This is a genomic window from Gilliamella sp. W8128, assembly GCF_016100545.1.
Lineage (GTDB): Bacteria > Pseudomonadota > Gammaproteobacteria > Enterobacterales > Orbaceae > Gilliamella > Gilliamella apis.
The window spans coordinates 1-115,343 of record NZ_JACFSE010000009.1; the positions used below are offsets into that span (position 1 = coordinate 1).

The following is a 115,343-nucleotide window of genomic DNA, read 5'->3' on the forward strand; positions in this document are numbered from 1 at the left end:
AACGCCGTAGTGCCGATGGTAGTGTGGGTATTACCCATGTGAGAGTAGGGTGCCGCCAGACTTTTAAATATACGAGCCCAGCAGCAATGCTGGGCTTTTTTGCTTTCTAGGATTAATAAATACTATTTTAGATGGTCAAATAATTTCTATACAACGCCCTATCACAAAAATATAACGTTATATTTCTTTTACATATCATACCTAATCTTAAATACTTTTTATCGGCATCATTATTTTCGTTATATGAATGGTATACAGTTCTTTTCTATTAAAAACCAAAATATTTTTTTACTAATACAATATTGGTATTTGATGAAAATACATATGACATATTCGTTAGTGATGATAAGGAATTTCTATGGATTTATTGCAAATACACTAACAATATAGAAGCGGTAAACGGTATAAATATATATACTTTTGGGGACATGTAGAAAAGCAACCTTCTATCATAACAAAGAGTTGTTTTAGCCAATGGTATCCAAGTCGTTTTGAGATTGATAATATTTACTATCCAACATCAGAACATTATATGATGGCTGAGAAAGCAAGATTATTCGGTGATGAGCAAATATTATCAAAAATACTTACTACTAATTCTCCTGGATTAGCAAAGGCATTAGGGCGTCAAGTAAAAGGATTCATACCGAAGATTTGGGATGAACACTGCTTTAATATTGCCATAAATGGTAATTATGCTAAGTTTTTACAGAATTCAAAGTTGACTGATTTATATTATTAACCAAACAAAAAATATTAGTAGAAGCAAGTCCGGTTGATAAAATATGGGGGATAGGATTGTCTCAGGATGATCCTAATATTGATAATCCGCTAATGTGGCGTGGAAAAAATTTGCTTGGATTTGCTTTAATGAATGTTCGCCAACAATTACAAGAAAAATAATGAATTATTTATACGAATCTTATTGGATAAGAAGCAATATTCAAATATTGCTTCCTGATTTATTAACCTAATAATAAGGCATCGTCAGTTACTTTTTCACCACGAGTTTTTTCAAACATATCTAATAAATCTGTGACTGTTAGCTTATCTCGTTGTTCTCCTGACACATCAAGTACTACTTGTCCTTGATGTAGCATCACTGTTCTTGTGCCATATTCTAATGCTTGTTTCATTGAATGAGTCACCATCATAGTGGTTAGTTGGTTTTTCTGAACAATTTCATTAGTCAGATCCAAAACAAATTGTGCAGTTTTGGGGTCGAGAGCTGCGGTATGTTCATCAAGTAATAATATCTTGGATGGTTGCAATGTTGACATGAGTAGGCTAACGGCTTGTCTTTGTCCACCAGAAAGCAAGCCCATCATATCTGATAGTCTATTTTCTAAACCTAAATTTAGCGTTGCTAGTTTTTCTTTAAATAGAACACGCAGTCTACGATTTAAAGCTGGTCGTAAAGTAAAATTATTGCCACGGTTGTAAGCGATAGCTAAATTTTCTTCTATGGTCAGGTTTTCACAAGTTCCGACCATTGGATCTTGGAATACTCGTGCTACCATTCCAGCTCTTTTCCAAGCGGGCCATCGTGTAACATCTTTATTATTAATGGTAATATGACCAGAATCAGCAATCAGATCACCACTAATGACATTAAGTAATGAACTTTTTCCTGCGCCATTACTACCAATAATAGTAACAAATTCCCCTTTTTTGATATTGAGATTCAAACCACGTAATACATGATTTTCAATTGGCGTTCCTTGATTAAACGTCAATTGTAATTGTCCTACTTTAATCATGCTTACTTACCTCTTTTTTTAGAATATTTTTTTAGTTGTTTTGGTAATACTAATGCCAAAACAACCAATATTGCTGTAATAAGATTTAGGTCTTCAGTACCTACACCAATTTCTTGTAAGAATTCATTACTGAGTGCGAAAGCGATAAATAATCGATATAAGATTGCACCAAAAATAACGGCAATCATAACTGCCCAGATGCGTTTTGTTGGGAATATACTTTCACCAATAATAATTGAAGCAAGACCGATAACAATAGTACCAACCCCAATAGTGATATCGGCACCACCTTGTGTTTGCACAAATAATGAACCACCTAGAGCAATTAATCCGTTTGATATTGCCATCCCTAAAATAGTGATCGCACCCGTTGGAATGCCTTGAGATTTTGCCATTCGTTGATTAGTACCGGTTGCTCTTAGTGCTAATCCAACTTGAGTATTTAGAAATAGATTGAGTAGTAGCCAAAAAACTACAACAAACGCTAAAATCATCATAGGTTGTACTAGATATTGATTGCTATAATCTTCAGCCATAAATGGTGAAAAAATAGTTTTTGCATCTAGTAATGATAGATTAGGGGATCCTGCCATTCTTGGGGTTTCGCCCATAATATATGGCCCTATCCCTAAAATTCTTAAATTAATAGAATACAGACCTATCATTACAATAATACTGGATAGTAATTGCAATATATTAAGTTTAACATAGAGTAGTCCAGTCATTGCACCAGCAATACAACCAGCAAACATACCTAAAAATGTTGCTATCCATGGATCAATACCAACGTACATACATAATCCACATACTGCACCACCAAGTGGAAAACTTGCATCAGCTGTTAGATCGGGGAAATCAAGTAATCTAAATGAGATAAACACACCCAAACTAACTAATGCGTAAATAAGTCCTATTCCAATTGAGCCTAATAAAAATTCAAATGACATGAAAAAATCCACTAAAAAAGTAACCGCCAAATTTGGCGGTTTAGTTATTAAAACGGTTTAAATTATTTTTCGACGACTTTTGCCGCTGATTTTAATACTTCTTCCGATAGCGTTACACCTTGACGTTCAGCCGCTTTCTTATTAATTGTTAATTGTGTGATATTACCAACTTGTGGTGCAATATCACCTGGTTTTTCACCGTTAAGAATTCGAATAACAATTTTACCAGCTTGGCGGCCAAGATCATAATAACTCATTCCTAAAGCGGCAATCGCGCCTCGTTCAGCTGAATCAGGATCTGATGCTACTAGTGGAATTTTGTTTTCATTGGCAACTTTAGCTAAAGCTTCATAGGCCGAAACGACGTTATTATCGGTTGTTGTATAGATCAGATCAACTTTTCCTTTTAAACTTCTTGCTGCAGTTGAAATGTCAGAGGTTCGTTGTGCTGGTGCAGCGATGATTTTCATGCCACGTTTTTCAAGTGCAACTTGTAATTCTTTAAGTACAATTGTTGAATTAACTTCACTGGGACTGTAAACATAACCGATATTTTTTGTATCTGGTTTGATTTTTAACATCATATCGATTTGTGATTCTAATGATAACGCATCGGAAACCCCGGTTACATTTGTTTTAGATGCTTCCCAACTTGGTGTCAATTTAGCTGCAACTGGATCCGTTACTGCAGTAAAAACGATAGGGATTAATTTAGTTGTAGCAACTAACGCTTGGGTACTTGGTGTTGCAATCCCTACGATAGCATCTGGTTTATTGGCAACAAATTGTTTAGCGATTTGCGCTGCATTAGCGCTACTACCTTGGGCACTAGCAAATTGTAATTTTAGGTTTTCACCAGCAATATAGCCATTATCTTTTAACTCATCTTCAACACCTTTACGGACATTATCTAAGGCAGGATGTTCAACAATAGCGGTGATAGCAACAAATTTTTGTTCGGTTTTATTATCAGCAGATGAAAAAAATGTTACTGCGGATAAACTGAGTAACATAAAAAGTTTGATTATTGAATTTCGCATTTGCTAATCCTGTAATATTTATTTTACATTCAATTTAAATATTTGCTTACTATAAAGCAAAATCGGACAATTTTCTATAGTTAAAAGAAAGTATATGTGTAAATTATTTGTTACAGTTTGTGTTGTTTTTGTCGAAATAAATGGGTTATTTAGCAATAAACGATAGTAATAATTTTTGAGGAGAGGGGTTTTTTAAAACCTTGCTCATTTCAATGAGCAAGGGATTTGATGATTATTTAAGATAAGGATTTATTTTTGACCGATAACTTTATAGGCTGATTCGATAACATCTGCTGATAAATCAATTCCTTGCTTCTTAGCTGCATCAATATTGACCACCAAACGTAATGCTTGACCTATTTCTGGCGTAATATTTCCTGGTGCTTCACCATTTAAAACTCTTACCACAAGTTTGCCTGATTGGCGGCCAACATCGTAATAACTCATACCATAAGCGGCAACTGCACCACGTTCAATTGCATCGGGGAATGATGCTAACAGAGGTATTTTATTTTCGTTGGCAAATTTAACTAGTGATTCATAAGCCGAAACAACATTGTTATCTGTTGTCGTATAAATAAGATCAACTTTTCCTTTAAGTGTATTGGCAGCAGTTGAGATATCTGCGGTACGTTGAGCAGGTACCGCTATTAATGATATATTTTGTTGACTAAGTTGCTGTTGTAGATTTTTTAGCACTACAGTTGAGTTAATTTCACTAGGACTATAAATATAACCCACAGCTTTTACATTAGGCACAATTTTCTTCATAAACTCGATTTGAGGGCCTATTTCTTGATAATCTGAAACACCAGTAACATTGTTATGTGTTGGTTCCCAGTTTTTGATTAATTTAGCTGCAATTGGATCGGTAATTCCAGCAAAGACGACTGGGATTTGTTTGGTCGCGGCAACCGTTGCTTGGGCACTTGGTGTAGCGATAGCGACGATAACATCAGGTTTAGCTGCGACAAATTGGCGTGCAATTTGTGCGGCTGTAGCACTGCTACCTTGGGCACTTCGATATTGTACCTGCAAGTTTTCATTCAATTTAAAACCACTTGCGATTAACTCATCTTTTACCCCGTCACGGATTTGATCTAATGAAGGATGTTCAACAATTGCTGTTATCGCAACATTTTTTATGGTATCAGCTAAACAGGAAAATGATGTAATTACTAACATCACTATCAATAATAAATAACGTTTCATTATCAAGAACTCATAAACTAGTACAGTGATATTATTCTAGTCCTAATAATTTAAAATGTTAAGTAATATTTTTATAATTAATTATTATAAAAAGATAAAATGTTCCTGATTGAAAAATTCTATTTTTGTGCAAAAACAAATGGGTTTATCCCACTTTTTGCGAATCCTTCTTCTTCTGTTTTTATATCTAAGATTAATGATGCGACATCATCGGCAATAACTTCTATGTGAGGATCTTTATCTTGATCTAAAATTTTCAAATAGCTATGACAGGCATCACAACATTCAGTTTTTATTGCTGCCATTTCGTTATCTAATGAGAAATATTGGATATCTTGCATATTATCGCAACAAGTACATTTTACTCGCGGTACATACCATTCGCTTTCACACAAACTGCAATGAAGATATCTTAAACCATTATTACCGCCAAGTTGAATCACACTAGCAACCGGTAGGCTATTACAAACAGGGCATAGCCAACTTTGATCAGTATTTTCAGCAACTGCTTTTCCTTTAACTTGATTAGCCAGTTGACTGTAATAAACCGATAATGCAGACCAAATAAATATAGATTCGTTGCCTTCGACCAGATCAAATTTACCTTGTAGTAAACTAATCGCTTTTTCTTGAAGTTGTTCAGGACTATTTTGTTTTAATCGTTGAATTACGGCTTCAATTTGTTCACTGGTATCGGAAAAAGAATTTAATAGTTCAGATAAATAATCTTGCCAAATATCATTTAATGGTAAATTCTCTAAACTTAATGGCGCTAAGCCATTATTGAGTAAATTTGGTGCTTCAATAGCGTTTTGTTGGTTAATTAATTTGGCTTGTTGCTCTGCTATTTTTGTACAAAATAGTAAATAATCGCTTAATGGGTTATTTTCGGCTAAAGTTTTTAAACGTGCCGCGCGGTGAATATAAAGTGTTTTCGTTGATGGATAAAATAGCAATGGGATCTGCCTAATTACTGAGCTTGTATTTTGTTGTTCAAGTTGTTCTTGTGAAATGATTTTTATACTCATTATTGATTACCACTTTGCGGTTTTATCCAGAATTGATTTAGCCATTTAGTAGATCTGCTGATTAATATCAGCAGATCTACTATTAGACTTTATAAAGCAGGTTTTTGCTCAGTTTGCGGTGATTGCTCAACCTTAGTTTCACTCTCGGCATTAAGTTCTTGCTGATAAACTTTTTTCATCTCTTCTTCGTACCAGGATGAATGATTTTTAAACGCCCAAGCTCGAGAAACATAGCCAGTTATCATACCTTTTATGGAACCTTTTACCCAAAGTGCCATATAAGCATGGCCAATGGCTAATAAAATAAGACATATAGCGGCAAAAGAATGTAAAAATATGGCAATACGAACTATTTGAATTGGGAAGTAATCGGAAACATAGCGACGCCACATAATTAAACCTGTGACAAATAATACAAAGATCAGACTCATAATGCACCAGAATAGAAATTTCTGACCAACATTATACTTACCGATCGGAATACCTTCTTCTTTACCCATAATGACGTGTTTAAAGTTTTTAATCCATAACAGGTCATTTTTATTTGGAATATTATGATGTGCTAGTTTTATAAACATAAACATTAATAAAACGAATACTACACAACCAATGATTGGATGCAACGCTCTAACTAGTTGTGGTGTACCAAGAAATAATCCAAATAGCTTAATGGATGGAAAAAACAGCGACAAACCAGATAGTGCCGTTAGAATAAACAAACAGACCATACACCAATGACAGAAACGTACAATAAGTGGTGTTCTTAATATCATTCCTTTTTTATTCATGATGAGCCTCCGATTGCGACGAATTAGGCGTATTTTTTCGGCCAAAAATAGGCAATCCTAAACGTTTTCTTGCTTGTTTATCGGCTTGTTTTTCGTGTTCTATATCTTCTTCATCGACTTCAATCGCACCGACACCCATATAATGGAACAGCAATCCACCAAAAGTAGCGACAAAAGCAGCTGCGGATAGTGGCTTCCAAGCACCTTTCCAGAATTTAACAATTTCACTAACTTGCGGGTCTTTTGGTAAGCCATGATAAAGTTCAGGTTGATCAGCATGATGTAAAACATACATAACATGTGTGCCGCCCACACCTTCTGGATTATAGAGACCAGCGTGTTCAAATCCACGTTTTTTCAGATCAACGATTCGATGCTCGGCATGACGAATCATATCTTGTTTGGTGCCAAAATGAATTGCACCAGTTGGGCAGGTTTTTACACAAGCAGGTTCTTGGCCAACTGCGACACGATCAACACATAAGGTACATTTATAAGAGTGATTATCTTCTTTACTGATTCTAGGAATATTAAATGGACAACCAGCAACACAATAACCGCACCCTATGCAATGTTCCGATTGAAAATCAACAATACCATTTGCATATTGGATGATTGCTCCTTCTGATGGACACGCTTTTAAACAACCGGGATCGGCGCAGTGCATACAACCGTCTTTACGTATAAGCCATTCAAATTTGCCATTAATTTCAACTTCTGAATAGCGCATAACGGTCCACGCTTTTGGTTGTAAGTCGGCTGGATTATCATAAACGCCGACGGTATTGCCAACTTCTGCTCGTAGGTCATTCCATTCGCTACAAGCGACTTGGCAAGCTTTACAACCGATACAGGTAGTTACATCAATTAACTTGGCAACTTCCTGCTGATAATCTCGTACACGAGGTGCAGGGGTTAAAGCGTTAGTTGCTGAGCGGCGAATAATATCTTGAGTTTGTAATGACATAATTTATCCTCCTTCTTATGCCGCTGTAGTAACTTTTTCGATGTTAACTAAAAAAGATTTATATTCCGGTGTTTGTGAATTAGCGTCACCTAAATGAGGTGTTAATTCATTAACCAAGAAGCCTTTTTTCGTTTGCCCAGTGAATCCCCATACAATTGGAATTCCTATGGTTTCGATCTCTTTACCATCAACAGTCAAAGTTGGTAAACGTTTTGTCACAACTGCTTTCGCTTTGATATAACCTCGATATGAGGTAACTTTAACCGTATCGCCTAGTTTTATGCCTTTTTTATTAGCAAGATTTTCACTCAGTTCAATAAATTGTTCCGGTTGGGTGATGGATGCCAATCTTGCATGTTGCGTCCAGAAGTGGAAGTGTTCAGTAATACTGTATGTGGTGCCAACATAAGGAAACTCATCTGCTTTACCTAAGCGAGCTAAATCCTCTTTAAATGCTCGAGCAACTGGGCTATTAACTTGTTTAGGATGCATAGGATTATTGGAAATTGGTGTTTCAAATGGCTCGTAATGTTCAGGGAATGGGCCATCAACCAAACGATTTAAGCAGAATAATCCACCTAAACCATCATTATTCATGATAAATGCACCGGCACCAGAGCTTGGTGATAATGTACCGGTAAAGTCAGCGACATCATTACCATCCCAATTTGTACCGTTCCATTTGATTAACACTCGATTTGGATCCCATGGTTTACCATTTTCGTCGGCAGAGGCTCGGTTATACAATACTCGTCGATTCATTGGCCATGCCCATGCCCAGCCAGCATGGATACCTTTACCGGATGGATCACTAGGATCGCGGCGTGCCATTAGATTACCTTGCTCAGTCCAAGAGCCACAGAATATCCAGATCCCTGATGAGGTAGAGCCGTCAGCTTTTAATTGTGAAAAACCGCTTAATAGTTGACCTTTTTTCAGGATGACATTGCCACTGTTATCCGTTAAGTCAGCTAATGCTCGACCATTACACTCTTTAGCGAGTTCTTCAGCCGATGGGCCTTCTGGATCTAGGTAATCCCAGCTTAAATTGTTAATTGGTTCGTGGTAAGCACCACCTTCTTCTTTATAAAGCTCTTTAATTCTTAGGTAAATGCGGGCAATAATCTCTGGATCATAAAGTGATTCGTAAGGTGGTCTGGCTGCTGCCCAGTGCCATTGTAATAAACGTGATGAGTTAACAATTGTGCCGTTTTCTTCTACAAAGCAGTTAGCAGGAAGTCTAAATACCTCGGTTTGAATTTTGCTTGGATCAACATCGTTGGATTCGCCATGATTTTTCCAAAACTCAGCGGTTTCGGTTGGCATTGGATCAATGCTAACTAAAAATTTAAGCTTAGATAATCCATCACGAATACTATTTTTATCAGGCAGTGCTGCTAATGGGTTGAAACCTTGGCAAATAAAACCATTAGCTTGACCATCACGCATCATTTTGCTGAATCTTAAAACATCATAGGTTTTATCCCATTTTGGTAACCAATCAAATCCCCAATTGTTATCTTGAGTGGCATTCTCACCGTACATTGCTTTCATAAAGCTAACAAAGAATTTCGGGTAATTACCCCAAAAATTGACCTCATTTGGACCGAGTGGTTTAGGGGTTTTTTCTGTTAGATATTGCTCAAGTGAAGTTTGCGATTCTTTGGGTAAGTCAAGATAAGCAGGCAAACGATTAGACAGTAAACCAACATCGGTTAAACCTTGAATATTTGAGTGTCCACGTAAAGCATTGATACCACCGCCCATAACACCAATATTACCAAGAATCAATTGAATCATTGCCGCGGTACGAATAATTTGCGAACCATAAGTATGTTGAGTCCAACCTAAGGCATATAAGAAAGTAGCTGCACGATCGTTGGTTTTGGTACTAGCAAGAGATCGACAAACATGTAAAAAACCGTCTATTGGACTACCGGTAACTTTGTTTACCATTTCTGGCGTATAACGACTCACATGTTGTTTTAATAAATTCCATACACAACGTGGATGACTTAGGGTTTTATCTCTTAATGCATAACCATTTTCATCTTTTTGATATGCCCAGCTGGTTTGATCGTATTGACGGTTAGCGGCATCATAACCACTAAATAAACCACTATTAGCATCAAAGTTAAAATCATCACGGACAATTAAACTGGCATTAGAGTGGGTAACCAGATATTCAAAGTTTACTTCGTTATGTGAGATAAGGTAGTTAATAATGCCAAGTAAAAAAGCAATGTCAGAACCAGCACGAATTGGTACATAATGATCAGCGACGGAGGCAGTTCGATGAAAACGTGGATCAATTGCAATCAGTTCCGCGCCGTTAGTAATTTTGGCTTCAATAGCCCATTTAAATCCAACCGGGTGGGCTTCCGCTGCATTACCCCCCATAACGATAACCACATTAGCATTTTTGATATCATTCCAATTATTGGTCATAGCGCCTCGACCAAATGTCGCTGCCAAACTAGAGACAGAAGGACCATGACAAACCCTAGCTTGGGTTTCGAGGCTTAACATTCCTAATGAACGAGCAACTTTAAAGGCTAACCAACCCGTTTCATTACTCGCTGCTGAGGTAACCAACCAGCCGGTTGTTGTCCAGCGATTAACTGTTGTACCTTGTGCATTTTTTTCTTGAAAATTTTTATCTCGGTCAGCTTTCATCAACCGGGCAATACGATCAATTGCTTCATCCCAACTAATCCGTTGCCATTTATCAGAACCTGGAGCACGATATTCAGGATATTTAACCCGTTGTTCGCTTTTTATATAATCAAGTACTCCAGCCCCTTTTGGACAAAGAGAACCTCGACTAACAGGATGATCAGGGTCACCTTCGATATGAAAAATAGATGATTCGGCATTTTTAGCACCATCTCCTCGGCTATAAAGGAGCATTCCACATCCTACTGAACAGTAAGTACAATTATTTCGCGTCTCTTTTGATTTTAATAATTTATATTGGCGAGTTTGTGCAAGCGCTATGCTCGGGGCAAGTCCCAGCGTAGCTACTGTGGTTCCAGCCATGCCACCAGCACAGATCTTAAAGAACTGTCTACGGTTAAATAGCATATGAACTCCTTAAAAAGCTGACATTACATTATTTAGATTATTATGTAGGAATTTATAAACATCCTTATTAATTGTAATGATAATATTTAATTGAATGGAAATAAAGGGATAAATATTTAAAAGTTTGACATATGTCAAAAATATCAATTGCTATTTGCTTGTTTTAATATTTTATTGAGATTAAATACATTTTTAGTAAAACTAATTAAGCAAGGAAATGTTTAAATTAAAGGTTGGAAGCGTAGTATATTCGGCTTACTGATAGCAATCAAGTAAGCCTTAGTTTATTATTTTAGATTAATTTCGTCAATTGTCTGCATTACTCGGTTGGTGATTAATGGTTTAAGTATTTTATTCATAGTGTCAATTTTTGCTAAATTGGCATCGTCTTTATCATCTAAATAACCTTGTTCACGAAGTGAAGCAACTAAGGTTGAAAAAACACCTTTATCAAAAAACTCTGGTGCATTAATACCATGAAGTATCGATAAACGTTCGGCTATTAATCGGCCTTCTTTTTCTAAACTTGCTCGGCTGATGGTTGGATCTTTTTGCAATAATGAAAATGCAATGACATAGCGTTGTAATGTATCTTTTGAGGATGAAGCCAATAACTGTAAACCTGACATTTTTAAGTAGTTCAAGGTTAATTTATCTGGCGTGTAACTGATTAGATTCAATTCGGCATAAGTTGCAATAATGTTATTTACGTACTCTGTTAGTTGTTCATCATCGTGATATAAAAATAGTTCTGATTTTATTAACGGGAACAGCAGTTTGACTTGCATAAGTACTTCATCAAGCGAAATGCGGTTATTTTTAAGTAAAATTCGCGCGACAATTGCTGGAATGATCAGTAAATGCTGAATGTTATTACGATAATAGGTCATCAATACTGCTTGATCGGCGGTTAGACCTACCATTTCACCAACTTCATCAGTGGTAATAACAAATTTGCCCATTTCTTTAGCATGTTCAAACATCTGTTCAGCAGTTTGATCAGGAATGGTAATTAATTCGGAATAAGGAATGTTTTTTAATAATTTTAAGAGATAATCAATATTTTCTAATAATTTTACTTTGGTTAATGTACATTGGTCAGCAGCTAACAATATTGAACAACATAAATTCATCGCATTAATTGCTGCAGATGAATTTATGTGTTCCATTATTTGTGTAGCCAGCAGATTAGTTGTGGGTGTTAACCAGCTAGGACGTTGTGTTCCTGTTGGATCAATCGCATCTCGCCAATCAGGAATTTGTTGATTTAAAAATTGGTTTAAAGGGATAGGATCACCAAAGTTAACATAACCAAAGCCTAATTTTTTCAATTTTAAAAATGCTTTAATTGTACGCCACAAGCTCTCTTTTTCTTTTTTTGCGCCACGAAGTTCATTGGCATAAGTGGCTACTTCTAAAACATGTTCATAACCAATATAAACAGGAACGATTGTGATTGGCCGAGGATCACCACGCAATAAAGTCTGGACTGTCATCATTAACATTCCTGTTTTAGGATCAAGTAACCTACCTGTGCGTGATCGACCGCCCTCGATGAAATACTCGACCGCATAACCTCGGATAAATAACTCAGCTAAATACTCCCGAAATACAGCAGTATAAAGTTTATTACCTTTAAATGAACGGCGAATAAAAAATGCCCCTAAGTGCCTAAAAATAGGGCCTGCTGGCCAGAAGTTTAAATTAATACCTGCGGCAATATGTGGTGGCACCAGTCCTTGTCGATAAAGTACATAGGATAGTAATAAGTAATCCATATGACTGCGATGACATGGCGCATAGACAATTTCATGGCCATTTTCAGCTAATTCTCGAACAGGATCTGCATTGGTGACTTTCAAACCTTGATAAAGTCTATTCCATGCCCAAGTCAGAACAAAATCAGTCATTCTAAGCATGCGATAAGAAAAATTAGCCGCAATTTCGTTTAATAATGATAAGGCATTCTTTCTGGCTTTATCCTGATCTATTTTTTTGCTTTTAGCTTCTTCTTGTATAGCTTCGGCAAGGGCAGGATTAGTTAGTAATTTGTTAAGCATCTCTTGACGAACAGGTAACTTCGGACCAACAGAGGCAGCCCTTTGTTTGGCAAAGTGTATGCGTGCGACACGAGCAAGTTTGTGGGCTAAAACAGAGATATCTTGGTTATCGTCAACCTTAATATTTTTAAATGATACCGTTCGAGAGAATCGGGTGTAACAGTCACGACCAGAAATTAAGATTTTATAAAGTTTATAGGTTGCGCCTAAAACTTGTAGTGAAGGCATTTTTTTACCTTCTTTATCTGGTTTTCGCCCAAACATAACGGAAACCGGCAACATTTGCACATCAAGTTCATCATTTTGTTGATGCGCTGAGATATATTCTCTTAAAATTTCAATTGATTTATTTTTTTGTTTTTTAGAAGCAAAAATACCCGGTCCTTTATCAATATAAATATAAGCAGGAATAGTATTACCATTAATATCAATGCCTAATAAAGGATCTGGCAAATCATATTTAAGACAAAGTGATCTCACTACCATTAAGTCAATTTGTGAATTATAAGGTAGTACATACAAAATTGGTCGATGGATATCGAGATCCAATTCAGTAATGGGATCGGTAGGGATCGGTTTACTTTTAACAAAAAGCTTAACAGGGATCTGAATTAGTGAAAAATAAACTTTTGTCCACCAAGAAAACATAAAAATAAACCTCATATTTTGTAGCTAATTATATATTTAAATCATTGTTAGCTATTAGTTTATCGACTAACTTGTCGATGCATAAATTGCAAATTTATATTGTTATTTTACTTTTTAACAATAAACATTAATCCAAGTATATATGTGTTATTGTCTAACTGTTAGTTAATTTGCATAATCTTTCAGCTAGATTGTTTTAATTTATAGATGCTTATGTCTACCCATTATAAAGACATATTAATAGCAACACTATATAGTTTATTGAAATTAAGTTGTCAAAATGGTTGAATTAATGAGCGAAAACTAGCCATCACAATCCAGTTTAAATCGTGATGGCATCAGTTTATTATCAAGCTTTGCTTTGATACATTACATCCAAAATGTAACGTAATTGTTTAACATCGAGTTGACCTGGAGCTGAGGCGTTTTTGGCGGCACCAAATGTCATGGCTGAACCAAAGGTTGTCCCTGCAATGCGGCTGATTGCACCAAGACCGTCCATTGACATGGTAATAATTGGTTGTGTAGCAAATTTTTCATTCATTTCGCTGGTTGCGGCAAGTAATGTTAATACATCATTAGTCTTTTGTGGCATCACAGCTATTTTAGGAATATCTGCACCTAAGTCTTGCATTTTTCTTAATCGATAGACAATATCACTTTGTGATGGTGTTTTTTCAAAATCATGGTTTGAAGCAACCACGAATACGTTATTTTTATGCGCAATATCAATAATTTCTTTTACATTGTCATCGCCAATAAAGACTTCAACATCAATTAAATCAACTAAGCCACTACTTGCCATTGCTTTATTTAGTTGTATATAAGCATCTAATGGCCATGGTTTTACGCCACCTTCATTTGCGGTACGGAAAGTAAATAAAATTGGTTTATTGGGCAACAAGGTAGCTATTTTTTGTGCTATGGATTTGACTACATCAATATTATCAACTTGTGTAAAGTGGTCAACTCGCCATTCTAAAACGTCAAAATCAATAGTTTGTAAAAACTTTACTTCATCAATGAGTTCATCTTCGGTTTTTCCAATAATTGGCACAATTATTTTTGGAGTACCTTTACCTATCTCAAGCTGTTTAACTGTTACTATATTCATTTTATTTCCTGTTCACCACTAAATTAATCATTAAATCCCATTTGTTCTTTGACATAATCAATTGGTGCATCTTCGCCTGTCCAAATTTTTATTTGTGCCGCTCCTTGCCATAGCATCATACCGATGCCATTGAGTGTTTTACATCCTTGTTGTTCGGCCATTTCTAATAGCTTAGTTTTGCGTGGGCTATAAATACAATCTGTAACAACGAGATCTGATCTCAATATTGTTGGATCGGTAATTAAACTTTGCCCTTCTAATGGTTTCATTCCAACACCAGTGGCGTTACAAAGTACATCGCTATCAGCAATTTGTCTTCTTAGCTCATTCTCATCAGCTAGATCGGTAATATGTACTTTACATTTTGTCTGTTCATTTAATTTTTTTATTACCGATTCTATCTTTTTATAGCACTCATCTTTCTGATTAAAAATAGCAATTTCTTTTACACCATCAAGTGCTGCTTGTACGGCAATTGCGGTTGCCGCACCTCCGGCACCGAGAATGGTTATTTTTTTATCTAGCATATTAATGCCAGCTTCTGCTAGCATACGCATATAGCCAATGCCATCAGTGTTATAACCGGTCAATACGCCATTATCATTTGAAATGGTATTACAGGCACCACTCATTTCTACCGCAGGTGTTAATTTATCAAGGTATTGGCAAACAAGTTGTTTATTGGGCATTGAAATAGCACTACCTCGTAACCCAAGTGCTCGTAAACCTTTTATTGCATCGGCTAGCTTTGGTTGATCGACTTCAAATGCTAAATAAATAAATGGAATATTTAATTTAGAGTAAATGGTATTTTGCATTTGTGGTGACAGACTATGACGAATCGGATAAGCCATTAAACCAATCAATAGAAAATGACCATCAATATTACTTCTCATTTGAAATTCTCCGTAACTAATCTAAATTTTGTCCAAAACTGATCATATACCATGATGTTTGTGTCTAGTAATTTTGTTTAGCCGAAAAGCTGGCAATGTTGACCTTACCTTATTTAATTCAATAGGATAATTATTTAATTGTAATCTCAGTTTTGCTATTGCTTTTATAATGACACGAGATCAAGTGTGCTACAACCTAAAGATTAACAATATTATTTGTTTTATTAATTCACATTTTAACATGGTCAGTTAATTGATGATTAAAAAAGCTCTATGCGAGTAAGCGTATACTAACAATTGCACTTTAAATAGCTATCGCCTAGAATAACCACCTTTATCTCGCTACGAAGAATCTATTTATGAATACTATTCTTGAGCTGTTTTCCTCAGTAAATGCAGTTGTTGTTGCTGTTATTTTAATGTTAGTACTTTCGCTTTGCCGAGTTCATGTGGTAATTAGCTTAATTATTGGTGCATTTGCAGGTGGTTTATGCAGTCATCTAACCCTAAAAGAAACCATAGACGCTTTTAATACAGGTATTAGTAATGGGGCTAATATTGCCTTATCTTATGCTATGTTAGGTGCGTTTGCCGTGGCTATTTCTAAATCAGGTTTACCAGAATTATTAGCTGATAAAGCCATTAAACAATTAACTACTAATGATGCGAAAACACGAATTAAATGGTTATTAATTATTATTATCGGGTTAGTTAGTATTTCCTCACAGAATATTATTCCAATTCATATCGCCTTTATTCCGCTATTAATTCCACCACTTTTATATGTGATGTCGAGATTACAACTAGATAGACGAATGATTGCGTGTATTATGACATTTGGTTTGATTACGCCATATATGTTTTTACCTGTTGGATTCGGTAATATCTTTTTAAACCAAATTTTGTTAAAAAATATTATTTCATCGGGGATGGATGTTAGCCATGTTAATGTCATGCATGCTATGGCTATTCCAGCTTTCGGTATGTTTGTTGGTTTACTATGGGCTATTTTTGTCAGTTATCGTAAACCGAGACAGTATGAACTTATCCGTGAAGAGAGCCATGCCGAACAGTTTAGTAATGTAAGTGTTCGTTCACTTATTATTTCATTATTAGCGATTATTCTTTCTTTTACCGTGCAACTTTGTACTGGATCGATGATATTAGGCGCGTTAATTGGTTTTATTTGCTTTATTGTTTCAGGTTCAATCAAATGGGGCGAAGCGGACGGAATCTTCACCGATGGTATCAAAATGATGGCAATGATTGGTTTTGTGATGATATCTGCGCAAGGATTTGCCGAAGTATTAAAACAGACGCATGAAATAGAACCTTTAGTCATTAATAGTGCAGCGTTATTTGCTGGTAACAAAGTCGTGGCCTCTTTCATGATGATGTTAGTTGGTTTGGTCATTACGCTGGGAATTGGCTCGTCATTTTCTACTGTTCCAATTATTGCCGCAATTTATGTTCCGTTATGCGTTCAATTAGGATTTTCACCAATTGCGACCGTTTGTTTAATTGGTGCATCAGGAGCTATCGGTGATGCCGGCTCACCACCTTCAGATACTATTTTAGCCACATCTGCTGGTTTAAATAGTGATGGACAGCATGACCATATCAGAGACAGTGTTATTCCAACCTTTACCCATTTCAATATTCCGTTATTTATTGCTGGATGGGTGGGATCATTGATTCTTTAAACAATCAAAAGAATTAAGGCTATTATTAGTTATGAATAAAAAGTCATACCAAAATATTCGTGCGCTTTGTGCAAAAGCTATTTTTGCGGTACTTGAAGAAGGACAATCGCTTAGTACGGCTTTAGCCTCTTTGAATCATCAACTTGCTGATAAAGACAAAGCACTAGTGCAAGAGATCTGTTTTGGTGTAATGCGAGTGCTACCAGAACTAGATTTTTATATTCATAACTTAATGAGCAAGGTCTTAACTGGAAAAAATAGAATTTTACATTACCTATTGTTAACTGGATTGTACCAAATTCTTTATACCCGAATTCCTGAACATGCCGCTGTAGGTGAAACAGTTGGTGCGGTTAATGATTTAAAAAAACCGCAATTAAAAGGTGTGATTAATGGCGTTTTACGTGAATTTTTACGCCAACAGGCATCATTAAAACAAAAATTTCAGCAAGATAGTAAACAACAAATTAGTCAGACCTTACATCCTAGTTGGTTATTAAATCGTTTAAAATCAGCTTATCCAGAGCAGTGGCAAGCAATTGTTAATGCGAATAATCAGAAACCACCTATGTGGTTACGAGTTAATCTTAACCATTATTCGGTTAGTGAATACCAACAATTACTTGAAAAACAACAGATTGCTTCCGAGTCTTTTGCTGATATCCCTTGTGCTATTCGCTTAACTACGGCGGTAAATGTGACTAAGTTACCGTTTTTTGCTGAAGGAGCGGTAACCGTACAAGATTTATCAGCACAATATGCGGCTTATCTATTAGCACCTAAAAATGGTGAGCAAATTTTAGATATGTGTGCCGCTCCTGGCGGTAAAACCACTCATATTTTAGAACTTGCGCCAACAGCTAATGTATTAGCTGTAGATGTTGATGCCAACCGAGTTAAACGAATTGATGAAAATTTAACACGCCTAAAACAACATGCACAAGTCAAAGTTGGTGATGGTTTAACCCCTGAGAAGTGGTGTGATGGGCGTCAGTTTGATCGCATCTTGCTTGATGCACCTTGTTCGGCTACCGGGGTTATTCGTCGTCATCCTGATATAAAATGGTTACGACGTGATAGCGATATCGCTCAGCTCACCGAACTACAATATGCTATTTTGACACGTATCTGGCCTTATTTAAAAATAGGTGGCACCTTAGTTTATGCTACTTGCTCCGTATTGCCAGAGGAGAATAAGTTACAAATTGCCCGTTTTTTACAACAAACCACCAACGCCAAACAGCAGGGAGAACTTAAGCAGTTTTTACCGACTGAATTGGCTGGTGATGGTTTTTTCTATGCTGTATTAAGGAAAGAATAGTTATTAGTTATGTTTATGGGGTAAAGCAATTTAGTTGTCATTTTTGCCTTTTTAATTGTTAGTTTATTTGCAATGATTAATGATGAATTAAATTCTTACTCAAAAAATTTTGAGGAACGGGGTTTTTTAAGCAATAAAATTTAATCAATAACATCTTATCATCGTTACTTGGACAATCTTTGGCAGATATGGTAAATTCCGAATCTGTTTTGCATTTTTAAGACTCTCGAAATATGGCTTACACATTAACCTATAGTGATCTCCCCGAAAATATACAATATTGGCAAGGTTTACCTTTATCTTTAAATGGTTGTGAAGTTGTTCCATTAGATTACAATGCCGGAAAAACTGGTTGGATTATTTATGGTAAAAAGTTAAATAAAACCTTACTGTCAAAATTTCAAAGACAGCTGGCAATGCCGATGGTTGTGGTTTCTTCATGGAAAATTAAAACCTATCAAATTGTACGTATTGCAGGAGTAATGCCAAAAAAAGCCAAATCGATTTCGTTAAGCTTAGGGATTGATGTTGCACCGATCGATAATTTACCAACCTTACATTCTCCCGGCTTATTGGTTATGGATATGGATTCAACAGCTATTGGTATTGAATGTATTGATGAGCTGGCAAAGCTACAAGGTGTTGGTGAACAAGTTGCCGCGGTCACCGAGCTTGCTATGCGCGGTGAACTCGATTTTGCCACTAGCTTACGCAAACGCGTGGCAACTTTAAAAGGTGCAGAGCAAACTATTTTAGATCAGGTAAAAGAGGGCTTACCATTAACCCCTGGATTAACTTATTTAGTTAAAGAGCTACATAAAAAAAATTGGCATGTTGCCATTGTTTCCGGGGGATTCACCTATTTTGCCAACCATTTAAAACAGAAGCTAAAACTAATAGATGCTCATGCTAATGAGTTAGAAATTAAAAAAGGCCAGTTAACTGGTAAAGTGATAGGGCAAATTGTTGATGCTAAATATAAAGCTCGAATGTTACAACAATTGGCTGCTTCTTTAGATATTCCGATTGAACAAACTGTTGCGATTGGCGATGGTGCCAATGATTTAATGATGATTCGAATTGCTGGACTTGGTGTTGCTTATCACGGCAAACCTAAAGTCGTTGAAAAAGCAAGAATTAGTATCAATTATGCCGATTTGACTGGTTTATGGTGCATTTTATCTACCAGTTTATTAAGTGAAGGTTAGGAGAAAAATTTGGCAAAAACAGTAAAGCGCGCTTATGTATGTAATGATTGTGGCGCCGACTATCCTCGTTGGCAAGGTCAGTGTAGTGCTTGTCATGCTTGGAATACGATTACTGAAGTGAGGTTAGCTAGTACCTCATCACGCAATGATCGATTAACCGGTTATGCTGGTGGTGCCGGGCAAACTAAGATCCAAAAACTATCTGAGATTAGTTTAGAGGCCTTACCTCGATTTTCAACTGGATTTTCTGAATTTGACCGCGTACTTGGCGGTGGTGTGGTACCAGGTAGTGCTATCTTAATTGGTGGTAATCCTGGTGCCGGTAAAAGTACTTTGTTATTGCAAACAATGAGTAAATTGTCTGCACAAATGAATACACTCTATGTCACTGGTGAAGAGTCACTGCAACAACTGGCAATGCGTGCCCATCGTTTAGGTTTACCTACTGATAATATCAATATGTTGTCTGAGACAAGTATTGAGCAGATCTGTTTACTGGCCGAACAGTCTCAACCCAAATTAATGGTTATCGACTCAATTCAAGTGATGCATCTTGCTGATATTCAATCTTCACCGGGTAGTGTGGCACAAGTTCGTGAAACAGCAGCTTATTTAACCCGGTTTGCCAAAACCAAAGGAATTGCCATTATCATGGTTGGCCATGTGACTAAAGATGGATCACTGGCTGGGCCTAAAGTCCTTGAACACTGTATTGACTGCTCGATTTTACTCGATGGCGATGCTGATTCTCGATTCCGTACTTTACGCAGCCATAAAAATCGCTTCGGAGCGGTAAATGAACTAGGTGTGTTTGCCATGACCGAACAAGGCTTGAAAGAGGTTAGTAATCCGTCAGCAATCTTTTTAAGTCGTGGTGAAGAGATGTTATCTGGTAGTTCAGTAATGGTGCTGTGGGAAGGCACTCGGCCATTATTAGTTGAGATCCAAGCGTTAGTAGATCACTCTGTTTATGGCAATCCAAGACGAGTAACTGTCGGGCTTGATCAGAACCGATTGGCACTGTTATTGGCTGTTTTACATCGTCATGGTGGTTTACAAATGGCCGATCAGGATATTTTTGTTAATGTTGTCGGTGGGGTAAAAGTAACCGAAACCAGTGCCGATTTAGCATTAATTGCCGCATTGGTATCGAGTTTTCGTAATCGTCCTTTACCACAAGATGTGGTAATTTTTGGTGAAATAGGATTAGGTGGTGAAATCAGACCGGTACCAAGTGGCCAAGAGCGTATTTCTGAAGCGGCTAAACATGGCTTTAAAAAAGCGATAGTACCTATTGCCAATATGCCGAAAAAGAAACCAGAAAATATGCAGATCTTTGCGGTTAAGAAAGTATCTGAAGCACTAGATATTTTAAGTGATTTGCAGGGTTTTTCTTGCTGAAAATATTCCGCCGATTTAATTCTGCAATTTAATCTTAGAATTTAACTATCGGCGGAAAAGAAGTTATTTAATTTTAGTGTTAATAATAAATTTCATAACAAGGTTGGTAAGCACTGCCGCCAGGTAACTTCATACGGTCTTGTTTTACATAGCTAAGCAGTAAATTATCTAATTGTTTCATGATCTCTGGATCACCTTGTAACTTATAGCGTCCATGTTCGGCAATTTGCTTCATGCCGAATTCTTTAACATTACCGGCTACGATACCTGAGAAAGCTCGACGTAAGTCAGCTGCTAACATTTCAACAGGTTGATTTTTATGTAGATTAAGTGATGCCATATTTTCATGGGTTGGTTCAAATGGATGCTGTAATGATTCATCGATTTTAAGTAACCAGTTAAATCCGTAAGCATCTCCAGTTGCTAAACGTGATGATTTAACCTGTTTGACGCCATGTTTCATGATGCGAGCGACTTGTTCTGGCGAATCAATGATAATTTCATACAGTTTAGTTGCTTCTTCTCCTAAGGTGTTGCGGATAAATTGGTCAATTGCAACAAAATAATCTTCACACTCTTTGGGACCAGTTAAAATAATTGGTAAAGTTTGATTTTTATTAGCTGGATTGAGCATAATCCCCAAAATATAAAGCAATTCTTCCGCGGTACCTGGGCCTCCAGGAAAGATAACAATACCATGTGCCATACGCACAAAGGCTTCAAGTCTTTTTTCAATATCCGGCATAATAATAAGTTCATTAACCAGTGCATTTGGTGGCTCTGCGGCAATAATGGATGGCTCGGTCATACCAATAAAGCGACTATCTTTGATCCGTTGTTGAGCGTGCCCAACCGCAGCTCCTTTCATTGGTGCTTCCATAATACCCGGTCCACAACCTGTGCAGATATTGAGTTCGCGCAGTCCTAGCTGCATACCAACTTGACGAGCATAATAATATTCACTTTCGTTAATGGAATGCCCACCCCAACAGACAATTAAATTAGGCTCTTCACCCACATGTAAGGCATTGGCATTACGTAAAATTGAGAAAACCAGATTGGTGATGTAATAGGAGTGTTCTTTTTCCAGTTTATCATTAGGCACCAAATGTTTAATTGCACTAATTTGGCTATTTAAAAACAGGATATCACGCAACACCGCAAATAGATTGGCTTGAATGGAGCGAATAATTTTTTTGTCGACAAATGCGGTTTCAGGAGCATCAATAAGTTCTAATTTGACCCCTCGTTCTTTGCTGATAACGTTAATTTCGAAAGATTTAAATCTATCCAATAATTCTTGAGTATTATCCGTTTTGCTACCTGCATTGAGTGTGGCTAGTGAACAATTTCTAAATAATTGGTATAGTTCACTATTTGCTGATTTTTTCAGAATATCGACTTCTGCTTGAGCAAGTAGATCCATTGATCCTAATGGACTAATATGGGTAATCATCACAACCTCCATTTGACGGTTTTATCGACAAAAAATCATTATATATTCAAACAGAATAAAAAATAAGTAAAGCTGATAATAACCTAATTTATCAATTAAATTAATTTAACATGAAAATATGTAACTATTTTTTCAAATTGAATTTTTCAATATTACATTAACCAATGATTTAAATATCATTGTAGTAAAAAATTATCGCAATTTTAGTTATTAAATTACCTGATTGGCTTAGCGTTATCGATACTGAGTATATTAATAACCATGTAGGATCATAGATAAAAATAAATTGTTTTTTATTAGATTGATATTAAATAATTGTCCATAGTCAAAAAATAAACGCTATGCTAGACTAAACCAAACTCTGAAGCTACTTTGCCTAAGTGATAATATTATTCATATGGTAATTTAGCCGCGGTATAGCTCAGAAATGGCTATGCTTCCCGATTTGGATAAGGTGTTTATTATATATATGCAATTAGTGGATAATTATCAGCGTCGCTTTCAATATTTGCGTTTATCAATTACTGAACTATGTAACTTTCAATGTCAGTATTGTTTACCTAATGGATATCGACCTAATAAAGATCATAAATTTTTATCGTTAAATGAAATTGATAATGTCATATCAACATTTACCGAACTCGGTGTGCATAAAATTCGCTTAACTGGTGGCGAACCGACTTTGCGTCGAGATTTTATGGATATTTTGTCAATTATTTCGGCTTATCCAAGTATTAAACAATTGGCAATTACTACCAATGGTTCACGATTATTAAAAAATGTCCATTATTGGCAACAAGCTGGGCTTAACGCTATTAATATTAGTATTGATAGTTTTTCTCCATATATTTTTAAACGAATAACTGGCCAAGATAAACTGCAAGAGTTAATGCAAGGAGTTGAAAAATCATTAGATGTTGGTATTGAGAAAGTTAAAATTAATACTGTTCTAATGAAAAATATGAATGATCATCTGAATGATTATTTAGCTTGGATTAAACACCGACCAGTAGAATTACGTTTTATTGAACTGATGGAGACAACCGAAAGCCGTCAGTTATTTAATCACTATCATTTAGCTGGTCAAGCGATGGAGTCTCAACTTATTGAACAAGGTTGGCAGTTACAAGCAAAAGAGGCATTATCTGGTCCTGCTAAAGTTTATGCTCATAGTGATTATAAAGGTAAAATTGGTCTAATTATGCCTTATTCGCAGGATTTTTGTAAAAGTTGCAACCGGTTACGAGTTTCATCGCTTGGTAAACTTCATTATTGCCTGTTTGGTGATGCCGCAGTTGATTTACGAGATTTGCTAAGCAGTCCAGAACAGAAAGCACAACTTAAGGCACGCGTGTTAGCTTCGCTATTAATAAAACCGGAAAAACATTTATTACATGAGCATAATCTAGGTATTACACCTAATTTATCTTATATCGGAGGTTAACACTCTGTTTTGTTTTGGTACTTGGTTAATTTGCCAATGAGTGATTGCCCAAGCTAATAACTGTGTTTGTGAGGCATCTTGCCAATTGTCTGGCAATTGTTGACCTAAAAATTGTAATGCTTGTGCGGTTAATAAATTCGCTTTTTTACTATCAATTGGGCTAGCATGGTTCTGTTTTGACAGCTTATTACCATGACTATCTAAAGCCAATGGTAAATGGCAGTAATTGGGAATGGTGAAATTAAATAATCGATAAAGCGAAATTTGTTTAGCGGTCACCGGCAGTAGATCTGCACCGCGAACAATTTCAGTTATTCCTTGATAATTATCATCCAATACTACAACTAAATTATAAGCAAATAGACCATCTTTACGATGAATAATAAAATCCTCTAAAGCATTAGCGGAATCAATAGTTTGTTGACCACGAATTTTATCATCGAAAGAAAAAACTGGCTGACTTTGCTTTAATCGAATAGCACATTGCTGTTGGTTCGTTGATGCTAAATATCGCTCACGACAAAAGCCATCATATATCCCATTGCTAAGATTATGGATCCTTTGTCTGGTACAATCACAATAATAAGCTTTTTGCTGAGTAATAAGTGATTGTAATACGGCTCGATAACGCTCACTACAATTTGATTGATATAAAACTTGGTCATCCCAATACAGCTCGAAAGCCTCTAAGGTTTTTAATATTAACGATGCGGCGCCTTTGACTTGCCGTGGTGGGTCAATATCTTCAATGCGAACAAGCCACTTACCAAAATTGGCTTTGGCTTGTAAGTAACTACCGAGAGCCGTCACCAAAGAACCAAAATGTAATGGTCCAGATGGTGAGGGGGCAAAACGACCAATATATTGCATGGGCGTATTGAATAAAACAACGGTTTAAATGGAAATTATATACCCATTTGTTTTTCACGAAGTTCAGCTAATGTTTTACAATCGATACATAAATCAGCTGTCGGTCTTGCTTCTAAACGACGAATACCAATTTCAACACCACATGATTCACAAAAACCAAAATCATCGGTTTCAATTTTCTTTAATGTCTTTTCAATTTTTTTGATCAATTTGCGTTCTCTGTCACGCGCTCTTAATTCTAAGCTAAACTCTTCTTCTTGAGTAGCGCGGTCAGCCGGATCTGGGAAATTTGCAGCCTCATCTTGCATGTGAGAAACTGTTTTACCCATTTCACCTTGTAACTGTGACAGCCATGCTTCTAAGATAAGTTTGAAATGTTTTAATTGCTTAGGATTCATGTACTCCTCACCTTTTGCCTCTTTATAAGGCTCAAGCCCTGCAATAGCAAGTAGGCTAAGAGAAGATGTATTTACTTTTTGTCCCTTTTTCACAGCAATCCCCTTAAGTACAGATTATTTGCGAGCGGTAAACTATAGCAATAATTTAGCCTTTGGCAAATTTTTTTTATTATTTTTTTGGCATTAAGACCATAAAAATTTACAACTATATGTTATTAATAAGATTAATTATTCATGCCATTTTTCTAATCCATTCATGGGACATTTTGTTAATAAATTAAACAGCTTATCGTTATCAGGTAATATCAGATCAGGTGAAATATCAAATAAAGGATAAAGTACAAATTCTCTCTTTTTCATATGATAGTGTGGTATGGTAAGCCTTTCTGTATTTATAACTAAGTCATCATATAACAATATATCTAAATCTAATGTTCTTGCTCCCCAACGATTTTCTTTACGGACTCTACCTTGTGACTTCTCAATGGTTTGTAAATGATCTAATAGTGCTATTGGTGTCAGAGACGTGGTTAATTTTATGACTGCATTGAGATAATCATTTTGATCTTGTGGTCCCAATGGTTTGCTACGATAAAATGGTGAAATATCAGAAACAACTGTTTCAGGTAATTGTTTTAAGGCTGCAATAGCTTGATTAGTTTGTTCTAATGGATCGTTAAGATTACTGCCTAAGGCAATATAACAAATTGACATAATTAGATTCAATTGAGGTGATGTTAAAACATAGTGATATTTTAACATATAAACAAGTTAGTAACTAACAAAGGAAATAGAATAATGTTTCAATTAAATTTTTGAAAAAAATTGAGGAGCGGTTTTTTTGAGTTTTATAACTATCTATTTATTATCATTTTTTTATGATATTTTTACTAAAAACTGGATGTGAATTTGGTTCAATTAAACCATAAACACATCCAATTATGAAGAATATACGTTATTTTAGTTTATACTATAAAACTTCGACAATTGATTCACAAAGTCTAGACATATTATCGATAGTCATTCCGGCGACATTGATTCGTCCTGAATTAACAATATAAATACCATAGTCATTACGCAATTTAAGTACTTGTTCTTCAGTTAAACCACTAAATGAAAACATACCATTTTGTTTGGCAATAAAACTAAAATCTTGGTTGGCACCTTTATCTTGTAAAGTTTTCACAAATAGTTGGCGCATACGATGAATACGTTGACGCATGCCTGTTAATTCATCAATCCACTCTTCTTTTAATTCAGCATTGTTTAATATATAAGAGACAATCTTAGCACCATGGGCTGGAGGATTAGAGTAATTGGCTCTGATAATGGTTTTGACTTGACTAAATGCCCGATCGGCAATTTCGCTATCCGCAGCAATTAAAGTGAATGCACCAACACGCTCATTATATAGACCGAAATTTTTTGAGTAAGAGCTAGCGATTAGTAGTTCAGGTTGATTATTCGCAAACAATCTAAGTCCATATACGTCTTCTTCTATACCTTGGCCAAACCCTTGATAAGCGAGGTCAAATAGTGGTAACCAACCATTTTTTAAGGCTAACTCTGAAATCGCTTGCCATTGTTCTGGAGTCGGATCGATACCGGTAGGATTATGGCAGCAACCATGAAATAGCACGGCTTCGCCGGCGACAACTTGATTTAAATCACTCATTAAACTATCAAAATCTAGGCTTCGTGTTTGCGCATTGTAATAACGGTATTCGCGAACTTCTAAGCCCGCAGTTTGAAAGACGCTGCGATGATTAGGCCACGATGGATTGCTTATCCATACTCGTTTTATTTTCGTACGGCGAGATAAAAAATCAGCCATGATGCGTAATGCACCGGTTCCGCCAGGGGCTTGCGCAGTTCTCGCTCGTTGATTTTCACTACCGAACAGTAAGATTTGAGTAGCAATATTAAATGAATTAACACCATCAATGGGTAAATAGCTTTTTGTGGTTTCATCATCTAGCAATAGATGCTCAGCTTTTTTTACACTTTCTAAAATAGGTGTTTTGGTGGTTTCATCTTTATAGACACCAACACTTAAATTAATTTTGTTGGTGCGTTCATCCTTGTTGTAGAGATCCGCTAAACCTAAAATAGGATCTGCCGGTGCTGCTAATAAATATTCAAACATAAGTTACCTATTTCTTTTAGTGACACTTATTGCATTATATACACATTGTTTGGCAAGTTACAATTTGTAAACCACAATGAGGTTGAGCCTCATTTTTACCACAGCTTAGTAATTATCGAAAGCTAATTATTATGCTATAACGATAAGTTTTTCAAGAAATGTCGCTAAATTAGATGATAATGTTGTCAATTGCCCAGTTATTAAATCTTCTTTAACCACTTCACCAGTCAAATTATTTAATGCGACGATTTCAGTATCATCATCGGTTGAGGCAATAAAAATGGTCGGCGTTCGCTTTAATTTTTTTTGTTGCGATAGGTGAGAAATTAAATTTTTTTCTAAGTTTGAAAAGTCATCATCATTCCACGCTTGCAACAAAATTAAATTAACGTCAGCAAATTTTGCTGTCAGATTTGCAGCATATTGTGTGCCGTAAAATGTATGTGCACTTGGGTGGATTCTGATGTTAATAACTTGTTCTGCGATGGTTAAATCTCTTGGAGGATTAAGTACAAAGGGTTGCCAATAAACGGCAAGATTTTCAGTTTTGATAATGCAAGGCGAGGGTAAACCGTGTAATTCTTCACTTTGTGGAGCTTTTTCAAATTGAGCGATCCAACGCTGGGTAAAATCAAGCAATGCTATTTTTTCAGGCGCTTCCATAACTAAATATTATCTCATAGTTCATTTTATAATCGATAGTTGTTTAATATTATACGGATCAAATTGGCATATATACAATTGTTAAAGTTAAGTTTTTAAATTCATAAAATGCGTTATAAATCGATGTAAAAAATTTGCCGAATTTATCGACAATTAAATGATGAAAAATTAGTGATCAAAGCTTTTTTTTATTGTATTTTCAGTCTAATTTTAGGGTAGTACAAAACCAGCATTAAATTGTTTATAAAATAGTCAGTTTAATTTGCTTGCTATCCGTTGCTGAAACGTGAATAATAGACATGGATATTTTATCCATGTAATGCAGCAATGGCGTTAGACATTACAGTTTGTCAAAATAAAATAGCGTAAGTAGAATTATTATAATTAATTAATATGTTTATTTTAAACAATCATATAAAGATTTAGTGGTTTGTTAAATTGTAGAAAAATAGAATTTGCAAACTCATCATTGAAATAATATCAATAATTGTATATTTAGTGGTGTTCAAAAAGTGTATAGGTGTTTTGAATGTAATATTACCTCTAAAAAGTGTATTGATGTTGGATAAGTTATACTGATTTCACATAAAATAATAACAAAAATAACACAAATAAAATAATGAATACGGTATAAAAAATATTTAAGTAAGTACTATTGTTTATCATTGTTAAAATAAGCGGTTATTGTTAATAATAAAGTTCTACCTACAGTTAATTTAGATTAATGAAGAGTGTAGAATAATGAAAAGAATGCTAATCAACGCAACCCAGCAAGAAGAGCTGCGTGTTGCCCTTGTTGATGGCCAACGCTTGTATGATTTAGATATCGAAAGCCTTGGTCACGAACAAAAAAAAGCCAATATTTATAAAGGCAAAATCACTAAAATCAATCCTAGTTTAGAAGCTGCATTTGTCTCTTACGGTGGTGAACGAGATGGTTTTTTACCTCTAAAAGAGATTGCTGAAAGCTATTTCCCTTCCAATATCTCTGGTCGTCGTAGTATTAAACATTTACAAGAAGGCCAAGAAGTTCTTATTCAAATAGAAAAAGAAATTCGTGGTAAAAAAGGTGCCGCTTTAACGACTTATATTAGTTTAGCTGGTAGCTATTTAGTTTTAATGCCAAATGATCCTAGAGCCGGTGGTGTTTCTCGTCGAATTGAAGGTGAAGAGCGTGCTGATCTCAAGCGTATTATTGATGCGTTGGAAAAGCCAAAAGGTATGGGCGTTATTGCTAGAACCGCTGGTGTTGGTAAAAGCCAAGAAGAGTTGCAACAGGATTTGAATGCTTTGGTCAATTATTGGACTGCGATTCAAAATGAATCTAAAAATCATCCAGCGCCAAGTCTAATCCATAAAGAAAGCGATATTATTACTCGCGCATTCCGTGATTACTTGCGTGATGATGTTGGTGATATTCTCATTGATAATCCAAAAGTGCTTGAAATTGCTAAAAAACGATTAGCTGATTTAGGCCGAGTTGAGTATGTGAGTCGCTTAAAACTTTATGAGGGTGATGTACCATTATTTAACCATTTCCAAATTGAGGGGCAGATTGAATCAGCATTCCAACGTGAAGTTCGATTACCATCTGGTGGCTCTATTGTTATTGATGCGACCGAAGCATTAACCGCTATTGATATCAACTCAGCGAAATCTATCCGTGGTAGCGATATTGAAGAGACTGCATTTAATACTAACCTTGAAGCAGCGGAAGAGATTGCTCGTCAATTACGCTTACGTGATTTAGGTGGTTTAATTGTGATCGATTTTATCGATATGACGCCAATCCGTAATCAGCGTGAAGTCGAAAATCGTTTGAAAGAGGCGATGAAAACTGACCGAGCAAGAATTCAAACCACACGTATTTCTCGTTTTGGTCTACTTGAGATGTCTCGCCAACGTTTAAGCCCTTCGTTGCGTGAAGCTACTCACCATATTTGTCCTCGTTGCCAAGGAACAGGTACGGTTCGTGATAATAATTCATTATCACTATCAATTCTTCGTTTAATTCAAGAAGAAGCGATGAAAGATAATACCGTGCAGATTGACGTGATTGTGCCGGTACCAATTGCAAGTTATTTGCTTAATGAAAAACGTCGAGCCATTACCAATATCGAAAGAATGCATCCAGATGTTAAAATCGTTATTGCTGGTGATGAAGAGATGGAAACACCTCTTTATAAAGTCATCCGTAAACGTCGTGGTGAAGAGACCGATGTATTAAGCTACAATTTACCTAAGTTGATTCGTGAGCTTGAAGAAGAGGAAGAAGATCAAGTTGCTGAATTGGTAGTAGAAGAAGCAGTATTATCTGGCCCTAAAGTAGAAGCAAGCAAAGCGCCAAAAGCAAAAGCTGAGCCGAAGAAAGTTGAGAAATCAACAGGTTTATTTAGTGGATTGTTTAAAAAGATTCGCCAACTATTTGTTACTGAAAAAGAGGCTCCAAAACCTGAAGTTAAGCCTCAGCAAAATAGACGACGAGACAATCAACGTTCAAATAATCGACGTCAACGTAATAATCGTAACAATAATGCAGCAGCTGCAGCAAATAATACAACTACTGAAGAAGTTAAAGAGCCGACACGTAATAATCGTCGTAGCAAACAAAATAACAATGGCAACACCAATACAACGAATAATATCAAGGCAGATAAAGTAGTTAATGAGACTGCACAACCAAAACAAAAAGAAGCTAAGCCACGCAGACAACCACGAAACTTAACTAAGAGTGTTCGGGTCAAAAATAGTGATGCGCCAGTTCAGAACGAACAAGAGCGTATTGTGATCCCTTCTTTATTGTTACCAATTATTGTTCCAGAAACAGGTGAAAATAAAGCTGTTGGCGAATCACAACCAAAACGTCAACGACGCACATCTCGACATTTGCGTATGAATACACCGCGTACCAAACGTCGTGGTAAAAATACTGAACTAAAACAGTCGCCAGTGCCGTTGTCATTTGCTGCTGCGTCTTTAGAGCTAGCATTAGGTCGGGTAGCGGTTGATTATAGTCAAGTGAATAGTGAACAACCAAATAACGATGTACCAGTCATTCCTTCACTTTTATTACCAATCGTAATTAAAGATGAGGTGAATACTAATAGTGCCGAAAAAGCGGTTGTTAGTGACCGAAAACCACAACAACCAAAAGTAGCAGCAACAAGCTCTCAAGCTGATATTGATGTTCAAGAAAATAAACCGCAGACAGATGAAGTCGTCACTATGCCTGCAACAGAAACGACTGCTGGTTATTCTTCATCAGTGATGACAAAGGCTCCTGCTCCAGATTATGTAGAATCTAATAGTGGGATAAAAACTCGAGAAGAGTTAGATTATCATTATGAAGGTAAAGGTAACGCGGGTGGCTTAAGTGCACAAGATCACGCTTATGCAGCTGCAAGTAAACCGGTTATACCTGAGTAGTGTATAGATAAATAACGGTGACAAATGTCACCGTTATTCTTAACTCATAAAAGCGATAAAGATAAACAATGATTATCTATATTTTAAAAAAAATAGTGACGTTTTTATTTATTATCTGCGTACTTGCCCAGATCAGCTTTTGTCTGGTTTATTTTGTTCCTCAATCTATTTTTAGTGATTTAACTTTTATTGATGCATATAGCGCTTTTTTTAAGCAACTATTGCAAGGTCAATTTAAGTTAATATCTGGTGAAACCGTTCCTTTTTTCGATACGTTATTAACAACATTTGAGCTTTGTATTTTAGCGTTACTTGTTGCGTTATTTATTGGTATTCCGTTAGGAATTTTTCTTGGTTTAAGTAATATAAATTGGCTAAATACCACAATTCGATTAGGTTGTTTAATCTTTTATTCCTGTCCGATTGTTATGTTAGCAGCATTAGTGATGTTTTATCTTTCATCAACATTGCCAATATCAATGAACTTCGATATATCAATATCAGTAACGGGAAGTTCTTTATTAGATATTATCCTTTCATCGCGAACAGACAAATTACCGGCAATTTTGGATCAACTACATTATTTACTTTTGCCAACAATCATTTTAGCGATTCAACCAAGCATTATGACTATTCAATTAGTCAGTGAAAATGTTAAAAATACCTCAAGGCAAAACTATATTAAAATGGCAATTATACGCGAGCGCTCACCATTTAAGATTTTACGTCGACATTTATTACCAAATTCAATTCCGGCGACAATCCCACAATTGACATATAATACAACGACTCTATTATTTTCAACGATGGTGATTGAAATCTTGTTTAACCGTGTTGGTCTTGGCCAATGGGTTATGTTGGCTTATCGTAATCATAATTATTTTATTATTTCGATAGCAATCCTTGCTTGTGGAACAGTAATTAGCTTATTAACTTTATTAGGTGAGATAACGGCTATTGCTATTTATCCATTACGTCATAAGGAACATTATGTCTAGGATAATTCAGTTAGGTAAGCGAATAAATTCGTGCTTTCATCGACTTCATAGCAATTTATATCTGATTGTCAGCTTTTATGGGATTTTAGCAATTGCTTTTATTGCATTATCGACTAAATGGTTTTTTCATGCTCATTTAAATCCAGTATATGTCGCTTCTTTGCCTCCCGCTTGGTGGCCGACTGGTGATATCAATCATATATTAGGAACAACGGCTCAGGGACAAGATATTTTCGATTTTTTATTGATCGGCTATCGGTCAACTATTTCAATGACATTAAAAGCGGTTTTTTATGTCATTATCATTGGTGGTGTGATTAATTATTTGATGTTTTTTGTTTCATTTATTCGACCGTTTATCTTATTTATCTTTAGATTCTTTATGGTTGTGCCACCATTATTGGGTGTGATTGTAATTAGTTTGCTATTAGAAGATGATATTACCAATATCTTAGTGATTATTGGTTTATCTTATGCACCAAGATTTATTTATAATATCCATCAACGTGTTATTAAAGAATGGAATAAAACTTACATCACAGCTTATCGACTTGATGGTTTATCTTCATTTTCTATTTTAAATCATTATATTGTACCTAATATCCTACCGGTTTATTTGACTGAGATAGTGTCTTTATTTGGTTCGGTTATTTTAGCTATCACAACCATTACGTTTTTAGGCTTTGCGAATGATTTTTCTCGACCTGATTTAGGCATGATGATGTTTAAGATGAAAGATATAATGGATGTTAATTTATTGGCCTTTTTAGCTCCAGGAATCGCCGTCTCTGTTACAATTATTTTGGTTTACTTATTCAATTTTGGGTTATATGGTCAGCGAGTAGGGCATTAATCATGGCACTATTAGACATTCGTAATTTAACTATAGAGTTTATTACTCCTGATGGCCTGCTACGGGCGATTGATCGCGTCAATTTAAAACTATCAGAAGGTGAAATTCGAGGTCTAGTTGGTGAATCAGGTTCAGGTAAAAGTTTAATTGCTAAAGCGATACTTGGTGTCACTAATCATAATTGGAAGATTTCTGCTGATCGCTTCTATTTTAATGATGTTGATTTATTGAAGTTGACACCGAAACAACGACGAAAAGTGATTAGTGATAATATATCCATGGTATTCCAAGAGCCACAATCTTGTTTAGATCCATCTATGAAAATTGGCCAACAGTTAATTGAGGCTATTCCGCGAAGAACATTTAAAGGACATTGGTGGCAACGACTATTTTGGCGTAAGCATCGTGCGATTGAGTTACTACATCGTGTTGGGATTAAAGATCATAAAGAAATACTTAAATCATACCCATTTGAATTAACGGAAGGCGAATGTCAAAAAGTGATGATCGCTATAGCATTAGCTAATCAACCTAAATTACTTATTGCCGATGAACCAACCAATGCCATGGAAGCGACAACCGAAGCGCAAATATTTCGTTTGCTTGCGAGTATGAATCAAAATATGGGGACAACTATTTTATTGATTAGCCATGATTTGCAAATGGTTACTCGCTGGACTGATCGTATCAATGTCCTATATTGCGGACAAACTGTTGAGGTTGCTGATAGTGAAGATTTGATTAAATCACCTTATCACCCTTATACTCAGGCATTGATTTATGCTATTCCTGATTTTGGTAAAGCGATGCCTCATAAAAGCCCTTTAAATACCTTACCTGGCGTTATTCCATCATTGGAACATTTACCCATTGGTTGTCGATTGGGGCCTCGTTGTCCTTATGCACAAAAAAAATGTATACAAGCACCAGAACTTATCCCAATCAAAGATCATTCGGTAGCCTGTCATTTTCCATTAAATACTGATGAGTAGTTTGAGATATAGGAATAGTTAATGAACCCAATATTAAAAGTCCGAAATTTATCAAAGCGATTTAAAATCCCTAAAGGACTCTTTGGTCATTTACAAATTGATGCCGTTAAACCCTTGTCGTTTTCGCTAAATGAAGGGAAAACGTTAGCCATAATTGGACAAAATGGTTCCGGAAAATCGACATTAGCTAAAATGCTGGTTGGTATGATTAAACCAGATAGTGGCGATATTTGGATTGATGGTAACAAAGTAGAATATGGCGATTTTGGCCATCGTTCTCAACTGATTCGAATGATATTCCAACATGTTGAAAGTTCATTTGATCCACGGCTTCGTATTGGTCAATTACTGGAAATTCCTCTTAAACGCAATGCCAATTATAGCAGTCATGAACGGGAAAAATTAATCAATGATGTTTTAAAACAAGTTGGTTTACTGCCGGAACATGCCTCTTATTATCCGTCAGTGATGGCTGCAGGCCAAAAACAACGAGTCGCTTTAGCTAGAGCTCTAATTTTAAAGCCTAAAGTGATAATTCTTGATGAAGCTTTAGCTGCATTAGATATTTCAATGCGTTCACAAATTGTTAATTTAATGTTGTCATTACAAGAAGAGCAACAGATATCTTATGTTTATGTCACACAAGATATCGGTATGATGAAACATATTAGTGACCAAATTATTGTTATGCATAATGGTGAAGTGGTCGAATATGGTAATACTGCCGAAGTTTTAGCTTCGCCACTAAGTGACATTACTCAAAAGCTTATCAATAGTTATTTTGGTGAAGCACTAACAGCCGATACTTGGCGGACAGATACTCGAGCTTTTTAGTTTTATTTTGCAGCAGAATAAACCAAATAACTTAGTTATTATTCTGATTTTGTTTAAAATATTCTATTTATTTTCCAATAAATACTCGACAAATTTTTTAAAACGCTCTATATTTAGCTATATAGATTTCTAGACGTCCGTTTTTCAATGTTATAGAAGATAATTTATTATTGTTAGGAGCTTTTGTTATGCCTATATGTATTCCTGATTCATTACCGGCAGTTGATGTTCTTCGTAATGAAAATGTATTTGTAATGACTTCAACGCGTGCTAATACTCAAGAAATTCGCCCACTTAAGCTTCTTTTCTTAAATTTGATGCCGAAAAAAATAGAGACTGAAAATCAATTTTTGCGTTTACTTTCTAACTCATCTTTACAGGTGAATATTCAGTTATTAAGAATAGATCAGCGTGAATCCAAAAATACGCCAATAGAACATTTGAATAGCTTTTATTGTGATTTTGATGATATTCGTGAACAGAATTTTGATGGACTTATTATTACTGGAGCGCCATTAGGTAAAGTCGCTTTTTCAGATGTTTTGTATTGGCCTAAGTTAGCTGAAATTATTACTTGGGCGAAAGATCATGTAACCTCAACCATGTTTGTTTGTTGGGGAGTGCAAGCGGCATTAAATGTTTTATATGATTTACCTAAATTCACTCGTTCACAAAAGTTATCCGGCGTTTATCAACACCAAATCTTGCAACCAAATGCGATTTTAACCCGAGGTTTTGACGATACGTTTCTAGCACCACATTCGCGTAATGCTGATTTTCCAATTGATAAAATTAAAAACTATACCGATTTAAATATCTTAGCTGAGTCAGAAATCACTGGGCCATACTTAATGGCAACCGCCGATAAACGAATGGCGTTTGTGACCGGTCATCCTGAATATGACTCATTTACTTTGGCTAATGAATATTCTCGTGACTTAAAAGCCGGCATTAACCCTGAGATCCCTTATAATTACTTCCCAGAAAATAATCCCGATTTAACACCAAAAGCGACATGGCGAAGTCATGCCTATTTACTATTTAGTAATTGGCTCAACTATTACGTTTATCAATTAACACCGTTTGATTTAACGACTCGTAATTTGACGATTGATGATTAAAAATTATATATATCAGTTATTTTAAGTTGTAATATAAATAATTAATCTAAATTTGACCATTTTTCTTGGTCAAATTTAGTAATTACTAGATTTTATGGGAAAACTATTTTATTCCTTTTCGGCTACTATTAAGAACATTGGCGTTGAATGGTAATTAATTTGTTCAATTTCATCCCAAACAACTTTTGATATATCGTTTTCAATACAAATATTTTTATAACCAATTGATTGTAAAATCTTCTTATCCCATTCAGGTCTAATTTCCTTACTTAATGGTAGTAATTTGGCGATTCGTTCCATTTCTTGTGTATCGGTTTGTCGATAATGATCTTCAATGCCATATTCCATGGTATTTTGTCTATCTTGCATATATTGTGAATAAAGATTTTTATTAAAAAGAAATAGATACCAATTGGCATCAAAATTAAGTAATTTACCTTTAGTATTTAATACTCTAAACCATTCTTGATATGCTAAAGTTGGATTACTCAAATTCCACGTTACATTACGCAATATAATTAAATCAAAACTATTGTCTTCGAATGGTAAGCAATGAACATCTGATAAAACAAAATTAACCTTTACTTGGTATTGTATTGCATTGTTTTTTGCTTGATTTATCATTTCTTCAGTAGCATCTACTGCAGTTACTTCATGTCCGGCTAACGCTAACGTGATAGCTAAAAAACCGGGACCAGTACCTATATCCAATACGCGTAATTTCTCTTTTTGCGGAGCATGACGCAAAATTAACTCTTGCCAGATAATTTTTTTTTCAGTAGCCAGTTCATCTTGATTAGTTTGGCTGTACTCTTTTGCTCGACTTGCCCAATATATGATAAGATCTCTCAAAATATTATCATCAATATTATTTGCTGATATCACTTATTCTTCTCGCTTTTTATTTTACATTTTTAATTATTTTTTTATAAATTTTTATTGCAGCACAGGCAGCCCCATAACCATTATCAATATTCATTGTCATGATTCCTCCTGTGCAACTTGATAAGCAGGCATTGAGAGCAACATGACCTCCAGTAGCTACGCCATAGCCAACGGATGTAGGTACAGCAATAATAGGAGTATCAATAAGGCCAGCTAAAACAGTAGGTAATGCCGCTTCCATACCTGCAATAGCAATAATAATGCTGTATTTTTGTAAGTTAGGAAGTTGTTGTTGTAGACGCCATAATCCTGCAACACCTATATCCTGATATAAATCTGCTTTTATGCCATGGTAATTTAAGGTAATTAGTGTTTCTTCACACACTGAAGCATCAGACGAGCCAGCAGAGACAATAGCTATATGAGTTTGTTCTTTTTCATTGACTGATTCTCGTTTAGCAAATATAGCGCATTGACTAATTTCATGATACTTGATTTGTTTTTGCCAATAGTTATTTAAATTATTATATTTTTCATAAGATAAATGAGTGAATAGTAGTGATGTTTGGTTTTGTTCAGCAATAGATAAGATCTTTTCAAGTTGTGTAACTGTTTTATATTGGCTAAACACGGCTTCTGAAATACCACATCTTTGGCTCCGTTCAAAATCCATAATAATATCAGAGGATTTCATTTTTATTGCTCCTTTGAAATATAATCAATTATTTTTAACGCCAATAAACGCACTTCCTTTTTCATAAGTTGATATCTGGATATCATGTGGAATAGCTAGTGGAGTAATGATAATTTTTATTTTATTGATAATGAGATCTCTTTGAGAATTTGTTAACTGTTCAACAATATGAGGTTCTAATTCAAGTACGACTTTATCATTGCGTATCCTAAATCTAACCAAAGATACTTTTAATTCTAAACGAATAATATTTTCTATTTTATCAATTGTTTGTAGATGATTAATATCAATTTTAACACCTGTTTCAATGCGACTAGATAAACAAGGTGATGCAGGAATATCTTTTAAATCATGAAGTTGAAAATAATTAGCTATTTTCCTTATCATTGCTTTATCAATGTTTAGTTCAACATAGGGTTGTCTTACATTTTGTTCTTTTGCTGCTATTAGTCCTGGTCGATAATCACCTAAATCATCTAGATTTGTTCCGGTTATCAAAGCTCCATGGTTTAGTTTTTTCAATTTTTCAAATAGACAGCTTTTACAATAATAACAACGATTGACGGGATTATTTCTATAAGATTCATTATTTAACTCTCCAGCATCAATAAATTCTACATGCCAATAATATTTGTTGGCATATTCTCGGATACGATTAGCATCTAAAATAGGAACAGAAACCGACGTTGAATGAGCAATTAGAGCTTCTTTTCCTATAGTTTTATTGGCTATATAAGCGAGTAACATACTATCAATGCCACCACTTGTCGCAATTGTGCATGTTTTGATTGTTTGAAACCACTTTGTTAGTGATAAAACGGTTGATTCAATATCTAAAGTTGTCATGATTTGATATCCTTTTCATGATCATTTAATTTTTGACTAAGATTTTTTAAGGCTGTTTGCTCAATTTTATATTTGATTATTTGGCATTCAGCATATGATTTACCTATTAATTTTAATTTGTCAGATTCTAATTTCGCTGTGTAATTATGATTAGGGCGAGTAGCGACTTTCACTGGCCATTGTTGTTGGTCTATATTTAACGTGATATGCTCTCTTGAAAGTTTGAAACGATTAATCGGCCAATATCTAACACCTAATGTACTGGTTTCTGTAAATAATTGATGGCAGATATTGGTCAATTGTTCTGATAAACATAATATCTCTATTCGGTTCATCCAACGTCCTTTCTTGCCTTTTATTTGTAGACTAACTAAATCAATAACACCAGATAATATTCTTAATTTATCTTCTGCTATTGCAAGGCTTTCAGATGTCATATCATCAATATCACATTGAATAATAAAAATACTATCTTGTTCTAAATTAGCTTGTGATTGTGTTGTAAAAACATTGGCTCTTAAAATATTTGGTTTTTGTTTAAAAGTTCGCTGTCCGCAACCATAACCACTTTTAACAAATGAACCATTTAAGAAGCTTGAATTGTGCTTCATTAGCCAAGCAAGAATAGCAGCTCCTGTTGGAGTGATGCGTTCACCAATTTCATCATCATGAATCCATTGAAAATTTGTTAGTATCTTTAATATAGCTGGCGCCGGAACGGGTAAGGTTCCATGTGCACATTTTATCGAACCTTGTCCCCAAGGTAGTGCAGAACAAGACCAACTTGATACATTACTATGGGTGATTAGAAATGCAGCTGTAATTATATCGATTATGGCATCGTCGGCACCTACTTCATGTAGAGCTATATTTTGTAAATCAATGCCGTGTATTTCGCTCTCAGCTTGAGCAAGAATCATATAAATCTCTTTTGCACATTGGTAAGTTTTATCATGTGCTTTAATTTGATTTAACTTCACTAATATATCTTGCCATGCATAGTGTTCATGATTATTTGTTTGTGTATTTTTAGCTACAAAGTGAGCTTGTGTTTTTAAAGGTTTTAATATCAGATGTTGAGAATCATCAATTGCCTGATTATTTTTTAAAACAACAAACTGTTTACCTACAATCTCTTTTTGTCGTGTTGTTTTGATTTCTAATTGATATGATCTAAAAATAGCTAAAGGAGATAAAAATGCCCGTAATGGGGATTCTAGTTCAGGAAATGCATCTAGCATTGCTGAACAGAACATATCTCCTGCTATTCCTCCAACTATGTCCAGATGAATATGCATTATTTAACCTTTCAAAATTTTCCTAAAATACAATGTACTTAAAATTTATTCTAAATACATTGTATTCGTTATACTAGTTATTTAATCTGTATATTACTTAATTTATTGGTTATTTTTCTGTTATAACCTAATCATTTGTACCCACATTTTTTGGTAGCACAAAAATAAGGATAGAACCAATTACTACCACAATGCCAATTGATAATAAACCGGCAGCAGGAGTACCGACGATATTTTCAGAATGTTGCCTTAAAATAGGTGCGCCAAAACTAAATAATGCACCAAACATATTAACAAAACCAATACCTGCAGCTAGAGCATTACCAGTTAAAATTGATGAAGGCATAATCCAGAAAATAGGTTGGCAGGCGAAATAAGCAGTACCCGCGATACATAGCGCAATAATAGCAGGTACAGCTCCAACATAAGCCGATAATCCCAATGCCAGTCCACCGACTAATAATGTTGTTGCACAGGTATTACGTCTTTCTTGAACTTTATCTGAATATCTAGGTATAAAAAATGTACCTAATAATGCGCATAACCATGGTAATGTTGTAACTAAAGATGTCATGAAGTTAACTTTACTTCCCATAATGCTAGCAACTTGACTTGGTAAAAAGAAGATAAGACCATATACACCACATTGAATGCAGCCATAAATAATAGCAAAGTGCCATATTCTTGGATTTTTTAAGGCATCCATAAGTTTAGCTGAAGCTGCTTTTTTGTTGTTTTCTTCTGATTGCATTTGATTTGCCAGCAATTGTTTTTCTTCTGCAGATAAGAATCTTGCTGTTTCAGGTGTATCATCCAAATAGAAAAATGTCCAAATACCTGCAATAATTGCAAGTGCACCTTCAATTATAAACATCCAAAACCATCCCGGATGGTTTAAAAATCCATGAAGTTCTAAAAGAGCACCAGAAAGTGGTGAACCGAATGCCATAGCTAATGGTGCACCCATATAAAATAAGCCCATCACGGCAGCACGATTTGCTTGAGGGAACCATTGTGATGTTAAATAGATCATACCAGGAAAGAACCCAGCTTCAGTAATACCAAGTAATATCCTGATTGTTAAGAATTTAACTTCTGAATCAGCAAATCCCATTCCTGCTGATAAAACACCCCAAGCCAATGTAGTTACACCAATCCAATTTCTGGCACCAAATTTCTTTAGACATAAGTTTGCTGGTGCACCTAAAAATGCATATACTACAAAAAATAATCCTGCTCCTAATGCATAAGCTTCATTACTTAATCCAATGTCAATTTGGTAACTTTCTTTGGCAAAACCAATATTTGAACGATCTAAAAATGCTAAAACATAAAGTATTAACATAAATGGAATTAATCGAATTTTTGTTTTTTTTATTACCGATAATAAGTTAATATTACTCATAGAGAACTCCCTAGCCTTCAATTGAAGACTATAATTTAAATTTTTAATAATTCTTAGCTATTATTAATCACATATTTACATGCCAATACCTATATCAGTTACATTGTTATTGTCATCGAAAGATATGTATTCAGGTTTAGTTAGAATCTCGATTTGTGGATTTGACTTTGCATCTTCAAGCATATTTTCTGAAATATAAAACTCATCAATATGTAATGTATTAGCTATTCTGATAATGCGTGCTTCTTTTCGTCCATCTAAAATAATGCATGTCTTAATAGCTGCTTGCATGGCTTGTTTATCATTAGCTAATATTACTGGTACATAGCCGTCTTGGCTTAATCGAGAGGTTAATACATTTGGATAAGTTTCAGGAAAATCTACTTTATCTAACAAACGTTGAGTTGAAAAATCCGCAAATCCCATTCCGGTAGCATTTCCGCCACTTTTTTCATGTAGATCTAAAACCACTATTCGGTCAGGACGGATTGTGGCAATCGGTTGCATAAATGGTGTACAAGCTCTGCCGGTTACATGACAATCCATGCCTCCACCAGAATAAATTTTTCCCATTAGATCAACAATACAAACATCGACATTATCAAACATCACTTTCGGGAAATAGCTTTTAGATTTTGATAACAATATTTTTTCACGTTCTTCAAGTTTATTGGCAGGAATAGCTTCGATATCAACGACTTGATCATAGGCGTTTTCAATTGTTCCGATTCCGAATAAGAAAGGTGTATTGGCTATTTTAACTTTTGCCATCTCGACAATATTATTTGCCATACAACCAAATCCATAAGTATGGCAAGAATCCGCACCTTTTTGTTTAGCAAAACCAATTGAAAGCATTTTTATAATTCCACTTTCAATGGGTGCAGTAAATGCGTTATGTGCTTTTATGCGATTAATACAAATAATACCATCAGCTTGCATGGCATTTTTATCCATTAATACTTCAAGCCCATTAGGTAACTGTCCAACTTTTATTGTTTCCATTGAAGAGCGAATTTCACATCCTAAAAATTCTTCTGTCATACCTAATTTTTCTAGAACATGAATTTGTCCTTCAGCAGTAGCTCCTCCATGACTACCCATAGCTGGAACACCATAAGGGTTAGCGCCTAGAGCTTTTAACTCATTAATCACCGCTCTTGCAATTAAGTGTATTTTGGCAATACCTCTACTACCGAGACCAACTGCAATGGACATGTCTTTTTTTATTAAATTTTTGATTTCTGGCTTCGAAAATTCAGCGTGAACTTTAGCATCAATATCTTGAATTTCATCGGGTGACTCAAAGTGTTGCTTAACTCTTACCATCCTAGGTATTTTTACATCATTAAGTAATTCATCAACAAATGACATAGTTTTCTCCTTATTTGTAATATAATTAAGATTTAAAACAAAATATTACATAATTGCACCGGGCTGCCATGGGACGAATTCAAGTGAGCCGTATCCAAATTTTTCACTTTTAGTCTTTTCACCAGAAGCAACAGCTAAGATTGTTTCAAATATTCGCTTACCTGCTTGCTCTAATGTTTCTTGTCCATCAGCTACATCACCACAATTAATATCCATATCTTCCTCTTGGCGACGCCATAGAAAATTATTGGATGCGATTTTTATGCATGGGGTTGGTTTTGAACCATATGCAGATCCCCTTCCTGTTGTAAAACACATAATATTGGCTCCACCAGCAATTTGGCCTGTACATGCAAATGCGTCATATCCAGGGGTATCCATAAATACCAATCCTTTTGCGGTTACTGGTTCTGCATATTCATATACATCAATAAGATTAGTACTTCCTGCTTTACAAATCGCACCAAGTGATTTTTCAAGAATGGTCGTTAATCCTCCTTCTTTATTGCCTGCGGATGGATTATTATTTAATTCTGCGTGACATCTTTTGGCATAATCCTCCCACCATAAAATTCGATTAATTAGTTTTTCACCTACTTCTTTGGAAGTTGCTCGGCGAGTAAGTATATATTCAGCACCATAAATTTCAGGGGTTTCGGCGAGTATTGCTGTACCTCCTTGCTGTACGAGTAAATCAACAGCTACGCCAAGTGCAGGGTTAGCAGAAATGCCTGAGTAACTATCAGAACCACCACATTCAAGTGCTAAAACTAATTCTGATGCAGGTACTTCTTCTCTTGTGTATTGATTTGCTTCATTTAACATGCTTTCAATAATAGTTACGCCCTTATCGAAAGTTTTTTGTGATCCACCTGTTTCTTGAATAGTCATATGTTGTAGCATAGGACCTTCATTTAAACCTTTCACTTGAATAAGATCTTTGATTTGATTTGATTCACAACCAAGGCCAATTATTAGAATACCGGCAAAGTTAGGATGATTTGCATAACCGCTCATTGTGCGTTGCATCATCTTCATCAAATCACCTTTCATATCCATGGCACAACCAAAACTTTGAGGTAGGGCTACGATTCCATCTATATTGGGATAATCAGCTAATCCTTTAGCTTTAAAGTGATCTTCAAGGCGACGTGCAACTGTTGCACTACAGTTGACGGATGTTAGTATGCCAATATAGTTACGGGTTGCTATTTGGCCGTTTTTACGCTTATAGCCCATGAAAGTCCTTTTTTCACTAGCCATTGGTGTTTCTTGTTTATCTGCACAAAAGTCATATTCGTGCCCATAATCACCCATTTTTAGATTATGTAAATGGATATGTTCTCCAGCTTGAATATCACAAATTGCATAACCTATAATTTGATTATAACGTTTAATTGGTTGATCTTTTTCGATATTGTGAAGCGCTATTTTATGTCCTTCTTTTATATCGGAAAGTACAGAAACATTAGCTTCTTGAATGATGTATCCTTTGGATACAGGAAAACGAGCTATGGCAACATCATCATTGGGATGAAGTATGATTACTTTAGATACTTCGCTCATAATTTGCTCCTAAAACTAATTAGTAATAAATTTTTATAAAATTTTTGAATCGGATAATAATTTTTTTAGAACTTTCTTTTTATCGGAAGTTAATGGCATTACTGGAGCTAAAACTTCTGTTGAAATATCGACACCGGACAGTTTTATTGCTTGTTTGATTACGCCAAAGAATGGAGATTCAATTGCATAGACAGGCATTAATTTTGCTAATTGACGTTGTAATTTAAATGCTTTTTCATAATCTTTTTTAACAAAAGCTTTATAAATTCCTTTAGTAATTTTTGGGGCAAAATTAAATGTTGCTGGAATGCCACCATGACCACCAAGAATAAGAGTGTCTAACATATATTCATCAAATCCACTGAAGATAATAAAATCTGGACGGAAGGCGTGAACTCTGTTGATAACTTCTCGGGTATGGCTGATATTATCAATGGTGTCTTTCAAACCAATAATATTTGGTTGATCCTTGGCTAATTGAGTAATAACATCAATACCAATATCTTGGCCGGTTAATGCCGGGAAATTGTAAAGTAGTACTGGTATATCAAGATTTTCAGCGACAGTTTTATAATGGTTATAAATTGCATCACTGTTTAATAAAGCATAATAAGGGTTAACAACTAAAACTGCATCAGCACCGATTTGAGCTGCATGTTTTCCATATTGAATTGTTTCTGCGGTACTTGGACTGGATATTCCAATCATCACCGGAATGCGTTTATTGATATGTTTTACCGCAAATTCAGCAACTTCATATCGCAACTTAGGTGGCATATGGCAGAACTCACCACCACTACCTAGAATTAAAACACCATCAGCTTCGTTATCGATGAGATGATCTAATAATTTGCCCATTCCTTTTTTATCTAGTTCCCCTTTTTTATTAACGATAGTAGGGACTGGAGGGAATATACCTTTAAATTTTTCTAAATTCATTTTTTCTCCTTGTTCATGATGTAGAACATTGTTTCTTACATTGGAACAGATTATTGGTAAAAAAATCTAGAATTGCAATGTATTAATTCAAAAGAAAATTAATTTTGTGATCATCCTCTCATTGTCAAAAATAATTTTTTTTGTAATTGGTTTTTTCCGTATAATGAAATACAGTTCTTTTTGTGGGAATTTTTTAATGTTATTAATTAAGAGGTAAATATGATTTATTACATTCCACCGGTTAATCTATTGGGTAAAGGATGTTTATCTGAATTAGGTGTACCGGTTAAAAAACTAAATTGCCGAAAAGCATTCGTTGTTAGTGATAAGTTTTTAGTGGGTAATGGTACTGTAGATAGAGTAGTAGATATATTGGCAAAAGAGGGGATTGAATCGGTTATTTTTTACGATGTAAAACCAAATCCAACCGTTACCAATGTTGAAAATGCACTAAAATTATGTCAAGAATCTAAATGTGATTTTATTGTCTCAATTGGTGGTGGGTCGCCACAAGATTGTGGTAAAGCCGTTGCTGTGTTGGCGACGAATGGTGGTAAAATTACTGATTATGAAGGGATGCATAAAAGTAAACATAAATGTTTACCGATTGTGGCAATAGCAACAACTGCTGGTACCTCTGCCGAAGTTACCATCAATTACGTGATTACTGATGAAAGTAGACATGTCAAAATGATTATGGTGGATCCAAATACATTGGCGTCAATAACAGTTAGTGATCCCGATTTAATGATTTCTAAACCAGCCAATTTAACTGCGGCAACAGGTATGGATGCATTAACTCATGCTATTGAAGCTGTAGTTGCTAAAGGAGCGATGGATGTTACTGATTCAACCGCATTATATGCGATTGGTCAAACTTTTAAGTATTTAGCTCGAGCGGTTAAAAATGGTAACGATATCGAAGCCAGAGAACAAATGAGTTATGCCTGCTTTTTAAACGGTATTGCTTTTAGTAATGCTGGTTTAGGTAATGTGCATGCGATGGCTCATCAACTTGGTGGTCTTTATGATTTACCTCATGGGGTATGTAATGCAATGTTATTATCGGTAGTTGAAGAAGAAAATGCTAAACATGCGCCAGAAAAATTTAGAGTTATCGCAGAAACAATCGGATTAGATACTAAAAATAAAACGGATCAAGAGTGTGTTGATTATGTGATAAAACGAATTAAAGATTTGGCACAAGAGGTAGGTATCCCTAAATCTTTAAAAGAAATTGGTGTTGATAATCCAGATTTTGAATTATTGGCTGAAAATTCGATGAAAGATGCTTGTGCCGGAGCAAATCCAGTATTTTTTGATAAACAAAAACTGATTGAGTTATTTAAGAAAATAGCGTAGCAGTTAATTTATCCAATGAGTCAAAATAATATTGAATCATAATGATTCAATATTATTAAAACTTATCTGTCAATTGTTGGCATGCATCACGTACTAATTGTGAGTATTTATCGATTTTATCCACAGGTAGTTGAAAAAGAACACCCGAAATACTGATAGCTGCGATGGGTTCGTTATTTTTATTGAAGATTGGTGCAGCAATACAATGAACACCTTGAACATCTTCCTGATTATCATAAGCCCAACCTTGAGACCTAATTTTAGCAAGCTCTTTTTTTAACTGTTTCTTGCTGGTTATTGTTGTGTCGGTATATTTGATTAATTTATCTTCGGGAATAAGTTGATCAATTTTTTCTTCTGGTAACCAAGCTATTAATGCTTTGCCAATACCAGAGCTATGCAAAGGCAATTTTTTACCAATCCAAGTGCGAATACCAATAGCCTGATCATTTTCAATTTTAGCAATATAAACAGAATAAAGACCATCAAGAACACCTAAATGGCAGGTCAAATTGGTTTTATCTCGCAGTTTAATCATTAAAGGTTCGGCTATTTTAGTGATATCAAACTGTTCTAGAGATTTATCTCCCCATTCATGCAATTTTAACCCAAGATAATACTTATTTTGATCTTGTCGCAAAATACCATGCATGACTAAGGCATTTAATAGTGTTGATGTACTGCTTTTAGGTAAATTGAGATCTTGAAATATTTGACTAAAAGTAGCCCCTCTGTGGTTATCTAAATAATCACAAATACGGACAATTTTATCTAATGCTGGTACCAGTGTTTGAATATTGGGCATGAAATATCCTAATATAATAATGTAAGAAATATATTTATTTTATTGATACTAATTGTTTAGAAAAACATATTATGAACGGTTTAGTGTATTAAGTGTCTTATCTTCAACATTATATTCAAGTTATTTGATAAGGAAAAGAAAATAACTTTTATTATTTTTCTCGCTTTGTGAATTTAAATCGATAAATCCTTATCTTGCATCATGTTAGGCATAGTTATATTATGAGTGACAATGCTATATTATTTAAGGAATGAGCTATGTTAAAATCAATAGATCCAACCTCTACATCTTCTTGGAAATCCCTTCAAGCCAGTTATCAAAAACATCATAATAAAACTATAGCCGAAATATTAAAAGACGAGCCTAAGCGCGTCGAAAAACTGAGTATTCCGTTTGAGGATGAGTTTTTGGTTGATCTTTCAAAAAACCGTTTAACGCAAGAAACATTAGAAATTCTTTATCAGCTTGTGGATGAGTGTGATTTAGGTGGCGCAATTAAAGCGATGTATAGTGGTGAAAAAATTAATCGCACAGAAGATCGAGCCGTGTTACACGTTGCACTTCGTAATGTATCTAATACTCCAATTTATGTTGATGGCAAAAATGTTATGGATGATGTCAATGCAGTGCTTGCTAAGATGGAGTCCTTTAGTAAAAAAGTGATTAGCGGTGAATGGAAAGGTTATACCGGCAAGGCTATCACCGATGTTGTTAATATCGGCATTGGTGGTTCAGATTTAGGACCTCACATGATTACTGAAGCTCTTCGACCTTATAAAAACCATTTAACGATGCATTTTGTATCTAATGTTGATGGCACTCATATTGTAGAAGCGTTAAAAGATCTTAATCCAGAAACAACACTCTTTTTAGTTGCCTCAAAAACGTTTACAACTCAAGAAACGATGACTAATGCTCAAACTGCCCGTCAATGGTTACTTGATGCAGCTAAAGATGATAAAGCAGTAGCACTGCATTTTGTTGCATTATCAACTAATACTAAAGAAGTTGAAAAGTTTGGTATTGATACTGCTAATATGTTTGAATTTTGGGATTGGGTTGGTGGTCGCTATTCGTCTTGGTCGGCAATTGGTTTATCAATCGTTCTTTCTATTGGTTACGAAAACTTTAAACAGTTTTTAGCTGGTGGCCATGCAATGGATAAACATTTCCAAAGCGCACCAATTGAAAAAAATATTCCAACATTACTTGCGTTAATTGGTCTTTGGTACAATAACTTCTGTGGCGCAGAAACTGAAGCAATTTTACCTTATGATCAATATATGCATCGTTTTGCTGCTTATTTCCAACAAGGTAATATGGAATCAAATGGTAAAAGCGTTGATCGTAATGGTAATAAAACGACTTATACTACAGGACCTATTATTTGGGGTGAACCTGGTACTAATGGCCAACATGCCTTCTATCAATTGATTCATCAAGGTACTAAACTGATTCCTTGTGATTTTATTGCACCAGCAATTAGCCATAATCCGGTTGGAGATCATCATCCTAAATTACTTTCAAATTTCTTTGCACAAACTGAAGCTTTAGCTTTTGGTAAAACTGAGCAACAGGTAGAACAAGAATTCCTTGCGGCTGGTAAAAGCCTTGATGAAGTTAAATCTATTATTCCTTTTAAAGTTTTTGCCGGTAATAAGCCAACCAACTCTATTTTAGTCAAAAAAATCACACCTTATGCATTAGGTGCATTAGTTGCTATGTATGAACACAAAATCTTCACACAAGGTGTTATTCTTAACATCTTTAGTTTTGATCAATGGGGTGTTGAACTAGGTAAACAGCTAGCTGGTCGTATTTTACCTGAATTAGCCGATGATAAACCTGTGAGTTCTCATGATGATTCAACTAACAACTTAATCAATCAATACAAGAAATGGCGTTAGAGCGAGTTTAACAATAGATAAAAAACCTTCAGTTTTAACTGAAGGTTTTTATAGATGATTATTTTTTAATACGCATAATTGGCGTTTTACCTGCTTCAACAGAACCAGTTAGTTTGGTTAGTTCAACTACTGTTTCCATATTTGAAATTACAACAGGAGTTAAAACTGATTTAGCTTTACTTTCAAGTAACGGTAGATCAATTTCAATGATAGTATCACCAATTTTAACTTGTTGTCCTTCTTCAGCAACACGAGTAAAACCTTCACCTTTTAGTTCAACGGTATCTATACCAAAATGAACAAAAAGTTCAATACCTTCATCTGACTCAATCGCAAAAGCATGATTAGTTTCAAAAATTTTGCCAATTTTACCATTTAATGGTGCGACAATTTTGTTGCCAGATGGTTTAATTGCAACGCCATCACCAACGATTTTTTCAGCAAAAACAACATCAGGCACATCTTCGATTTTAACGATCTCTCCACTAAGAGGTGCAATAATTTCAATGCTATTTTTGTTATCGTCAGAGACAAACTGTTTTATTTTATCAAATAGACCCATTATGGCCTCCTAACAAATTTGCTTTTCAGCAGTATATTTTTCAATTAAATCAGTTATTTCTTTAGCGGTTGCTTTTTCTAGTGCAGTTTCAGCAAATTTTTTCGCTTCTTCGTAATTGGTATTACGAATTAATTTTTTGATTTTAGGAATTGATACAGCACTCATACTAAACTCATCAAGTCCCATACCTAATAATAGGATAGTTGCTCTTTCATCACCAGCAAGTTCACCACACATTCCTGTCCATTTGCCTTCTTTATGAGAAGCATCAATGACATTTTTAATTAATGTTAACACTGATGGTGAAAACGGATTATAAAGATGTGAGATAAGCTCATTACCACGGTCAACAGCAAGTGTATATTGGGTTAAATCGTTAGTACCAATACTGAAGAAGTCAACTTCTTTAGCTAAGTGACGAGCAATAACTGCTGCTGCAGGGGTTTCAATCATAACTCCAATTTCGATTTCTTTATCAAACGCTTTACCTTCGGCGGTTAATTGTTCTTTAAGAATATTGATTTCAGATTTTAAGATACGAATTTCTTCAACTGAAATAATCATTGGGAACATGATACGTAATTTACCAAAGGCTGAAGCACGTAGAATTGCGCGTAATTGTGCATGTAATATCTCTTTACGATCTAAACAGATACGAATTGCACGCCAACCTAAGAATGGATTTTCTTCTTTTGGTAAATGCATATAAGGTACATCTTTGTCACCACCAATATCCATGGTACGAACGATAATTGATAAACCATTCGTTGATTCGGCTACTTCTTTATATGCTTTGAATTGTTCTTCTTCATTAGGATACGCATCACGATCCATAAATAAGAATTCAGTGCGATAAAGACCAACACCTTCATAACCATTACGATCGGCACCAGCAATATCACGAACTGTACCGATATTGGCACAAATTTCCACTTGATGACCATCAAGAGTTACCGCTGGTAAATCTTTTAATTTTGCTAATTCTTCTTTGTCAGCAATATATTTTGCTTGGACTTGTTTTAATTTTTCTTCAGTAGTGTGATCAGGATTAATATAGATAGCGTTGTTGATAGCATCTAAAATAACAAAATCACCTTGTTTGATTGCTTGGGTTGCATTAGAGGTACCAACGATAGCTGGAATTTCTAATGAACGAGCCATGATTGAGGTATGTGACGTACGGCCACCTGCATCAGTGATAAAGCCTAATACCATATCTAAATTTAATTGTGCAGTTTCTGATGGTGTTAAATCAGTTGCAACTAGGATACAAGGTTGGCTAATAGCACTTAGATCAACAATTTCAATACCTAGAATGTTTTTCAATAGACGTTTGCCAATATCACGGATATCTGCAGCACGTTCTTTTAAATATTCGTCATCTAAGTTTTCTAACTCTTTTGCTTGCGTTTCAAATACAGATTGAACGGCAGCATCAGCACTTGAGTGTTTACTTTGGATACGAGAGATAACTTCTTGTTCAAGATCTTCATCTTCAAGAAGCATTATGTGACCTTCAAAAATAGCAGCTTTATCTTCACCTAATGTAGTTTTTGCTCTCTCCATGATAGCATTTAATTGTTCGCTTGATTTTTGACGAGCTTCTTTAAAGCGTTCGATTTCAGCATCAATTTTGTTATCAAGAATTTGCCTATTATTAATTACAATAGGTTCTTCTTTTAATAATAGCGCTTTTGCAAAAGCGATACCTGGGGAAACAAGTATACCTGATACCATAATATTTAATCCTTATTCAATATTAAAACCGTTCAATAATAATTGGGAGTATTATTCCAATTCAGGAATTAATTTTACTAGATGAGTTACTGCTTCTTTTTCATCTTCACCTTCGGCTGAAATAGTAATAGTTGTGCCTTGAGTTAAGCCTAATGTTTGTAATTTGAATAAGCTTTTAGCGCTAGCACTTTTTCCGTTTGATGTGACAGTAATTTCAGCATTAAAGTTTTTTGCTTCTTTTACAAATTGCGCAGCAGGGCGAGTATGAAGGCCATTCGATGCAGTAATGGTTACATCTTGTTTGTACATAATTATTTTACTCCCAAAAATATGTTTTTTCAGACGACAATATAAATAAAAACAGCGTGAAAGGCTAGTAAGATTTCACTGTTCTTTAACAATTCGCCCAATCTTGATGGTGATAAATCAACCAAGTTAGCCGATATTATTGTTAATATCGGTAAATTCGAGTGATTTTATCACGACATTTTTTAAATTCCACCTGCCCGTGAATTCCTCGTTTGATATTTTCAAACACAACTTCTTCACTACCATCAAGTTGTGAAGCTCGGATCTCTTCGTGGCAAAAAGATTCAAATTTTTCAAGCTCTTGTTCGCTGTTGCCTAAATGATAATTTTTAGGTAAATCTTGGCTAGTTATAGAGGTATTTGTTTGATTCTGTACATTAAGAACAATCACGCCTTTATTGGGCACCCATGAACTACATGCAGTTAATGACATAACAAAGAATAAAAATAGCGAGGGCAATGCTACGATCAATCTAAAAATGTTCAAAATATTTCCTTTATAAAGCACAATAACCTGTTTATTATTTATAGCTAGGCATAAATTATATACTATTAATCCGTGAAAGTGCAGGGGTGTGTTTTCACGGTATTTAAGACTAAGGTGGATCTAATGACTAATAGCAATAATTACAATGAACTTAATCGCCAACTTATCCAAAATAAAATCGGCATGACAGCGGCTGAACTACATGGTTTTTTATCAGGTATTTTAGCAGGAGGCAATCATGATGAAAGTTGGAAAATTTTAACTAAGGATATGTTAAATGATGGGCAAAGCATTGCTGAACCTTTAAACAAAGAAATTGAAAAATTATATCATTTAACAAAACAACAACTTATTGATGAAGATTTTGAGTTTCAATTGTTACTCGGCGATCAAGATCTATTTACTCAGATTGATGATTTAGTCGGATGGGTTAATCATTTTTTATTAGGAATTGGTTTGGTTCAACCTAAAATTAATCGGGTTAAAGGTGATGTTGGTGAAGCAATATATGACCTGAGACAAATCGTTAAGTTGGGTTATGATGAAAATGAAGATCAGCAAGAGTTAGGCTTTGCGTTTGAAGAAATTAAAGAATACGTTCGGATCACGGCGATGCTCTGTTTTGATGAGTTTAATGAATCTGATATAACCCCAACTATTCATTAATATCAGTATTATTGATTTTTAAGGTACAAGTTATGGTAGATATGTATAGCAAAACAGAACTTTTAGCGCGACGAAATAAATTATTGGCACAAATGGAGCAAAATAGTATCGCTTTGTTTTTTGCTTCACCAGAGGTTACGCGAAGCAATGATACTCACTATCCTTATCGGCAAGATAGTGATTTTTGGTATTTTACTTTTTTTGCTGAGCCAGAAGCACTATTAGCGGTAATAAAGGAATCTGATAATCAGGCTAGATACATATTATTTAACCGTAAAAAGGATCCTTTAGCGGAAACATGGACCGGATATCGGTTAGGTCAACAAGCTGCACTTGAAAAAGTTTTAGTAGATGAAGCTTATCTTTTTGACGAGATTGATGAGGTTTTGCCTAATTTAATCAATGGTAAAAAAGCTATTTATCATGCTGACCAGCTTTATCATTATGCTGACGAGATAATTAAAAAAACGCTTAATACTTTACGGCAAGGTGGTCGATTCAAACTTTCAGCACCAAGCATAGTTATTGATTGGCGACCAATCGTTCACGAAATGCGGATGTTTAAGTCTGAATATGAAATCGCCATTTTACGTCAAGCTTGTGAAATCAGTGCGCAGGCACATATTCGAGCAATGCAAAAATGTCAGCCCAATTGGTTTGAATATCAATTAGAAGCCGAAATTTTACACGAGTTTGCTCGGCGTGGTGCTCGTTGGCCGTCATATAACACTATTGTTGGTGGGGGAAATAATGGTTGTATATTGCATTATGAGAATAATAGCGACCAATTGAAAGATGGCGAGTTAGTCTTAATTGATGCTGGTTGTGAATATCAATATTATGCCGGTGATATCACCCGTACATTTCCTATAAATGGTAAATTTAATCAGTCACAACGTGAAATATATGACATTGTGTTAACCGCACAATACGCGGCAATCAAATTATTACAACCAGGTACTGCAATATCAATAGTAAACCAACAAATTATTCGAATTATGGTTGAAGGTTTAGTTAAACTTGGCATTATGCAGGGCGATATCGAGACGTTAATTGCAAATAAAGCTTACATGGCATTTTATATGCATGGTTTAGGACATTGGCTAGGTATTGATGTGCATGATGTCGGTAGCGATCGTGATCGTATCCTTGCTCCAGGCATGGTGTTAACGGTTGAACCAGGGCTCTATATTAATCAAGAAGCCCATGTTCCTGAGCGTTATAAAGGAATCGGCATCCGTATAGAGGATAATATTTTAATTACTGATTCAGGCAATGAAGTTTTAACCACAATGGTGCCTAAAGATCCTCAACAAATTGAGCAGTTAATGCAAGTCAATAAATAAACTTATGATCAAGTAAGGTGCAAATCAATAAATTAAGATTAGCACCAGTAAGTTTTATTTTAAATAAATACTATTGAATGATAGTTATTGATTGATAAATGTCAGTTTAGCCGTTACCTAAACTAATTGAACTATCACGATTAAAGATAATCTTCATTTTGATATCTTTACCAGCAATTGGTTTGTATTTCCATGTTTTCATTGCTGTGATCACTGAGCGATTAAAAATATTATTGGGTTGAGCTTCAATAATTCTAATATTTTCAACTCGCCCTTCACTATTTACATCAAACATGACAATAACATGACCTTCTAAGCGCATGTCTAGTGCTCTTCTTGGATATTCTGGGCGATTTCGGCTAATCGGTGTTGGAGTGCCCGAATATTGCTGACTATCAGAAATTTTAGGTGCTACTGATGTTTTTGCCGTATTATCACTAATTGCTTCTTGTCTAACTTGTTGATGAGAAGCTTTTTGTGTAGGTGGCTTTTTCTTTTTTGGTTTCGGTTTTGGTTCTGGTTTTACTATTGTTGGTTTATCCGGTTCAACAGTAGGTTTTTCGGGTTCTTTTTCCGGTGTTGGCTCAGGTGTTTCTTCTTTAACAACTTCAGGTTCTACAACAGGCTCAACGGGTTGCTCTTCAATAGGTTTATTATCTATGATTTCACTGTTTTCAGCACCTTGAATATCAGGCGTATTTTCAACTAATGATTGTTCTGGGGCTGCTAACTGAGTAAGGTCAACCATTACGGCTTTAATTGAATCATCACCTTCATCAATCATAATATTATTTGCGAACAATGCCGAGCTAAATAATAATCCTAATAAAAGTAGATGAGATATCACAGCAACAGATGCAAATACGTATATATAATCATCCTTTTGCTTATTTGCAGCAGATGATTGCGGCTCTTTTTCTGTGTTGATATCTATATCAAAATTGATCTTCATAACAGTAATAATTTTTCCCTTAGGGTGTGTATTCTAAATGAAAATGCTTATCATTTGTAGTATTTTTTTAAATATGATTTATCAATAACTTGTTGCATAAAAATATTTATCAGATAATAGTAAGTAAATATCTCTCATTTGTAGCGGTTAGACTGATGAATAATCCATCGATAAAACAGATACTCGATCTAGTTCAAGACGATTTAGTGAAGGTTAATCAGGCAATACAAGCAGAGCTTAGCTCTGATGTTGTATTAATCAATCAATTAGGCAATTACATTATTAGTAGTGGCGGTAAACGTATTCGTCCAATCATTGCCTTGCTCATTGCTAAAGCACTGAATTATCAGGGTGATAAACATATTATAACGGCTGCTTTTATCGAATTTATTCATACTGCAACCTTATTGCATGATGATGTTGTTGATGAGTCAGATTTACGGCGAGGAAAATCAACAGCTAATGCATTATTTGGTAATGCTGCTAGTGTTCTGGTGGGCGATTATATTTATACTCGTTCTTTTCAAATGATGGTTCGTACTGAATCATTTAAAGTATTACAAATTATGTCTGAAGCCACGAATATTATTGCAGAAGGTGAAGTTCAACAACTACTTAATTGTAATGATCCTGATATTACTAAAGAACAATATCTACAAGTCATATATCGTAAAACAGCAAGACTATTTGAAGCGACTTCTCATTCCGCGGCTGTCCTTGCTGAAGCAACCCCAGAACAAGAATTTGCCTTGCAAGAATATGGAAAATATTTAGGTACTGCTTTTCAAATTATTGATGACTTATTAGATTATAGTGCCGATAGTAATCAAAAATTGGGTAAAAATTTGGGTGATGATCTTAATGAGGGTAAACCGACATTACCACTATTACATGCTATGCATCACGCTAACGCGCAGGATGCGGCTTTAATTCGGCAAGCGATTGAACAAGGAAATGGCCGTCATTTGTTAGAGCATGTTTTAGCTGTGATGAAATCATGCGGATCGCTTGAATTTACTTTAAAAACAGCCCAGCAAGAGGCGAACAAAGCGTTTAATGTGATTTCAATTTTACCAGATTCTCCTTATAAAAAAGCATTACAAGATCTGGCATTGTTATCAGTAAAAAGGGAAAACTAACAGTGAAGTTTATTTGATAATTTTAAATACATTATTTATACAATTTGTTTAATTAACACTTTTTTACTATAGATGGTAAAAATTTTAAATTGAATTTTATTTGTTATGCAAACAGTTTGTTCCCTTTTTATAACAATCCCATTGTTCAAATAAGGTTATTATTATGTTCAAAAGATCTTGGCCAGTTTTATTAATTTTTGTATCAATGATTTCTGTACAATCAAGTGCGTCATTTGCTAAATATTTGTTCCCAATACTTGGACCAGAAGCAATGACTGCGTGGCGTTTATTTTTTTCCTCTATTTTATTGGTCATAATCTTTAAACCATGGCGTAAAAAGATTTCAAAATCAGCAATTAAATATATTATTTTGTATGGTATTGCCATGGGTTGCATGAATTTATCTTTTTATAATGCTATCTCTCGTATTCCTTTAGGTATTGCTGTCGCAATTGAATTGACAGGGCCAATTATGGTGGCTATGTTTTCCGGTCGACGATTAACCGATTTTATTTGGTTAGGTATTGCCATAATTGGATTAGTTATGTTGTTGCCTATTCATCAAGCAGGCAGTGACTTAGATCCGATTGGTCTTTTACTTGCTTTATGTGCGGGAAGCTGTTGGGCTGGTTATATTCTTTTTGGTCGTAAAGCTGGCGAAATATATGGTGCGCCAAGTGTTGCACTCGGATCGATTGTTGCTTCAGTATTACTCTTTCCAATTGGGGTATGGCAAAGTGGTAGTACAATGTTTTCCTTAGATATTTTGCCATTGGCTTTCATGGTTTCACTATTAGCGTCAGCGATTCCTTATGGCCTTGATATGGTTGCATTACCACGCTTACCAGCCCAAACTTTTAGTACCTTAATGAGTTTGTCACCGGTATTTGCGGCGTTTTCCGGATTAATTGTGTTGCACGAACAGTTAACACATTATCAATGGTTGGCTATTATGTTTATTATCGTTTCATCGATTGGAACGGTATTAACTATGCATCGGCCAAGTAAAATTAAAGCAGTAAATCGAGAGAATTAAGTTTATTGAAATACTATCGCGCCAAGCTGCGCGATAGTAATGAATTGAAAGAAAGAGAAAAGTAAAACGTTATCTCGGTGGGAAACCCATGCCTCCGCCCATTAAACCTTTCATTTGACGCATCATCTTCATCATGCCGCCACCTTTCATTTTTTTCATCATTTTTTGCATATCTTCAAACTGTTTAAGTAGTTTGTTGACATCTTGTACTTGTGTTCCTGATCCATTTGCAATACGGCGTTTGCGTGATCCTTTGATGATTTCTGGATTCGCTCGCTCTTTTAATGTCATAGAACCAATTATTGCTTCCATTTTGATGGTGATTTTGTCATCCATTTGCGCTTTAATATGATCCGGTAGCTGACCTACCCCCGGTAATTTAGCCAGCATGGCTCCCATTCCGCCCATATTACGCATCTGTTTAAGCTGATCTTGGAAATCATTGAAGTCAAATTTATCGCCTTTTTTTAACTTTTTAGCGATTTTTTCCGCTTTTTCACGATCAACATTACTCTGTAATTCTTCAATTAAAGAGAGAACATCTCCCATGCCTAAAATGCGCGAAGCAATGCGGTCAGGGTAAAAAGGCTCTAATGCATCCGTTTTTTCCCCCATCCCTAAAAACTTAATTGGTTTGCCAGTGATATGGCGGATGGATAATGCCGCACCACCACGAGCATCACCATCAACTTTAGTTAAAATGACACCGGTTAGTGGTAAGGCATCGTTAAATGCTTTAGCTGTATTGGCAGCATCTTGCCCGGTCATTGCATCGACAACAAATAGCGTTTCAATTGGATTGATTGCATCATGTAGTGCTTTGATTTCATCCATCATGTCGCTATCAACATGTAATCGACCAGCCGTATCGACAATCAGTACATCAAAAAATTGTAATTTCGCATGTGAAATTGCTTTATTAACAATATCAACCGGTTTTTGTTTTATATCTGATGGGAAGAACTCGACATCAATTGCTTTAGCAAGTGTTTCTAATTGTTTTATCGCTGCGGGTCGATAGACATCGGCAGAAACAACTAATACTTTCTTTTTTTGTTTTTCTTTTAAGAATTTTGCTAGTTTTGCAACGCTAGTTGTTTTACCTGCACCTTGTAAACCAGCCATTAGCATTACCGCTGGAGGCTGAGTAGCTAAGTTAAGTGAACTATTAACTTCACCCATTGCTGCAGTAAGTTCAGCTTGAACGATTTTAATAAATTCTTGGCCTGGGGTTAGCGTTTTATTCACGTCTAAACCGACGGCTTTTTGTTTAACTTGATTAATAAATTCTCGTACTACAGGTAGGGCAACATCAGCTTCAAGTAATGCCATTCGGACATCACGTAGTGCATCTTTGATATTATCTTCAGACAGACGCCCACGACCACTAATATTGCGGAATGTCTGCGATAAACGATCAGTTAAATTCTCAAACATACTAACTCTCAACAAATGAAAAAATTATCACCTATCATATCAGAAAATTTGCAGAAGTCCCATGCTCATAAATTTGTTATAACTTGACACAAAATTGTGTTCCTGTTGAAATGAGAGTCATAATAAATAAAAGGAGAAATTTATCTATGGCGAAAGTAGTTAATACCGATAAAGCCCCTGCAGCTATTGGTCCTTATGTGCAAGGTATTGATTTGGGCAATATGTTATTTGCATCAGGTCAAATCCCAATTAATCCAGCAACTGGTGAGATACCAACTTGTGTGAAAGAACAAGCTAAGCAAAGTTTAGCTAATGTTAAAGCAATTGTTACTGAGGCGGGTTATCAAGTTAAAAATATCGTTAAAACAACTATTTTTTTAGCTGATATGAATGATTTTGCTGATGTTAATAGTGTCTATGAAGCATTTTTTACCGAAAATCAAGCAAGCTTTCCAGCGCGTTCTTGTGTGCAAGTAGCTCGAATTCCGAAAGATGCTAAAGTTGAAATAGAAGTTATTGCTGTTAAATAAGTTTGCCAAAGTGATTAGCACCAATAGGTGCTAATGAAGCAAAAAAGTTGAGGAAAGGTTTTTTTGTGGCTTTTTTTGCTAAATATCCCTATTTTTTGTCACCAATTATGACGTTTTTCTATCTGAATCAGACTGTTAAACAGTCGATTTTATTTGCCTAAAATTATTTATATTTAAACTGTTATTTTGTGATTGATTGCCAATTAAGTTGGTGCAATAATCTACAATTATACATTGCTATTTATTGGTTAATTAGGTAGGAAAAATGTTTGAAAAAGTAGAGTCGTATGCTGGTGATCCAATTTTGTCATTAGTCGCAGAATTTAATAATGACAATCGTCAAGATAAGACTAATTTGAGTATTGGTTATTATTATGATGAAAACAGTCATGTTCCACAATTATCATGTATTAAAACGGCTCGTGATTATATTTATCAACATCAACAAGGTGCACAACTTTATTTACCAATGAGTGGTTTACCTAGTTATTGCCAAGCAATTCAATCACTGCTTTTTGGTGAAGATAATCCTGCTATTCTAACTAAAAGAATTGCGACTATTCAAACGCTAGGTGGATCAGGAGCCCTTAAAGTTGGTGCTGATTTTCTTTATCACTATTTTCCTAATTCTCAAGTATGGGTTAGTGATCCAACTTGGGAAAATCATATTGCTATTTTTAGTGGTGCAGGCTTTAAAGTAAATAAATATCCTTATTTTGACCCAGCAACTTGTGGTGTAAAATTTGACGCTATGCTAGATACATTAAATAGCTTGCCGGCTAAAAGTATCGTGCTATTACATCCTTGTTGTCATAATCCTACTGGCGTCGATTTAACACAGCAGCAGTGGGATAAAGTGATTGAAGTTTTACAAAATCGTGATCTTATCCCATTTATGGATATTGCTTATCAAGGTTTTGGTGAAAGTATCGAAAGCGATAGTTATGCAATCAAAAAAGTCGCTGAGAAAGGATTATGTGGTTTGATTAGTAATTCTTTTTCCAAAACGTTTTCACTGTATGGAGAACGGGTAGGTGGATTATCCGTATTATGTGATGATAACCAAGCGGCCAACCGAGTGTTTGGCCAATTACAAGCAACCGTTCGTCGAAATTATTCCAGTCCAGCTGCGTATGGTGCGCAACTGGTCTCATATGTATTAAATAATACGGAACTTAAAACTTTATGGTTTCAAGAAGTTCAAACCATGCGCAACCGTATTGTAATCATGCGTTCAACGCTAGTCGATTTATTAAAAACAGCCGTACCGACACAAAATTTTGATTATTTAGTTAAACAAAGAGGTATGTTTAGTTATACAGGTTTTTCTAAAGAGCAAGTCACACAGCTAAAAGATGATTTCGCCGTTTATTTGGTGGGCAGCGGAAGAATGTGTGTGGCGGGATTAAATCACCATAATATACATCGTGTAGCAGAAGCATTTGCCACAATAAAATCATAATGTGACTAACTAGAGGAGAATCACATGTTACGTAAAGTATTTATTTTAATGGTAAGTATTGCGATGACAACAATGGTAGTTGGTTGTAACACGTTTAAAGGTGTCGGTAAAGATGTTCAATCTGGCGGTAAAGCAATTACTAATACTGCTGAAAATGTTAGTGAAAAGATGTAAATAGTAGCTGGAGTTACTTATAAATATTTTATAAGTAAACAATAAATAATGATGTATCGTATTTTTAATATTTTCTTTATATTTTTACTTGTAGGGTGTGGTTCGTTGAATTTTCGAACTGCACCTTTAACAATGGAAAATTGCCAGTATCAAAATCGTTCTGGTATTGAATTTAAGCTAAACCAGCTTGAACCCAATCTTACAGAATATCCCCATATTTATCTCTCACAAAGTCGAGCGAGTAATCATTTACCAATAAGTTATGTTGGTTTAAAAGGCAAATTAACCGGTCAAATTTTTGAGCGCGATTATCCAAAAGAGACATTTTGGCGGAGTCCTAATATATTTGAACGAGCATCAATGTATGATGATGGTTATGACGATTTGTATATCAGTGTTAAACAGAAAGAAGCTCGTGATCGTAAGGCAAAATTTGTGGTCAAAGAAGCGGTATTAGAAAACTGTCAGATTATCTATATTTCCATTGATTCTTTAGCTAAAGACAGGGATAATCCTTCATTAATTCAATCTGAGGATTTATCTATTTTAAATTAAGGATATTTGTATGTCTGATAACTTAACTCTCAAAGGATTAGGTGGTTGGCTCATTGTTGTTGCGATAAGATTATTTTTGAGTTGTATCACTAGTTTATTTTTGATTCTTTTTAGTAGTATTACCTTTATAAAATTGGCTAATCTTACTAATTCTATTTTTTATATTGAAAATCTTAATTGGATTTATCCATTAGAAATCGGTATGAATTTGATTATTATCTTTTTTAATATCTACTTACTTTATCTCTTTTTCACTAAAAATTATAAATTTCCATCTTTGATGATTTGTTTTGAACTGTTAGTTATTGTATTTATGCTTTTAGATCAGTTTATTACTCATCAATTTACCTCATTTAAAATTGAAAGCCGTGATTTGTTTCATATAGCCAAAAACATTATTTTGAGCATTATTTGCATTTCCTATATGCTTAATTCAAAGCGAGTTTATAACACTTTTGTTAATGGGCATCGTAAAGTGGAAAATTATAACAATGTTATTAGTTAATTTATTTTTTAAGGAACTAAAATGTCATTAAATTTTGAACCTCCTTTGAAGGGAAAAGTTAAAAAAGCCGTAATTCCAGTGGCAGGTCTTGGTACGAGAATGTTACCTGCAACCAAAGCGATTCCTAAAGAGATGTTACCCGTGGTGGATAAACCACTTATACAGTATGTTGTCAAAGAGTGTATTGCAGCAGGAATAACTGAAATTATTTTTGTTACCCATTCTTCTAAAAATTCGATTGAAAATCATTTTGATACCAGCTTCGAACTTGAAGCTATGTTAGAAGCCCGAGTTAAACGTCAACTCTTGCAAGAAGTGCAAGGAATACTACCAAAACATGTCACTATCACAAGTGTTCGCCAAGGTTTAGCTAAAGGGCTTGGTCATGCGGTGCTTTGTGCTTATCCTTTAGTTGGTGATGAACCTTTTGCTGTTGTGTTACCTGATGTGATTATAGATGAGTATGATAGTGATCTTACTCAAGATAATTTAGCGGCGATGATTCATAATTATCATGATACTAAGCATAGCCAAATTATGGTTGAACCGGTACCTAAAGAACTTGTTTCATCTTATGGTATTGTTGACTGCCGCGGCGAAGAGTTATCTGCAGGTAATGTAACACAAATGTATAGTGTTGTTGAAAAACCGTCAATTGAAGATGCGCCATCTAACCAATCTGTGGTAGGCCGTTATGTGTTGTCTGAAAAAATTTGGCCTTTATTAGCCAAAACACCATTAGGTGCTGGTGGTGAAATTCAATTAACTGACGCAATTGCGATGTTACTTGCAGAAGATCCTGTTGATGCATATTGCATTAAAGGCCGAAGCCATGACTGTGGAAATAAATTAGGTTATGTCCAAACTTTTGTTCAATATGCAATGCGTCATAAAAGCTTAGGTGATGATGTTAAAGCATGGTTAAAAACGATTTAATTTTATCTTTATTTCTGATGTAAAAAAGACGCCAATTGGCGTCTTTTGCTATTTGTTCAAAATACATTAAAAACGTATTTTATTATTAAACTTCTGACTGTTCATTATCCAAGGTCACATTAGGATCGTTATAGATATCCATATTCATTAATCCAACCTCATGATCAGTTGCAATTGCTGCTGTCATTGCACCGGATACATTGGCTAAGGTTCTTGCCATATCAATAATGGGATCGACGGCTAGCACCATGCCGATTAAAGGGAAGTACTCAGCCATCCCCATACCAGAAAGCACCACAGTAGCGGCAACAGTTGCGGTACCGGGAATACCAGCGATACCAATCGAACCAATAACCACCACAATCACTAGCATAATATAAAATTGGATATCAGTATTAATGCCTACCATATGGGCTACCATTACGGCAAGCAGCGCAGGGAAAAATCCAGCACAACCGTTCATTCCCATTGTACTGCCTAATGATCCTACCAGATTAGCAGTACCGCTATTTACCCCCATTCTGACGGTCAATGTTGATATTGTCATAGGTAATGTACCAACTGATGAACGGCTGGTAAAAGCTAGTAACCATGTACCAAGCGCTTTTTTAATAAATATGATTGGTGAAACTCCATGCACCATCACAATCACGATATGTACTGCAAGCATTAATATGGTTGCAAGGTAAATCGCTAATACAAAGCTTGAAACTTCAATAATTGCAGGTATGCCATTTGAAATAATGGTACGAGCAAGTAGGGCAATTACCGCATAAGGCATATATTTGATGACCGTCATGGCAATTGACATGATGATTTTATAAAGCGCTTCAATAAAAGTTTTAAAAAGAGCGATAGGTTGTGGATTCTTTTTTTCCATGCGGTTAGCGGCAAGCCCCATTAATGCCGAAAAGATAACTAAACCTACGATATTCTCTTTTACCATAGAAGCAATAATATTACTTGGAATAAGATTGACAAATGTATCGATGATATTGGTATATTGTTTGGCAATTGCAGTTTTGGCTGAGGTTGAACTTAGTTCACCTAATGATAATACATTAGCCAAAATAATTCCAATAATACAGGCAATTGCTGTAGTGAACAGTAACCAAAAAATCCCTCTGAATGCGATTTGTGGTAAATTCTCTTTACCAGAAAAATCAATAATCACTTTTACGATTGAGACAAAAATGAGTGGGATAACCAGCATGCGAATAAAGGCGATAAAGGCTCGGCCGAATAAACCATACCATGTTGCTGTTTCTTGCATCCAAACTGTTGAGTCAGTAGGAAAACCGGCTACGGCTTGGATACCTAAACCAAGAACGGCACCAAGTATCAATCCGACTAACATTCGAATGGAAAAATTAACTTTTTTTGTTTGTAGTGGCCGCATGATAGCGAAAAAGCAAAGCAGTAATAAGCCAATGCCGATTAAGGTTTGATAATGAGTGATAGATAAGAACTTTTCGAAAAAAGTGCCCTGAAATATGGCATCTGACATGTTTACCCCCAGCGTTTGGATAAAATTAAATTAATTTTGAATAATGTGTTTTTGGGTTGGATTAACCATTTAAATTAACCCAACTGCCCATTCTGAATGTTAATAACTAAGCAAATATTTATTATGCTTAAACTCTATTTAGCGATACCTCCGGCGATATTTAAAATATCCCACGGTCTTGAAAAAGGTGGCGCATATAAAAAGTCCATCATCGCTAATTCATCAATTTTCATATTTGCCCAAATAGCCGTAGCTAAACTATTGGTTCTTAATGTAGCACCACTGCCACCCGCCAGCTGTCCACCTAATAAAACACGAGTTTCAGCGTGATAAATCAGTTTAGCAATAACGCTAGTTTGCCCTGCAACATAGTTACTATGATTTTTATCTTTAACTATCACTGTTTTGTAGGGGATACCTGCTTTGATAGCTTGCTGTTCGGTGAGTCCTGTTCGGCCAGCTTCAATATCAAACACTTTTAATGCTGATGTGCCAAGGGTTCCTGGGAATTGATTATTACCGCCAGCTAAATTGTCACCAACCACCTTACCGAGTTTGTTGGCGCCAGTAGCTAATGGAATATAGGTCATTGATTGGCTAACACGATGATAAAGAGCGACACAGTCGCCCGCGGCATAAATATCAGCAATGTTTGTTTTGCCATAACTATCAATGACAATAGCGCCATTGCTAAGTGTTTCAAGCTCTAAATCTTTATATACTTTGCTATTAGGTTTTACCCCTGTAGCTATAATGACAATATCCGCCGCATATTTAGCTTTATCGGTAATAACATGGGTAACTTTTTGTACACCTTCAAAACCTTGTACTCGTTCTTGTAGGTGTAAATCACAATGTTGTTTTAGGTTTTCTTCAATTATCTCGGTAAGTTCCGGATCGAAGGCGTCGACCAATACTCTTTCATCTAATTGAATTAATTTTACATTTTTGTTTAATTCCACTAAAGATTCAGATACTTCAAGCCCTATGTAGCCAGCACCAATGACTACAACATTGGTATTTTGCCGATTGGTTAAGGCATTTTTTATTGCCAGACCATCATATATATCACGCAAAGTGAAAATATTTTCCAGTTGTTGATTTTCTAAAGGTGGAATTATTGGTGCTGCTCCAACCGCAATAAGTAATTTGTCATAATCATCATCAAAACAGTTATTGGTGTTAAGATCTTTGACTGTAATTTTTTTTAATTTTGCATCAATAGCGATAACTTCATGTAACGTTTTGATTTCAATCCCATCTTTTGCAAATTGATTTGGTGTTCTGGATATCATTTCATTTTCATCTTGAAAATGATTGCCAATAAAGTAAGGTAATCCACAAGCACCAAATGAAATAATATCTGATTTTTCATAGATGCGAATTGTCGCATTGGGATCCTTTCTTCTGGCTTTAGCCGCGGCACTTGCACCAGCAGCTTGAGCGCCAATGATGATTATTTTCATCGAGTATTTTCCTTTGAGCGCAAATAATTTTTAATTATCATCCTAACACAGGTTAATCACACTAGTTAGATTAGTTGGTTATTTAGCTTTAATATTAATCAATTTAAAGTTGTGCCGATAAGATTTGATTTTTGTTAAAAATAAATCTTAATCAGTTAAAATTTTTTGAGGAAAGGGGTTTTTTCAACTATATTTTTGATTAATTTAACCTGTAATGGTGTATCGTTTAGGGCTGGGATATAATAAAACTGTTTACCGCCAGCATTTAAGAATATTTCTCGATTTTGTTCGTCAATTTCATAAATAGTTTCAATACAATCTGCCGAAAAACCTGGACAGATAACCTGCACATGTTCAGTACCGGTTTTAGCCAAGTTTGCTAATATATCGCTGGTGTTGGGTTCAACCCATTTCCCTTTACCAAACTTTGATTGATAAGCCATTATTATTGGTAAGTCGATGCCATTTGCACGGCACTTGTTTGCCAATAATTTAGTGGTTAACTGGCATCTTTGCACATAGTCGTCTTGGCGTTTATCAATGTAGCGTTGAGGAATACCATGGTAAGAAAGGAGCAATACATCCGGCTGCCCTTGGGTTGAAAACGCTTGCTGAACTTGCCAATAAAGAGCATCAATATAACTTGGGTGGTCGGCATAATCACGAATATAGCTAAGGTTAATTTTGATATTATTGTCAGCAATAAGTTGCTTTACTTTAGCTAATACCGCTTGAGTTGTGGTGGTCGAATATTGCGGAAATAACGGTAATAAAGTGACTTTTTCACATGATTTTAAATTATTTAGCGCCGACAGTAAGTTCGGTTCCCCATAGGTCATGGCTAATTCGCATTGCATATCAGGTAATGCGGGTTGTAAATGATTGATCAAGCGTTTACTGTAATGAAGTAATGGTGATTCACCCTCAATCCATATTTTTTGATAATGGTTGATGATGTAGGGGACACGTTTAGGCAGTACTAGGTATTTTAAAATTGGATGCCAAATAAAAGCAGGCAGGTCGACAACATGGCGATCGAGTAAAAACTCGGTCAAGTAACAACGAATCGCCATTGGTGTTACGGCACTTGGTGTGCCTAAATTAACTAGCAATAACCCCTGTTTTTTATTCACAAGCCATCCTTATGATTTTTCAAGATAGTGATGGATAACCTCAAGAAGGTGATTTAGTGCACCTTGGTTATTTTTTAAAACTTGATAGGCATTTTCGCCAATTTGCTGACAACGACTTTCATCATTTAATAAGCTATTAATGGTGGAATAGAGCGAATCAGCAGAACTATCACATATCAGCATGCCATTAGCTTCAATTAACTGTTCACCAATAACTTTAAAGTTAAAAAAATGTGTACCGCTTATAATGGGAATATGGTGTAGAGCTGGTTCCAGTGGGTTATGTCCGCCATGCTCAATTAAACTACCGCCAACAAAAGCAATATTAGCCAAACCATAAAGTTCCAGTAATTCTCCCATGGTATCCCCCAAAATCACTTGTGTCTGATCTGTAGGGTTTTGTTTGCTACTGCGTGTAATATAATTCAAGCCATTATCGGCAATTAGCTTTTCAACGGTTTTAAAACGTTCAGGGTGACGAGGCACTAAAATAAGTAATAAGTTACTATGATTTTTAAGAAGCTGTTGAAATGCTGATAAAATGATTTCATCTTCGCCTGAATGCGTGCTGGCAGCGATTAGTACTGGTCGATGCAATTGCCATTGCTGTTTTAACTGCGCAAGATTCTGTTGTTGCTTGGCCGTGAGTTCAATATCAAACTTAATACTACCCGTTACCGCTAAATGATCTGCCGGTAGACCCAATGAGATAAATCTATCACCGTCTTGTCTATTTTGGGCGGCAACCGTGCTGATTTTAGCTAATAGTTTACTAATTGCTTGTCCTAGTTTATGGTATCTTTTGGCTGAACGTTCTGATAAGCGGGCATTAGCAATGATCAATGGAATTTTTTTGCTATCACATTGGCTAATTAAGTTTGGCCAAAGCTCTGTTTCCATAATTATGACTAATTTTGGCTGAACTGTTTTTAAAAAGCGATGTATTGCACAAGGCAGATCATAAGGCAAGTAGACATGACTAACACTCTCTTTGAGTATGGATTTAACTTGTTTAGAGCCAGTGGGTGTCATGGTCGTCACCGTAATCGGTAACTGTGGATATTGGCTTTGCAGCGCTTTGATCAATGGAATTGCGGCTAACGTTTCGCCGACAGAAACCGCATGTACTAAAATTCCACCTGATTTGACTTTACTTTTGCAAAATCCATAACGTTCTAACCAGCGTTTACGATAATCTGGCGCTCTACGGCTGCGCCAAAGTAATCTCAGCCAGACTAGTGGCTGAATTAGATAAAGTAAGATCGTATATACAATACTCATGATCATTCATTAGTAAGATTAAAAAAATGTTGTCGGTAATAAACTAACTCGGCGATAGAGTCGCGAATATCATCTAAAGCTTGGTGAGAACTCTGTTTACTGATACCTTTTAATATTTCTGGTTTCCAGCGTCTGGCTAATTCCTTAATCGTACTGACATCTAAATATCGATAATGAAAATATTTTTCTAAATTTGGCATGTAATTAAATAGAAAACGGCGATCTTGACCAATGGTATTACCACAGATTGGTGAACTGTTTTCTGGCACCCATTGTTTTAAAAATTCAATGGTTTGTTGTTCAGCTTGTTGTTCGCAAATGGTACTTTGACGCACACGATCAATTAATCCGGATTTGCCATGCGTTCTTTGATTCCAATCATCCATAAGCGCAAGTTGTTCATCTGATTGATGGATAGCAATGACTGGGCCTTCAGCGAGGATATTTAAATTAGAATCAGTTACGATGGTAGCGATTTCGATAATCCGATCGCTATTTGGATCAAGACCTGTCATTTCAAGGTCAATCCAGATAAGATTATTACTGTTTATATTTGATTGTGTAGTCATAATTTGCGGTATTAATTTTCTTTTTAATGCCGAGTAGTGTAGCATAAGTACTAAATCGTTTGAGCAAAAAATTAGTTATTGTGGCAAAAAAACAACTTTCAAAAAATCAACAAAGGCGTATGGCCGCTAAGCATCAGCAACGTTTAGAAACGAAGCTAGATGAAAGTCTGGCTAATTTTTCTGCGCCTCGTGATGGCGTGGTGGTGAGTCGCTTTGGCAAATCAGCGGATGTTGAAGATAATGCTGGCAACATCTACCGATGTAGTATTCGTCGTACGTTACCGTCTTTGGTAACTGGTGATAAAGTATTATGGCGTGAAAGTTTAGAACCAAATACTAATGGTATTATTGAAGCCGTTCATCCGCGCCATTCTGAATTAGTGCGACCTGATTTTTATGATGGGGTTAAGCCTGTTGCAGCAAATGTTGATCAAATTGTTATTATTTCAGCCGTATTACCGGAATTATCGTTTAATATCATCGATCGCTATTTAGTTGCTTGTGAAGCAACCAATATCACACCGATTATTGTTTTGAATAAAATCGATTTGCTTGATGAGCACAAAAAACAGGAAATTGAGCAGCAGTTACAAATTTACACTAAAATTGGTTATCAAGTTTTATATGTTTCATGTCTATCACAGCAGGGTATAGAACCTTTACAAAAGGTACTGGATGACAAAATATCTATATTGGTTGGCCAATCTGGTGTGGGTAAATCAAGTATTATTAATCTGCTATTACCTCATGATCAAGCGACGTTAACTGGTGAGGTGTCTGAGATATCAGGCCTTGGTCAACATACCACAACTTCAACTCGACTTTACCATTTACCTAATGGTGGTGATATTATTGATTCGCCGGGAATTCGAGAATTCGGTTTATGGCATTTAGAGCCAGAGCAAGTTATTGGTGGTTTTGTCGAATTTGATGATTATTTAGGTGGTTGCCAATTTAGGGATTGCAATCACTTAGATACACCTGGGTGTCTATTGCAAAAAGCGGTATCAGAAGGAGCAATCGCTCCATCAAGATTAGATAATTATCATCGAATTTTGCAATCAATGCGTGAGGTTAAAGCGAAAACCAATAAGAGTTATAAATAGCCATTAATAATTAGCAGATTTCTATTTTTGATATGTTGCCGAATATTGCTCACAAGTAGTGTTGTGAGCAATAAAATAAACTATCGCTATTTAGTGATTTTTTAATGCGAAACCAATAGCAATATAGGCAAAACCTTGGAAAACTAGATCGATACCTAAAAACATTCCTAATACCCAAACACTATCATATGGCCAACCAGCAATTAGCATTAGACCTAAAATGATGTTAATAATTCCCGAAAAGACTACCCATCCCCAACGAGGGATATTGCGATTACTCATGGCAGCAAAAATTTGGCTAAATCCACTAATAGTCAATAATAATGAAATCAATAAAGTTAGTGCTGATGAAACTGCTATTGGTTGGAAAAAAGCCATCCCACCAATAAAGATATATAAAATCCCCATGATTGCCCATAAGGCAGTTTGGCCAAAACCTTTGATATTAAATGCATGTACAACTTGAATTATGCCTGCGATTAATAGCAGTGACCCGATAAAATAAACAGAAAAAACGGTAGCCATGAATTGATAACCCAATGCCAAGCAACCGAGAACAATCAAAATCACACCAATTATAATAAACCAATTCGCTTTATGTTTAACATATTGAATAGTGTTTTCATTAGTTGTCATATTAATTTCCTATTTTTGTTGTTAATGTAAAGAATTAAACAAATACTATCTTGCAAGGTTAACTTTTACTTATATTATTTTAGAAAAGGGCAAGGTATATAGGTGATGCAAAATACTTAGTGAAAATCAGAGACTATATTTTCACTAAGTATAATATTTAAGCAATATAATAAAACGAATTTCGCACTTAAATTTTATCTTTCAGTGCTTCATCTAAAGTTGAATAAAACATTAATTTGTTTGGAATTGGTACAATTTTTGCTCTGGCTAAAGTTTTTAATGGTTGAAATTGTAATTCACAAATTGAGAGCTCCACCTTCGCAGGTAATTCATCAATGAAGTGAATAAGCGCATTTAAGCCACCAGCATCAAGAATAGGTACTGCATCCCACTGTAGAACAATGTTTTGATAACCATTAATTTTTTGGTATAACTCTAAAAAGGTACGCTCAGCAGCGGCAAAGAACAATGGACCACTAATACGCAGTACTAATGTTTTCTCATTTCCTTGATTTAATTCGACTAAACGAGTCATTCTTGCAATACGACGCATAAATAAGATAGAAGCTAATACAATACCAATTGTTATAGCAATAACCATATCGAATAATACAGTCAGTGACATGCAAATAAGCATGATTATAATATCATCTTTAGGTGCGCGTTTAATGATATAAATAACTCGCTGTACGGCACTCATATTCCATGCAACAATTAATAATAATGCTGCCATTGCTGATAATGGAATAAAGGATAATAGTGGCGCAAAACAGATGAGTGCCAATAAAACAATTAACGCATGCAATACCGCAGCAATGGGTGAAGTCGCTCCAGCTTTTACATTGGCTGCTGAACGTGCAATAGCGGCGGTTGCTGAAATTCCACCAAAAAATGGGGCGATAATATTACCTAGACCTTGGCCAATCAATTCACTATTCGAATGATGTTTAGTATGTGTCATTTCATCTAAAACTACGGCACAAAGTAGTGATTCAATAGCACATAACATTGCCATAGTGATTGAGATTGGAATTAATGCACTGAATGTTGTCCAATCCCAAGTAAAACCAGCATGTTCCCATGGTAAGATAAATTCTGGTAAAACTGGCGGAATACCATGACCAGTAGTATTATCTGCCAATGTATACGTGAATCGTGAACCAATTGTTTCTATTTGATAGCCAAATTGATTGAAGATTAGCATTATTAATACACCTGCGACTAATGCTGGTAAATGGCCAGAAATTTTCATTCGAAATTTTGGCCAAACAATTAGCACAATAAGTGTTATTAATCCTACTGATGTATCGGCGATATTAATCGTTGGCAACGTCTTCACTAGTTCAATAACTTTATTGATGTAGTTTTCCGGCATATGTTCCAGTGTTAAACCAAAAAAGTCTTTAATTTGCATTGTTGCAATTGTTATTGCAATACCAGAGGTAAAACCTAATACCACAGGTAGAGGAATATATTCTATTAAGCGGCCTAACCTAATTATGCCCATTAATATTAAAAATATGCCTGAAAGTAAGGTAGCAATTAATAGACCTGATAAACCAAATTGTATCGAAACCGGATATAAAATTACCACAAAAGCTGCTGTTGGACCGGAAACGCTGAAACGAGAACCGCCTGTCAGTGCTATCACGAAACCAGCAATAATCGCAGTATATAGGCCATGTTGAGGTGCAACACCACTTGCTATAGCTAACGCCATAGCTAACGGAATAGCAATAATGCCAACAGTTATTCCGGCAATCAAATCTTTAAGAAAACGAGTCGTGTTATAAGGGGTGTTAATGCATGCCGAAATAAATGCACTACTAATTTTAGTACCAGAAAGGCCATATAATTTCATTATGTTTTAAATCAATTAAATGAGATGGAAAAAATACATAATAAGATAATCCTTTTTTCAAAAATTGAAAGAGTGTTATTAAAATAATTGCATTATTTTCAGTTAAATAATGTTATTAATGAGATAAAATAAGCTTATAAGTAATGGTCTGTTATTTTGCTCTTATATTATTAATTATAGATAGGGGTAATTATGTCTTTTATAAAAAATTCTTCTATTATTCAACCAGCAAATCAGATATTAGCCATTATGCTTACGCTTTTTACGCCATCTAGTTTTGCTGGAATGATGATTTCTGGTTCAAAGACTGCATATCAATATGATGCAAGACAATCTCTTACTCCTGCGCCTAGTGGGTATCAAGCGTTTTATATTGATCATATTGGTCGCCATGGTTCCCGTTATATCAGCAAAGCTAAATATGAAGATATTGCTTATAAAATTTTAGCATTGGCGGAAAAAAATAATCAATTAACTGAAAAAGGGAAATTATTATTAACGCAAATTACTACTATTAAAGAACTTAATAAAGATCATTATGGTGAACTTAGTGATCTTGGTCGAAAAGATATAAGTTTAATTAGTCAACGGATGTTAAACAATAATCCAACAGTGTTTAAAGGTCAAAAAATAGCGGTTATTTCATCAACCTCTCCACGGGCTAAAGAAACGGCTGAAATCTTTATTAATACATTCAAAACCAAATATTCCAAGCTAAATGTTAATCAACAACCAGAAGATCAGCAAACGTTGTTACGTTTTTTTGAATATTCGCCTGCTTATGCTAAATATAAGAAAAATAGAATAATTAAAAATACACTAAAATCATTAGAAAATGCCCCTAAATCAATAGAAATGAGTGAAAATATCGCAAGGCTGATCTTTACATCTGATTTTATTCATCAATTGAATAATGGTATCTCGCTATCAGAAAATTCTATAGTTAAAACGCAAAATTTTGTGCTTGCTGTTTATCAACTTTATCAAGAATTATTATCCTTTTCACCACCATTATTAGCCGATAATCATCTTGATTTTAGCGGTTACTTCACCAAAGATCAGCTATTATGGTTTAGCACTGTCGTCACCGCAAAAAATTATTTACAAATTGGTCCTGCTTTTGATAGTAATGGTATCCAAATTAAGATTGCTGCACCATTATTATTAGATATGTTAAAAACAGCTGATAGTGCGATAGCTAATAATAATATTGATGCCAATTTGCGCTTTGCTCATGCCGAAACTGTATCTCCGTTAGCAACATTGATGGAAATTGAAGGTACCAATATAGTAGCTAATCCAGTAACTGATTATCCTTCCGTATGGCAAGCCGACAAAATTATTCCAATGGCAGCAAATATTCAATGGATATTTTATAGAAGTGAACAAGCTGACCAGCCTATTTTAGTTAAAGTCATGTTAAATGAGCGAGAAGTCCATTTACCTTTAAAAACCAACGATTACCCTTATTATCAATGGGACGAATTGAAGAAGTTCTATAAAAATAAATTAAATAACTGGGGGCTTACCGACCAAGGAGTGGTATTAAAATGGCTAAATAAAATTAAATAAATACGTTATATTTACTTAAAAAATTTAGAATATCTTTCCTTTAAGACCGAATAGTTAAACTTGTAGCCAAAATGTTACTGGGCCGTCATTAATCAGTGATACTTGCATATCGGCTGCAAATTGCCCTGTTTGTGTTTCAATATGCTGTTGGCACTGTTTGACAAAAAATTGGTAAAGCTCATTGGCCATATCTGGCGAAGCCCCTTTTGTAAAACTTGGCCGCATACCTTTTTGAGTATCAGCGGCTAGTGTAAACTGAGAAACAACCAATAGTTTGCCATTAATTTGTTGAACATTGAGGTTCATCTTGCCATCATCATCACTGAAGATACGATAACCAAGTACTTTTTCCCGCAAACGTATCGCTTTTTGCTCGTTATCACCTTGTTCAACACCAAGTAAAACTAATAATCCCTGATCTATTTCACCAATAATTTGGTTATTTACAGAAACTGAAGCGTGTTTTACTCGTTGGATTAAGGCAATCATTTTTATATTACTCCGATTGGGATGAATGTTTTAGATGCATTTTGTTATGTCTATTATAGTCGGTGAGTGTTGCAGCAAATTCGGCGCCAAATAAGACAATACACCAAGAACAATATATCCAAACTAACATAATAGGAATTGAGGATACTACACCATAAATAAGTTGATAAGTAGGAAATGATGTCACGTACAGCGCAAAAGCACGTTTACCAATTTCAAATAATATCGCTGCGACTAATGCGCCAATTAAGGCTTCTTTAAATGGTACCGATTCGGTAGGTATAATACTGTAAAGTAACCAAAATCCGACAATAGATATAATAAATGGTAAGGTACTTAGTAGTACATCACCGCTGGCTGCATCGGATAACCATTTTAGTGAAAATATATAAGAGCTTACAGCAACACTTGAACCAACTAAAATAGGACCTAATGTCAAAATAGTCCAATACATAGTTAAGTTATACATGAACGAACGTTTCCGCTTAGTTCGCCAGATACGATTAAGTGCGTTATTAATAGAGTTAATAAGTAATAGTGATGTCACTATTAAGCCGATAATTCCGACCAAGGTCATTTTTTTTGTGTTGGCGATAAATTGCTCAAGATAATTTTGGATAGTATCACTAGCAGTTGGAACGAGATTACTATAAATGAGTTGCTTTAATGATTGACTCACCTCGTCAAACATAGGAAAGGCTGAGAGTAATGCAAAAATTACCGTTATCAGGGGGACTAATGCAAGTATAGTTGTGTAAGCTAGTTCTGCTGCTGAAGTAGTTAATCTATCATGATTTATTCGAGCCCACAACATTACTAAAAATGACTGCATATGCTTAAGTATATTCATAATATACCTTCATTTAGTTAGAAAGAATGCAATTATTGATCCCATTACCTTTTAATGTGTTTAATATTTTTTGTGCATCAGTTTTATTTGTATATGGGCCAACAGTAACTCGATATAACTGTTGACTGGAGGTTATATTACCACTAATACCGGTCATAGCTAGAGATGCTTTTAATGTGTCTGCATTTGTTTTTTCTTTAAATGCACCGCACTGTAGTAACCATTTATTATTTTCAGTATTGGTTGATGTAGTTGGTGTTGTAGAAGAATTATTGATAAAACTATCTAATATTTGTTGCCTTTCACTTGCAGTGGAATTAGTATCACTACTCGCATTCGGTGTTTCTAATTCTTTAAGATAGGTCCAACGTTCTTGTGGTTGTTCAGGTAAAGTTGCTACCGGCGACTCAGTTTTTACTTTTGGTCGCTCAATAGGTTTTTCTGGGTGATTTGTTGATAGTAAATATAAAATAGCAGAAAACAAAACAATAATGATAACTGCAAGAACTATCATTAACGATGGTAATATTCGTGACTTATTCTTTTTAGCTTTTGATTTTGATTGGCTCTTTTTTCTTACATAATCACGTTGAACCACAATATGCTCTCTTTTCTTTCATTCATATAAATTGAAATAACAGTATATAAATAAAAAAAGTGGCTTACACCACTTTTTTTCAATTTTCTTTAACTCTATTGTCAACAGATTAGAACATTAAGCTAGTGCTTTAATCTGTTTAATTAAATTCGCTTTATGACGTGCAGCTTTGTTTCTGTGGATTAGACCACGAGCCGCTTGACGGTCAACAACTGCTTGCATGTCTTTGAATGCTACTTCAGCTGTTTGTTTATCACCAGCTGCAACAGCTGCGTAAACTTTTTTAACATAAGTACGCATCATTGAACGGTTACTAGCATTATGTTTACGACGTTTTTCGGATTGAACCGCACGCTTTTTAGCTGATTTGATATTAGCCAAAGTCAACTCCCAAGTTTAAATAAAAATACATATTAATAAGGCGGGGAAATATGCCTGATTTTCTTTCCATTGTCAATGCTGTTACATAAAAAAATTTACTATAAAAAGTACAAAGCACAAATTTCGAGTAATGTTTACTATATAACCGATATTGATTGTAACCTAATTAGAAATTTTATGTTAGAATAGCAAAAATTTTATTGTTTTTATATTTATAAGAGGAAGTCTCATGTCTATCATTAGAATGCAAGATCTTGATCTAAAAGGGAAACGTTTATTTATTCGCTCAGATCTTAATGTGCCTGTTAAAAATGGTAAGGTTACTTCAGATGCGCGAATCAAAGCATCATTACCTACTATTGAAGAAGCCATTAAAAAAGGTGCTAAAGTAATGGTTACTTCTCATATTGGCCGACCAACTGAAGGCGAATATAACCCAGAGTTCTCTTTACAACCTGTGGTTGATTACTTAAAAGAACATGTTTCTTTCCCTGTTCGTTTAGTTAAAGATTACCTTGATGGTGTTGATGTTAACGAAGGTGAACTTGTCGTTCTTGAAAACGTACGTTTTAATGTTGGTGAAGGTAAAGATGATGAAACTTTATCTAAAAAATATGCGGCTCTTTGCGACATTTATGTAATGGATGCGTTTGGTACTGCTCACCGTGCTCAAGCTTCAACTCACGGTGCTGGTAAGTTTGCTCCAGTTGCTTGTGCAGGTCCATTATTAGCTGCTGAACTTGATGCATTAGGTAAAGCACTTGATAATCCAGCCCGTCCGATGGTTGCGATTGTTGCTGGTTCTAAAGTATCAACTAAATTAACAGTTCTTGATTCTTTATCAAAAATCGCTGATCAAATTATTGTTGGTGGTGGTATCGCTAATACCTTTATCGCAGCTGAAGGCTATAATGTAGGTAAATCACTTTATGAAGCTGATTTAATTCCTGAAGCGAAAAAATTAATGGCTAATTGTCATATTCCAGTTCCAACTGACGTTCGTGTAGCAACAGAATTTAGCGAAACAGCAACGGCAACTGAAAAATCAGTTAAAGATGTGAAAGAAAATGAACAAATCCTTGATTTAGGTGATGAGTCAGCAGAAGCGTTAGCTGATATTATCAAAAAAGCAAAAACCATTTTATGGAATGGCCCTGTCGGTGTGTTTGAGTTCCCTAATTTCCGTCGTGGTACTGAAATTGTTGCTAAAGCAATTGCTGATAGCCAAGGATTCTCAATCGCTGGTGGTGGTGATACATTAGCTGCAATTGACCTATTTGGTATTGAAGATAAAATTTCTTATATTTCTACTGGTGGTGGTGCATTCCTTGAGTTTGTTGAAGGTAAAAAACTACCAGCTGTTGCAATGTTAGAAGAGAGAGCAAAAGCTTAATATTCTATTTTGATAAGAAGGATGAGCCAATTACTCATCCTTTACTTTTTATATAAATAAATCTATAGGAATTAAAATGGCTACAAAGATTTCTGATGTCGTTAAACCTGGTGTTGTTACTGGTGATGATGTACAAAAAGTTTTTCAAATCGCGCGTGAGAATAATTTTGCTTTACCTGCTGTTAACTGTGTTGATACAAATACAATTAACGCAGTAATTGAAACTGCAGCTAAAGTTGGTTCAGCTGTAATTGTTCAATTTTCTAATGGCGGTGCTCAATTTATCGCTGGTAAAGGCTTAAAATTAGATGGACAAGAAGCTGCTGTTTTAGGTGCGGTTTCAGGTGCTAAACATGTTCACCTAATGGCCGAAAAATATGGTGTGCCAGTTATTCTTCATACTGACCACTGTGCTAAAAAACTTCTTCCATGGGTTGATGGATTACTTGACGCTGGTGAAGCTCACTTTGCTAAAACAGGTAAACCTTTATTCTCTTCTCATATGATCGATCTTTCCGAAGAAACATTAAAAGATAATATTGATATTTGTTGTCAATATCTTGCTCGTATGTCTGCGATGAAAATGACATTAGAGTTAGAATTAGGTTGTACTGGTGGTGAAGAAGACGGCGTAGATAATAGTCATATGGATAGTTCTGCATTGTATACACAACCAGAAGATGTTGCTTATGCTTATGAACGTTTAAGCGAAATTAGCCCACGTTTTACTATTGCTGCATCATTCGGTAATGTTCACGGTGTTTACAAACCAGGTAACGTGAAATTAACGCCAAAAATTTTAGATAATTCTCAAAAATATGTATCTGAGAAATTCAATTTACCAGCTAAATCATTAAACTTCGTTTTCCATGGTGGTTCAGGTTCAACACAAGAAGAAATTGCTGAAGCAGTTAGCTATGGTGTTGTTAAAATGAATATCGATACTGATACTCAATGGGCAAACTGGGCTGGTATTTTAGATTACTACAAAGCAAACGAAGCTTATCTTCAAGGTCAATTAGGTAACCCTGAAGGTGTTGATGCGCCGAATAAAAAATATTACGATCCACGTGTATGGTTACGTAAAGGACAAGAATCTTTAGTTGCTCGTTTAGAACTTGCATTTAAAGAACTTAACGCTATTGACGTACTGTAAAATTTTCTAATATTTTTTATTGTATATAAAGAAGCAGAGCAATAAACTCTGCTTTTGTTTTATCCTTCAACAAATAAATGTTGCATTTTTGTATTAGTTATAGGATAATTTCGCCCTCATTTAACTTAGGGGAGCTGTCTATTTATTAATAGCTATTATTAATAGAAGCGTTTGCACCCGAGAAAAGGAAACTAAAATGGCAAAAAAAGTACAAGCCTACATCAAGTTGCAAGTTGCAGCTGGTGCAGCAAATCCTAGTCCACCAGTTGGTCCAGCACTTGGTCAACACGGTGTGAATATTATGGAATTCTGTAAAGCATTTAACGCTAAAACAGAAAGCATGGAAAAAGGTTTACCTATTCCTGTAGTTATTACTGTATATTCTGACCGTTCATTCACTTTTGTAACTAAGACTCCTCCTGCTGCAGTATTATTAAAGAAAGCGGCTAAAATCAAGTCTGGTTCTGGTGAACCGAATAAGAAAAAAGTCGGTAAAGTAACTAGCGCTCAAATTCGCGAAATCGCTGAATTAAAAGCTGCTGATATGAATGGTGCAACCATTGAAACGATGATGCGTTCTATCGAAGGAACTGCACGTTCAATGGGCTTGGAAGTGGAGGGTTAATTCATGGCTAAATTATCTAAGAAAGCTAAACTTATCCGCGAAAAAGTAAACGCAACTAAACTATATGATATCAATGAAGCAGTCGCTTTATTGAAAGAACTTGCTACAGCTAAATTCACTGAAAGCGTTGATGTTGCTGTTAATTTAGGTATCGACTCACGTAAATCAGATCAGAATGTACGTGGCGCTATCGTTCTTCCACATGGTACAGGACGTAGTGTTCGTGTTGCTGTATTTACTCAAGGTGCAAACGCTGATGCTGCTAAAGAAGCTGGTGCTGAATTAGTTGGTATGGATGATCTAGCAGATCAAATCAAGAAAGGCGAAATGAACTTTGACGTAGTTATCGCATCTCCAGACGCAATGCGTGTTGTTGGTCAATTAGGTCAAATTTTAGGACCTCGTGGCTTAATGCCAAACCCTAAAGTTGGTACTGTAACACCTAACGTTGCTGAAGCGGTTAAAAATGCTAAAGCAGGTCAAATCCGTTACCGTAATGATAAAAATGGTATTATCCATACTACTATCGGTAAAGCTGATTTTGATGCAGATAAACTTAAAGAGAATTTAGAAGCATTACTTGTTGCTTTAAAACGTGCAAAACCAGCATCTTCAAAAGGTGTATTTGTGAAGAAAGTTAGTCTTTCTACTACAATGGGCGCTGGTGTTGCTATCGATCAAGCAACTTTAAATGCATCTGTTTAATTAACAATTAAACAAAGAATCGGTTGGTGTCTGGCCTTAACCAGACCCCGTCCAAGACCGTAGGTGTAATTGATATTTAATTACTTAATTTTCCTACGTAGACGGTGACAGAACCTGATAAGATATAATACAGGAATTCTGCTCATCGTGATTGTGCTAGCTACATTTGTAGTTAGTTAAAGTAATTCTAGGCTTTGCCTAGTTTAATCCAGGAGCAATACCAATGGCACTAAATCTTCAAAATAAACAAGAAATTGTTGCTGAAGTTAATGAAATAGCCAAAGGTGCGCTATCTGCAGTTGTTGCTGATTCTCGTGGCGTAACTGTAGAAAAAATGACTGCATTACGTAAATCTGCTCGTGAAGCTGGTGTTTATATGCGTGTTGTTCGTAACACCTTATTACGCCGTGTTGTTGAGGGAACTCAATACGAGTGTTTAAAAGATACGTTTGTTGGTCCAACTCTAATTGCGTTTTCAAATGAGCACCCAGGTGCTGCAGCGCGTATTTTTAAAGCGTTTGCAAAAGAAAATGATAATTTTGAGATTAAAGCCGCAGCCTTTGAAGGTGAGTTGATTACTGCAGCGAACATTGATCGCTTAGCAACATTACCTACTTATGAAGAAGCATTAGCTCGCTTGATGTCAACCATGAAAGAAGCCGCAGCTGGCAAATTGGTTCGTACTCTTGCAGCGGTTCGCGATCAAAAACAAGCTGCTTAATAGCAGTATGATTGTGAATTTTATTAATTAAAAAAATGTAAATTTGGGAAACTATATTATGTCTATCACTAAAGAACAAATTTTAGATGCAGTTGCTGAAATGTCTGTAATGGATGTTGTTGAACTTGTATCTATGATGGAAGAAAAATTTGGCGTTTCTGCAGCAGCAGCTGTAGCAGTTGCAGCAGCGGGTCCAGCTGAAGCAGCAGAAGAAAAATCTGAATTTGATGTAATCTTAAAAGATGTTGGTGCTAACAAAGTAGCTGTTATCAAAGCAGTTCGTGGTGCAACTGGTTTAGGCTTAAAAGAAGCTAAAGACCTTGTTGAATCAGCTCCAGCAACTGTTAAAGAAGGTGTTAGTAAAGCTGACGCAGATGAACTTAAAAAGGCACTTGAAGAATCTGGTGCAGTTGTCGAACTTAAGTAAGTTTATCGATAACAAGCTAACTGGCTGGGGGTTTTATACCTCCAGCCTTTTTGCGCTGTAATAAGTCAAAGAATTTTATTTGAAGATTATCAATAAAAAGTAATAAAGAAATAATATATTTATTAAGCCTAATCATTTGATATTTATAGATATTTTCGATGAGGTGTCAGGCGTTATTATTTCGTAGTACCCTGATGAATATTTAATCATGCTAAAATAGCAGATAAGCAAGTTGAGGAACTAATGGTTTACTCTTATACCGAGAAAAAACGAATTCGTAAGAATTTTGGTAAGCGTCCACAAGTCTTGGATATACCGTATCTTCTTTCTATTCAACTTGATTCGTTCCAGAAGTTTATTGAGCAAGACCCTGAAGGTCAATATGGTTTAGAAGCCGCTTTTCGTTCAATATTTCCGATAAAAAGTTATAGTGGTAGCGCTGAGTTACAATACGTGAGCTTTAAGATGGGCGAACCTGTATTTGATGTAAAAGAATGTCAAATTAGAGGGATCACTTACTCAGCACCATTGCGCGTTAAATTACGTTTAGTTATTTATGATAAAGATGCGCCAGAAGGAACAGTTAAAGATATTAAAGAGCAAGACGTCTATATGGGCGAAATTCCTTTAATGACTGACAATGGTACGTTTGTGATTAACGGTACAGAACGTGTTATCGTTTCACAATTACACCGTAGTCCAGGTGTGTTCTTTGATAGTGATAAAGGTAAAACACACTCTTCTGGTAAAGTTTTATATAATGCTCGGATTATTCCTTATCGTGGCTCTTGGCTTGATTTCGAATTTGATCCAAAAGATAATCTTTTTGCTCGTATTGACCGTCGTCGTAAACTTCCTGCAACAATCATTTTGCGTGCGTTAGGTTATGAAACTGAAGAAATTTTAGATATGTTCTTCGAAAAAACTATTTTCGAAGTGGGCAAATCAAAATTAAAAATGGATCTTGTACCAGAGCGTTTACGTGGTGAAACAGCGTTATTTGATATTGAATCAAAAGGCAAAGTTTACGCAGAGAAAGGTCGTCGTATTACAGCTCGTCATATTCGTGAGCTTGAAAAAGATAAAGTAACTAAGATCGATGTTCCAGTTGAATATATTGTTAATAAAGTATTAGCGAAAGATTATGTGAATCAAGAAACTGGTGAAGTTGTTGCTTTTGCTAATACACCAATTTCATTAGAACTATTGCTTGAATTAACTAATGCAGGCTATAAGAAAATTGAAACATTATTCACTAATGATTTAGATCATGGTGCATTTATTTCTGAAACCTTAAATGTTGACTCTACTCGAGATCGACTAGGTGCATTAGTTGAAATTTATCGAATGATGCGTCCTGGTGAGCCACCAACAAAAGAAGCAGCTGAAGCTTTATTTGATAACTTATTCTTCTCTGATGAGCGTTATGACTTATCAGCAGTAGGTCGTATGAAGTTTAATCGTTCTTTAGGACGTGACGATATTGAAGGCGAAAGTGTCTTAACTAAAACTGATATCGTTGATGTAATGAAGAAATTGATCAGCATTCGTAATGGTCATGGTGAAGTCGATGATATCGATCACTTAGGTAACCGTCGTATCCGTAGTGTTGGTGAAATGGCTGAAAACCAATTCCGTATTGGTTTAGTTCGTGTAGAACGTGCGGTAAAAGAACGCTTATCTCTAGGCGATCTTGAATCATTAATGCCACAAGATATGATTAATGCTAAACCAATTTCTGCGGCAATTCGTGAATTCTTTGGTTCTAGCCAGTTATCTCAGTTTATGGATCAAAACAATCCATTATCTGAAATTACGCATAAACGTCGTATTTCAGCATTAGGTCCTGGTGGTTTAACCCGTGAACGTGCCGGATTCGAAGTACGTGACGTACATCCTACCCATTATGGTCGTGTATGTCCGATTGAAACACCGGAAGGTCCAAACATCGGTTTGATTAACTCATTAGCGGTATATTCTCGAACTAATGAGTATGGATTCCTTGAGACTCCATATCGCCGAGTGGTTGATGGTGTGGTAACTGATGAAATTAACTATTTATCAGCAATCGACGAAAGTGAATTTGTTATTGCTCAGGCTAACTCAAATCTTGATGACGATGGTCGTTTTAAAGAAGATTTAGTGACTTGTCGTTTAAATGGTGAGTCTGGTTTATATAGCCCTGAACAAGTCCATTATATGGACGTATCAACACAACAAATCGTATCGGTTGGTGCTTCATTAATTCCATTCTTAGAACATGATGATGCTAACCGTGCATTGATGGGTGCAAACATGCAACGTCAAGCGGTACCAACGTTAAAAGCAGAAAAACCATTTGTTGGTACTGGTATGGAACGTGCAGTAGCAGTTGACTCAGGTGTAACTGCAGTTGCTCGTCGTGGTGGTACAGTACAATATGTTGATGCTTCACGCATCGTAATTAATGTTAACGATGATGAAATGTATGCTGGTGAAACAGGGATTGATATTTATAATTTAACTAAATATACCCGTTCAAACCAAAATACTTGTATTAACCAAATTCCATGTGTGGAATTAGGTGAAAAAGTTGAGCGTGGTGATGTCCTTGCTGACGGTCCATCAACTGACTTAGGTGAGTTAGCTTTAGGTCAAAACATGCGTGTGGCATTCATGCCATGGAATGGTTATAACTTTGAGGATTCTATTTTAGTTTCTGAAAAAGTGGTACAAGATGACCGTTTCACTTCGATTCATATTCAAGAATTATCTTGTGTATCTCGTGATACTAAACTAGGTGCAGAAGAAATTACCGCCGATATTCCAAATGTGGGTGAAGCGGCTCTTTCTAAACTAGATGAATCAGGTATTGTTTATATTGGTGCTGAAGTTAAAGGTGGCGATATTCTGGTTGGTAAAGTAACACCAAAAGGTGAAACACAATTAACACCAGAAGAAAAATTACTACGCGCTATTTTTGGTGAAAAAGCGTCAGATGTTAAAGATACTTCACTTCGTGTACCAAATGGTGTTTCAGGTACAGTTATTGATGTTCAAGTCTTTACTCGTGATGGTGTACAGAAAGATAAACGTGCTCTTGAAATTGAAGAGATGCAACTTAAACAAGTTCGCAAAGACTTAACAGAAGAACTTAAAATCCTTGAAGCAGCATTATTTGCTCGTATTCGTGATGTATTAATTTCTGGCGGTATTAAAGCCGACAAATTAGATGCCTTACCACGTGAAAAATGGTTAACTATTGGTATTGCTAATGAGAGCAAACAAGCGCAATTAGAGCAACTTGCTGAACAGCATGATGAAATTAAAGCTGAGTTTAACAAAAAACTTGAAGCTAAACGTATGAAGATCACTCAAGGTGATGATTTACAACCTGGTGTTCTCAAAATCGTTAAAGTCTACTTAGCTGTTAAACGTCAAATTCAGCCTGGTGATAAGATGGCTGGTCGTCATGGTAACAAAGGGGTTATCTCTAAAATCAACCCAATTGAAGATATGCCATATGATGATAAAGGTCGCCCAGTAGATATCGTATTAAATCCTCTAGGTGTTCCTTCTCGTATGAATATCGGTCAGATTTTAGAAACTCACTTGGGTATGGCGGCGAAAGGTATTGGTCAGAAGATCGATGCAATGTTAAAAGAACAGCAAGAGTTAGCTAAATTACGTGATTTCATCCAAAAAGCTTATGACCTTGGTTTAGGTGCAGCGCAAAAAGTCAATGTTGCTGAATTTACCGATCAAGAAGTGATGACTTTGGCGCAAAATTTACGTAATGGTATGCCACTTGCAACACCAGTATTTGATGGTGCAAAAGAGCAAGAAATTAAAGCATTACTTGAACTTGGTGATTTACCAACTTCAGGTCAAATTACCTTGTTTGATGGTCGTACCGGTGAGCAATTTGAACGTCCAGTAACTGTAGGTTATATGTACATGTTGAAATTGAATCACTTAGTTGATGATAAGATGCATGCTCGTTCTACAGGCTCATATAGTTTGGTTACACAGCAACCGTTGGGTGGTAAAGCTCAATTTGGTGGTCAACGTTTCGGTGAGATGGAAGTGTGGGCACTTGAAGCATATGGTGCAGCTTATACCTTACAAGAAATGTTAACTGTTAAATCAGATGATGTGAACGGTCGTACTAAGATGTATAAAAATATTGTAGATGGTGATCATCGTATGGAACCTGCGATCCCAGAATCATTTAATGTATTGTTAAAAGAGATTCGTTCGTTAGGTATTAATATCGAGTTAGATGAAGAGTAATCTTAGCTAGCTAAAATGATTTCTATTTATAAGGGATAACTTATCAGTAATGATAAGTTATCTAATTGATTTAACTCCATAGGAGTCAATTGTGAAAGACTTACTAAAGTTTCTAAAAGCACAAACAAAAACTGAAGATTTTGATGCTATCAAGATTGGCCTTGCCTCTCCTGATATGATTCGCTCATGGTCTTTTGGTGAAGTTAAAAAACCTGAAACAATCAACTATCGTACGTTCAAACCTGAACGTGATGGATTGTTTTGTGCGCGTATTTTCGGGCCAGTTAAAGATTATGAATGTTTGTGTGGAAAATATAAACGTTTAAAACACCGTGGTGTTATTTGTGAAAAATGTGGTGTAGAAGTCACACAAGCTAAAGTACGTCGTGAACGTATGGGCCACATTGAACTTGCATCACCAACTGCACATATTTGGTTTTTAAAATCATTACCATCACGTATTGGTTTATTACTTGATATGCCACTTCGTGATATTGAACGAGTGCTTTATTTTGAATCATTTATGGTTCTTGATGGTGGCATGACTAATTTAGAACGTGGGCAAATCTTAACTGAAGAACAGTATTTAGATGCGTTAGAAGAGTTCGGTGATGAGTTTGATGCACGTATGGGTGCAGAAGCTATTCAAGAATTATTACGTAATATTGATGTTCAATCTGAATGTGAAGTATTACGTGATGAACTATCAACCACTAATTCTGAAACAAAACGTAAAAAGTTAACTAAAAGAATTAAGATCATTGAAGCATTTATTCAATCAGAAAATAAACCTGAATGGATGATCTTAAATGTGTTACCTGTGTTGCCACCAGATTTACGTCCATTAGTACCATTAGATGGCGGTCGTTTTGCAACATCAGACTTAAATGATTTATATCGTCGTGTAATCAACCGAAATAATCGTTTAAAACGTTTATTAGATTTAGCTGCACCAGATATTATTGTACGTAACGAAAAACGTATGTTACAAGAATCTGTAGACGCATTGTTAGATAATGGTCGTCGTGGTCGTGCAATCACTGGTTCAAATAAACGTCCACTAAAATCACTTGCCGATATGATTAAAGGTAAGCAAGGTCGTTTCCGTCAAAACCTATTAGGTAAACGTGTAGACTATTCAGGCCGTTCAGTAATTACTGTAGGTCCATACTTACGTTTACATCAATGTGGTTTACCGAAGAAAATGGCTCTTGAACTATTTAAACCATTTATTTACGGTAAATTAGAGCGTCGTGGTTATGCAACAACCATTAAAGCTGCTAAGAAAATGGTTGAACGTGAAGATGCAATTGTTTGGGATATCTTAGATGAAGTTATCCGTGAACATCCGGTATTATTAAACCGTGCACCAACACTTCACAGACTAGGTATTCAGGCATTTGAACCTATCCTAATTGAAGGTAAAGCGATCCAATTGCACCCATTAGTTTGTGCGGCATTCAATGCTGACTTCGATGGTGACCAAATGGCGGTTCACGTTCCATTAACGTTAGAAGCGCAATTAGAAGCGCGTGCGTTAATGATGTCAACCAACAATATTCTTTCGCCAGCAAGTGGTGAGCCTATTATCGTTCCATCTCAGGACGTGGTATTAGGTCTTTACTACATGACTCGTGATAAAGTCAATGCTAAAGGTGAAGGCATGGTATTAACCGGCCCTAAAGAAGCAGAAAAACTGTATCGTTTAGGTCTAGTTGAATTACATGCTAAAGTTAAAGTACGTATAACTGAAAGCCATCGTAACAGTATTGGTGAATGGGAAGATACAACTTCTGTAATTGATACTACTGTTGGTCGTGCTATCTTATGGTTAATTATGCCTAAAGGCATGAGTTTCTCAGTTATCAATCAGCCGCTTGGTAAAAAAGCGATTTCACGAATTTTAAATATTTGTTATCGCCAATTAGGCATGAAAGAAACTGTTATTTTAGCTGACCAGGTTATGTATACCGGCTTTGCTTATGCAGCTCGTTCTGGGGTATCAGTTGGTATTGATGATATGGAAATTCCTGCTAAGAAATTACAAATTATCAATGAAGCTGAAATCGAAGTTGCAGAAATTCAAGAACAGTTCCAATCAGGTTTAGTAACTGCAGGTGAACGTTATAACAAAGTTATCGATATTTGGGCAGCAGCTAATGAGCGTGTTGCTAAAGCGATGATGGATAACTTATCAACTGAAAAAGTTATTAACCGTGAAGGTAAAGAAGAAGTTCAATCTTCATTTAACAGCATCTATATGATGGCCGACTCTGGTGCTCGTGGTTCTGCAGCTCAGATTCGTCAGTTAGCAGGTATGCGTGGTTTGATGGCAAAACCAGATGGTTCGATCATCGAAACACCAATCACCGCAAACTTCCGTGAAGGATTAAACGTACTTCAATACTTTATCTCGACCCATGGTGCGCGTAAAGGTCTTGCGGATACCGCATTGAAAACAGCGAACTCAGGTTACTTAACTCGTCGTTTAGTTGATGTGGCTCAAGATTTAGTTGTTATTGAAGATGACTGCGGCACGTTAGAAGGTGTGGTAATGACACCTGTGATTGAAGGTGGTGATGTTAAAGAACCATTACGTGAACGTGTATTAGGTCGTGTAACAGCTGAAGACGTATTAAAACCAGGTAGTGCGGATATTTTAATCCCTCGCAATACATTACTTGATGAAAGTTATTGTGATCTACTTGAACAAGAATCTGTAGATAGCGTTAAAGTTCGTTCAGTAGTTTCGTGTGATACTGATTTTGGTGTTTGTGCGAAATGTTATGGACGTGACTTAGCTCGTGGTCACTTAGTGAACAAAGGTGAAGCAATCGGTGTTATCGCTGCTCAATCAATCGGTGAGCCAGGTACACAGTTAACCATGCGTACGTTCCATATCGGTGGTGCGGCATCACGAGCAGCAGCAGAATCTAGTGTTCAAGTTAAAAACAAAGGTAGTATTAAACTAACTAATGCTAAATTTGTAACTAACCCAGATCAGAAACTAGTTATTACTTCACGTAATGCTGAATTAACTATTATTGATGAATTAGGTCGAATGAAAGAAACTTATAAAGTTCCTTATGGCTCGATTCTAACTAAAGGTAATGGTGCAACTGTTGATGCTGGTGAAACGGTAGCAAACTGGGATCCGCATACAATGCCAGTTATTTCGGAAGCGAAAGGTTTTGTTCGTTTTGTTGATATGATCGATGGCCAAACCATTACTCGTCAAACTGATGAGTTAACAGGTTTATCATCTATCGTGATCTTAGATGTAGCAGAACGTACTGGTGTTGGTAAAGATCTACGTCCAGCAATTAAAATTGTTGATGCTAAAGGTAATGATATCTTTGTGGCAGGTACAGAAATGCTTGCGCAGTACTTCTTACCAGGTAAAGCATTAGTACAATTAGAAGATGGTGCGGAAATTAATGTTGGTGATACACTTGCACGTATTCCACAAGCATCTGTAGGTACTAAAGATATCACCGGTGGTTTACCTCGAGTAGCTGATTTATTTGAAGCTCGTAAACCTAAAGAGCCGGCAATTCTTGCTGAAATTGATGGTATTATCTCATTCGGTAAAGAAACTAAAGGTAAACGTCGCTTAATTATCACTCCACTAGATGGTAGTGAACCGTATGAAGAGATGATTCCAAAATGGCGTCAACTTAACGTATTCGAAGGCGAACAAGTTGGCCGTGGTGATGTGATTTCTGATGGTCCTGAATCAGCACATGATATTTTACGTCTACGAGGTGTTAATGCAGTAACTCGTTACATTGTGAATGAAGTTCAAGAAGTTTATCGTTTACAAGGTGTAAAAATTAACGATAAACATATTGAAGTTATTGTTCGTCAAATGTTACGTAAAGCAACTGTTATTCATCCTGGTGGTTCTCGTTTACTTGATGGTGAACAACTTGAAGTTTCACGCTTGAAGATTATTAATCGTGAGCTTGAAGCACAAGGTAAAGAACCAATTGTTTACTTGCATGATTTACTTGGTATTACTAAAGCATCACTTACTACTGAGTCATTTATTTCTGCGGCATCGTTCCAAGAAACGACTCGCGTATTAACTGAAGCAGCAGTTGCAGGTAAAAATGATGAACTTCGTGGCCTGAAAGAAAACGTTATTGTTGGTCGCTTAATTCCAGCTGGTACTGGTTATGCATATCATAAAGAACGTTTGCGTAAACGCGCAATGCCATCTGATGATGTAATTCAACCAACAACTGTTTCAGCTGAGGAAGCTACAGCTAACTTAGCGGAATTATTGAATTCAGCAGAAGAAAATCAATAGATTTTAGATAAATCGACTAAAGTAGCACGTGTTATCACGTGCTATTTTTTTGTCGAGTGTATGGTATATGAAAGGAGTATTAGATGTATATTGTCATGAATCGGTTTAAAATTAAGTTAGGTAGTGAAGACACTTTTATTGAAATATGGCGTAATCGTGATAGCCATTTAAAAGAGATGAAAGGTTTTAGTCGTTTTTATTTCCTTAAAGGTAAAACTTATGAAGATTACACATTGTTTTCATCATATGCTGAATGGGAATCAAAACAAGATTTTGAAAATTGGGTTAATTCTGCTCATTTCAAACATACTCACCGTAATACCGATAGCCGCCCAAATAACGCAGATATCTATTTTGAGCCGGCTCAACTTGAATGTTTTGAAGTCATTATCTAAGTAATTTTTAAACTAAAAAATCAAATTTAAAAATAAGTATTGTGAGCAATACCAATAAAAAATTACCGATGATAATTCTTCGCAAATTGCATAAAAAAAGATATAATCAAATAAAATTACATGAGCATAACATCTATTAAAGAAGGCGATCAGCCCATGTAAGTTAAGTCTATTATCTAAAAGTCTCTTCTTTATATTTTATAGTTCATAATTATTTTTATAAAAAGTTGTAAAAATATATTCCTCAATTAAGCATTATAAGTTTGTTAGTAACCAAATTTTTAGGCTACTGGTTAGTATTTTCTAATTATCATAGCTTTTTTAAGTTATTTGAAAGTTTAACTATTTACAGGGGCTTGCCATGAAATCCAAATTACTATTGCTTATTCTTATTTTAATTATTGTTGGTGGATTTTTCTTTTTTAAAGACTATAACAGTATTCAAACTCAAGACGAAAAAGTAGCGGCTTCTTGGTCAGAAGTTGTTAATCAGTATAAACGTCGAGCAGATTTAGTTCCGAATCTAGTCAATACAGTAAAAGGATATGCAACTCATGAAAAAGACGTTTTTACTCAGGTAACAGATGCAAGAGCGAAAGTGGGGTCTATCCAAATTAATGCAGATCAACTTAGCGATCCCGCTTTATTCTCAAAATTCCAACAAGCCCAATCAGAATTAAGTTCCGCATTAAGTCGCTTAATTGCTGTTAGTGAAAATTACCCAGAACTTAAAGCAAATACACTCTATCAAGATTTAATGAGCCAACTTGAAGGTACTGAAAATCGGATAACGGTTGCTAGAGGTCGATATATAGAAACAGTACAATCATTTAATACTTATATTCGTCAATTACCAACTAAATGGATTGCAAATATTATAGGGGTACAACCAAAACAACAATTTACTGTTGAAAACGAACAACAAATTTCTAATCCACCAGCAGTCAATTTTGGACAATAAGCATAATGAAAAAATATTATCTGCTCTTTTGTTTACTGTTTTTTAGTGCGGTAAGTTATGCATTAACTGAGATTCCTACATTTGATCGCCGTGTTATTGATACGTCAGATACTTTAGAACCATCACAAATAGATGATTTGGAATCAAGCTTGATTGCTTTTGAAAAGACGCGAACTGATGGTGCACAGATCGCGGTATTAATGATCTCCAAACTCGATAATGAAACGGTTGAACAGTATGCTGATCGGGTGTTTATACAGTGGAAAATAGGTAACAAAGAGCAAGATAATGGCATTTTATTATTAATTGTTAAAGATGATAAGTTGATGCGAATTGAAGTTGGTTATGGTTTTGAAGGCATCATTACCGATTTAATTGCTAGTCATATCATTCGTGAACAATTAGCGCCACAATTTAGACAAAATAACTATTATCAAGGTATACATGATGCGCTTTCAGTTTTAATTAATAAGTTGAATGATCCTCAGCAGGTACCGGCGACTAATAGTGATCCAGATCTCAAAACGGTACTTGCTGGTGATTTTGGTGCCAATTTATTTAATTATGGATTAGCATCCTTTTTTATTTGTTTCACTATTGCTAGCTTATTTTCGATTACTTCCACTAAACGTAGTGCTAGCCGAAGTTTAGGTACTGGTTTACTAAATGGTATATCAGTTGGTGGTTTTACTTTGTTCAATGGTTATTCATTACATATTGTCTTACCTCTAATATTTTTAGCATTTGTTGCCAGTGCAATTTTAAGTGGTATTTTAACTATGAGTGGTGGTAGCGGGCGTGGTGGCCGAGGAGGCGGTTTCGGAGGGGGGAATGGTGGTGGATTTGGCGGAGGTTCATTCGGCGGATTTGGTGGCGGAGGCGGTGGCCGTAGTGGCGGTGGTGGTGCATCTGGCAGCTGGTAAATTTTCTTCGAAAGCACCAAAAGAAATTGGCAATTTACTTTTTTAACAATAATACTACCTAGGTTTATAGCCTCAATAACAAAAATAACTATCTTTGCTTGAAAAAATTTTGAGGAAAGGGGTTTTTTATATCAAAAAAATTTATTAATGATACTTTTAAGCAATAGTTTGTTTAAATTTAAAATCAATTTAGTTAATCTTCAATCATATCCTACATAATAATTCTTGTTTACAACAGCTTTCAGCTAGCCTGACAATAAATTTCCTTTTGCAATAGGAAAAAGTCTCTCTCCACATTGATAATTATTTCCTTTAGGCTAAGTCATCTTAAAAAGAAAAAAGAGAATTAGAATGACTATGCCACAAATACAATTCCGTATGATCGAAGATGATTTAGATCCCGAAGTTGTGACTGCGCAAACGATAGAAATCATTAATCGTTGGTTAACGGATCATCAAATAACCCAAAATGATGTGCAAAAAGCGATGTTGTTATCACATGTTAAAGCAATGGTTGAAAGAGCGAAAACGCTAGAAAAATTACCTGAGGTTGATCCTTCTTTATTTGATGAGCTCTCAGAGCAATCCTTAATGCTTGCACGTAAAACTGTACAATTATTCAATAGTCTACCAATGGAAGAGGCTTATTTACTGGCTGTTCATTATGAAGTAGCTATAGCAAATTAAACGAATTAGTAAATTTAAAAAACAATAATTGATAGGAGAATAATTATGGCAGAAGTAATCATTGTCATCGGCGATAGAATGGGCAAAGGACAAAAAATTGCAGAGGGAATTAATTCTATTGAAGGGTGTCGTGCAATTGTTATTCCAGGTATGGCAGCTGATATGAAATTGGGTGACGTAATGAATAATGAGAATGCAGATCTAGGGCTTTCGTTTTGTGGCAGTGGCGGTGCAGGCGCTATAACGGCACAAAATAAATATGGCTATTCTCAACGACACGGTATGCGTTCAATTGAAGAAGGTGAAACAGCCATTAATGACGGTTGTAAAGTACTAGGATTTGGTTTTATGGATACAGTAGAACTTGGCCAACGTATAGCCCAAGCATTTTTGAAAAAATATCCTCGTTCTTAAATAGGTTAGAAATATGAAAAAAACTGAGCAGATACAAGTAAGAGTAACTGGGCAAGGAGATTCGAAGCAGCGTGCGTTCGCTATAGCGCTAAATCAAGTGCAAAAGCAGGTACTTAAAAATACTAATAATGTCATGTTACGAATTGAACCGCTTGATATTAGTGTTGTTTCTGCTATTGAAAAGATAACTATAGAACGATTTTTATTTATCTTTTTACCTAGAAAAAAGACATTTTATGACATCACACTTGATGTCTCAGTAAATGTTACGTTTATCGATCTGAACGATATTAAATTTATCTCTAAATAACGTAAAAGGAAAGTCATGGAAATTCTAATTATAGCATTGAAGTCCATTGTAATTGGTGGACTGTGTGGATTTGGAGTAGGCGCTGGTGCAGCTCGAATGTTTCATGCTCCAACTTATCAAGGTATGGGCGCCTTTCGTACCTTAGGTGAACTTAATTCTTGTGAGGGTGATCCTGCTGCACATTTTTCATTTGGTTTAGGATTCTTTTTTAATGCCTGGGCTTCATCTGTTGCTGCTGGTTCATTTACCCAAGATGTTGATCATCGCATCATTCCAAACTGGGGTGCTGCACTATTGATGATAAAAAACCGAAATTTAGCACAAACGTTACATGATCCTAAGAAAATGGCCTTTGCTTGTGCATTTATCGGTGTGATTGTTGTGTTATTTTTAAATACAACTACATCAGTTATTCCTGATTCTTTAAAAATTACCGCGACTAAAGTTTTAGTTCCAGCCGCAAATTTACTGGTCGCAACTGTGATGCCGGTTATTTTCTGGTTGGCAGCTTTAGATGCCGGTAGAAGAAGTGGTTTTTGGGGCACTTTGTTTGGTGGGCTAGCGCAATTAATTATGGGTAATGCAGTACCTGGTTTAGTGTTAGGTATTTTGATTGGTAAAGGAGTGGATGACAGTGGTTGGAATCGAGTGATGAAAATCATGTTAGCTGCGGTAATTGTTTTATTTGTCATGAGCGGATATTTCCGTGGATTTGATATGAAAATGATTAATTCATTCCGAGATGGTTTGTCTTATTGGTTTAAATAATATAGGGAACAACAGATTATGAATACTCAAACAACCATTAATAAAAGTTTTTGGTATGCCGATTGGTCATTCCCTATTCTTTGTGGATTACTCTCTGCAGGTATTTTTGCTGGAACGCATACTTTTTATGTATATGGGATTGGTGCTTTTAACGAAATAGCCTTTGTTGCAATGCTTAAATCAGGTATGACGACAGGCGATTATGGTGCAGTAGCAGCATTTGGTGCCAGTTTTTTATTTGCACGTGTCATTGAAGGATCGCTAGTTGGAATTCTCGATATTGGTGGCGCCTTACAAACAGGTATAGGTTTAGGTGTGCCAGCGTTGTTATTGGCTGGTGGCTATACATTGCCAATTGAAAACTTTTTTGTGGCGTTATTAACTGGTTTATTACTCGGTATGGCAATAGGTTTACTTATCATCCTTATCCGTAAATTTACGGTTAATAGTGGTGGTGGATCAACTTTTGGTGCTGATGTCATGATGGGTGCGGGAAATGCATCTGGTCGTTTTCTTGGTCCAATGATTATTTTATCAGCTATGGTTGCCTCTATTCCTATTGGTATAGGGTCCTTGCTTGGGGCACTATTATTTTATGTATGGAAAAAACCTATTACTGGTGGTGCAATCCTAGGTGCCATGATTTTTGGTGGTATCTTCCCAATTATATAATGTTATGTCCCCTCTATCATGACTATGGTCGAGGGGTTGGATTAAATTATGTATGATTTAATTATAAAAAATGCCAAACTCATCGATAATTCAATAACTGATATTGCCATTCAACATGGCAAAATTGTGGAAATTGGCAAAAATATAATCGCAACATCAAATCAAGTGTTGGATCTAAAAAACCAACACTATGTAAGTGCCGGCTGGATAGATTCCCATACTCATTGCTTCGCACACTCACCAATTTACCACGATGAACCCGATCTGATTGGTATTGAGGCTGGCGTGACGGCAGTGGTTGATGCTGGTAGTGTTGGAGCACTTGATATTGACGAGTTTTATGATTTAGCGATGCAGGCTAAAACTCATGTTTATTCTTTTTTAAATATCTCAAAAATTGGCTTAATAAGGCAGAGTGAGCTTGCTGATATGCAAGATATCGATGTGCCGTTATTTGACCAAACTTTAGTTAAATATCCTAATTTTATTATTGGAATAAAAGTTAGGATCAGTCGTAGCGTTGTTGGTGAAAATGGTATTTTACCGTTAATCAAAGCGAAAGAGATGCAGAAAAAGACGGGTTTGCCACTAATGATTCATGTAGGAAATAATCCGCCTGAACTTGATGAAATTGCTGATTTATTAACTAAAGGCGATATTATTACTCATTGTTTTAATGGTAAGCCAAACCAAATATTTGATAAGCAGAATAATCTGCGTGATTCAATTAAACGCGCCATTGAACGTGGGGTGATTTTAGATATTGGTCATGGTGGTGAAAGTTTCAGTTTTTCGGTAGCTGAGCGAGCTAAATGTTTAGATGTTTATCCAAACACTATCAGCTCTGATATATATTCTAAAAATCGTTTGCAAGGTCCTGTATTTAGCTTAGCAAATGTGATGAATAAATTTATCTGTCTAGGTTATAGCAAAACTAGAATTATTGATAGTGTCACTAAAAATGCGGCCCAAATTTTGCATTTAAACAATAAAGGGGAAATAGCTATTGGCTATGATGCCGATTTGACTATTTTTGATATAAAACAGCAAACCGTCTCTTTAACTGATTCAGAAGGTGAGCAGAGGGAATGCCATGAACAGTTTGTTCCTTTAGCCGCTATCGCAACAAATACAACCAAAAAAGTTACACACATTGAAATAACACAAGAAGGTAGTAAAAATGAGCTCAGAATCTCAAACTGAAAAAGAAATATACAGTAAATACCACTTGAAAAAAGTGATTAATGCTTCGGGGCGAATGACTATTTTAGGTGTTTCAACACCTAGAGCAGAAGTGGTTGATACTGTATCCCTCGGATTAAATGAATATTTTGAAATAAAAGATTTAGTCGATAAAACTGGTCAATACATTGCTAAATTACTCAATGTCGAAAACGCTGTGGTCGTATCATGTGCCTCTGCTGGCATTGCGCAAGCTGTCGCAGGTTTAATCGTTAAAGATGATCGTGATTTATTATTTAATTTACATAGTTCTGATAAATGGGTAGCAAAGGAAATTATTGTGCCAAAAGGACATAACGTAAATTTTGGTGCTCCTATTGGTACTATGGTCGCTTTAGGTGGTGGAATTGTGGTTGAAGCGGGTTATGCAAATGAGTGTAAACCAGAGCACATTGAATCATTAATTAATTCTGATACCGCGGCTATTTTATATGTCAAATCACATCACTGTGTGCAAAAAAGTATGCTATCAGTTGCGCAAGCTGTAACGGTGGCCAAAAAATATAATATTCCATTAATTGTTGATGCCGCAGCAGAAGAGGATTTACAAACCTATTATCAACAAGGTGCTGATTTAGTTATTTATAGTGGTGCAAAAGCAATTGAAGGGCCAACTAGTGGCTTAGTTATTGGCCGTCATCAAGCCATTGAGTGGCTTAAACTTCAATCTCAAGGTATTGGTCGACCAATGAAGGTTGGTAAAGAGGGTATTTTAGGCTTGACCAAGGCTATTGAGTTATATATTAACGATCCTAAACAAGAAACTGGGCAAGAAATGGTTGTCAAAATGACACCATTTATCGAAAAGTTAAATTCTATTAATGGTATATCGGCAAAAGTTGTCTGGGATGGTGCTGGCCGAGATATTGCTCGTGCAGAAATATCATTTGATGCAAAGGTTATTGGTAAAAGTGCTGTTGAAATGATAGACCTGATGAAGCAAGGCGAGATTGCAGTCTATTTTCGGGAATATAAAGCCAATGAGGGTAAAGTAGATGCAGATGTTCGTAGTGTAACGGCGGAACAGCTTGATATTGTCTATAACAAAATTATAAAAATTATCCAAGGAGTTAAATAATGCAATTGACACCAAATTATTTTAACGATCGCGTTTGTTTAAACGTATTAGCCAATTCAATTGATAATGCTAGTGCTATTTATGAAGCTGCACAAACTTATGTTGTTGTGGGAGTGTTATCTAAAAATTATCCAGATAATCAGCAAGCAATAGCAGATATGAAAAAATATGCGTTAGCCATTGATAATGCTATTTCTGTTGGTCTAGGAGCGGGTGATCCTAATCAATCTACTATGGTGTCAGAAATATCTGCAGTTCTACAGCCTCAACATGTTAATCAAGTTTTTACAGGGGTGGCAACAAGTCGTGCTTTATTAGGACAAAAAGAAACGGTAATCAATGGTCTTGTATCACCAACAGGGAAAGTAGGATTAGTTAATATAGCTACAGGTCCACTAAGCTCAACATCACCTGCTGCTATCGTACCGGTTGAAACCGCTATTGCTTTATTAAAAGATATGGGAGGAAGCTCAATTAAATATTTTCCTATGGGCGGGTTAAAGCATATAGATGAATATGAGTATGTGGCTAAATGCTGTGCTGAACATAATTTCTATCTAGAACCTACTGGTGGTATTGATTTAGACAATTATGAAACAATTTTAAAAATTGCCTTAAATGCCGGTGTGAAAAAAGTTATTCCACATATTTATACCTCAATTATTGATAAAACAACTGGGGCGACAAGAACTGAAGATGTTAAACAACTATTAGCGATTACGCAAAAATTAGCAGGATGAGTAATGGCATCTAAATTGCTATTCCCTTATCAAAGATTAGCGTATATTTTTGATACCATAAAAAACGAATTGCTACCTCAAAAAGAGCTAGCAAATCGTTTTACAGTATCAATCAGAACGATTCGATCTGATATTGTTGCGCTTAACGATGTATTAAATAAGTATGGTGCGCAAGTTGATTATATTAAAAACGTTGGTTATCACCTTGTCATAACAGATCCTAATCTGTATGCAACCATTCCGGTTGTTCAGCAAATAGAACGGGTTCCTCGAACTAATAAAGAGCGCGTTTCCGCTTTATTGATTGCATTTTTAACTCAATCAAAGTCGGTAAAATTGGATGATATTGCAGGTGAATGGTTTTTGAGCCGTAATACATTACAAAATGATGTTATTGAAGTTAAGCAATATTTAGATAAATACCATTTATCGCTGGATAATCGTCCTTATTCAGGTATGCGATTAGTTGGTGAGGAATCGGCTATTCGAGCATGTTTAACTGATATTTTATGGCAACATCATATCACAGGGGACACTATCAATGTTAATCGGTTAATTCAGACGATATTATCTGATATTGATTTAGATTATCTGGAAAGTGTACTACAAAATCAGTTTGAACGTTTTGAATTAAAATTAACCTCGGAAGGGCAAGGATATTTGCTCTATTGTTGTGCCGTTTCAATCACCAGAATTACGCAAGGGTATGAATTAGTTGAATATCAAGTCGATAATATTGATTCGACAGTTATTGGTGCTGCGCGTGAGGTTTCTGAAGGCTTCTCCTATTTTTTAGGTAGTACCCTTTCTGATGCTGAATTCAACTATTTATGTGTGCAGATTATGTCGCGCACTATTATGGAATCACCTAATCAAGCTAAAAGTTTAGAGTTATTTGAACATATCTTATCTTATATCAGTGATTCTTATCACTATAATTTGAAACAAGATATGAAGCTACGTCAAGATATGTTAATTCATATTTCATCGTTGCTATCTCGTATAAAATATCAAATTCATACTTCTAATCCGTTATTACATGAAATTAAACAATATTATCCTTTTGCTTATGATATTACTTTATCGGCATTAGCGAATATTCCTAAGTTTACTGATGTGAAAATGACTGAAGACGAAATCAGCTATTTAGCAATTCATATAGGGGTAGCCTTAGAGCGCAATTATAGTGCAGGATATAAAAGATTAGTGCAAATTTTATTAGTCAGTGAATTAGGTAACGCCACTTTACGTATGATTGAATCAAAAATTAAACGCGATTTTCCTCATATTTTAATTAATCGAACGATTTCTTATAGAGAGTATGAACAGTTAACGCATATTGAAGAAGATTTTGTGGTGTCTACGGTTCGCTTAAACGAGAAAGATAAGCAAATAGTGAAAATAGCACCATTTCCAACGCCTTATCAACTAGAACAATTAGGGCGTTTATCAATGGTTGATCGCACTATGCCATATATTATTGAGCGTTTTTTTAATGAAAAATTTTTCCTAATTATTGACAAACCGATGACGCAAAGTGAACTGTTCCAAATAGTTTGTCAGCGGCTGGAAGAATCTGGATATGTGGGACAGGACTTTTATCCATCGGTAGTAGAACGAGAAAGTATTGTATCGACTTTAATCGGTGAAAATATTGCTATTCCTCATTCAGTTGGTTTGTTGGCCAAAAAGACAGTAGTGACCACTATTTTGGCTCCTCAAGGTATTGAATGGAATAAAAATGAAATTGCGCATGTTATTTTCTTATTAGCAATTAGCAAAGATGAATACGAAGATGCGATGCGAATTTATAACTTAGTCGTCAATTTTGTTAAAGAAAGATCGACTAAACGGTTGTTAAATAGTCGTAATTTCGATGATTTTCAAGCTATTGTAAAAGATAGTTTTGGGCGTTTATCGTAATAAACTCGATTTAATTTGCAATTAAGAAAGGGATTCAACTAAGCGTGTAACACAAGTTATTTAGCGATTAAATAAATAACAATTTTGAGCGCTAAAAAACCCTGTTCCTCAAAATTTTTTGTTAAGAAATAAGTAAAATAATAATTATAAATATTTAAGAAATAATCAACAATTAAAACAAATTATCATGTGCTTGCCCATTGACGAAATGGTGATTTAAAGGTATTATGCGCGCCTTATGGCTTTGTGTGGTTTTTAGCTGCACTTAATAATTTTTAAGGTAGGCATGCATATCTTATGCAAAATAAATTACCATTAACAATTGACCCAATCAAAGCAGCACAAAAAAGACTTGATTATGTTGGATATTATCCAGCTCAAAGTGCAACAAGGATTGAAAGTCCAAAAAGTGATATCGAATGTCATTTGTCTTTTGATTTTGATGAGCAAAGACTTTGCGTTATCACTATTGATGCAAAAATGACGCTAGAACAAATTTGCCAGCGTTGTTTTAAACCTTTTATCACTGAAGTTCATGTGATGAATAAATTTAGTCCTGTTAAGAGCGATGCTCAAGCAGAGAAATTACCGGAACATTATGAGCCCGTTTTAGTTAACGAGTTTGGTGAAGTAGATATATTAGCGTTAATTGAGGACGAAATTATTCTCTCATTACCAATTGCGCCGGTGCATGATAGTAAACACTGCGAAGTGTCAGAGGCAGATATGGTGTTTGGTGAAATTCCTGCTGAGAATGAAAAACCAAATCCATTTGCAATTTTAGTTAGTTTAAAGAATAAGGGGTAAATCCATGGCTGTTCAACAGAATCGTAAAACTCGTGCAAAACGTGGTATGCGTCGTTCTCATGATGCATTAACTGTTGCTAATATCTCAGTTGATGAATCAGGTAAAACTCATTTACGTCATCACGTAACCGCTGATGGTTATTATCGCGGCCGAAAAGTAATTTCTAAATAATTAATTAGTAATTAGAAATCTTCAGGTGACATTTTGGATAATCTAACCATTGCGTTAGATGCTATGAGCGGGGACTTTGGTCCTCGTATTGTTGTTCCTGCTGCAATTCAAGCATTACATCATTATCCAAATCTTTCTATCTTCCTTGTTGGTGACATAAAGGAAGTTAGATTTTTTTTGTCTAAAGAAAATGCCAAGCTAGTTACCCAGTACCAAGAAACAGGTCGCTTGATGGTGACAGAATCAACATCTATCATTACTAACGATATGAAACCTTCTTATGCAATTAGGCATAGCCAGGGTTCGTCAATGAGAATTGCATTAGAATTAGTAAAAAATAATAAAGCTCAAGCTTGTGTTAGCGCTGGTAATACTGGTGCGCTGATGGGGTTATCTAAGTTGTTGTTGCATTCTTTAACAGGCATTGATCGACCAGCATTAGTTGCCACCATTCCTGCATTAAATAATCAAAATACTGTGGTTCTTGATTTGGGGGCAAATGCTGAATGTGATAGTGATATGCTGGTTCAATTTGCTATAATGGGTGAAATACTAGCAAAATCGGTTCTTCATATTGAAAATCCTCGTGTTGCTTTGCTTAATATTGGTGAAGAAGACATTAAAGGATTGGATAAAATTCGTGCTGCAGCATCTGTTTTGAAGGCTAATCATCAAATTAATTATATCGGTTATTTAGAAGGTAATGAGCTATTAACTGGTAAAACCGATGTATTAGTTTGTGACGGCTTTGTTGGTAATGTGACTTTGAAAACGGTAGAAGGGTTAATTAAAATTTTTCTATCTTCGTTCAAAATGCTTTTAGGACACAACTCATTAGTTATGAAATTTTTGAGTAAATGGCTGCAAAGAAAAATAGTAAAAAATTTTGGCTATTTAGACCCTGGGCGATATAATGGCGCTTGTTTACTTGGTCTTCAAAGTATTGTGATTAAAAGTCACGGTAGTGCCAATCAAAAATCATTTTTTGCAGCAATTGAGCAAGCTATTTTAGCTATCGAAACCAATATACCAGAGAAGATTGCCAATAGCCTTTCTTCTGCACTACCCAAGAGCGAATAATTCGATGTATACAAAAATATTAGGAACAGGAAGTTATCTTCCAAAACAAATAAGAACCAATACCGATCTTGAAAAAATGGTGGATACTAGCGACGAATGGATAACTACTCGTACAGGTATTAAAGAAAGACGGATAGCTGCACCTGATGAAACTGTTACTAGTATGGCCTATGAAGCCGCGATTAAAGCTATTGAAATGGCGGATATTGATAAACAAGAAATTGGTTTAATTATTGTTGCAACAGCAACATCAGCTAATGCTTTTCCTAGTTCAGCTACAGAATTACAAGCTAAATTAGATCTCGGTGATGTGGTTGCCTTTGATGTGTCGGCAGCTTGTTCTGGATTTATTTATGCATTAGATATTGCTGATAAATATGTAAAAAGTGGTGTAATAAAATATGCCTTAGTTGTTGGTTCTGATATGTTAACCCGCGGTGTTGATCCAAATGATCGCGGTACAATTATCATTTTCGGTGATGGTGCTGGAGCTGTTGTGGTTGGTGCTTCTGAAGATCCTGGTCTTATTGCCTCTCATTTACATGCCGACGGCCGATATGGCGAATTATTAAAATACCCATATGTTGATCGCCGTTCTCTTAATGACCCTGTCTATATGACAATGCAAGGTAATGACGTATTCAAAATTGCAGTCAAAGAACTTTCTAATCTAGTTGATGAACTTTTAACCGAAAATGCCTTTAATAAATCTGATTTAGATTGGTTAGTGCCACATCAAGCTAATTTACGTATTATTTCAGCTACAGCCAAACGTCTTGATATGGATATGAGTAAGGTGATTGTTACGCTGGATAAACAAGGTAATACTTCTGCTGCATCAGTACCTTGTGCATTAGATACAGGTGTACGAGATGGACGTATTAAACGTGGGCAACTAATTTTATTAGAAGCTTTCGGTGGCGGCTTTGTTTGGGGCTCAGCACTCGTTAGATTTTAATTTTATAAATTATTTAGGTAATCAAGGATTTCAAAATGACCAAATTTGCAATGGTATTTCCAGGACAAGGCTCACAAGCTGTTGGTATGTTAAAAGATCTTGCTGAAAATTATTCAGTTGTGAAATCAACTTTCGATGAAGCATCACAAGTATTAGGTTATGATTTATGGACTTTAGTGCAAGATGGTCCAGCTGAAGAATTAAATAAAACTTGGCAAACACAACCGGCATTACTTGCTGCATCGGTTGCGATTTACCGAGTTTGGCAAAGTATTAATGGTCCTCAACCAGAATTTATGGCTGGTCACAGTTTGGGTGAATATTCAGCATTAGTATGTGCTGGTGTGATAGATTTTAAAGACGCTATTAAATTAGTAGAGTTACGTGGTAAATTAATGCAAGAGGCAGTGCCAAGTGGTACTGGTGCAATGTTTGCTATTATTGGTTTAGATAACGATTCAATTCGAAAAGCATGTGAACAAGCTGCTCAAGGTCAAGTTGTCGCGCCAGTTAATTTTAATTCACCAGGCCAAGTTGTTATTGCTGGTAATAAAGAAGCGGTTGAACGTGCTGGTGCGCTTTGTAAAGAAGCCGGAGCTAAACGTGCTTTACCATTGGCGGTAAGTGTTCCTTCACATTGTGCATTAATGAAACCAGCCGCTGATAAACTAGCGACAACTTTAAATAATATGACGTTTAATGCACCTCAATTTGCTGTGATTAATAACGTTGATGTTAAAGTTGAATCATCTGCAGAAAATATTAAAGCAGCATTAATAGCCCAGTTATATAGCCCAGTTCGTTGGACTGAAACGGTTGAAGAAATGGCAAAACAAGGTGTAACACTATTAGTTGAGATGGGCCCAGGTAAAGTTTTAACTGGCTTAACTAAACGAATTGTTGATTCATTATCAGCTTGTGCTGTTAATGATAAAGAGTCATTAGATGTTGCAATTGAAAATACTAAATAGAATACAAAAGGGGTAGTTATGAACCTATCAGGAAAAATTGCTTTAGTAACTGGTGCAAGCCGTGGAATTGGAAAGGCCATTGCGGAAAAATTAGTTGCATGTGGTGCAACAGTGATTGGTACTGCAACGACAGAAAAAGGCGCACAGGCCATAAGTGAATATTTAGGCTCTAGTGGAAAAGGTTTAGCACTAAATGTAACTGACGAAGCATCTATCGAATCAGTTATTAATGCAATTAAAACGGAGTTTGGCGATATTGATATTTTAGTTAATAACGCAGGTATTACCCGTGATAATCTATTAATGCGAATGAAAGAAGATGAATGGCAAGACATTTTAGATACTAATTTAACATCAGTATTTCGTTTATCAAAAGCATTAATGCGTACTATGATGAAAAAACGTTATGGCCGAATTATTACTATAGGATCTGTTGTAGGGACTATGGGCAATGCAGGCCAAGCTAACTATGCGGCGGCAAAAGCTGGATTGATTGGCTTTAGTAAATCTTTAGCACGTGAAGTTGCATCTCGTGGAATTACTGTTAACGTGGTAGCGCCAGGATTTATTGCAACTGATATGACTGAAGCACTAACGGATGAGCAAAAAGCTTTAACATTAGCGCAAGTACCAGCAGGACGTTTAGGTGAACCGGCTGAGATTGCTAATGCGGTGGCATTTTTGGCTTCTGATGACGCATCTTACATCACAGGTGAAACTTTACATGTCAATGGTGGCATGTATATGGTGTAATTGATCAGAATAGTGTAAAATAAACCAATAATTTGATATTTTGAACAAAAAATAAGCAATTGGGTTGAAAAATGATTGGCATCTTTTTCAACATTTTATAAACTTACATTCACCGCCACTTTCGGCGATATTTATAGGAAAAAAAAGAGTATGAGCACTATTGAAGAGCGAGTTAAGAAAATTATTGTTGAGCAACTTGGTGTGAAAGAGGACGAAGTTAAGAATGAATCTTCTTTCGTTGAAGATCTTGGCGCTGACTCTCTTGACACAGTTGAATTAGTTATGGCTTTAGAAGAAGAATTTGATACAGAAATTCCTGATGAAGAAGCTGAAAAAATTACAACTGTACAATCAGCAATTGATTATATTACTGCAAATCAATAAGGTTAGCAGAGTTTTCACAATAGGCGGTCAAATGATCGCCTAGTTTTTATTTATGTCTCTATTTTATAGAGTTAATTTGATGTAAAATTCTGAAAACTCATAATAAAATTTTCAATGATTCAAATTTCATTTCAATCCTTTTCTGGAGGACAATGTGTCTAAACGCAGAGTTGTTGTTACTGGAATGGGCATGATATCTCCATTAGGTAATACAGTTGAGTCTACTTGGCAAGCTTTATTAGCAGGTCAAAGTGGCGTAGAACTTATAGAACACTTTGATACAGCCCCTTTTGCAACGCGCTTCGCCGCAATGGTTAAAGACTTTAATGGCGAAGATTATAATATTTCACGTAAAGATGCTCGTAAAATGGATTATTTTATCCAATATGGTATTGCTGCAGGTATGCAAGCAATGCAAGATGCTGGCATTGAAGTTACTGAAGAAAACGCAGAACGCATCGGTTGTGCTATCGGTTCAGGTATTGGTGGACTAGGATTAATTGAAGAAAATCATAGTGCATTAGTCAATGGTGGACCGCGTAAAATTAGCCCATTTTTTGTGCCATCAACAATAGTCAATATGATTGCTGGTCATTTATCAATTATCTACGGATTAAAGGGGCCAAGTATTACTATTGCTACCGCTTGTTCATCGGGCGTGCATAATATTGGTCATGCTGCACGTATGATTGCTTATGGTGATGCCGATGCAATGTTAGCTGGTGGCGGTGAAAAAGCTAGTACTCCATTGGGTATTGGTGGTTTTGGTGCTGCTCGTGCATTATCAACTAACAATGATAATCCTAAAGCTGCAAGTCGCCCGTGGGATAAAGATCGTGATGGTTTTGTGCTTGGTGATGGTGCCGGTATCATGTTCTTAGAAGAATATGAACATGCTAAAAAACGTGGCGCTAAAATTTATGCTGAGATCGTTGGTTTTGGTATGAGTGGCGATGCTTATCATATGACTTCACCTCCAGAAAATGGTAGTGGCGCAGCATTAGCTATGAAATGTGCTATTCGTGATGCAGGTATAACAGCGGAACAAGTTGGATATATTAATGCACATGGTACGTCAACTCCAGCTGGCGATAAAGCTGAAACGGAAGCGGTTAAAAGTATTTTCCAAGAAAACGCTAATAAAGTAATGGTAAGTTCAACCAAATCAATGATTGGGCATTTATTAGGTGCTGCTGGTGCTGTTGAATCTATCTTTACGGTGCTTGCGTTACGTGATCAAGCTGTTCCACCAACAATTAATCTTGATAACCCTGATGAAGGTTGTGATCTTGATTATGTTCCACATACAGCTCGTCAAGTGAAAAACTTAGAATATGCGCTTTGTAATTCATTTGGTTTTGGTGGTACTAACGGTTCAGTTTTATTTAAAAAGATCTAATCTTTTTTTCCCATCACAATTTGGTGATGGGAATCACACCTTTTATTGTTTTCTCCCATAAACGATAAGTTTTCCTCAGCGATAATCGTAGTTATACCTATGGATAAATTTTGATATTAATTTGTATTATCTAAAAATCTTTATTTAGTTAGTATCAGTATAAAAAGTTCATATCTGTGTCAAAGAAGCTAACCAACTGTTAATACTAACTAATTTAATATTAATATTTAGGTATATCACTAAAAATAGCAAAATATCGTGATGGATAAAGCGATTAACTATTAAAAATTTTTAATATAAATAACGAGTTTTATTTGTCCGTTATGGGATTTTCCGATAAATAAAGACAATAAGAATATTCATATGGTTTATGCTATAATCGAGGCTAATTTTCGGAGTAATTATTTTTGGTAAATATGACTGAACCTAAGTTTATTCATCTTCACTTACATAGCGATTTTTCAATGATTGATGGCATTGCTAAAGTAGGTGCTTTAGTTAATGAAGTCAGCAAGTTGCAAATGCCTGCTTTTGCTATTACTGATTTTACCAATCTGTGTGGACTGGTGAAGTTTTATGGTTCAGCAATGGGTAAGGGCATCAAACCGATTATTGGTGCCGATTTAGCTGTTAAAAATTCACAATTAAGTGATGAGGTTTATCGGTTAACATTATTAGCTGCAAATAATGAAGGCTACCAAAATCTTACTTTATTAATTTCTAAAGCTTACCAGCGTGGCTATATTGGAGATTTACCAGTTGTTGATCAAGAATGGTTAACAATGCATAGCAATGGTTTAATCATATTAGCTGGTCGTGAAAGTGATATTGGTATTGGTATTATTCGTGATAATCAGGCGATTATTGATGATGCAATTAACTTTTATCAAGAAAATTTTAATCAACACTTTTATTTTGAATTGGTTCGCACAAATCGCCTTAATGAAGAATTATTTATTCATAGTGCTATTAAGCTAGCTGAACAACATGCCTTACCTGTTGTGGCGACTAATGATGTACGATTTTTGAAATCTTCGGATTTTGAAGCACATGAAATTCGCGTCGCTATTCATGATGGTAATACACTTGAAGATCCTAATAGACCGAAAAATTATTCAGCTGAACAATATTTGCGTACTGAACAAGAGATGTGCGATTTATTTTCAGATATTCCAGAGGCATTAGAAAATAGTGTAGAAATAGCTAAGCGATGCAATGTTACTATAAGGCTTGGTGAATATTTCCTACCACAATTTCCTACTGGTGATATGTCGACGGAAGATTTTTTGGTACATAAATCTCGAGAAGGTTTAGAAGAGAGATTAGAATTTCTTTTTCCTGATCCCGAAGAACGAAAACAAAAACGTCCAGAATATGATGAACGATTAGAAACAGAATTAAACGTAATAAATCAGATGGGTTTCCCTGGTTACTTTTTGATCGTCATGGAGTTTATTCAATGGTCAAAAGATAATGATATTCCTGTTGGACCAGGACGCGGATCAGGAGCGGGTTCTTTAGTTGCTTATGCTTTAAAGATCACTGATTTAGACCCATTAGCATTTGATCTACTTTTTGAACGTTTTTTGAATCCAGAACGGGTTTCAATGCCGGATTTTGATGTCGACTTTTGTATGGAAAAGCGTGATATGGTTATTGATCACGTTGCTGATATGTATGGTCGAGATGCTGTATCGCAAATTATTACCTTTGGTACTATGGCTGCAAAAGCGGTTATCCGTGATGTAGGGCGAGTACTTGGCCATCCTTATGGATTTGTCGATCGTATCTCAAAATTAATTCCTCTTGATCCTGGTATGACCTTAGCTAAGGCGTTTGAAGCTGAACCACAACTACAAGAGCTTTATGATAATAACGAAGAAGTTAAGTCTCTTATTGATATCGCAAGACAATTGGAAGGTGTTACTCGAAATGCAGGTAAACATGCTGGAGGTGTTGTAATATCGCCAACTAAGATTACTGATTTTTCTCCTATTTATTGTGATCCAGAAGGCCACCATCCAGTAACGCAATTTGATAAAAATGATGTTGAATATGCTGGACTAGTTAAATTTGACTTCTTAGGATTACGTACCTTAACCATTATTGACTGGGCGATTAAAATGATTAATGAGCGCCAGTTAAGGGATGGTAAGGCCGCAGTTGATATTACTCGTATTCCATTAGATGATGAAGAATCTTTCCAATTATTATTAAAAGCTGAAACTACCGCGGTCTTCCAATTGGAATCGCGTGGTATGAAAGATTTGATCAGGCGGTTAAAACCAGACTGCTTTGAAGATATGATCGCGTTAGTTGCTTTATTTCGACCGGGGCCGTTACAGTCAGGGATGGTAGATAATTTTATTGACCGTAAGCATGGACGAGAAGAAGTATCATATCCAGATATCAATCATCAACACGAATCTCTTAAACCAATATTAGAACCAACCTATGGCATAATTTTATATCAAGAACAAGTTATGCAAATTGCCCAAACACTATCTGGTTATACGCTAGGTGGTGCAGACTTGTTACGACGAGCGATGGGTAAGAAAAAACCAGAAGAGATGGCTAAGCAGCGTTCTGTTTTTAAAGAAGGTGCGGAAAAGCAAGGCGTTGATGGTGAGCTTTCAATGCATATTTTTGATCTGGTTGAAAAATTTGCTGGCTATGGTTTTAATAAATCTCACTCCGCAGCTTATGCACTGGTTTCATATCAAACATTATGGTTAAAAACTCATTATCCGGCTGAATTTATGGCTGCTGTAATGACAGCTGATATGGACAATACAGATAAAATTGTTGGTTTAGTTGACGAATGTCTAAGAATGGGGTTGCAAGTTAATCCTCCAGATATTAACAGTGGTCTTTACCATTTTCATGTGAATGATAAAGGTGAAATTGTTTATGGCATTGGTGCCATAAAAGGGGTAGGTGAAGGGCCGATTGAAGCAATTGTAGAGGCGCGTAATAGCGGCGGATATTTTAAAAATATCTTTGAGCTTTGTGCTCGAACTGATATGAAAAAAATTAACCGACGTGTCTTAGAGAAATTAACTATGGCAGGGGCTTTTGATAAATTGGGCCCACATAGAGCAGCTATTTTACATAGTATTAATGATGCCATGCAAGCAGCAGATCAATATGCTAAAGCACAGAATATTGGTCAAGAAGATATGTTCGGAGTCCTTGCTGAAGAGCCAGAACAAGTTGAACATGCATATGCTGCTGTACCTGAATTACCAGCACAAGTTTTACTTGATGGTGAACGTGAAGCATTAGGACTTTATTTAACCGGCCATCCGGTTACCCAATATTTAAAAGAACTCAATCGATATTCAGGGGGCCTTCGTATTAGCGAGGCAGCACCTACTGGATGGGGCAAAATGGCTACTTTTGCCGGTATTGTTGTTGATGCTAGAGTTCGAATTACCAAAAAAGGTAATAAAATTGGATTATTTACTTTAGATGATAGGTCAGGACGAATTGATGGCATGCTTTTTTCTGAAGCATTAGATAAATTTGGTCATTTACTGGTAAAAGATAAAATTCTAATTGTTTCAGGGCAAGTAAGTCATGATGATTTCAATGGTGGGTTTAAATTATCTGTTCGTGATATTGTTGACTTAAAAGATGCTCGGGCTAAATATGTTAAAGGGTTAGCTATTACATTAACTGATATTGAGGTTAATCGGGCAATCCTACAACGACTACAGCAAATTATAGAACCTTATCGACACGGTAGTGTACCAATTAATTTATATTATCAAAGAGAAGACTCTATCGTACGCCTACAATTTGGTACCACTTGGCGTATAGTACCTGAAGATGCACTAATAATAGAACTAAAAACCTTACTAGGTAATGAGCGTGTAAATTTTGAATTTGATTAATTAAGTTATATTAATCGAATAAGTAATAAAAATCTGGGCTATTTAGAAATAAAGATTTAAATAAATATTAAAGGTGCTATTTAACCTGCTTAAGTCTATTAATAATAAATATTGATGACTTCAATGACAATTACATAGTAGAATTGGTTTAATTTTATTTTAATAAATGGTCAGTATACTAAATTTAGTAACGTATTTTTAATAAAATACAAATAATACAAGAGGCAATCACAAGCGTTATGAACAATTTTTTGGAATTTGAAAAGCCGATAGCGGAATTAGAAGCAAAAATTAATTCCTTAAAGAATATTGATTCGCAACAAGTTGAATTAGATATTAATTTAGATAAAGAAATTAAGCAATTGAATCAGAAAAGTCGTGAATTGACTAAAAAAATATTTTCTAATCTATCGCCTTGGGATGTGGCTCAATTAGCTAGGCACCCTAATCGCCCTTACACATTAGACTATATCAATGAAATTTTTACTGATTTTGATGAGTTGGCTGGTGATAGAGCCTATGCTGATGATAAGGCAATTGTTGGTGGCATAGCGCGTATAGATGATCGCCCAGTTATGGTTATTGGCCACCAAAAAGGTCGTGAAACCAAACAGAAAATCTATCGTAACTTTGGTATGCCTGCTCCAGAAGGTTACCGTAAAGCATTGAGATTAATGCAAATGGCTGAGCGATTTAAGTTACCAATTATTACATTTATTGATACTCCAGGAGCCTATCCTGGAATTGGTGCAGAGGAAAGAGGGCAAGCTGAAGCAATTGCTCGTAACCTACGTGAGATGTCACGATTAAATGTACCAACAATTTGTACTGTCATTGGTGAAGGAGGATCGGGTGGCGCACTTGCAATTGGTGTCGCAGATAAAGTTAATATGCTACAGTATAGTACTTACTCCGTTATTTCTCCGGAAGGATGTGCATCAATTTTATGGAAAAGTGCTGATAAAGCGCCAGTAGCAGCAGAAGCAATGAATATGACTGCTGACAAATTGATAAAATTGAATCTGATCGATTCTATCGTACCAGAACCTCTTGGTGGCGCTCATCGTGACTATACTGCTATTGCTACTTCACTTAAAGCACAATTATTAGCTGATCTGGATGAATTAGAAGGTTTAGCATTATCAGAACTGCTTGAAAGAAGATTCCAACGTCTTATGAACTACGGTTATGTACGATAATTTAGGGATCGAATATAAATATGAATAAACCGACCGGATTGCAACGCATTATTAATGCGACAAAATATTCTTTGAAGGGATTTAAGTCTGCAATAAAATATGAAGTCGCATTTCGTCAAGAATTAATTATATTAATTCTAGCTTATATAACAGTAATGTTAATCGATTTTTCTATTTATGAACGCATTTTATTATTGGGTTCAATTGGCGTTGTGATGATTGTTGAATTACTTAATAGTGCTATTGAATGCGTGGTTGATCGTATTGGTAGTGAAAGGCATGAATTGTCAGGGCGGGCAAAAGATTATGGTTCTGCAGCAGTTTTTCTTTCCCTGTTACTAACTATAATTTTATGGATTTATTTGTTTGCTTGTCATTTCTTTCCTTGATTTTTATTATTTAATTGTTGTTTAAATATTATTTATTAAAAATGCGAGAGGTTCTCGCATTTTTAGTTTATAACTATTAGAAATTATTCTGGAACTAATTCTTTAATAAGATAATTCCCCATTTTTTCTGTATCAAGGGTGCTTTTCAACCACGGCATAATGGTTTGCATTTGTTGCTGTAATTTCCATGGCGGATTAATAACTATCATACCTGAAGCCGTCATACCTTTCTGGTTATTATCTGGTTTGATTGCAAATTCAAATTGAGAAATTTTCTTAATACCTAAGTTAACAATTTCATCTATCATCTTTTGTGTTTGAGTTCGAGAAACAACTGGATACCAAATTAAATAAATGCCAGTTGCGAAACGTTTATATGCTTCCAATAATGCTTTAGGGATTTTTTGATAGTCATCTTTTATTTCATATGAAGGATCAATCAAAATAATTCCTCGACGAGATTCAGGAGGTAGTTTTGATTTTAATTGTGAAAATCCATCTTCTCTTAATACTCTCGCCCGCTTATCTTTACTGAATTCTTGTCGCAATAATGGATAATCTGTAGGATGAAGTTCTGTAAGATTGATTTTGTCTTGTTCTCTTAGTAATTGTTTAGCAATTAAAGGGGAGCCTAAATAATATTTCAAGTTATCGAAAGGGTTATAACGTTTTAAAACCGATAAATAAGTATTAAGCAATTCAGGTGTTTCCGATTGTTGCCAAATTAAATTGATACCAGATAAATATTCCCCTGTTTTTTCAGCATGTTCACTTTGTAGTAAATAACGACCAGCTCCAGAATGAGTATCTAAGTACAAAAATGGTTTTTCTTTTTCTTTTAATGAGTTAATACATAATGTTAATACAATATGTTTTAATACATCGGCATGATTGCCTGCGTGATAGCTATGACGATAGCTTAACATGACTTATTTAACCTCTTTTGTTCATTTTTTTGCATATAGAATGTCGTCAATGCAAGACTCAAAAGACAAGGAATCTCCATCAACTCTTCAATAAGATCTTTGCGCTCGGGATCCAAAACTAACCATTGGTAACCTAAACGACGGTGTTCAGCCGTGTCAGCAATACCTAAAAACAGAAAGGCAAAAAACAGATGCCAGACCGGAATTGTGTCATATTTATATCGACGAGCTATTTCTCGGCGAATGGTTGGTAAAAATATACTTAATATGGGTATTGCCATGATAATGCTAGCGATGATTTTGTAATAAAAACGTGGTACGTCAGGGAAAAAATCTCGTCCCCAACTAATCCCTCGACCAAATAGCATAAACCACCAAAATATTGTCCAAATCCAAAATTTATACAGGTTTGAATGATTTTTAACTCTTTTCGCATAAAAATAGCTATAACCACACATAAATAATAAAAATAATGATTGGAAATGTTCGATTAAGCTTACTGTTAGTTTGCCATATAACGGCAGAAAAAAATTACCTAAGATATATAAGAGAAAGCTTAAAATTACAATAAATATAGAACTTTTGTAAAAGTGGGTATCAAAATTAGGCATGATTTATTTCAAAATTAAATACAATTTTTAAGTTTGAGTATAGTACCGCATTTACGACATTGATAACTAGTTTTATTATTTATAATTTTGTTATGCCGTATTGGTGATAAATGATGCTCTTGGCAGTCACAAAAATATATATATCCATTGCGTTTAATTTTGAAATTATGGGTCACTTTTGGTTCTTTTTTCATTATTTCAGACATGACATATTGCCATTCTTTGCCATGTGGTTTTACTTTACCAAAATATTGAAAAGTAATGAGATGAGCTAATTCATGAGGCACAACTTCATTAATAAAATCTACTCCATTCTCATAGAGCATTGTGCTATTAAGTTGTATTTCGCAACGAGTTAAAAATGCGCAGCCAGCAATAGTACCTTTAGGTTTGTAACTGATTTTAGGCTCTTTATAATTGGTTTTTAATATTTGATTGGCTTGAATTAAGTGGGTTCTTAAACAAGCCAATACTTGATTATGTAGATAAATTGGTATGCGTTTATAATCCTGCTGCATCGCGAAGAATAGCTGCCTTATCGGTTTTTTCCCAAGGGAAGATATCTCGACCAAAATGGCCATAGCTGGCGGTTTTTTGATAAATTGGCTGGATAAGATCAAGCATTTGAATTAGTCCATAAGGACGTAAATCAAAAAATTCTTTTATTAATGATATAATTTTGTCATGAGCAATTTTTTCAGTACCAAAAGTATTAACATAAATAGAAGTTGGATGAGCAACACCGATAGCGTAAGAAATTTGTAATTCACATTTATCAGCAAGTCCTGCGGCTACAATATTTTTGGCAACATATCTTGCTGCATAAGCTGCTGAGCGGTCTACTTTTGAAGGATCTTTGCCAGAAAATGCACCACCACCATGACGTGCTGCACCGCCATAGGTATCAACAATAATTTTTCGACCAGTTAAACCACAATCTCCCATAGGACCACCAATAACAAAGCGTCCAGTAGGGTTGATAAAATATTTTGTTCTTGAAGTTAACCACTCATTTGGTAACGTTGGTTTAATGATCTCTTCCATAACCGCTTCATGCAACGCTTTTTGTTCAATGCCCTCTGAATGTTGGGTCGATAAAACTACAGTATCGACTCCTTTGATTTTTCCATCTTGGTAAATCAATGTGACTTGGCTTTTGGCATCAGGTCTTAACCATGGGAGAGTACCATTTTTTCTTACTTCAGCTTGACGACTCATAAGATCATGAGCATAACTAATTGCCGCTGGCATTAAATTAGGCATTTCATTGGTAGCATAGCCAAACATAATACCTTGGTCTCCAGCACCTTGCTCCAGTGGATTTTGACGATCA

General features: G+C 35.5%; 102 protein-coding genes, 2 pseudogenes and 1 riboswitch (1 of these 105 running past the window's edge). Of the genes and pseudogenes, 57 read left to right on the top strand and 47 right to left on the bottom strand.

The features are described from left to right. Window positions 1-412 precede the first annotated feature (412 nt). Window positions 413-903, top strand: a pseudogene (locus tag H3U97_RS11625) (NADAR family protein). A gap of 62 nt (window positions 904-965) precedes the next feature. Here the strand turns inward: H3U97_RS11625 and H3U97_RS09895 are convergent. The 11 genes from H3U97_RS09895 to H3U97_RS09945 form a co-directional block, all read right to left on the bottom strand. Then, entirely contained in the window at window positions 966-1,760 is a 795-nt protein-coding gene (locus H3U97_RS09895; RefSeq protein WP_065578412.1) for an ABC transporter ATP-binding protein, read from the bottom strand. Window positions 1,761-1,762: 2 nt separating this feature from the next. Next, window positions 1,763-2,707, bottom strand: a complete 945-nt coding sequence (locus H3U97_RS09900; RefSeq protein WP_065578411.1) for an ABC transporter permease — start codon at window positions 2,705-2,707, stop codon at window positions 1,763-1,765. 62 nt (window positions 2,708-2,769) lie between these two features. Then, window positions 2,770-3,747 (bottom strand): ABC transporter substrate-binding protein, encoded by a 978-nt coding sequence (locus H3U97_RS09905; RefSeq protein ID WP_198198838.1) that lies wholly within the window; start codon window positions 3,745-3,747, stop codon window positions 2,770-2,772. A gap of 249 nt (window positions 3,748-3,996) precedes the next feature. Next, complete coding sequence (locus tag H3U97_RS09910) at window positions 3,997-4,959, bottom strand: ABC transporter substrate-binding protein (RefSeq protein ID WP_065578409.1); 963 nt, start codon at window positions 4,957-4,959, stop codon at window positions 3,997-3,999. 119 nt (window positions 4,960-5,078) lie between these two features. After that, window positions 5,079-5,987 carry a formate dehydrogenase accessory protein FdhE gene (gene fdhE / locus H3U97_RS09915; RefSeq protein ID WP_198198839.1) on the bottom strand — a complete coding sequence of 303 codons (909 nt, stop codon included), beginning with the start codon at window positions 5,985-5,987 and terminating at the stop codon, window positions 5,079-5,081. Window positions 5,988-6,076: 89 nt separating this feature from the next. Beyond that, entirely contained in the window at window positions 6,077-6,775 is a 699-nt protein-coding gene (locus H3U97_RS09920) for a formate dehydrogenase subunit gamma (protein ID WP_065614648.1), read from the bottom strand. Then, on the bottom strand, window positions 6,768-7,742 hold the full coding sequence (gene fdxH, locus H3U97_RS09925; protein ID WP_198198840.1) for a formate dehydrogenase subunit beta: 975 nt from the start codon (window positions 7,740-7,742) through the stop codon (window positions 6,768-6,770). Before fdxH ends, H3U97_RS09920 begins: the two co-directional genes overlap by 8 nt. A gap of 15 nt (window positions 7,743-7,757) precedes the next feature. Further along, window positions 7,758-10,826 (bottom strand): formate dehydrogenase-N subunit alpha, encoded by a 3,069-nt coding sequence (gene fdnG / locus H3U97_RS09930; protein ID WP_198198841.1) that lies wholly within the window; start codon window positions 10,824-10,826, stop codon window positions 7,758-7,760. A gap of 287 nt (window positions 10,827-11,113) precedes the next feature. Further along, window positions 11,114-13,534 carry a glycerol-3-phosphate 1-O-acyltransferase PlsB gene (gene plsB, locus H3U97_RS09935; protein WP_198198842.1) on the bottom strand — a complete coding sequence of 807 codons (2,421 nt, stop codon included), beginning with the start codon at window positions 13,532-13,534 and terminating at the stop codon, window positions 11,114-11,116. Between the two features lie 349 nt (window positions 13,535-13,883). Next, window positions 13,884-14,648, bottom strand: coding sequence for a type I 3-dehydroquinate dehydratase (aroD, locus tag H3U97_RS09940; RefSeq protein WP_198198843.1), 765 nt, complete (start codon window positions 14,646-14,648; stop codon window positions 13,884-13,886). Window positions 14,649-14,671: 23 nt separating this feature from the next. Further along, a complete protein-coding gene (locus H3U97_RS09945; RefSeq protein ID WP_198198844.1) occupies window positions 14,672-15,544 on the bottom strand; it encodes a shikimate dehydrogenase in 873 nt (290 codons plus the stop codon). Window positions 15,545-15,903: 359 nt separating this feature from the next. Here H3U97_RS09945 and H3U97_RS09950 point away from each other — a divergent pair, with 359 nt between their 5' ends. The 4 genes from H3U97_RS09950 (at window position 15,904) to radA (ending at window position 21,177) form a co-directional block, all read left to right on the top strand. Then, window positions 15,904-17,247 carry a Na+/H+ antiporter family protein gene (locus H3U97_RS09950; protein ID WP_065614644.1) on the top strand — a complete coding sequence of 448 codons (1,344 nt, stop codon included), beginning with the start codon at window positions 15,904-15,906 and terminating at the stop codon, window positions 17,245-17,247. 31 nt (window positions 17,248-17,278) lie between these two features. After that, window positions 17,279-18,568, top strand: coding sequence for a 16S rRNA (cytosine(967)-C(5))-methyltransferase RsmB (gene rsmB / locus H3U97_RS09955; RefSeq protein WP_198198845.1), 1,290 nt, complete (start codon window positions 17,279-17,281; stop codon window positions 18,566-18,568). A 233-nt stretch (window positions 18,569-18,801) separates the two neighbouring features. Further along, window positions 18,802-19,776: a phosphoserine phosphatase gene (serB, locus tag H3U97_RS09960; RefSeq protein WP_198198846.1), complete on the top strand. Its 975-nt coding sequence runs from the start codon at window positions 18,802-18,804 to the stop codon at window positions 19,774-19,776. 9 nt (window positions 19,777-19,785) lie between these two features. Further along, window positions 19,786-21,177: a DNA repair protein RadA gene (gene radA, locus H3U97_RS09965; RefSeq protein WP_198198847.1), complete on the top strand. Its 1,392-nt coding sequence runs from the start codon at window positions 19,786-19,788 to the stop codon at window positions 21,175-21,177. Between the two features lie 79 nt (window positions 21,178-21,256). Here the strand turns inward: radA and ppnN are convergent, their stop codons facing one another. Next, on the bottom strand, window positions 21,257-22,633 hold the full coding sequence (ppnN, locus tag H3U97_RS09970) for a nucleotide 5'-monophosphate nucleosidase PpnN (RefSeq protein ID WP_198198848.1): 1,377 nt from the start codon (window positions 22,631-22,633) through the stop codon (window positions 21,257-21,259). Between the two features lie 348 nt (window positions 22,634-22,981). After that, window positions 22,982-23,105: riboswitch (molybdenum cofactor riboswitch) on the top strand. Here ppnN and moaA point away from each other — a divergent pair. Then, a complete protein-coding gene (gene moaA, locus H3U97_RS09975; RefSeq protein WP_370545689.1) occupies window positions 23,103-24,077 on the top strand; it encodes a GTP 3',8-cyclase MoaA in 975 nt (324 codons plus the stop codon). (Overlaps the previous riboswitch by 3 nt.) Here moaA and gluQRS read toward each other — a convergent pair. From gluQRS to syd, 5 genes are all read right to left on the bottom strand, one after another. Then, on the bottom strand, window positions 24,057-24,947 hold the full coding sequence (gene gluQRS, locus H3U97_RS09980; RefSeq protein ID WP_198198850.1) for a tRNA glutamyl-Q(34) synthetase GluQRS: 891 nt from the start codon (window positions 24,945-24,947) through the stop codon (window positions 24,057-24,059). The two genes, moaA and gluQRS, sit on opposite strands and share 21 nt — an antisense overlap. A gap of 35 nt (window positions 24,948-24,982) precedes the next feature. Beyond that, window positions 24,983-25,438 (bottom strand): RNA polymerase-binding protein DksA, encoded by a 456-nt coding sequence (gene dksA / locus H3U97_RS09985; RefSeq protein ID WP_065614638.1) that lies wholly within the window; start codon window positions 25,436-25,438, stop codon window positions 24,983-24,985. Window positions 25,439-25,573: 135 nt separating this feature from the next. After that, window positions 25,574-26,059 (bottom strand): 2-amino-4-hydroxy-6-hydroxymethyldihydropteridine diphosphokinase, encoded by a 486-nt coding sequence (gene folK, locus H3U97_RS09990; RefSeq protein WP_198198852.1) that lies wholly within the window; start codon window positions 26,057-26,059, stop codon window positions 25,574-25,576. Between the two features lie 256 nt (window positions 26,060-26,315). Further along, entirely contained in the window at window positions 26,316-27,491 is a 1,176-nt protein-coding gene (locus tag H3U97_RS09995) for an amino acid aminotransferase (RefSeq protein WP_198198853.1), read from the bottom strand. A gap of 129 nt (window positions 27,492-27,620) precedes the next feature. Beyond that, window positions 27,621-28,154: a SecY-interacting protein gene (gene syd / locus H3U97_RS10000; protein WP_198198855.1), complete on the bottom strand. Its 534-nt coding sequence runs from the start codon at window positions 28,152-28,154 to the stop codon at window positions 27,621-27,623. A 741-nt stretch (window positions 28,155-28,895) separates the two neighbouring features. Between syd and rne the strand changes: the two are divergent. The 6 genes and pseudogenes from rne to metA form a co-directional block, all read left to right on the top strand. Beyond that, window positions 28,896-31,553: pseudogene (rne, locus tag H3U97_RS10005) on the top strand (ribonuclease E); the annotation flags it as partial. Window positions 31,554-31,648: 95 nt separating this feature from the next. Next, window positions 31,649-32,578 carry an ABC transporter permease subunit gene (locus tag H3U97_RS10010; protein ID WP_065578393.1) on the top strand — a complete coding sequence of 310 codons (930 nt, stop codon included), beginning with the start codon at window positions 31,649-31,651 and terminating at the stop codon, window positions 32,576-32,578. After that, window positions 32,571-33,431, top strand: coding sequence for an ABC transporter permease subunit (locus H3U97_RS10015; RefSeq protein ID WP_065578392.1), 861 nt, complete (start codon window positions 32,571-32,573; stop codon window positions 33,429-33,431). The genes H3U97_RS10010 and H3U97_RS10015 overlap by 8 nt, the downstream gene beginning before the upstream one ends. A 2-nt stretch (window positions 33,432-33,433) precedes the next feature. After that, entirely contained in the window at window positions 33,434-34,423 is a 990-nt protein-coding gene (gene sapD, locus H3U97_RS10020; RefSeq protein WP_065578391.1) for a putrescine export ABC transporter ATP-binding protein SapD, read from the top strand. Window positions 34,424-34,444: 21 nt separating this feature from the next. Then, window positions 34,445-35,257 carry an ATP-binding cassette domain-containing protein gene (locus tag H3U97_RS10025; RefSeq protein WP_086365112.1) on the top strand — a complete coding sequence of 271 codons (813 nt, stop codon included), beginning with the start codon at window positions 34,445-34,447 and terminating at the stop codon, window positions 35,255-35,257. Window positions 35,258-35,445: 188 nt separating this feature from the next. Then, window positions 35,446-36,378: a homoserine O-succinyltransferase gene (gene metA / locus H3U97_RS10030; RefSeq protein ID WP_198198859.1), complete on the top strand. Its 933-nt coding sequence runs from the start codon at window positions 35,446-35,448 to the stop codon at window positions 36,376-36,378. Between the two features lie 108 nt (window positions 36,379-36,486). On the opposite strand, the gene H3U97_RS10035 is transcribed toward metA, so the two are convergent. The 8 genes from H3U97_RS10035 to H3U97_RS10070 all read right to left on the bottom strand — a co-directional run bounded on the left by H3U97_RS10035 (window position 36,487) and on the right by H3U97_RS10070 (window position 45,385). Then, window positions 36,487-37,260, bottom strand: coding sequence for a class I SAM-dependent methyltransferase (locus H3U97_RS10035; RefSeq protein ID WP_065651724.1), 774 nt, complete (start codon window positions 37,258-37,260; stop codon window positions 36,487-36,489). A 19-nt stretch (window positions 37,261-37,279) separates the two neighbouring features. Then, window positions 37,280-37,957: a nickel pincer cofactor biosynthesis protein LarB gene (gene larB, locus H3U97_RS10040; RefSeq protein WP_065578388.1), complete on the bottom strand. Its 678-nt coding sequence runs from the start codon at window positions 37,955-37,957 to the stop codon at window positions 37,280-37,282. 24 nt (window positions 37,958-37,981) lie between these two features. Beyond that, entirely contained in the window at window positions 37,982-38,803 is an 822-nt protein-coding gene (locus tag H3U97_RS10045; RefSeq protein ID WP_198198863.1) for a hypothetical protein, read from the bottom strand. Next, window positions 38,800-40,101, bottom strand: coding sequence for a LarC family nickel insertion protein (locus H3U97_RS10050; protein ID WP_065578387.1), 1,302 nt, complete (start codon window positions 40,099-40,101; stop codon window positions 38,800-38,802). Before H3U97_RS10050 ends, H3U97_RS10045 begins: the two co-directional genes overlap by 4 nt. Before the next feature lie 127 nt (window positions 40,102-40,228). Next, window positions 40,229-41,506, bottom strand: coding sequence for an MFS transporter (locus H3U97_RS10055; RefSeq protein WP_065578386.1), 1,278 nt, complete (start codon window positions 41,504-41,506; stop codon window positions 40,229-40,231). A gap of 75 nt (window positions 41,507-41,581) precedes the next feature. Then, complete coding sequence (locus H3U97_RS10060; protein WP_065578385.1) at window positions 41,582-42,880, bottom strand: lactate racemase domain-containing protein; 1,299 nt, start codon at window positions 42,878-42,880, stop codon at window positions 41,582-41,584. A gap of 45 nt (window positions 42,881-42,925) precedes the next feature. Continuing rightward, entirely contained in the window at window positions 42,926-44,446 is a 1,521-nt protein-coding gene (locus H3U97_RS10065) for a UxaA family hydrolase (RefSeq protein WP_065578384.1), read from the bottom strand. A gap of 33 nt (window positions 44,447-44,479) precedes the next feature. Continuing rightward, window positions 44,480-45,385, bottom strand: coding sequence for a dihydrodipicolinate synthase family protein (locus tag H3U97_RS10070; RefSeq protein WP_198198865.1), 906 nt, complete (start codon window positions 45,383-45,385; stop codon window positions 44,480-44,482). Between the two features lie 219 nt (window positions 45,386-45,604). Between H3U97_RS10070 and H3U97_RS10075 the strand changes: the two genes are divergently transcribed. Further along, complete coding sequence (locus H3U97_RS10075; RefSeq protein ID WP_065578382.1) at window positions 45,605-46,747, top strand: iron-containing alcohol dehydrogenase; 1,143 nt, start codon at window positions 45,605-45,607, stop codon at window positions 46,745-46,747. A gap of 55 nt (window positions 46,748-46,802) precedes the next feature. Here the strand turns inward: H3U97_RS10075 and H3U97_RS10080 are convergent, their stop codons facing one another. Then, window positions 46,803-47,552, bottom strand: a complete 750-nt coding sequence (locus tag H3U97_RS10080; protein WP_034901731.1) for an IclR family transcriptional regulator — start codon at window positions 47,550-47,552, stop codon at window positions 46,803-46,805. A gap of 257 nt (window positions 47,553-47,809) precedes the next feature. Between H3U97_RS10080 and pgi the strand changes: the two genes are divergently transcribed. Then, window positions 47,810-49,459, top strand: coding sequence for a glucose-6-phosphate isomerase (gene pgi, locus H3U97_RS10085; RefSeq protein WP_198198866.1), 1,650 nt, complete (start codon window positions 47,810-47,812; stop codon window positions 49,457-49,459). Window positions 49,460-49,517: 58 nt separating this feature from the next. On the opposite strand, the gene crr is transcribed toward pgi, so the two are convergent. The 4 genes from crr to H3U97_RS10105 form a co-directional block, all read right to left on the bottom strand. Then, the gene (gene crr / locus H3U97_RS10090; RefSeq protein ID WP_065578381.1) at window positions 49,518-50,021 is read right to left on the bottom strand and encodes a PTS glucose transporter subunit IIA; all 504 of its coding nucleotides are present in this window, start codon (window positions 50,019-50,021) and stop codon (window positions 49,518-49,520) included. A gap of 9 nt (window positions 50,022-50,030) precedes the next feature. After that, window positions 50,031-51,758, bottom strand: coding sequence for a phosphoenolpyruvate-protein phosphotransferase PtsI (gene ptsI, locus H3U97_RS10095; protein WP_034901725.1), 1,728 nt, complete (start codon window positions 51,756-51,758; stop codon window positions 50,031-50,033). Window positions 51,759-51,809: 51 nt separating this feature from the next. After that, window positions 51,810-52,067: a phosphocarrier protein Hpr gene (ptsH, locus tag H3U97_RS10100; RefSeq protein ID WP_034901724.1), complete on the bottom strand. Its 258-nt coding sequence runs from the start codon at window positions 52,065-52,067 to the stop codon at window positions 51,810-51,812. A 142-nt stretch (window positions 52,068-52,209) separates the two neighbouring features. Next, window positions 52,210-52,554 carry a hypothetical protein gene (locus H3U97_RS10105; RefSeq protein ID WP_034901722.1) on the bottom strand — a complete coding sequence of 115 codons (345 nt, stop codon included), beginning with the start codon at window positions 52,552-52,554 and terminating at the stop codon, window positions 52,210-52,212. Between the two features lie 123 nt (window positions 52,555-52,677). Between H3U97_RS10105 and H3U97_RS10110 the strand changes: the two genes are divergently transcribed. Together H3U97_RS10110 and pepP are read left to right on the top strand one after the other, a co-directional pair. After that, window positions 52,678-53,220, top strand: a complete 543-nt coding sequence (locus tag H3U97_RS10110; RefSeq protein ID WP_034901720.1) for a UPF0149 family protein — start codon at window positions 52,678-52,680, stop codon at window positions 53,218-53,220. 32 nt (window positions 53,221-53,252) lie between these two features. After that, window positions 53,253-54,566, top strand: a complete 1,314-nt coding sequence (pepP, locus tag H3U97_RS10115) for a Xaa-Pro aminopeptidase (protein WP_232343796.1) — start codon at window positions 53,253-53,255, stop codon at window positions 54,564-54,566. A 106-nt stretch (window positions 54,567-54,672) separates the two neighbouring features. On the opposite strand, the gene H3U97_RS10120 is transcribed toward pepP, so the two are convergent. After that, window positions 54,673-55,518: a TonB family protein gene (locus H3U97_RS10120; RefSeq protein WP_065578378.1), complete on the bottom strand. Its 846-nt coding sequence runs from the start codon at window positions 55,516-55,518 to the stop codon at window positions 54,673-54,675. A gap of 155 nt (window positions 55,519-55,673) precedes the next feature. Between H3U97_RS10120 and ispB the strand changes: the two genes are divergently transcribed. Together ispB and H3U97_RS10130 are read left to right on the top strand one after the other, a co-directional pair. Then, entirely contained in the window at window positions 55,674-56,657 is a 984-nt protein-coding gene (ispB, locus tag H3U97_RS10125) for an octaprenyl diphosphate synthase (RefSeq protein ID WP_086361554.1), read from the top strand. Window positions 56,658-56,820: 163 nt separating this feature from the next. Next, window positions 56,821-57,693 carry an EamA family transporter gene (locus H3U97_RS10130; protein WP_086356824.1) on the top strand — a complete coding sequence of 291 codons (873 nt, stop codon included), beginning with the start codon at window positions 56,821-56,823 and terminating at the stop codon, window positions 57,691-57,693. Between the two features lie 69 nt (window positions 57,694-57,762). Here H3U97_RS10130 and ffh read toward each other — a convergent pair whose 3' ends face one another. Beyond that, a complete protein-coding gene (gene ffh, locus H3U97_RS10135; protein ID WP_034901714.1) occupies window positions 57,763-59,130 on the bottom strand; it encodes a signal recognition particle protein in 1,368 nt (455 codons plus the stop codon). 146 nt (window positions 59,131-59,276) lie between these two features. Here ffh and H3U97_RS10140 point away from each other — a divergent pair, with 146 nt between their 5' ends. From H3U97_RS10140 to galU, 6 genes are all read left to right on the top strand, one after another. Next, the gene (locus H3U97_RS10140) at window positions 59,277-59,660 is read left to right on the top strand and encodes a RidA family protein (RefSeq protein WP_086320882.1); all 384 of its coding nucleotides are present in this window, start codon (window positions 59,277-59,279) and stop codon (window positions 59,658-59,660) included. 265 nt (window positions 59,661-59,925) lie between these two features. Next, entirely contained in the window at window positions 59,926-61,122 is a 1,197-nt protein-coding gene (locus tag H3U97_RS10145) for an amino acid aminotransferase (protein WP_198192897.1), read from the top strand. Between the two features lie 24 nt (window positions 61,123-61,146). Next, the gene (locus tag H3U97_RS10150) at window positions 61,147-61,296 is read left to right on the top strand and encodes an entericidin A/B family lipoprotein (RefSeq protein ID WP_065578372.1); all 150 of its coding nucleotides are present in this window, start codon (window positions 61,147-61,149) and stop codon (window positions 61,294-61,296) included. A gap of 105 nt (window positions 61,297-61,401) precedes the next feature. Continuing rightward, window positions 61,402-61,851 (top strand): hypothetical protein, encoded by a 450-nt coding sequence (locus H3U97_RS10155; protein WP_131798885.1) that lies wholly within the window; start codon window positions 61,402-61,404, stop codon window positions 61,849-61,851. A 10-nt stretch (window positions 61,852-61,861) separates the two neighbouring features. After that, window positions 61,862-62,356 (top strand): DUF2569 domain-containing protein, encoded by a 495-nt coding sequence (locus tag H3U97_RS10160; protein WP_086320885.1) that lies wholly within the window; start codon window positions 61,862-61,864, stop codon window positions 62,354-62,356. Window positions 62,357-62,377: 21 nt separating this feature from the next. Beyond that, on the top strand, window positions 62,378-63,292 hold the full coding sequence (galU, locus tag H3U97_RS10165) for a UTP--glucose-1-phosphate uridylyltransferase GalU (protein WP_198198868.1): 915 nt from the start codon (window positions 62,378-62,380) through the stop codon (window positions 63,290-63,292). An 85-nt stretch (window positions 63,293-63,377) separates the two neighbouring features. Here galU and H3U97_RS10170 read toward each other — a convergent pair whose 3' ends face one another. The 5 genes from H3U97_RS10170 to orn form a co-directional block, all read right to left on the bottom strand. Further along, on the bottom strand, window positions 63,378-64,799 hold the full coding sequence (locus H3U97_RS10170; protein ID WP_198198870.1) for a cation:dicarboxylate symporter family transporter: 1,422 nt from the start codon (window positions 64,797-64,799) through the stop codon (window positions 63,378-63,380). A 134-nt stretch (window positions 64,800-64,933) separates the two neighbouring features. Continuing rightward, window positions 64,934-66,265 (bottom strand): CoA-disulfide reductase, encoded by a 1,332-nt coding sequence (locus H3U97_RS10175; RefSeq protein WP_198198872.1) that lies wholly within the window; start codon window positions 66,263-66,265, stop codon window positions 64,934-64,936. A gap of 155 nt (window positions 66,266-66,420) precedes the next feature. After that, complete coding sequence (gene hemH / locus H3U97_RS10180) at window positions 66,421-67,398, bottom strand: ferrochelatase (RefSeq protein ID WP_198198874.1); 978 nt, start codon at window positions 67,396-67,398, stop codon at window positions 66,421-66,423. A gap of 9 nt (window positions 67,399-67,407) precedes the next feature. Further along, window positions 67,408-68,679: a lipid IV(A) 3-deoxy-D-manno-octulosonic acid transferase gene (gene waaA, locus H3U97_RS10185; RefSeq protein ID WP_232343797.1), complete on the bottom strand. Its 1,272-nt coding sequence runs from the start codon at window positions 68,677-68,679 to the stop codon at window positions 67,408-67,410. A gap of 2 nt (window positions 68,680-68,681) precedes the next feature. Next, a complete protein-coding gene (orn, locus tag H3U97_RS10190; protein ID WP_086320890.1) occupies window positions 68,682-69,248 on the bottom strand; it encodes an oligoribonuclease in 567 nt (188 codons plus the stop codon). A gap of 80 nt (window positions 69,249-69,328) precedes the next feature. Between orn and rsgA the strand changes: the two genes are divergently transcribed. Beyond that, on the top strand, window positions 69,329-70,354 hold the full coding sequence (rsgA, locus tag H3U97_RS10195) for a small ribosomal subunit biogenesis GTPase RsgA (protein WP_086361574.1): 1,026 nt from the start codon (window positions 69,329-69,331) through the stop codon (window positions 70,352-70,354). 90 nt (window positions 70,355-70,444) lie between these two features. On the opposite strand, the gene H3U97_RS10200 is transcribed toward rsgA, so the two are convergent. Together H3U97_RS10200 and dauA are read right to left on the bottom strand one after the other, a co-directional pair. Further along, the gene (locus H3U97_RS10200) at window positions 70,445-70,990 is read right to left on the bottom strand and encodes an HdeD family acid-resistance protein (protein ID WP_065614612.1); all 546 of its coding nucleotides are present in this window, start codon (window positions 70,988-70,990) and stop codon (window positions 70,445-70,447) included. A gap of 187 nt (window positions 70,991-71,177) precedes the next feature. Further along, window positions 71,178-72,851 carry a C4-dicarboxylic acid transporter DauA gene (gene dauA, locus H3U97_RS10205; RefSeq protein WP_198198875.1) on the bottom strand — a complete coding sequence of 558 codons (1,674 nt, stop codon included), beginning with the start codon at window positions 72,849-72,851 and terminating at the stop codon, window positions 71,178-71,180. A gap of 192 nt (window positions 72,852-73,043) precedes the next feature. On the opposite strand from dauA, the gene H3U97_RS10210 reads away from it, so the two are divergent. Further along, window positions 73,044-74,423: a histidine-type phosphatase gene (locus H3U97_RS10210; RefSeq protein ID WP_198198876.1), complete on the top strand. Its 1,380-nt coding sequence runs from the start codon at window positions 73,044-73,046 to the stop codon at window positions 74,421-74,423. A gap of 54 nt (window positions 74,424-74,477) precedes the next feature. Here H3U97_RS10210 and dtd read toward each other — a convergent pair whose 3' ends face one another. The 4 genes from dtd to rpsT form a co-directional block, all read right to left on the bottom strand. Further along, window positions 74,478-74,912 (bottom strand): D-aminoacyl-tRNA deacylase, encoded by a 435-nt coding sequence (gene dtd, locus H3U97_RS10215; RefSeq protein ID WP_086361544.1) that lies wholly within the window; start codon window positions 74,910-74,912, stop codon window positions 74,478-74,480. 7 nt (window positions 74,913-74,919) lie between these two features. Then, complete coding sequence (locus H3U97_RS10220; protein WP_065614608.1) at window positions 74,920-75,762, bottom strand: virulence factor BrkB family protein; 843 nt, start codon at window positions 75,760-75,762, stop codon at window positions 74,920-74,922. A 13-nt stretch (window positions 75,763-75,775) separates the two neighbouring features. Further along, window positions 75,776-76,360 carry an SPOR domain-containing protein gene (locus H3U97_RS10225; protein WP_065578364.1) on the bottom strand — a complete coding sequence of 195 codons (585 nt, stop codon included), beginning with the start codon at window positions 76,358-76,360 and terminating at the stop codon, window positions 75,776-75,778. Window positions 76,361-76,477: 117 nt separating this feature from the next. After that, on the bottom strand, window positions 76,478-76,741 hold the full coding sequence (gene rpsT, locus H3U97_RS10230; protein WP_034901681.1) for a 30S ribosomal protein S20: 264 nt from the start codon (window positions 76,739-76,741) through the stop codon (window positions 76,478-76,480). Window positions 76,742-76,970: 229 nt separating this feature from the next. Between rpsT and pgk the strand changes: the two genes are divergently transcribed. From pgk to H3U97_RS10385, 31 genes are all read left to right on the top strand, one after another. After that, entirely contained in the window at window positions 76,971-78,134 is a 1,164-nt protein-coding gene (gene pgk, locus H3U97_RS10235; RefSeq protein ID WP_065578363.1) for a phosphoglycerate kinase, read from the top strand. A 76-nt stretch (window positions 78,135-78,210) separates the two neighbouring features. Then, on the top strand, window positions 78,211-79,290 hold the full coding sequence (gene fbaA, locus H3U97_RS10240) for a class II fructose-bisphosphate aldolase (protein ID WP_065578362.1): 1,080 nt from the start codon (window positions 78,211-78,213) through the stop codon (window positions 79,288-79,290). A 196-nt stretch (window positions 79,291-79,486) separates the two neighbouring features. Next, window positions 79,487-79,915, top strand: coding sequence for a 50S ribosomal protein L11 (gene rplK, locus H3U97_RS10245; protein WP_034884321.1), 429 nt, complete (start codon window positions 79,487-79,489; stop codon window positions 79,913-79,915). A 3-nt stretch (window positions 79,916-79,918) separates the two neighbouring features. Beyond that, window positions 79,919-80,620 (top strand): 50S ribosomal protein L1, encoded by a 702-nt coding sequence (rplA, locus tag H3U97_RS10250; protein ID WP_034901675.1) that lies wholly within the window; start codon window positions 79,919-79,921, stop codon window positions 80,618-80,620. Window positions 80,621-80,843: 223 nt separating this feature from the next. Next, the gene (gene rplJ / locus H3U97_RS10255) at window positions 80,844-81,341 is read left to right on the top strand and encodes a 50S ribosomal protein L10 (RefSeq protein ID WP_034901673.1); all 498 of its coding nucleotides are present in this window, start codon (window positions 80,844-80,846) and stop codon (window positions 81,339-81,341) included. A 58-nt stretch (window positions 81,342-81,399) separates the two neighbouring features. Further along, entirely contained in the window at window positions 81,400-81,768 is a 369-nt protein-coding gene (gene rplL, locus H3U97_RS10260) for a 50S ribosomal protein L7/L12 (RefSeq protein WP_034901671.1), read from the top strand. A 243-nt stretch (window positions 81,769-82,011) separates the two neighbouring features. Beyond that, window positions 82,012-86,040 carry a DNA-directed RNA polymerase subunit beta gene (rpoB, locus tag H3U97_RS10265; protein ID WP_086320893.1) on the top strand — a complete coding sequence of 1,343 codons (4,029 nt, stop codon included), beginning with the start codon at window positions 82,012-82,014 and terminating at the stop codon, window positions 86,038-86,040. Between the two features lie 91 nt (window positions 86,041-86,131). Beyond that, window positions 86,132-90,352 carry a DNA-directed RNA polymerase subunit beta' gene (rpoC, locus tag H3U97_RS10270; RefSeq protein WP_086356815.1) on the top strand — a complete coding sequence of 1,407 codons (4,221 nt, stop codon included), beginning with the start codon at window positions 86,132-86,134 and terminating at the stop codon, window positions 90,350-90,352. An 83-nt stretch (window positions 90,353-90,435) separates the two neighbouring features. Then, window positions 90,436-90,747, top strand: coding sequence for an antibiotic biosynthesis monooxygenase (locus H3U97_RS10275; RefSeq protein WP_198198877.1), 312 nt, complete (start codon window positions 90,436-90,438; stop codon window positions 90,745-90,747). Window positions 90,748-91,108: 361 nt separating this feature from the next. Beyond that, window positions 91,109-91,708, top strand: coding sequence for a LemA family protein (locus H3U97_RS10280; protein ID WP_065578358.1), 600 nt, complete (start codon window positions 91,109-91,111; stop codon window positions 91,706-91,708). 5 nt (window positions 91,709-91,713) lie between these two features. Then, entirely contained in the window at window positions 91,714-92,631 is a 918-nt protein-coding gene (locus tag H3U97_RS10285; RefSeq protein WP_198198879.1) for a YgcG family protein, read from the top strand. A 351-nt stretch (window positions 92,632-92,982) separates the two neighbouring features. Next, entirely contained in the window at window positions 92,983-93,318 is a 336-nt protein-coding gene (locus H3U97_RS10290) for a PRD domain-containing protein (protein WP_065578356.1), read from the top strand. A gap of 45 nt (window positions 93,319-93,363) precedes the next feature. Beyond that, window positions 93,364-93,732: an SFCGS family glycine-rich protein gene (locus H3U97_RS10295; protein ID WP_034884881.1), complete on the top strand. Its 369-nt coding sequence runs from the start codon at window positions 93,364-93,366 to the stop codon at window positions 93,730-93,732. Between the two features lie 13 nt (window positions 93,733-93,745). Then, window positions 93,746-94,042 carry a DUF4312 family protein gene (locus H3U97_RS10300; RefSeq protein WP_198198881.1) on the top strand — a complete coding sequence of 99 codons (297 nt, stop codon included), beginning with the start codon at window positions 93,746-93,748 and terminating at the stop codon, window positions 94,040-94,042. 15 nt (window positions 94,043-94,057) lie between these two features. Continuing rightward, window positions 94,058-94,810, top strand: a complete 753-nt coding sequence (locus H3U97_RS10305) for a DUF4311 domain-containing protein (RefSeq protein ID WP_086362279.1) — start codon at window positions 94,058-94,060, stop codon at window positions 94,808-94,810. Window positions 94,811-94,828: 18 nt separating this feature from the next. Continuing rightward, a complete protein-coding gene (locus H3U97_RS10310) occupies window positions 94,829-95,482 on the top strand; it encodes a DUF4310 family protein (RefSeq protein WP_065578353.1) in 654 nt (217 codons plus the stop codon). A gap of 48 nt (window positions 95,483-95,530) precedes the next feature. Then, a complete protein-coding gene (locus H3U97_RS10315) occupies window positions 95,531-96,685 on the top strand; it encodes an amidohydrolase/deacetylase family metallohydrolase (RefSeq protein WP_065578352.1) in 1,155 nt (384 codons plus the stop codon). After that, window positions 96,663-97,802: a DgaE family pyridoxal phosphate-dependent ammonia lyase gene (locus tag H3U97_RS10320; RefSeq protein ID WP_086362277.1), complete on the top strand. Its 1,140-nt coding sequence runs from the start codon at window positions 96,663-96,665 to the stop codon at window positions 97,800-97,802. Before H3U97_RS10315 ends, H3U97_RS10320 begins: the two co-directional genes overlap by 23 nt. Continuing rightward, complete coding sequence (locus tag H3U97_RS10325; RefSeq protein WP_086360914.1) at window positions 97,802-98,542, top strand: KDGP aldolase family protein; 741 nt, start codon at window positions 97,802-97,804, stop codon at window positions 98,540-98,542. The genes H3U97_RS10320 and H3U97_RS10325 overlap by 1 nt, the downstream gene beginning before the upstream one ends. 3 nt (window positions 98,543-98,545) lie before the next feature. Beyond that, window positions 98,546-100,465, top strand: coding sequence for a transcription antiterminator (locus H3U97_RS10330; protein ID WP_198198883.1), 1,920 nt, complete (start codon window positions 98,546-98,548; stop codon window positions 100,463-100,465). Between the two features lie 297 nt (window positions 100,466-100,762). Further along, window positions 100,763-101,272 (top strand): 23S rRNA accumulation protein YceD, encoded by a 510-nt coding sequence (gene yceD / locus H3U97_RS10335; protein WP_065578348.1) that lies wholly within the window; start codon window positions 100,763-100,765, stop codon window positions 101,270-101,272. A gap of 4 nt (window positions 101,273-101,276) precedes the next feature. Further along, window positions 101,277-101,444 (top strand): 50S ribosomal protein L32, encoded by a 168-nt coding sequence (gene rpmF / locus H3U97_RS10340; RefSeq protein ID WP_025316508.1) that lies wholly within the window; start codon window positions 101,277-101,279, stop codon window positions 101,442-101,444. 33 nt (window positions 101,445-101,477) lie between these two features. Further along, entirely contained in the window at window positions 101,478-102,524 is a 1,047-nt protein-coding gene (gene plsX / locus H3U97_RS10345) for a phosphate acyltransferase PlsX (protein WP_081300049.1), read from the top strand. Window positions 102,525-102,528: 4 nt separating this feature from the next. Beyond that, the gene (locus tag H3U97_RS10350; RefSeq protein WP_086360912.1) at window positions 102,529-103,482 is read left to right on the top strand and encodes a beta-ketoacyl-ACP synthase III; all 954 of its coding nucleotides are present in this window, start codon (window positions 102,529-102,531) and stop codon (window positions 103,480-103,482) included. A 35-nt stretch (window positions 103,483-103,517) separates the two neighbouring features. Then, window positions 103,518-104,453 (top strand): ACP S-malonyltransferase, encoded by a 936-nt coding sequence (fabD, locus tag H3U97_RS10355; RefSeq protein ID WP_198198884.1) that lies wholly within the window; start codon window positions 103,518-103,520, stop codon window positions 104,451-104,453. A gap of 18 nt (window positions 104,454-104,471) precedes the next feature. Continuing rightward, entirely contained in the window at window positions 104,472-105,206 is a 735-nt protein-coding gene (gene fabG / locus H3U97_RS10360; protein ID WP_198198886.1) for a 3-oxoacyl-ACP reductase FabG, read from the top strand. Window positions 105,207-105,356: 150 nt separating this feature from the next. Beyond that, a complete protein-coding gene (acpP, locus tag H3U97_RS10365; protein ID WP_025316503.1) occupies window positions 105,357-105,590 on the top strand; it encodes an acyl carrier protein in 234 nt (77 codons plus the stop codon). Between the two features lie 154 nt (window positions 105,591-105,744). Continuing rightward, on the top strand, window positions 105,745-106,989 hold the full coding sequence (gene fabF, locus H3U97_RS10370) for a beta-ketoacyl-ACP synthase II (protein WP_198198888.1): 1,245 nt from the start codon (window positions 105,745-105,747) through the stop codon (window positions 106,987-106,989). Window positions 106,990-107,405: 416 nt separating this feature from the next. Beyond that, window positions 107,406-110,885 carry a DNA polymerase III subunit alpha gene (gene dnaE / locus H3U97_RS10375; protein ID WP_198198890.1) on the top strand — a complete coding sequence of 1,160 codons (3,480 nt, stop codon included), beginning with the start codon at window positions 107,406-107,408 and terminating at the stop codon, window positions 110,883-110,885. 239 nt (window positions 110,886-111,124) lie between these two features. After that, window positions 111,125-112,084: an acetyl-CoA carboxylase carboxyl transferase subunit alpha gene (gene accA / locus H3U97_RS10380; protein WP_086365137.1), complete on the top strand. Its 960-nt coding sequence runs from the start codon at window positions 111,125-111,127 to the stop codon at window positions 112,082-112,084. Between the two features lie 20 nt (window positions 112,085-112,104). Continuing rightward, window positions 112,105-112,473 (top strand): diacylglycerol kinase, encoded by a 369-nt coding sequence (locus tag H3U97_RS10385; protein ID WP_086320906.1) that lies wholly within the window; start codon window positions 112,105-112,107, stop codon window positions 112,471-112,473. A gap of 83 nt (window positions 112,474-112,556) precedes the next feature. Here H3U97_RS10385 and H3U97_RS10390 read toward each other — a convergent pair whose 3' ends face one another. The 4 genes from H3U97_RS10390 to metK all read right to left on the bottom strand — a co-directional run. Next, entirely contained in the window at window positions 112,557-113,399 is an 843-nt protein-coding gene (locus tag H3U97_RS10390) for a 23S rRNA (adenine(2030)-N(6))-methyltransferase RlmJ (protein WP_198198891.1), read from the bottom strand. Next, the gene (locus tag H3U97_RS10395; RefSeq protein WP_110453790.1) at window positions 113,393-113,767 is read right to left on the bottom strand and encodes a hypothetical protein; all 375 of its coding nucleotides are present in this window, start codon (window positions 113,765-113,767) and stop codon (window positions 113,393-113,395) included. Before H3U97_RS10395 ends, H3U97_RS10390 begins: the two co-directional genes overlap by 7 nt. 257 nt (window positions 113,768-114,024) lie before the next feature. Beyond that, the gene (locus tag H3U97_RS10400; protein ID WP_198198893.1) at window positions 114,025-114,528 is read right to left on the bottom strand and encodes a SprT family zinc-dependent metalloprotease; all 504 of its coding nucleotides are present in this window, start codon (window positions 114,526-114,528) and stop codon (window positions 114,025-114,027) included. Beyond that, a protein-coding gene (gene metK, locus H3U97_RS10405) for a methionine adenosyltransferase (protein WP_198198895.1) crosses the window boundary here: on the bottom strand, window positions 114,512-115,343 show its 3' portion. 320 nt of this gene lie beyond the right edge of the window; 832 of the gene's 1,152 nt are visible here — the last part of the coding sequence; its start codon lies off the right edge, out of view; it ends in the stop codon at window positions 114,512-114,514. Before metK ends, H3U97_RS10400 begins: the two co-directional genes overlap by 17 nt.

Excerpts from the sequence above, each read along its gene's own strand:
- H3U97_RS10110 (WP_034901720.1), top strand. The coding sequence starts at position 52,678 with ATGACTAATAGCAATAATTACAATGAACTTAATCGCCAACTTATCCAA.
- H3U97_RS10010 (WP_065578393.1), top strand. The coding sequence starts at position 31,649 with ATGATTATCTATATTTTAAAAAAAATAGTGACGTTTTTATTTATTATC.
- H3U97_RS10310 (WP_065578353.1), top strand. The coding sequence starts at position 94,829 with ATGAATACTCAAACAACCATTAATAAAAGTTTTTGGTATGCCGATTGG.
- H3U97_RS09920 (WP_065614648.1), bottom strand. The coding sequence starts at position 6,775 with ATGAATAAAAAAGGAATGATATTAAGAACACCACTTATTGTACGTTTC.
- syd (WP_198198855.1), bottom strand. The coding sequence starts at position 28,154 with ATGGAAGCGCCTGAAAAAATAGCATTGCTTGATTTTACCCAGCGTTGG.
- H3U97_RS10050 (WP_065578387.1), bottom strand. The coding sequence starts at position 40,101 with ATGCATATTCATCTGGACATAGTTGGAGGAATAGCAGGAGATATGTTC.
- H3U97_RS10130 (WP_086356824.1), top strand. The coding sequence starts at position 56,821 with ATGTTCAAAAGATCTTGGCCAGTTTTATTAATTTTTGTATCAATGATT.
- H3U97_RS10145 (WP_198192897.1), top strand. The coding sequence starts at position 59,926 with ATGTTTGAAAAAGTAGAGTCGTATGCTGGTGATCCAATTTTGTCATTA.
- crr (WP_065578381.1), bottom strand. The coding sequence starts at position 50,021 with ATGGGTCTATTTGATAAAATAAAACAGTTTGTCTCTGACGATAACAAA.
- H3U97_RS10025 (WP_086365112.1), top strand. The coding sequence starts at position 34,445 with ATGAACCCAATATTAAAAGTCCGAAATTTATCAAAGCGATTTAAAATC.
- dtd (WP_086361544.1), bottom strand. The coding sequence starts at position 74,912 with ATGATTGCCTTAATCCAACGAGTAAAACACGCTTCAGTTTCTGTAAAT.
- orn (WP_086320890.1), bottom strand. The coding sequence starts at position 69,248 with ATGACTACACAATCAAATATAAACAGTAATAATCTTATCTGGATTGAC.
- metA (WP_198198859.1), top strand. The coding sequence starts at position 35,446 with ATGCCTATATGTATTCCTGATTCATTACCGGCAGTTGATGTTCTTCGT.
- larB (WP_065578388.1), bottom strand. The coding sequence starts at position 37,957 with ATGAAATCCTCTGATATTATTATGGATTTTGAACGGAGCCAAAGATGT.
- acpP (WP_025316503.1), top strand. The coding sequence starts at position 105,357 with ATGAGCACTATTGAAGAGCGAGTTAAGAAAATTATTGTTGAGCAACTT.
- H3U97_RS09905 (WP_198198838.1), bottom strand. The coding sequence starts at position 3,747 with ATGCGAAATTCAATAATCAAACTTTTTATGTTACTCAGTTTATCCGCA.
- rplK (WP_034884321.1), top strand. The coding sequence starts at position 79,487 with ATGGCAAAAAAAGTACAAGCCTACATCAAGTTGCAAGTTGCAGCTGGT.
- H3U97_RS10390 (WP_198198891.1), bottom strand. The coding sequence starts at position 113,399 with ATGTTAAGCTATCGTCATAGCTATCACGCAGGCAATCATGCCGATGTA.
- H3U97_RS10120 (WP_065578378.1), bottom strand. The coding sequence starts at position 55,518 with ATGAAGATCAATTTTGATATAGATATCAACACAGAAAAAGAGCCGCAA.
- pepP (WP_232343796.1), top strand. The coding sequence starts at position 53,253 with ATGGTAGATATGTATAGCAAAACAGAACTTTTAGCGCGACGAAATAAA.
- pgi (WP_198198866.1), top strand. The coding sequence starts at position 47,810 with ATGTTAAAATCAATAGATCCAACCTCTACATCTTCTTGGAAATCCCTT.
- rpoB (WP_086320893.1), top strand. The coding sequence starts at position 82,012 with ATGGTTTACTCTTATACCGAGAAAAAACGAATTCGTAAGAATTTTGGT.
- aroD (WP_198198843.1), bottom strand. The coding sequence starts at position 14,648 with ATGAATATAGTAACAGTTAAACAGCTTGAGATAGGTAAAGGTACTCCA.
- H3U97_RS10065 (WP_065578384.1), bottom strand. The coding sequence starts at position 44,446 with ATGAGCGAAGTATCTAAAGTAATCATACTTCATCCCAATGATGATGTT.
- ptsI (WP_034901725.1), bottom strand. The coding sequence starts at position 51,758 with ATGGTATCAGGTATACTTGTTTCCCCAGGTATCGCTTTTGCAAAAGCG.
- H3U97_RS10160 (WP_086320885.1), top strand. The coding sequence starts at position 61,862 with ATGTCTGATAACTTAACTCTCAAAGGATTAGGTGGTTGGCTCATTGTT.
- H3U97_RS10080 (WP_034901731.1), bottom strand. The coding sequence starts at position 47,552 with ATGCCCAATATTCAAACACTGGTACCAGCATTAGATAAAATTGTCCGT.
- H3U97_RS10315 (WP_065578352.1), top strand. The coding sequence starts at position 95,531 with ATGTATGATTTAATTATAAAAAATGCCAAACTCATCGATAATTCAATA.
- waaA (WP_232343797.1), bottom strand. The coding sequence starts at position 68,679 with ATGAGTATTGTATATACGATCTTACTTTATCTAATTCAGCCACTAGTC.
- pgk (WP_065578363.1), top strand. The coding sequence starts at position 76,971 with ATGTCTATCATTAGAATGCAAGATCTTGATCTAAAAGGGAAACGTTTA.
- ppnN (WP_198198848.1), bottom strand. The coding sequence starts at position 22,633 with ATGATTACCCATATTAGTCCATTAGGATCAATGGATCTACTTGCTCAA.
- rplJ (WP_034901673.1), top strand. The coding sequence starts at position 80,844 with ATGGCACTAAATCTTCAAAATAAACAAGAAATTGTTGCTGAAGTTAAT.
- H3U97_RS10055 (WP_065578386.1), bottom strand. The coding sequence starts at position 41,506 with ATGAGTAATATTAACTTATTATCGGTAATAAAAAAAACAAAAATTCGA.
- rsmB (WP_198198845.1), top strand. The coding sequence starts at position 17,279 with ATGAATAAAAAGTCATACCAAAATATTCGTGCGCTTTGTGCAAAAGCT.
- H3U97_RS09995 (WP_198198853.1), bottom strand. The coding sequence starts at position 27,491 with ATGTTTGAATATTTATTAGCAGCACCGGCAGATCCTATTTTAGGTTTA.
- H3U97_RS10290 (WP_065578356.1), top strand. The coding sequence starts at position 92,983 with ATGACTATGCCACAAATACAATTCCGTATGATCGAAGATGATTTAGAT.
- H3U97_RS09950 (WP_065614644.1), top strand. The coding sequence starts at position 15,904 with ATGAATACTATTCTTGAGCTGTTTTCCTCAGTAAATGCAGTTGTTGTT.
- folK (WP_198198852.1), bottom strand. The coding sequence starts at position 26,059 with ATGTCAATTTGTTATATTGCCTTAGGCAGTAATCTTAACGATCCATTA.
- H3U97_RS09945 (WP_198198844.1), bottom strand. The coding sequence starts at position 15,544 with ATGAGAAGTAATATTGATGGTCATTTTCTATTGATTGGTTTAATGGCT.
- H3U97_RS10175 (WP_198198872.1), bottom strand. The coding sequence starts at position 66,265 with ATGAAAATAATCATCATTGGCGCTCAAGCTGCTGGTGCAAGTGCCGCG.
- H3U97_RS10210 (WP_198198876.1), top strand. The coding sequence starts at position 73,044 with ATGTCTTTTATAAAAAATTCTTCTATTATTCAACCAGCAAATCAGATA.
- H3U97_RS10330 (WP_198198883.1), top strand. The coding sequence starts at position 98,546 with ATGGCATCTAAATTGCTATTCCCTTATCAAAGATTAGCGTATATTTTT.
- H3U97_RS10285 (WP_198198879.1), top strand. The coding sequence starts at position 91,714 with ATGAAAAAATATTATCTGCTCTTTTGTTTACTGTTTTTTAGTGCGGTA.
- H3U97_RS09900 (WP_065578411.1), bottom strand. The coding sequence starts at position 2,707 with ATGTCATTTGAATTTTTATTAGGCTCAATTGGAATAGGACTTATTTAC.
- rpmF (WP_025316508.1), top strand. The coding sequence starts at position 101,277 with ATGGCTGTTCAACAGAATCGTAAAACTCGTGCAAAACGTGGTATGCGT.
- fabD (WP_198198884.1), top strand. The coding sequence starts at position 103,518 with ATGACCAAATTTGCAATGGTATTTCCAGGACAAGGCTCACAAGCTGTT.
- rplL (WP_034901671.1), top strand. The coding sequence starts at position 81,400 with ATGTCTATCACTAAAGAACAAATTTTAGATGCAGTTGCTGAAATGTCT.
- fbaA (WP_065578362.1), top strand. The coding sequence starts at position 78,211 with ATGGCTACAAAGATTTCTGATGTCGTTAAACCTGGTGTTGTTACTGGT.
- serB (WP_198198846.1), top strand. The coding sequence starts at position 18,802 with ATGGCTTACACATTAACCTATAGTGATCTCCCCGAAAATATACAATAT.
- dnaE (WP_198198890.1), top strand. The coding sequence starts at position 107,406 with ATGACTGAACCTAAGTTTATTCATCTTCACTTACATAGCGATTTTTCA.
- plsB (WP_198198842.1), bottom strand. The coding sequence starts at position 13,534 with ATGTTTTCTTGGTGGACAAAAGTTTATTTTTCACTAATTCAGATCCCT.
- H3U97_RS10395 (WP_110453790.1), bottom strand. The coding sequence starts at position 113,767 with ATGCTATTTGGTCGAGGGATTAGTTGGGGACGAGATTTTTTCCCTGAC.
- moaA (WP_370545689.1), top strand. The coding sequence starts at position 23,103 with ATGCAATTAGTGGATAATTATCAGCGTCGCTTTCAATATTTGCGTTTA.
- fdnG (WP_198198841.1), bottom strand. The coding sequence starts at position 10,826 with ATGCTATTTAACCGTAGACAGTTCTTTAAGATCTGTGCTGGTGGCATG.
- H3U97_RS10200 (WP_065614612.1), bottom strand. The coding sequence starts at position 70,990 with ATGACAACTAATGAAAACACTATTCAATATGTTAAACATAAAGCGAAT.
- H3U97_RS10015 (WP_065578392.1), top strand. The coding sequence starts at position 32,571 with ATGTCTAGGATAATTCAGTTAGGTAAGCGAATAAATTCGTGCTTTCAT.
- H3U97_RS10275 (WP_198198877.1), top strand. The coding sequence starts at position 90,436 with ATGTATATTGTCATGAATCGGTTTAAAATTAAGTTAGGTAGTGAAGAC.
- H3U97_RS10140 (WP_086320882.1), top strand. The coding sequence starts at position 59,277 with ATGGCGAAAGTAGTTAATACCGATAAAGCCCCTGCAGCTATTGGTCCT.
- H3U97_RS09895 (WP_065578412.1), bottom strand. The coding sequence starts at position 1,760 with ATGATTAAAGTAGGACAATTACAATTGACGTTTAATCAAGGAACGCCA.
- galU (WP_198198868.1), top strand. The coding sequence starts at position 62,378 with ATGTCATTAAATTTTGAACCTCCTTTGAAGGGAAAAGTTAAAAAAGCC.
- H3U97_RS10280 (WP_065578358.1), top strand. The coding sequence starts at position 91,109 with ATGAAATCCAAATTACTATTGCTTATTCTTATTTTAATTATTGTTGGT.
- ispB (WP_086361554.1), top strand. The coding sequence starts at position 55,674 with ATGAATAATCCATCGATAAAACAGATACTCGATCTAGTTCAAGACGAT.
- ptsH (WP_034901724.1), bottom strand. The coding sequence starts at position 52,067 with ATGTACAAACAAGATGTAACCATTACTGCATCGAATGGCCTTCATACT.
- rplA (WP_034901675.1), top strand. The coding sequence starts at position 79,919 with ATGGCTAAATTATCTAAGAAAGCTAAACTTATCCGCGAAAAAGTAAAC.
- fdhE (WP_198198839.1), bottom strand. The coding sequence starts at position 5,987 with ATGAGTATAAAAATCATTTCACAAGAACAACTTGAACAACAAAATACA.
- H3U97_RS10150 (WP_065578372.1), top strand. The coding sequence starts at position 61,147 with ATGTTACGTAAAGTATTTATTTTAATGGTAAGTATTGCGATGACAACA.
- H3U97_RS10400 (WP_198198893.1), bottom strand. The coding sequence starts at position 114,528 with ATGCAGCAGGATTATAAACGCATACCAATTTATCTACATAATCAAGTA.
- dauA (WP_198198875.1), bottom strand. The coding sequence starts at position 72,851 with ATGAAATTATATGGCCTTTCTGGTACTAAAATTAGTAGTGCATTTATT.
- H3U97_RS10295 (WP_034884881.1), top strand. The coding sequence starts at position 93,364 with ATGGCAGAAGTAATCATTGTCATCGGCGATAGAATGGGCAAAGGACAA.
- H3U97_RS10350 (WP_086360912.1), top strand. The coding sequence starts at position 102,529 with ATGTATACAAAAATATTAGGAACAGGAAGTTATCTTCCAAAACAAATA.
- H3U97_RS10075 (WP_065578382.1), top strand. The coding sequence starts at position 45,605 with ATGATTTATTACATTCCACCGGTTAATCTATTGGGTAAAGGATGTTTA.
- H3U97_RS10070 (WP_198198865.1), bottom strand. The coding sequence starts at position 45,385 with ATGAATTTAGAAAAATTTAAAGGTATATTCCCTCCAGTCCCTACTATC.
- H3U97_RS10060 (WP_065578385.1), bottom strand. The coding sequence starts at position 42,880 with ATGTCATTTGTTGATGAATTACTTAATGATGTAAAAATACCTAGGATG.
- H3U97_RS10320 (WP_086362277.1), top strand. The coding sequence starts at position 96,663 with ATGAGCTCAGAATCTCAAACTGAAAAAGAAATATACAGTAAATACCAC.
- yceD (WP_065578348.1), top strand. The coding sequence starts at position 100,763 with ATGCAAAATAAATTACCATTAACAATTGACCCAATCAAAGCAGCACAA.
- accA (WP_086365137.1), top strand. The coding sequence starts at position 111,125 with ATGAACAATTTTTTGGAATTTGAAAAGCCGATAGCGGAATTAGAAGCA.
- H3U97_RS10305 (WP_086362279.1), top strand. The coding sequence starts at position 94,058 with ATGGAAATTCTAATTATAGCATTGAAGTCCATTGTAATTGGTGGACTG.
- ffh (WP_034901714.1), bottom strand. The coding sequence starts at position 59,130 with ATGTTTGAGAATTTAACTGATCGTTTATCGCAGACATTCCGCAATATT.
- H3U97_RS09910 (WP_065578409.1), bottom strand. The coding sequence starts at position 4,959 with ATGAAACGTTATTTATTATTGATAGTGATGTTAGTAATTACATCATTT.
- H3U97_RS10385 (WP_086320906.1), top strand. The coding sequence starts at position 112,105 with ATGAATAAACCGACCGGATTGCAACGCATTATTAATGCGACAAAATAT.
- H3U97_RS10170 (WP_198198870.1), bottom strand. The coding sequence starts at position 64,799 with ATGTCAGATGCCATATTTCAGGGCACTTTTTTCGAAAAGTTCTTATCT.
- H3U97_RS10325 (WP_086360914.1), top strand. The coding sequence starts at position 97,802 with ATGCAATTGACACCAAATTATTTTAACGATCGCGTTTGTTTAAACGTA.
- H3U97_RS10220 (WP_065614608.1), bottom strand. The coding sequence starts at position 75,762 with ATGAATATACTTAAGCATATGCAGTCATTTTTAGTAATGTTGTGGGCT.
- fdxH (WP_198198840.1), bottom strand. The coding sequence starts at position 7,742 with ATGTCATTACAAACTCAAGATATTATTCGCCGCTCAGCAACTAACGCT.
- gluQRS (WP_198198850.1), bottom strand. The coding sequence starts at position 24,947 with ATGCAATATATTGGTCGTTTTGCCCCCTCACCATCTGGACCATTACAT.
- sapD (WP_065578391.1), top strand. The coding sequence starts at position 33,434 with ATGGCACTATTAGACATTCGTAATTTAACTATAGAGTTTATTACTCCT.
- fabG (WP_198198886.1), top strand. The coding sequence starts at position 104,472 with ATGAACCTATCAGGAAAAATTGCTTTAGTAACTGGTGCAAGCCGTGGA.
- H3U97_RS10300 (WP_198198881.1), top strand. The coding sequence starts at position 93,746 with ATGAAAAAAACTGAGCAGATACAAGTAAGAGTAACTGGGCAAGGAGAT.
- H3U97_RS10045 (WP_198198863.1), bottom strand. The coding sequence starts at position 38,803 with ATGACAACTTTAGATATTGAATCAACCGTTTTATCACTAACAAAGTGG.